Annotated in this window: 112 protein-coding genes, 1 tRNA gene and 2 pseudogenes (1 of these 115 running past the window's edge); 21 read left to right on the top strand and 94 right to left on the bottom strand. The window is 58.6% G+C overall.

The genetic code is table 11. The annotated features are described in order from the left end of the window. Positions 1 to 582, top strand: partial view of an O-methyltransferase gene (locus IDL90_RS08030; protein WP_187995037.1) — the 3' portion only. 63 nt of this gene lie to the left of the window's left edge; only the last 582 of its 645 coding nucleotides appear in the window; the start codon falls outside the window, past its left edge; its stop codon occupies positions 580 to 582. Between the two features lie 68 nt (positions 583 to 650). On the opposite strand, the gene IDL90_RS08025 is transcribed toward IDL90_RS08030, so the two are convergent. Next, positions 651 to 815, bottom strand: coding sequence for a DUF3117 domain-containing protein (locus IDL90_RS08025; RefSeq protein ID WP_182142092.1), 165 nt, complete (start codon positions 813 to 815; stop codon positions 651 to 653). Positions 816 to 901: 86 nt separating this feature from the next. Next, complete coding sequence (locus IDL90_RS08020) at positions 902 to 1,618, bottom strand: TIGR00730 family Rossman fold protein (protein WP_259349600.1); 717 nt, start codon at positions 1,616 to 1,618, stop codon at positions 902 to 904. 174 nt (positions 1,619 to 1,792) lie between these two features. Here IDL90_RS08020 and IDL90_RS08015 point away from each other — a divergent pair, with 174 nt between their 5' ends. Continuing rightward, a complete protein-coding gene (locus IDL90_RS08015; RefSeq protein WP_182142091.1) occupies positions 1,793 to 2,611 on the top strand; it encodes a purine-nucleoside phosphorylase in 819 nt (272 codons plus the stop codon). A gap of 23 nt (positions 2,612 to 2,634) precedes the next feature. Next, positions 2,635 to 4,347: a phospho-sugar mutase gene (locus tag IDL90_RS08010; protein ID WP_187995036.1), complete on the top strand. Its 1,713-nt coding sequence runs from the start codon at positions 2,635 to 2,637 to the stop codon at positions 4,345 to 4,347. A 351-nt stretch (positions 4,348 to 4,698) separates the two neighbouring features. Here IDL90_RS08010 and deoC read toward each other — a convergent pair whose 3' ends face one another. The 11 genes from deoC to IDL90_RS07955 form a co-directional block, all read right to left on the bottom strand. Next, positions 4,699 to 5,352 (bottom strand): deoxyribose-phosphate aldolase, encoded by a 654-nt coding sequence (gene deoC / locus IDL90_RS08005; protein ID WP_187995035.1) that lies wholly within the window; start codon positions 5,350 to 5,352, stop codon positions 4,699 to 4,701. A 95-nt stretch (positions 5,353 to 5,447) separates the two neighbouring features. Then, positions 5,448 to 6,746: a thymidine phosphorylase gene (locus IDL90_RS08000; protein ID WP_187995218.1), complete on the bottom strand. Its 1,299-nt coding sequence runs from the start codon at positions 6,744 to 6,746 to the stop codon at positions 5,448 to 5,450. A 2-nt stretch (positions 6,747 to 6,748) separates the two neighbouring features. Further along, on the bottom strand, positions 6,749 to 7,207 hold the full coding sequence (locus tag IDL90_RS07995) for a cytidine deaminase (RefSeq protein WP_182142088.1): 459 nt from the start codon (positions 7,205 to 7,207) through the stop codon (positions 6,749 to 6,751). A gap of 76 nt (positions 7,208 to 7,283) precedes the next feature. Next, positions 7,284 to 8,573 carry an ABC transporter permease gene (locus IDL90_RS07990; RefSeq protein ID WP_316930314.1) on the bottom strand — a complete coding sequence of 430 codons (1,290 nt, stop codon included), beginning with the start codon at positions 8,571 to 8,573 and terminating at the stop codon, positions 7,284 to 7,286. Beyond that, positions 8,570 to 9,865, bottom strand: coding sequence for an ABC transporter permease (locus IDL90_RS07985; RefSeq protein WP_316930313.1), 1,296 nt, complete (start codon positions 9,863 to 9,865; stop codon positions 8,570 to 8,572). Before IDL90_RS07985 ends, IDL90_RS07990 begins: the two co-directional genes overlap by 4 nt. After that, positions 9,858 to 11,420 carry an ABC transporter ATP-binding protein gene (locus IDL90_RS07980; protein WP_187995034.1) on the bottom strand — a complete coding sequence of 521 codons (1,563 nt, stop codon included), beginning with the start codon at positions 11,418 to 11,420 and terminating at the stop codon, positions 9,858 to 9,860. Before IDL90_RS07980 ends, IDL90_RS07985 begins: the two co-directional genes overlap by 8 nt. 255 nt (positions 11,421 to 11,675) lie before the next feature. Next, positions 11,676 to 12,770, bottom strand: coding sequence for a BMP family protein (locus tag IDL90_RS07975; protein WP_182142086.1), 1,095 nt, complete (start codon positions 12,768 to 12,770; stop codon positions 11,676 to 11,678). Positions 12,771 to 12,961: 191 nt separating this feature from the next. Continuing rightward, a complete protein-coding gene (locus tag IDL90_RS07970) occupies positions 12,962 to 14,107 on the bottom strand; it encodes a mannose-1-phosphate guanylyltransferase (RefSeq protein ID WP_187995033.1) in 1,146 nt (381 codons plus the stop codon). A 34-nt stretch (positions 14,108 to 14,141) separates the two neighbouring features. Further along, positions 14,142 to 14,765 carry a 50S ribosomal protein L25/general stress protein Ctc gene (locus IDL90_RS07965; RefSeq protein ID WP_187995032.1) on the bottom strand — a complete coding sequence of 208 codons (624 nt, stop codon included), beginning with the start codon at positions 14,763 to 14,765 and terminating at the stop codon, positions 14,142 to 14,144. A 202-nt stretch (positions 14,766 to 14,967) separates the two neighbouring features. Continuing rightward, positions 14,968 to 15,948 (bottom strand): ribose-phosphate diphosphokinase, encoded by a 981-nt coding sequence (locus IDL90_RS07960; RefSeq protein ID WP_187995031.1) that lies wholly within the window; start codon positions 15,946 to 15,948, stop codon positions 14,968 to 14,970. Positions 15,949 to 15,985: 37 nt separating this feature from the next. Further along, a tRNA-Gln gene (locus IDL90_RS07955) sits at positions 15,986 to 16,056 on the bottom strand. Between the two features lie 68 nt (positions 16,057 to 16,124). Between IDL90_RS07955 and IDL90_RS07950 the strand changes: the two genes are divergently transcribed. Continuing rightward, positions 16,125 to 17,891, top strand: coding sequence for an ABC-F family ATP-binding cassette domain-containing protein (locus IDL90_RS07950; RefSeq protein ID WP_187995030.1), 1,767 nt, complete (start codon positions 16,125 to 16,127; stop codon positions 17,889 to 17,891). Positions 17,892 to 17,910: 19 nt separating this feature from the next. Here the strand turns inward: IDL90_RS07950 and IDL90_RS07945 are convergent, their stop codons facing one another. After that, on the bottom strand, positions 17,911 to 19,509 hold the full coding sequence (locus tag IDL90_RS07945; protein ID WP_187995029.1) for a GTPase: 1,599 nt from the start codon (positions 19,507 to 19,509) through the stop codon (positions 17,911 to 17,913). Continuing rightward, on the bottom strand, positions 19,506 to 21,251 hold the full coding sequence (locus IDL90_RS07940) for a dynamin family protein (protein ID WP_187995028.1): 1,746 nt from the start codon (positions 21,249 to 21,251) through the stop codon (positions 19,506 to 19,508). The genes IDL90_RS07945 and IDL90_RS07940 overlap by 4 nt, the downstream gene beginning before the upstream one ends. Before the next feature lie 123 nt (positions 21,252 to 21,374). On the opposite strand from IDL90_RS07940, the gene IDL90_RS07935 reads away from it, so the two are divergent. Next, positions 21,375 to 21,806, top strand: coding sequence for a DUF1622 domain-containing protein (locus IDL90_RS07935; RefSeq protein WP_182142079.1), 432 nt, complete (start codon positions 21,375 to 21,377; stop codon positions 21,804 to 21,806). A 220-nt stretch (positions 21,807 to 22,026) separates the two neighbouring features. Here the strand turns inward: IDL90_RS07935 and IDL90_RS07930 are convergent, their stop codons facing one another. Genes IDL90_RS07930 through IDL90_RS07905 form a run of 6 tightly spaced genes read right to left on the bottom strand, consistent with a single transcriptional unit; the run spans position 22,027 to position 29,975 of the window. Beyond that, positions 22,027 to 23,067, bottom strand: coding sequence for a 4-(cytidine 5'-diphospho)-2-C-methyl-D-erythritol kinase (locus IDL90_RS07930; protein WP_187995027.1), 1,041 nt, complete (start codon positions 23,065 to 23,067; stop codon positions 22,027 to 22,029). After that, the gene (rsmA, locus tag IDL90_RS07925) at positions 23,064 to 23,936 is read right to left on the bottom strand and encodes a 16S rRNA (adenine(1518)-N(6)/adenine(1519)-N(6))-dimethyltransferase RsmA (RefSeq protein WP_187995026.1); all 873 of its coding nucleotides are present in this window, start codon (positions 23,934 to 23,936) and stop codon (positions 23,064 to 23,066) included. The genes IDL90_RS07930 and rsmA overlap by 4 nt, the downstream gene beginning before the upstream one ends. Before the next feature lie 4 nt (positions 23,937 to 23,940). Continuing rightward, on the bottom strand, positions 23,941 to 24,792 hold the full coding sequence (locus IDL90_RS07920; RefSeq protein WP_187995212.1) for a TatD family hydrolase: 852 nt from the start codon (positions 24,790 to 24,792) through the stop codon (positions 23,941 to 23,943). A gap of 59 nt (positions 24,793 to 24,851) precedes the next feature. After that, positions 24,852 to 26,210, bottom strand: coding sequence for a glutamine-hydrolyzing GMP synthase (gene guaA, locus IDL90_RS07915; protein WP_187995025.1), 1,359 nt, complete (start codon positions 26,208 to 26,210; stop codon positions 24,852 to 24,854). A gap of 35 nt (positions 26,211 to 26,245) precedes the next feature. After that, entirely contained in the window at positions 26,246 to 27,979 is a 1,734-nt protein-coding gene (locus IDL90_RS07910; protein WP_187995024.1) for an ABC transporter ATP-binding protein, read from the bottom strand. After that, positions 27,960 to 29,975 carry an ABC transporter ATP-binding protein gene (locus IDL90_RS07905; RefSeq protein ID WP_187995023.1) on the bottom strand — a complete coding sequence of 672 codons (2,016 nt, stop codon included), beginning with the start codon at positions 29,973 to 29,975 and terminating at the stop codon, positions 27,960 to 27,962. Before IDL90_RS07905 ends, IDL90_RS07910 begins: the two co-directional genes overlap by 20 nt. A gap of 304 nt (positions 29,976 to 30,279) precedes the next feature. On the opposite strand from IDL90_RS07905, the gene pta reads away from it, so the two are divergent. Genes pta through IDL90_RS07885 form a run of 4 tightly spaced genes read left to right on the top strand, consistent with a single transcriptional unit; the run spans position 30,280 to position 35,376 of the window. Beyond that, positions 30,280 to 31,806 carry a phosphate acetyltransferase gene (gene pta / locus IDL90_RS07900; protein ID WP_187995022.1) on the top strand — a complete coding sequence of 509 codons (1,527 nt, stop codon included), beginning with the start codon at positions 30,280 to 30,282 and terminating at the stop codon, positions 31,804 to 31,806. Then, the gene (locus IDL90_RS07895) at positions 31,806 to 32,999 is read left to right on the top strand and encodes an acetate/propionate family kinase (RefSeq protein ID WP_182142072.1); all 1,194 of its coding nucleotides are present in this window, start codon (positions 31,806 to 31,808) and stop codon (positions 32,997 to 32,999) included. Before pta ends, IDL90_RS07895 begins: the two co-directional genes overlap by 1 nt. 5 nt (positions 33,000 to 33,004) lie before the next feature. Then, the gene (locus IDL90_RS07890; protein WP_187995021.1) at positions 33,005 to 35,119 is read left to right on the top strand and encodes an NAD(+) synthase; all 2,115 of its coding nucleotides are present in this window, start codon (positions 33,005 to 33,007) and stop codon (positions 35,117 to 35,119) included. Further along, a complete protein-coding gene (locus tag IDL90_RS07885; RefSeq protein ID WP_182142070.1) occupies positions 35,116 to 35,376 on the top strand; it encodes a hypothetical protein in 261 nt (86 codons plus the stop codon). Before IDL90_RS07890 ends, IDL90_RS07885 begins: the two co-directional genes overlap by 4 nt. Before the next feature lie 343 nt (positions 35,377 to 35,719). Here IDL90_RS07885 and IDL90_RS07880 read toward each other — a convergent pair whose 3' ends face one another. Together IDL90_RS07880 and IDL90_RS07875 are read right to left on the bottom strand one after the other, a co-directional pair. Then, positions 35,720 to 37,114, bottom strand: coding sequence for an aspartate ammonia-lyase (locus IDL90_RS07880; protein WP_187995020.1), 1,395 nt, complete (start codon positions 37,112 to 37,114; stop codon positions 35,720 to 35,722). A gap of 98 nt (positions 37,115 to 37,212) precedes the next feature. After that, positions 37,213 to 38,337: a GuaB3 family IMP dehydrogenase-related protein gene (locus IDL90_RS07875; RefSeq protein WP_182142068.1), complete on the bottom strand. Its 1,125-nt coding sequence runs from the start codon at positions 38,335 to 38,337 to the stop codon at positions 37,213 to 37,215. Positions 38,338 to 38,423: 86 nt separating this feature from the next. Here IDL90_RS07875 and IDL90_RS07870 point away from each other — a divergent pair, with 86 nt between their 5' ends. Further along, positions 38,424 to 39,188, top strand: a complete 765-nt coding sequence (locus tag IDL90_RS07870) for an exonuclease domain-containing protein (protein ID WP_262509129.1) — start codon at positions 38,424 to 38,426, stop codon at positions 39,186 to 39,188. 769 nt (positions 39,189 to 39,957) lie between these two features. Here IDL90_RS07870 and guaB read toward each other — a convergent pair. Then, the gene (gene guaB / locus IDL90_RS07865; RefSeq protein WP_187995019.1) at positions 39,958 to 41,475 is read right to left on the bottom strand and encodes an IMP dehydrogenase; all 1,518 of its coding nucleotides are present in this window, start codon (positions 41,473 to 41,475) and stop codon (positions 39,958 to 39,960) included. Positions 41,476 to 41,838: 363 nt separating this feature from the next. Between guaB and IDL90_RS07860 the strand changes: the two genes are divergently transcribed. Beyond that, positions 41,839 to 42,135 carry a WhiB family transcriptional regulator gene (locus tag IDL90_RS07860; protein ID WP_259349562.1) on the top strand — a complete coding sequence of 99 codons (297 nt, stop codon included), beginning with the start codon at positions 41,839 to 41,841 and terminating at the stop codon, positions 42,133 to 42,135. 111 nt (positions 42,136 to 42,246) lie between these two features. On the opposite strand, the gene groES is transcribed toward IDL90_RS07860, so the two are convergent. Next, complete coding sequence (gene groES, locus IDL90_RS07855) at positions 42,247 to 42,540, bottom strand: co-chaperone GroES (protein WP_182142065.1); 294 nt, start codon at positions 42,538 to 42,540, stop codon at positions 42,247 to 42,249. Between the two features lie 306 nt (positions 42,541 to 42,846). Here groES and IDL90_RS07850 point away from each other — a divergent pair, with 306 nt between their 5' ends. Then, positions 42,847 to 44,049 carry a glutamate--cysteine ligase gene (locus IDL90_RS07850; RefSeq protein ID WP_187995018.1) on the top strand — a complete coding sequence of 401 codons (1,203 nt, stop codon included), beginning with the start codon at positions 42,847 to 42,849 and terminating at the stop codon, positions 44,047 to 44,049. A gap of 9 nt (positions 44,050 to 44,058) precedes the next feature. Here IDL90_RS07850 and tsaD read toward each other — a convergent pair whose 3' ends face one another. From tsaD to IDL90_RS07800, 10 genes are all read right to left on the bottom strand, one after another. Next, a complete protein-coding gene (gene tsaD, locus IDL90_RS07845) occupies positions 44,059 to 45,099 on the bottom strand; it encodes a tRNA (adenosine(37)-N6)-threonylcarbamoyltransferase complex transferase subunit TsaD (protein ID WP_187995017.1) in 1,041 nt (346 codons plus the stop codon). Between the two features lie 247 nt (positions 45,100 to 45,346). Continuing rightward, on the bottom strand, positions 45,347 to 46,090 hold the full coding sequence (locus IDL90_RS07840) for a succinate dehydrogenase/fumarate reductase iron-sulfur subunit (RefSeq protein ID WP_182142062.1): 744 nt from the start codon (positions 46,088 to 46,090) through the stop codon (positions 45,347 to 45,349). Then, a complete protein-coding gene (locus IDL90_RS07835) occupies positions 46,087 to 48,069 on the bottom strand; it encodes a fumarate reductase/succinate dehydrogenase flavoprotein subunit (protein ID WP_187995016.1) in 1,983 nt (660 codons plus the stop codon). Before IDL90_RS07835 ends, IDL90_RS07840 begins: the two co-directional genes overlap by 4 nt. 22 nt (positions 48,070 to 48,091) lie before the next feature. Further along, positions 48,092 to 48,793: a succinate dehydrogenase cytochrome b subunit gene (locus IDL90_RS07830; protein WP_187995015.1), complete on the bottom strand. Its 702-nt coding sequence runs from the start codon at positions 48,791 to 48,793 to the stop codon at positions 48,092 to 48,094. Between the two features lie 220 nt (positions 48,794 to 49,013). Next, positions 49,014 to 49,454: a ribosomal protein S18-alanine N-acetyltransferase gene (gene rimI, locus IDL90_RS07825; protein ID WP_182142059.1), complete on the bottom strand. Its 441-nt coding sequence runs from the start codon at positions 49,452 to 49,454 to the stop codon at positions 49,014 to 49,016. Continuing rightward, on the bottom strand, positions 49,455 to 50,126 hold the full coding sequence (gene tsaB / locus IDL90_RS07820) for a tRNA (adenosine(37)-N6)-threonylcarbamoyltransferase complex dimerization subunit type 1 TsaB (RefSeq protein ID WP_187995014.1): 672 nt from the start codon (positions 50,124 to 50,126) through the stop codon (positions 49,455 to 49,457). Between the two features lie 12 nt (positions 50,127 to 50,138). Beyond that, positions 50,139 to 50,624: a tRNA (adenosine(37)-N6)-threonylcarbamoyltransferase complex ATPase subunit type 1 TsaE gene (tsaE, locus tag IDL90_RS07815; protein WP_187995013.1), complete on the bottom strand. Its 486-nt coding sequence runs from the start codon at positions 50,622 to 50,624 to the stop codon at positions 50,139 to 50,141. After that, positions 50,624 to 51,892 carry an alanine racemase gene (gene alr, locus IDL90_RS07810; protein ID WP_187995012.1) on the bottom strand — a complete coding sequence of 423 codons (1,269 nt, stop codon included), beginning with the start codon at positions 51,890 to 51,892 and terminating at the stop codon, positions 50,624 to 50,626. Before alr ends, tsaE begins: the two co-directional genes overlap by 1 nt. 72 nt (positions 51,893 to 51,964) lie before the next feature. Then, the gene (locus IDL90_RS07805) at positions 51,965 to 52,945 is read right to left on the bottom strand and encodes a GRP family sugar transporter (protein ID WP_187995011.1); all 981 of its coding nucleotides are present in this window, start codon (positions 52,943 to 52,945) and stop codon (positions 51,965 to 51,967) included. Positions 52,946 to 52,956: 11 nt separating this feature from the next. Beyond that, complete coding sequence (locus tag IDL90_RS07800) at positions 52,957 to 53,835, bottom strand: ADP/ATP-dependent (S)-NAD(P)H-hydrate dehydratase (RefSeq protein ID WP_187995010.1); 879 nt, start codon at positions 53,833 to 53,835, stop codon at positions 52,957 to 52,959. Positions 53,836 to 53,862: 27 nt separating this feature from the next. On the opposite strand from IDL90_RS07800, the gene coaA reads away from it, so the two are divergent. Beyond that, the gene (gene coaA, locus IDL90_RS07795; RefSeq protein WP_182142053.1) at positions 53,863 to 54,840 is read left to right on the top strand and encodes a type I pantothenate kinase; all 978 of its coding nucleotides are present in this window, start codon (positions 53,863 to 53,865) and stop codon (positions 54,838 to 54,840) included. Between the two features lie 4 nt (positions 54,841 to 54,844). Here coaA and glmM read toward each other — a convergent pair whose 3' ends face one another. From glmM to IDL90_RS07600, 39 genes and pseudogenes are all read right to left on the bottom strand, one after another. Further along, on the bottom strand, positions 54,845 to 56,209 hold the full coding sequence (gene glmM, locus IDL90_RS07790; protein WP_182142052.1) for a phosphoglucosamine mutase: 1,365 nt from the start codon (positions 56,207 to 56,209) through the stop codon (positions 54,845 to 54,847). A gap of 132 nt (positions 56,210 to 56,341) precedes the next feature. Then, complete coding sequence (rpsI, locus tag IDL90_RS07785) at positions 56,342 to 56,833, bottom strand: 30S ribosomal protein S9 (protein WP_182142051.1); 492 nt, start codon at positions 56,831 to 56,833, stop codon at positions 56,342 to 56,344. Between the two features lie 35 nt (positions 56,834 to 56,868). Beyond that, entirely contained in the window at positions 56,869 to 57,312 is a 444-nt protein-coding gene (rplM, locus tag IDL90_RS07780; RefSeq protein ID WP_182142050.1) for a 50S ribosomal protein L13, read from the bottom strand. Between the two features lie 309 nt (positions 57,313 to 57,621). Then, positions 57,622 to 58,614: a tRNA pseudouridine synthase A gene (locus IDL90_RS07775; RefSeq protein ID WP_316930312.1), complete on the bottom strand. Its 993-nt coding sequence runs from the start codon at positions 58,612 to 58,614 to the stop codon at positions 57,622 to 57,624. Next, positions 58,611 to 59,381, bottom strand: a complete 771-nt coding sequence (locus IDL90_RS07770; protein ID WP_187995009.1) for an ROK family protein — start codon at positions 59,379 to 59,381, stop codon at positions 58,611 to 58,613. The genes IDL90_RS07775 and IDL90_RS07770 overlap by 4 nt, the downstream gene beginning before the upstream one ends. A gap of 1,104 nt (positions 59,382 to 60,485) precedes the next feature. Further along, positions 60,486 to 61,007, bottom strand: a complete 522-nt coding sequence (rplQ, locus tag IDL90_RS07765; protein ID WP_182142048.1) for a 50S ribosomal protein L17 — start codon at positions 61,005 to 61,007, stop codon at positions 60,486 to 60,488. A gap of 45 nt (positions 61,008 to 61,052) precedes the next feature. Beyond that, the gene (locus IDL90_RS07760; RefSeq protein ID WP_182142047.1) at positions 61,053 to 62,048 is read right to left on the bottom strand and encodes a DNA-directed RNA polymerase subunit alpha; all 996 of its coding nucleotides are present in this window, start codon (positions 62,046 to 62,048) and stop codon (positions 61,053 to 61,055) included. A gap of 122 nt (positions 62,049 to 62,170) precedes the next feature. Beyond that, positions 62,171 to 62,575, bottom strand: coding sequence for a 30S ribosomal protein S11 (gene rpsK, locus IDL90_RS07755; RefSeq protein WP_182142046.1), 405 nt, complete (start codon positions 62,573 to 62,575; stop codon positions 62,171 to 62,173). A 17-nt stretch (positions 62,576 to 62,592) separates the two neighbouring features. Then, the gene (gene rpsM, locus IDL90_RS07750) at positions 62,593 to 62,961 is read right to left on the bottom strand and encodes a 30S ribosomal protein S13 (RefSeq protein ID WP_187995008.1); all 369 of its coding nucleotides are present in this window, start codon (positions 62,959 to 62,961) and stop codon (positions 62,593 to 62,595) included. 168 nt (positions 62,962 to 63,129) lie between these two features. After that, positions 63,130 to 63,243, bottom strand: coding sequence for a 50S ribosomal protein L36 (rpmJ, locus tag IDL90_RS07745; protein WP_182142044.1), 114 nt, complete (start codon positions 63,241 to 63,243; stop codon positions 63,130 to 63,132). 85 nt (positions 63,244 to 63,328) lie between these two features. Next, positions 63,329 to 63,550 carry a translation initiation factor IF-1 gene (gene infA, locus IDL90_RS07740; protein WP_182142043.1) on the bottom strand — a complete coding sequence of 74 codons (222 nt, stop codon included), beginning with the start codon at positions 63,548 to 63,550 and terminating at the stop codon, positions 63,329 to 63,331. 130 nt (positions 63,551 to 63,680) lie between these two features. Then, positions 63,681 to 64,604: a M24 family metallopeptidase gene (locus IDL90_RS07735; RefSeq protein WP_316930311.1), complete on the bottom strand. Its 924-nt coding sequence runs from the start codon at positions 64,602 to 64,604 to the stop codon at positions 63,681 to 63,683. After that, positions 64,604 to 65,185 (bottom strand): adenylate kinase, encoded by a 582-nt coding sequence (locus IDL90_RS07730; protein ID WP_187995007.1) that lies wholly within the window; start codon positions 65,183 to 65,185, stop codon positions 64,604 to 64,606. The genes IDL90_RS07735 and IDL90_RS07730 overlap by 1 nt, the downstream gene beginning before the upstream one ends. Continuing rightward, positions 65,182 to 66,474, bottom strand: a complete 1,293-nt coding sequence (gene secY, locus IDL90_RS07725) for a preprotein translocase subunit SecY (RefSeq protein WP_187995006.1) — start codon at positions 66,472 to 66,474, stop codon at positions 65,182 to 65,184. The genes IDL90_RS07730 and secY overlap by 4 nt, the downstream gene beginning before the upstream one ends. 160 nt (positions 66,475 to 66,634) lie before the next feature. Further along, positions 66,635 to 67,117: a 50S ribosomal protein L15 gene (rplO, locus tag IDL90_RS07720; RefSeq protein WP_187995005.1), complete on the bottom strand. Its 483-nt coding sequence runs from the start codon at positions 67,115 to 67,117 to the stop codon at positions 66,635 to 66,637. Positions 67,118 to 67,119: 2 nt separating this feature from the next. Beyond that, entirely contained in the window at positions 67,120 to 67,302 is a 183-nt protein-coding gene (gene rpmD / locus IDL90_RS07715) for a 50S ribosomal protein L30 (RefSeq protein ID WP_182142039.1), read from the bottom strand. After that, positions 67,302 to 68,018, bottom strand: a complete 717-nt coding sequence (gene rpsE, locus IDL90_RS07710) for a 30S ribosomal protein S5 (protein WP_182142038.1) — start codon at positions 68,016 to 68,018, stop codon at positions 67,302 to 67,304. Before rpsE ends, rpmD begins: the two co-directional genes overlap by 1 nt. 28 nt (positions 68,019 to 68,046) lie before the next feature. Next, positions 68,047 to 68,418, bottom strand: coding sequence for a 50S ribosomal protein L18 (gene rplR / locus IDL90_RS07705; RefSeq protein ID WP_182142037.1), 372 nt, complete (start codon positions 68,416 to 68,418; stop codon positions 68,047 to 68,049). Beyond that, positions 68,418 to 68,954, bottom strand: coding sequence for a 50S ribosomal protein L6 (rplF, locus tag IDL90_RS07700; RefSeq protein ID WP_182142036.1), 537 nt, complete (start codon positions 68,952 to 68,954; stop codon positions 68,418 to 68,420). Before rplF ends, rplR begins: the two co-directional genes overlap by 1 nt. 11 nt (positions 68,955 to 68,965) lie before the next feature. Further along, a complete protein-coding gene (gene rpsH, locus IDL90_RS07695) occupies positions 68,966 to 69,364 on the bottom strand; it encodes a 30S ribosomal protein S8 (protein WP_182142035.1) in 399 nt (132 codons plus the stop codon). Positions 69,365 to 69,436: 72 nt separating this feature from the next. Further along, complete coding sequence (locus IDL90_RS07690) at positions 69,437 to 69,622, bottom strand: type Z 30S ribosomal protein S14 (RefSeq protein WP_182142034.1); 186 nt, start codon at positions 69,620 to 69,622, stop codon at positions 69,437 to 69,439. Between the two features lie 3 nt (positions 69,623 to 69,625). Continuing rightward, positions 69,626 to 70,171: a 50S ribosomal protein L5 gene (rplE, locus tag IDL90_RS07685; RefSeq protein WP_182142033.1), complete on the bottom strand. Its 546-nt coding sequence runs from the start codon at positions 70,169 to 70,171 to the stop codon at positions 69,626 to 69,628. Continuing rightward, complete coding sequence (gene rplX, locus IDL90_RS07680) at positions 70,168 to 70,605, bottom strand: 50S ribosomal protein L24 (protein ID WP_187995004.1); 438 nt, start codon at positions 70,603 to 70,605, stop codon at positions 70,168 to 70,170. Before rplX ends, rplE begins: the two co-directional genes overlap by 4 nt. Beyond that, positions 70,605 to 70,976, bottom strand: coding sequence for a 50S ribosomal protein L14 (gene rplN, locus IDL90_RS07675; RefSeq protein ID WP_182142031.1), 372 nt, complete (start codon positions 70,974 to 70,976; stop codon positions 70,605 to 70,607). Before rplN ends, rplX begins: the two co-directional genes overlap by 1 nt. Positions 70,977 to 71,102: 126 nt before the next feature. Then, entirely contained in the window at positions 71,103 to 71,375 is a 273-nt protein-coding gene (rpsQ, locus tag IDL90_RS07670) for a 30S ribosomal protein S17 (RefSeq protein WP_182142030.1), read from the bottom strand. A 5-nt stretch (positions 71,376 to 71,380) separates the two neighbouring features. Beyond that, positions 71,381 to 71,614, bottom strand: a complete 234-nt coding sequence (gene rpmC / locus IDL90_RS07665) for a 50S ribosomal protein L29 (protein WP_099331611.1) — start codon at positions 71,612 to 71,614, stop codon at positions 71,381 to 71,383. Continuing rightward, positions 71,614 to 72,033: a 50S ribosomal protein L16 gene (gene rplP / locus IDL90_RS07660; protein ID WP_182142029.1), complete on the bottom strand. Its 420-nt coding sequence runs from the start codon at positions 72,031 to 72,033 to the stop codon at positions 71,614 to 71,616. Before rplP ends, rpmC begins: the two co-directional genes overlap by 1 nt. A gap of 5 nt (positions 72,034 to 72,038) precedes the next feature. Continuing rightward, positions 72,039 to 72,893, bottom strand: a complete 855-nt coding sequence (gene rpsC / locus IDL90_RS07655) for a 30S ribosomal protein S3 (protein WP_182142028.1) — start codon at positions 72,891 to 72,893, stop codon at positions 72,039 to 72,041. After that, a complete protein-coding gene (rplV, locus tag IDL90_RS07650; protein WP_182142027.1) occupies positions 72,894 to 73,262 on the bottom strand; it encodes a 50S ribosomal protein L22 in 369 nt (122 codons plus the stop codon). It abuts the gene before it with no gap. Between the two features lie 26 nt (positions 73,263 to 73,288). Continuing rightward, on the bottom strand, positions 73,289 to 73,570 hold the full coding sequence (gene rpsS, locus IDL90_RS07645) for a 30S ribosomal protein S19 (protein ID WP_182142026.1): 282 nt from the start codon (positions 73,568 to 73,570) through the stop codon (positions 73,289 to 73,291). 15 nt (positions 73,571 to 73,585) lie between these two features. Further along, a complete protein-coding gene (gene rplB / locus IDL90_RS07640) occupies positions 73,586 to 74,422 on the bottom strand; it encodes a 50S ribosomal protein L2 (protein ID WP_182142025.1) in 837 nt (278 codons plus the stop codon). A 20-nt stretch (positions 74,423 to 74,442) separates the two neighbouring features. Then, complete coding sequence (gene rplW, locus IDL90_RS07635) at positions 74,443 to 74,748, bottom strand: 50S ribosomal protein L23 (RefSeq protein WP_182142024.1); 306 nt, start codon at positions 74,746 to 74,748, stop codon at positions 74,443 to 74,445. A 197-nt stretch (positions 74,749 to 74,945) separates the two neighbouring features. Continuing rightward, a pseudogene (gene rplD, locus IDL90_RS07630) lies at positions 74,946 to 75,596 on the bottom strand (50S ribosomal protein L4); the annotation flags it as partial. Positions 75,597 to 75,598: 2 nt separating this feature from the next. Beyond that, positions 75,599 to 76,249, bottom strand: coding sequence for a 50S ribosomal protein L3 (gene rplC / locus IDL90_RS07625; protein WP_187995002.1), 651 nt, complete (start codon positions 76,247 to 76,249; stop codon positions 75,599 to 75,601). A gap of 10 nt (positions 76,250 to 76,259) precedes the next feature. Continuing rightward, complete coding sequence (gene rpsJ, locus IDL90_RS07620) at positions 76,260 to 76,568, bottom strand: 30S ribosomal protein S10 (protein WP_187995001.1); 309 nt, start codon at positions 76,566 to 76,568, stop codon at positions 76,260 to 76,262. Between the two features lie 508 nt (positions 76,569 to 77,076). Next, positions 77,077 to 78,288 (bottom strand): tRNA 2-thiouridine(34) synthase MnmA, encoded by a 1,212-nt coding sequence (mnmA, locus tag IDL90_RS07615; protein ID WP_187995000.1) that lies wholly within the window; start codon positions 78,286 to 78,288, stop codon positions 77,077 to 77,079. After that, positions 78,285 to 79,556, bottom strand: a complete 1,272-nt coding sequence (locus tag IDL90_RS07610; protein ID WP_262509127.1) for a cysteine desulfurase family protein — start codon at positions 79,554 to 79,556, stop codon at positions 78,285 to 78,287. The genes mnmA and IDL90_RS07610 overlap by 4 nt, the downstream gene beginning before the upstream one ends. Before the next feature lie 13 nt (positions 79,557 to 79,569). Further along, complete coding sequence (locus IDL90_RS07605; RefSeq protein ID WP_187994998.1) at positions 79,570 to 80,550, bottom strand: electron transfer flavoprotein subunit alpha/FixB family protein; 981 nt, start codon at positions 80,548 to 80,550, stop codon at positions 79,570 to 79,572. 14 nt (positions 80,551 to 80,564) lie between these two features. Then, on the bottom strand, positions 80,565 to 81,356 hold the full coding sequence (locus IDL90_RS07600) for an electron transfer flavoprotein subunit beta/FixA family protein (RefSeq protein ID WP_182142018.1): 792 nt from the start codon (positions 81,354 to 81,356) through the stop codon (positions 80,565 to 80,567). Positions 81,357 to 81,561: 205 nt separating this feature from the next. Here IDL90_RS07600 and glgX point away from each other — a divergent pair, with 205 nt between their 5' ends. Beyond that, positions 81,562 to 83,781 (top strand): glycogen debranching protein GlgX, encoded by a 2,220-nt coding sequence (glgX, locus tag IDL90_RS07595; RefSeq protein ID WP_316930310.1) that lies wholly within the window; start codon positions 81,562 to 81,564, stop codon positions 83,779 to 83,781. 248 nt (positions 83,782 to 84,029) lie between these two features. Here glgX and IDL90_RS07590 read toward each other — a convergent pair whose 3' ends face one another. Both IDL90_RS07590 and IDL90_RS07585 read right to left on the bottom strand, forming a co-directional pair. Next, positions 84,030 to 84,638, bottom strand: a complete 609-nt coding sequence (locus tag IDL90_RS07590) for a carbohydrate ABC transporter permease (protein WP_187994996.1) — start codon at positions 84,636 to 84,638, stop codon at positions 84,030 to 84,032. 104 nt (positions 84,639 to 84,742) lie between these two features. Continuing rightward, complete coding sequence (locus tag IDL90_RS07585) at positions 84,743 to 85,891, bottom strand: ABC transporter substrate-binding protein (protein WP_187994995.1); 1,149 nt, start codon at positions 85,889 to 85,891, stop codon at positions 84,743 to 84,745. Positions 85,892 to 85,948: 57 nt separating this feature from the next. Between IDL90_RS07585 and gnpA the strand changes: the two genes are divergently transcribed. Then, the gene (gene gnpA / locus IDL90_RS07580) at positions 85,949 to 88,219 is read left to right on the top strand and encodes a 1,3-beta-galactosyl-N-acetylhexosamine phosphorylase (RefSeq protein WP_187994994.1); all 2,271 of its coding nucleotides are present in this window, start codon (positions 85,949 to 85,951) and stop codon (positions 88,217 to 88,219) included. Between the two features lie 132 nt (positions 88,220 to 88,351). Here the strand turns inward: gnpA and IDL90_RS11725 are convergent, their stop codons facing one another. Then, complete coding sequence (locus IDL90_RS11725; protein ID WP_187994993.1) at positions 88,352 to 89,551, bottom strand: galactokinase family protein; 1,200 nt, start codon at positions 89,549 to 89,551, stop codon at positions 88,352 to 88,354. Beyond that, positions 89,548 to 90,369, bottom strand: coding sequence for a nucleotidyltransferase family protein (locus tag IDL90_RS07570; protein WP_187994992.1), 822 nt, complete (start codon positions 90,367 to 90,369; stop codon positions 89,548 to 89,550). The genes IDL90_RS11725 and IDL90_RS07570 overlap by 4 nt, the downstream gene beginning before the upstream one ends. A 129-nt stretch (positions 90,370 to 90,498) precedes the next feature. Here IDL90_RS07570 and trpS point away from each other — a divergent pair, with 129 nt between their 5' ends. Next, on the top strand, positions 90,499 to 91,617 hold the full coding sequence (gene trpS / locus IDL90_RS07565) for a tryptophan--tRNA ligase (protein WP_187994991.1): 1,119 nt from the start codon (positions 90,499 to 90,501) through the stop codon (positions 91,615 to 91,617). Here the strand turns inward: trpS and glgP are convergent. Then, positions 91,611 to 94,235: an alpha-glucan family phosphorylase gene (gene glgP / locus IDL90_RS07560; RefSeq protein WP_187994990.1), complete on the bottom strand. Its 2,625-nt coding sequence runs from the start codon at positions 94,233 to 94,235 to the stop codon at positions 91,611 to 91,613. The two genes, trpS and glgP, sit on opposite strands and share 7 nt — an antisense overlap. Before the next feature lie 134 nt (positions 94,236 to 94,369). Between glgP and IDL90_RS07555 the strand changes: the two genes are divergently transcribed. Genes IDL90_RS07555 through glgB form a run of 3 tightly spaced genes read left to right on the top strand, consistent with a single transcriptional unit; the run spans position 94,370 to position 100,028 of the window. After that, on the top strand, positions 94,370 to 96,478 hold the full coding sequence (locus IDL90_RS07555; protein WP_187994989.1) for a maltotransferase domain-containing protein: 2,109 nt from the start codon (positions 94,370 to 94,372) through the stop codon (positions 96,476 to 96,478). Between the two features lie 8 nt (positions 96,479 to 96,486). Then, positions 96,487 to 97,848, top strand: a complete 1,362-nt coding sequence (locus IDL90_RS07550) for a phosphotransferase (RefSeq protein ID WP_182142010.1) — start codon at positions 96,487 to 96,489, stop codon at positions 97,846 to 97,848. Further along, the gene (glgB, locus tag IDL90_RS07545) at positions 97,845 to 100,028 is read left to right on the top strand and encodes a 1,4-alpha-glucan branching protein GlgB (protein WP_182142009.1); all 2,184 of its coding nucleotides are present in this window, start codon (positions 97,845 to 97,847) and stop codon (positions 100,026 to 100,028) included. The genes IDL90_RS07550 and glgB overlap by 4 nt, the downstream gene beginning before the upstream one ends. 376 nt (positions 100,029 to 100,404) lie before the next feature. Here glgB and IDL90_RS07540 read toward each other — a convergent pair whose 3' ends face one another. From IDL90_RS07540 to atpB, 15 genes are all read right to left on the bottom strand, one after another. After that, positions 100,405 to 101,298, bottom strand: coding sequence for a co-chaperone YbbN (locus IDL90_RS07540; RefSeq protein WP_182142008.1), 894 nt, complete (start codon positions 101,296 to 101,298; stop codon positions 100,405 to 100,407). 30 nt (positions 101,299 to 101,328) lie between these two features. Then, positions 101,329 to 102,372 carry a hypothetical protein gene (locus IDL90_RS07535; RefSeq protein ID WP_182142007.1) on the bottom strand — a complete coding sequence of 348 codons (1,044 nt, stop codon included), beginning with the start codon at positions 102,370 to 102,372 and terminating at the stop codon, positions 101,329 to 101,331. 47 nt (positions 102,373 to 102,419) lie between these two features. Next, positions 102,420 to 103,721: a hypothetical protein gene (locus IDL90_RS07530; protein ID WP_182142006.1), complete on the bottom strand. Its 1,302-nt coding sequence runs from the start codon at positions 103,719 to 103,721 to the stop codon at positions 102,420 to 102,422. 151 nt (positions 103,722 to 103,872) lie between these two features. Next, complete coding sequence (locus tag IDL90_RS11540; protein WP_259349598.1) at positions 103,873 to 104,115, bottom strand: hypothetical protein; 243 nt, start codon at positions 104,113 to 104,115, stop codon at positions 103,873 to 103,875. Between the two features lie 64 nt (positions 104,116 to 104,179). Further along, entirely contained in the window at positions 104,180 to 105,388 is a 1,209-nt protein-coding gene (locus tag IDL90_RS07525; RefSeq protein WP_182142005.1) for an N-acetylglucosamine-6-phosphate deacetylase, read from the bottom strand. Positions 105,389 to 105,419: 31 nt separating this feature from the next. Then, positions 105,420 to 106,118, bottom strand: coding sequence for an endonuclease NucS (gene nucS, locus IDL90_RS07520; RefSeq protein ID WP_187994988.1), 699 nt, complete (start codon positions 106,116 to 106,118; stop codon positions 105,420 to 105,422). Positions 106,119 to 106,154: 36 nt separating this feature from the next. Further along, a complete protein-coding gene (locus IDL90_RS07515; RefSeq protein WP_182142003.1) occupies positions 106,155 to 106,562 on the bottom strand; it encodes a DUF2550 family protein in 408 nt (135 codons plus the stop codon). 30 nt (positions 106,563 to 106,592) lie between these two features. Continuing rightward, positions 106,593 to 106,865, bottom strand: a complete 273-nt coding sequence (locus tag IDL90_RS07510; protein WP_182142002.1) for a F0F1 ATP synthase subunit epsilon — start codon at positions 106,863 to 106,865, stop codon at positions 106,593 to 106,595. After that, entirely contained in the window at positions 106,858 to 108,309 is a 1,452-nt protein-coding gene (atpD, locus tag IDL90_RS07505) for a F0F1 ATP synthase subunit beta (protein ID WP_182142001.1), read from the bottom strand. The genes IDL90_RS07510 and atpD overlap by 8 nt, the downstream gene beginning before the upstream one ends. A gap of 42 nt (positions 108,310 to 108,351) precedes the next feature. Then, entirely contained in the window at positions 108,352 to 109,281 is a 930-nt protein-coding gene (locus IDL90_RS07500) for a F0F1 ATP synthase subunit gamma (protein ID WP_182142000.1), read from the bottom strand. Between the two features lie 2 nt (positions 109,282 to 109,283). Next, the gene (gene atpA, locus IDL90_RS07495; protein ID WP_182141999.1) at positions 109,284 to 110,915 is read right to left on the bottom strand and encodes a F0F1 ATP synthase subunit alpha; all 1,632 of its coding nucleotides are present in this window, start codon (positions 110,913 to 110,915) and stop codon (positions 109,284 to 109,286) included. A gap of 51 nt (positions 110,916 to 110,966) precedes the next feature. After that, entirely contained in the window at positions 110,967 to 111,779 is an 813-nt protein-coding gene (locus tag IDL90_RS11720) for a F0F1 ATP synthase subunit delta (protein WP_182141998.1), read from the bottom strand. Beyond that, positions 111,779 to 112,336, bottom strand: a complete 558-nt coding sequence (gene atpF / locus IDL90_RS07485) for a F0F1 ATP synthase subunit B (protein WP_182141997.1) — start codon at positions 112,334 to 112,336, stop codon at positions 111,779 to 111,781. Before atpF ends, IDL90_RS11720 begins: the two co-directional genes overlap by 1 nt. A gap of 11 nt (positions 112,337 to 112,347) precedes the next feature. Next, positions 112,348 to 112,551: an ATP synthase F0 subunit C gene (gene atpE, locus IDL90_RS07480; protein ID WP_182141996.1), complete on the bottom strand. Its 204-nt coding sequence runs from the start codon at positions 112,549 to 112,551 to the stop codon at positions 112,348 to 112,350. A 51-nt stretch (positions 112,552 to 112,602) separates the two neighbouring features. Continuing rightward, positions 112,603 to 113,604 carry a F0F1 ATP synthase subunit A gene (gene atpB, locus IDL90_RS07475; RefSeq protein WP_316930309.1) on the bottom strand — a complete coding sequence of 334 codons (1,002 nt, stop codon included), beginning with the start codon at positions 113,602 to 113,604 and terminating at the stop codon, positions 112,603 to 112,605. 136 nt (positions 113,605 to 113,740) lie between these two features. Here atpB and IDL90_RS07470 point away from each other — a divergent pair, with 136 nt between their 5' ends. Beyond that, on the top strand, positions 113,741 to 114,490 hold the full coding sequence (locus IDL90_RS07470; protein WP_187994986.1) for a hypothetical protein: 750 nt from the start codon (positions 113,741 to 113,743) through the stop codon (positions 114,488 to 114,490). Between the two features lie 197 nt (positions 114,491 to 114,687). Further along, positions 114,688 to 115,343: pseudogene (locus IDL90_RS07465) on the top strand (IS1634 family transposase); the annotation flags it as partial.

Raw genomic sequence — 115,343 nt, 5'->3', positions numbered from 1 at the left:
ATTGCTGCCGCCAGAGAGGTTGCTATCGAACTGGGAGCTGACCCTGTATCTGCAGCAACAGGCGCGTTCCTCCGCTCGGTCGCGGCGATGCGCAATGCCAAGGCAGTGGTCGAAATCGGCACTGGTGCGGGAGTATCAGGACTGTGGACCCTGTCTGGGATGAACCCCAAGGGGGTCCTGACAACCATTGACCCCGAAGTTGAGTTCCAGCAATCTGCTGCCATGGCATTCCGGGCTGCCCAGGTCCCTTCGTCTCGGACTCGCTTCATTAACGGGCGTGCTCTGGACGTGTTGCAGCGCTTGGCCGACTCCTCCTACGACATGGTCACAATTGACGCACTCCCCGAAGAGACCGGCCAGTACGTGAGTCATGCACTTCGCCTGCTCCGCCCCGGTGGAGCACTGGTGATACCCAACGCTCTGTGGTTCGGTAATGTCGCAAACCCAGCGCGCAGGGACCCGCACACGGTTGCGCTACGTGAGGTGACGAAGACCCTCCTTGAGTCGGAAGACTTCCTGACGTGCCTGATTCCAACCGGCGATGGTGCCCTCTTGGCTGTCCGGCCCGCCCCAGCAATTTAGCTTCACACCCAATACAAAGAGGCGATACGCAAACCTGCGCATCGCCTCTTACTTATAGCCTTTGGTGTCTAGACTGCGTCCTGCAATGCTTGCGCCAGCTCCGCGGCTTCGTCCGGGGTCAGCTCAATAACCAGACGCCCACCACCTTCGCTCGGGATGCGCATGATGATTCCGCGCCCCTCCTTGGTGGCTTCTAGTGGTCCGTCACCGGTTCTTGGCTTCATCGCTGCCATCGAAAACCCCTCCGCTTCCTTGATGCGTTAGCTACGCCATTTGCTCCGCATCCATTCTACGCGGATTGCGAATAGATTGCCCTGAGTTAGGATTTATCTGCGCCGTTGTGCATGCCGTCGATGCTGTCCCAAATGTGCGCAGTCGCCTCTTCCGCCGTGTCCACAACCTTGAAGTAGTCTGTGTCCCCCACGTTGATCATTCCTTGCTCTGCTAACGTATCGTTCAGCCAGCCCACCAAAGGTGCCCAGTAGTCCCGTCCGACGAGGGCGATTGGGAACCAGTCAATCTTTCCGGTTTGGACCAAGGTGACGGCCTCGAACAGCTCATCCAGCGTTCCGAATCCACCGGGAAGAACGATGAACCCCCTCGCGTAGCGAACAAACATCACCTTGCGCACGAAGAAGTACTTGAAGTTGATTCCAAGGTTGACCCACTGGTTCATTCCCTGTTCAAATGGCAGTTCAATGCCCAGCCCAACGGAAACACCATCTGCCTGGTACGCACCTTTGTTTGCCGCCTCCATTACGCCGGGACCGCCACCCGTTATGGTTGCGAAGCCGTTCTCAGCAATAAGGCGTCCAATTTCTTCCGCCATTTGGTAGTAGGGCGAATCCTGCGGTGTTCGCGCGGAGCCGAACACAGAGACCGCATTCGTGATGCTCCGCAAGGCAGAGAAACCTTCGACAAACTCCGCCTGCATTCGCATGACTCGCCACGGGTCTTCCGTTCGTGACTGCAGAAGCTTCTGGTCAGCCATGTCGCTGGGCAACTCCCTGCCGCGCATGATTACGGGACCACGCATGTGTACTTTTGCGTTCTTAGCCAAAGCTCCCCCTCGAGTAAGAATGTCGGTCTTTAGATCCAAGCGCATGGACTTGTTCGCGCGTGTAGCGACACGCAAAGTAGCCAGATTCCACATTCCGCCGCGCCAAGCAAAACTACCCATCGCGCACCCAAACACGGTAGATTCGCCGCTATGACCAAAGAAGATCTAACTACAGGCCCATTCGACCTCGCAGCGCAAGCAGCTGAGGCGATCAAGGCCCACTCAGGTATACAAACGTACGATATTGCTCTTGTGCTTGGCTCCGGCTGGGGAGGCGCGGCAGACCTCATCGGTGAAACGATTGATGAGATTGATGCCGCCCAGGTCCCAGGGTTCTCAGCCCCCGCCGTTGCCGGACACACCGCGACCATGCGCACTATCCGCATATATGGAAGTGACAAGGTCGCCCTCGTCCTTGGATCAAGGACCCACTACTACGAGGGTAAAGGGGTTCGCGCCGTCGCACATGGGATGCGCACCGCGGCCGCCCTCGGCTGCGACCAGGTCGTCCTCACCAACGGATGCGGCGGTCTCAACGTCGAATGGAAGCCTGGACAGGTCGTCCTCATCAGTGACCACATCAACCTGACGGCAGAGTCTCCCCTAGAGGGCGCCAACTTTGTTGACTTGACGGACCTGTATTCACCGCGTCTGCGCACCCTGGCACGGACAGTGGATGCCTCTCTTCCCGAGGGCGTCTACGTTCAGTTCCGCGGTCCCCACTATGAAACGCCGGCTGAGGTCAATATGGCTCGGGTTATCGGCGGGAACCTGGTGGGCATGTCCACCACGTTGGAGGCCATCGCAGCACGTGAGGTTGGGCTTGAGATTCTCGGGCTGTCACTGATGACTAACCTCGCCGCTGGGATTTCGCCTGAGCCCCTGTCTCACGAAGAAGTTATTGAAGCAGGCGCCGAGGCCGGGCCGCGTATCGCCCGACTTCTCGCCGACGTCGTCCAGAAGATGTAACGCACATGTCTAGAGAGGAATCAATGTCTACAACACCGTTCGATCGCGCGGCTGTCGAAACTTGGATCGATGATGATCCGAACATGGCTGACGCAGGTGAGCTTCGGGGTCTTCTGGCCCTCTCCGATGACGGGGACGAGGGCGCCACAGCAGAACTCGCCGACCGCTTCTCCGGGATGCTCACTTTCGGCACAGCTGGTCTTCGCGGACATCTAGGTGCTGGACCCAACCGAATGAACCGTGCGGTGGTTATCCGGGCGGCTGCTGGGCTCACCAATTTTCTCCATTCACAACTGCCGGATGGTTTCACAGTCGTCGTGGGATACGACGCGCGCTATGGATCGCACCAGTTTGCGTTGGATACCGCGGCAGTCGTTGAGGCCGGTGGTGGCCACGCCCTCGTCTTTGGGACTGCACTACCGACACCTGTTACTGCATTCGCACTGCGCCATCTCAATGCGGACGCGGCAGTGATGGTGACTGCTTCTCACAACCCACCCGAAGACAACGGCTACAAGGTCTATCTTGGTGGCAAGGTTGTCACGGGAGCCGGTCAGGGCACGCAGATTGTTCCCCCATTTGATGCCCAGATCCTTGAGCAGATCGAGGCTGTGCCATCCGTGGCATCGGTGCCTCGCGCTGAATCAGGCTGGGAAATCATCGGGGATGAGATTGTTGACAAGTACATTGAGCGAATAACCCAGATCGTCCCGGACGGACCCCGTGACCTGAAGATTGTTCTCACGTCAATGCACGGTGTTGGCGGGGAAACCGCTATGAAGGCACTGGACCGGTGCGGGTTCAAGAATGTCACTGTTGTTGCGGAGCAGCACGAGCCGGACCCCGATTTTCCAACGGTTGCGTTCCCGAATCCGGAAGAGCCCGGAGCTCTTGACCTTGCCTTCAAGACAGCGCGCGAAATCGGTGCTGACATCATCTTGGCGAATGACCCTGATGCAGATCGCTCGTCGGCGGCAATTCCTGATGAGTCGTCACCCTCTGGATGGCGTCAGCTCACGGGCGATGAGGTTGGCTCCCTTCTTGGTCGCCAAAAGGCTCTGGAAGTCGCGGCCTCCACAGATCCCGGTGAGCTCACTTCAAAGATGCTTGCGAACTCGATTGTTTCTTCTCGCCTACTTGGGAAAGTGGCAGCCGACCTCGGTTTAGGCCATGCCAATACCCTGACGGGATTCAAGTGGATTTCCCGGGTCCCCGGCATTGTTTTCGGCTACGAAGAGGCGTTGGGGTACTGTGTGGACCCCGACTACGTCCGCGACAAGGATGGTATTTCAGCAGGGTCAAAGCTGGCGGCGTTGGCGGCATCCTTGAAAGCCGGGGACAGCAATCTTGGTGAGCTGCTTGATGAGTTGGCCCAGAAGTTCGGTCTTCACGCAACATCCCCCCTGACAATCCGCGTTGATGATCTCAGCCTGATTGCGAAGGGGATGGCAAATCTGCGCGCAGGCGGGCTGACAGAGATCGCCGGATCTCCGGTGGTTACAGCGGTGGACTTGGCTAAGGGTTCCGAGGACCTTCCTCCGACCGATGGGCTTTTGTACATCACTGAGAATGACGATCGCGTCGTTGTGCGCCCATCGGGGACCGAGCCGAAGCTGAAGTGCTATATCGAGGTCATCGAGCCGGTTGCGGATGGCGCGGTTGCCGCGGCGCGCGTTCGGGCCGCTCAGCGTCTCGATGCAATCAAGTTGGCGATGCAGCCGGCGATCGGTATCTGACTGTATGTCTAGTGGGGGTGGGCTGATCCCAGTGCGGATCGACCCACCCCCACTGCATGCCCGCCGCGGGCTCACTCCCACACCCACAAACCCAAGTGGCACATACCCACACACCCACACACCCACACGCTCCATCGGCCCGCTTCCAGGCACGCACACCAAGGTAAGGTTGCCGGGATCCCCTAAGGTTGCCCGTTTCTTGCAAATTTTCGGGCAACCTTACGTGATTGCGGCAACCTTGGAGGCTTGGGCCAAGAGAGCTGGGGCCAAGCGAGCCGGCCCAAGCGAGCCGGCCCAAGCGGGCTGACCCCGCTCGGCGCCAGCGCTAGCACCGCCGCCCTAACGGGGCCGCTAGCTCTCCAAACCGTCCAGCACCGCCGCCGTGCCCGACAGGCCCAGCCGACTTGCCCCAGCCGCAATCATCGCTTCAGCAGCGGCAGCATCACGCACCCCACCCGAAGCCTTGACGCCGATGTTTGGCCCAACCGTGGCACGCATCAGTTCAATCGCGTGAGTTGACGCACCACCCGCTGGGTGGAAGCCCGTTGACGTCTTCACAAAATCTGCACCCGCGTTCACGGCGGCCTTCGACGTCGCCGTGATCTCATCATCAGTCAGTGCTGCCGACTCAATGATGACTTTGAGAACCACATCGGGAGCTGCATCGCGCACACCCTGGATCTCCTCTTCAACGGCCTCGTAGTCACCTTCCTTCACGAACGCCAGGTTCACGACCATATCGATCTCATCTGCCCCATCTGCGGCAGCCTGGGCGGCCTCGAATGCCTTCACACCAGCCTTCACAGCCCCCGAAGGGAAGCCGACGACCACAGCCACCTTCAGTGTCTCTGGAACCTCAATGGGGAGCATCGAGGGTGACACGCACACCGAGCAGGCCCCAAGTTCCACCGCCTCATCGATGAGGGCTTGAACATCCTTCGCCGTCGCCTCTGGCTTCAGTAGTGTGTGGTCTACCATCCCCGCAACGTCTTCACGACTGGTCATAATTATCTCCTTAACTACATCTGGTGGGGAGGCATCCGGAACCGGCGCCTCCCCGTTTGAACAGAGCCATTTAACATCGACTCACTTGAATAGAACTATTTGGCATCAATTCGATCGAGAACCAGCGGCGTGACGCTCGTAGGCTTCTCACCACCTATCTCAATCGCACCATCGAGCGCCTCAATGCTACGTGCAAACTTTTCAGGTGTGTCGGTAAAGAGCGTTAGTAGCGGAGAGCCCTTCTTGATGTAGTCGCCCGGCTTGGCGTGAATCTGTACGCCAGCACCAAGGTCCAGTTTCTCCCCTTGCCTGGTCCGCCCCGCACCCAGGCGCCACGCACAAATGCCAACTCCCCAGGCATCCATGGTCTCTACGTAGCCGTCTGACTCCGCATAGACCACTTCGCTGTGCTTTGCCTTAGGCATTGGGGCATCAAGGTCGCCATGCTGGGCCTCAACCATGGCCCGCCAGTGATCCATGGCACGCCCATCATTGAGAGCTGCCCGAACGTCCTCGTCTGGCTTTCCTGCCAGCCGCAGCATCTCTTCAGCCAGCAATACCGTCAGGTCAACAACATCACTGGGACCGCCGCCAGCCAGAACTTCAATGGATTCCTGCACTTCGAGGGCGTTACCGATCATCAGCCCCAAAGGCGTTGACATATTGGTCAGCAACGCCGACGTCCGCACGCCCGCGTCCGTGCCGAGGGCAACCATCGTCTCAGCAAGCGCACGTGCCTGTGCCTGATCCTTCATGAAGGCGCCGGAGCCAACTTTGACATCAAGAACCAGTGAATCCGTCCCCTCCGCAATCTTCTTCGACATGATCGAAGACGCAATCAGAGGAATGCAATCTACCGTCGCCGTGACGTCTCTCAACGCGTAGAGTTTCTTGTCTGCTGGCGCGAGATCGGCTGAGGCTGCGCAAATCACCGCGCCGGGACCATTCTGGCCCAGCATTTCCATCATCTGCTTGTCAGAGACTTCTGCCTGCCACCCCTTGATCGACTCCATCTTGTCGAGTGTGCCGCCGGTGTGTCCCAGGCCGCGGCCCGATAGTTGGGGGACAGCCACGCCAAAAACAGCGACTAGTGGTGCAAGCGGCAGTGTGATTTTGTCGCCCACACCTCCGGTTGAATGCTTATCCGCGGTCGGACGCCCCAGAGAATCAAAGTTCATGCGGATGCCGGAGTTCATCATCGCGGTTGTCCACGTAACAATCTCTTCCCGGCTCATTCCATTGAGGAAGATTGCCATCGCCAAGGCTGCCATCTGGTCGCTGGTGACAACCCCACGGGTGTAAGCGTCGATCACCCAGTCAATCATCGGGTCTGAAAGCCGGTTGTTGTCTCTCTTCGCGCGAATAACATCAACTGCGTCAAATGCTTCAGGCATACTCATTCTGCTTCTTCTTCCACTTCCAAGGTTCCGTTACGCTCTGCATCCCAGACGCGGTCGAGGTCGTCGGGACCAAAACCGCCCGGCAGTACCTCTGCCATACTCATGATCCCCTCCGGCATCGCCACCATTAGGGTCTTACCCCCAAATTCAAACAGCAACTGCCGACATCTTCCACAGGGGGACGCTGGTTCTTCCAACCCATCCACGCACGCAAATGCAATCAGTCGGCCTCCGCCGGTTCGTGCGAGGTCGGAGACTAACCCGCACTCCGCGCACAACCCAACCCCGTAGGAGGCATTTTCAACGTTGCAGCCAGTGACGATGCGTCCGTCATCTACGAGTGCTGCTGCCCCCACTGGGAATTTTGAATATGGCACGTAGGCCGTTTTCATGGCCGCTACAGCGTGCTCATGTAGTTGGCGCCAGACGTCCTCGTCAATCCTTCTTGTAGTCATGGGACTCCTTTGTCACTAAGTGTTGGTTGGATGAAGAGGCCCGCGCCGGTTGGACGCGGGCCTCAGATCTGAAACTCTATGGGTACGGGACCCCTTCTGCCGCGGGTGGCCTCACCGCCCCGACGAACCCTGCCACCGCAAGGATGGTCACGAGGTAAGGAATCATCAGCAGGTACTCGGCCGGGACCGGAGCCCCAACTGCCTGCATGACAGCACCAAGGTTGGTTGCAAACCCGAACAACAACGCGGCTGTGAGTGCCCCAATGGGGTTCCACCGTCCCAGAATCATGGCGGCGAGGGCGATAAAGCCGTTGCCCGCTGCCATGTCTTTAGAGAAGGCCAAGCCTTGCCCGACGGTGAAGAATGCCCCACCCAAGCCGGCGACAGCGCCTCCGAGAAGGACGTTATGCCAACGGATTGAGTTCACCCGAATGCCGACTGTGTCTGCTGCGCGTGGCTTCTCACCAACCGCACGGAGGCGCAGGCCCCAACGGCTGTTGAACAGCATGAACTGCAGGATGATGACAGCCGCATACATCAGGTAAACCAAAATTGTCTGGCGGAACATAACCGGGCCAATGATTGGAATGTCCTGCAGGACTGGGATCGCAATAATTGGCAGTCTCTGCGGCTTGTTCAAGTGACTCGAGTTGGACAAGAGAGTTGAGAACAGGAACGAGGTGACACCGAGGGCCAGCATGTTGAGGACGACGCCAACAACAATGTTGTCCGCTCTGTACTTGATGGTAAACAGTGCCAGCAATGCACCAAGAAGAGCACCCGCAATTGGGGCACCAATCAATCCGGCCCACGACGAGCCAAAGATGGAAGCAGTGACGGCACCTGCGAATGCACCAAACAGAAGCTGGCCTTCAATCGCAATGTTGACAATGCCGGCGCGCTCATTGATGACGCCAGAGAGTGCACCGAACACCAGCGGTGTCGCAAACATCAAGCCACCAGCAAGAAGTGACACCACAGGCAGCACGGCCGAGGGACGACCAGCAACTGCTAGAACCAGGAAGCCAATCACGAAGGCCGTGCCGACGACAACTAGGAACCAGCCTGGGACAGGTTTGCGATCAATGGCCAGTTTGAAAGTGATTGCCGCAAACACGAGGCCAATGATCGCCATGATCCAGATTGTCAATGGAGCATTGACGGTGACGGTCCCCATGGCGAACCAGCTTGTTGCTCCGCCAAACGAAATATTTGACTCTCCGTTTGCAGCAACTGCCATGATGACGGTTGTCAGAGCCATCAGGGCGTTAACAACAGGATCTCGCCAAGAGATTGGAAGGACTATGTCTGTGGAGACGCCGGTGCGATCCTCAGACTTCGATGGGGTGGTAGCTACTGTGCTCACGCCACAACTCCTTCCATCTGTGCTGACTTATCCGAGTCTGGCTCGTGTTTTTCTTCAACCTTCGCCACGGTTTGTGCTTTGACTTTCTTTCGTTCACGGGACGCGCGTATCGCTTCGGATGCTGCGATCGTGAGGACGATTATTGCCTGGGTGATGAGAACGATGTCCACGGGTATGCCCGCCGAGGATTGCATCAGTGCTCCACCTGCGTTTAGCGCGCCAAACAGCAGTCCGGCAAAGAACACCCCGATGGGCCGAGATCGGCCAAGGAGTGCGACCGTGATGGCATCAAAGCCAATGCTGCCGGCCACACCACCAGTGATGGCTTTCTCGGTACCAAGCACCGGCGCTGTTGCTGCCAGACCTGCGAGGGCGCCCGAAAGCGTCATCGTCATGATGACCACAAGTGGAACGTTGATGCCAGCAGTCTTAGCGGCATCTGGGTTGGCACCTGCGGCGCGTATCTCAAAGCCAAAGGTGGATCGGTCCAAGAGCCACCAGACAAAGATGCAGGCAAGGATCGCGGCAATGATGCTGAAGTTCAGTCGGAATCCGCTGCCAAGTAGCGATGGGTAGACACCAGTTGAGAGGACTCTTGTCGACTTCCCCGGATACCCGTCACCATAGAAGCGCTGTGTCTGCAGCATTGCTGCTAGGAACAGCGCGGCTACTGAGTTGAGCATGATGGTAACAATGACTTCGTTAGCACCCAGTCGAGCCTTCAATATGCCGGGGATGAAACCCCATATTGCTCCGCCGATAATCGCGCCGATAATCGCAACAATGATATGGACGCCAAGGGGTAGGTTCCATGCGAAGCCGATGTAGCCACCGACCAGAGCACCGATGATCAGCTGGCCTTGGACACCAATGTTGAACAGACCCGCGGTAAAGCCAACAGCCACTGCAAGGCCCGCAATGATCAGCGGGGTGGCACGAACGATGGACTCCGTCAGAGGACGGAAAGCAGCTTGGAACGAGCTTTGGCGCCAGTCAAAGATTGAACCACGAATCAGGGCCGTGAAGAACCCGGAGAATGCGCGCCACACTTCAGAGAAGAAATCTCCGGGAGCGGCAAACAGGTATCCAGCCGCTGCTTGAACTCCTGGGTCAAATATGACAACGATCAGCGCACCTATCACCAATGCCAGGAGGATCGCCAAGGCGATTGTTCCTGCCGATGGGCTGAGCACACCCTTGATGAAGGACTTCCACCACTGCTTTGCCTCGTTGGGACCTGTGTCCGGCTCTAGAGTTGGGGGCTGCGGGTCAAGAACTGCAGGACTACTCACCGTTATTCTTCCCTTCCTGGCTGGCCGGAACGCCCGCCTGTGCGATGGCATCCTCATAAGGAATGCCAGCCATCATCAAACCTAGGACGTCCCTGGGTGTGTCCGGCGAAACGATCCCGACTACCCCACCGCGGTACATAACTGCGATTCGATCAGCCAGGCTGTAAACCTCATCCAGCTCCGTTGACACAACGAGGACCGCGGTCCCCCCGTCGCGCTCCTCAATGATGCGCTTGTGAACGAACTCGATAGCGCCAACGTCAACACCTCTGGTGGGCTGAGACGCCACCAGCACCTTGATCGGCCGAGAAAGCTCGCGAGCCAGAATTGCTTTCTGCGCGTTTCCGCCAGACAGGGTTGAAATAGGGTCTTCAACGTTGGTAAGGCGAACGTCGAACTCCCGCGTCACCTTCTCGGCGCTTTCCTTGATGATTCCCGGGTGCATATTGACACCGGTTGCGAAAGGCTTTTGGTCGTAACGGTTAAGAATCAAATTCTCCGCGATAGAGAAGGTGGCAATCAATCCGTCCGTCGACCGGTCCTCCGGGACGTAGCCGAGACCGTCACTGAAACGCTTCTTAATGGAGACGTTGTTTACGTCCGTTCCGGCCAGGTTGATGGTTCCACCATCGATGCTCTGAGTACCAACAATCGCCTCGCAAATCTCAGTCTGTCCGTTGCCTTGCACGCCGGCAATACAGAGGACCTCCCCGTTGCGAACCTCAAAGGAAACATGATCGAGGGCGGTGAATCCGTCCTCGTCCACCAGTGACACCTCATTGAATGCGAGGCCGACCTCACCGAGTTTAGGTGGCGTCTTCTCAACTTCCAGGCTGACTGGGCGTCCCACCATCATTGAAGCCAGATCCTTCTCAGAATCCGTCGGCTTCGCCTGCCCAACCACTTTGCCGCGACGGATAACGGTAATCGTGTCCGCAACGGCGCGAATCTCGCGCAACTTGTGGGTGATGAAGACGATTGAAGTGCCGGACTCCTTGAGCTGCTTCATAATCGATATGAGCTCGTCAGTTTCCTGAGGTGTCAGCACCGCGGTCGGCTCGTCGAGGATCAGCACTTTGGCGTCCCTGGAGAGGGCCTTGATAATCTCAACCCTCTGCTGGACACCAACAGGGAGATTCTCGATTATAGAGTCAGGCTTGAGTCCGAATCCGAACCGATCAGACAGCTCAGTGACTCGCGCACGCGCTTCCTTCAGGTTGAGAATTCCGCCGACGCCCTTTGTGGGCTCATAGCCAAGCGAAACGGACTCTGCAACCGTGAACACGGGCACAAGCATGAAGTGCTGGTGAACCATGCCAATTCCAGCGGCGACAGCATCACCGGGCCCGGAAAAGTGGACGGGTTCACCGTCTATAAGGATCTGACCTTCATCAGGTTGGTAGAGGCCGTAAAGCACGTTCATCAACGTTGACTTACCAGCACCGTTCTCACCTAGAAGAGCATGAATCTCTCCAGGTTTGACCGTGAGACTGATTGAGTCATTCGCTACCAATGGTCCGAAGACCTTCGTGATCCCTTTTAGCTCAAGTTCCACATCGATCCCTTCATCGTTGTAGGGGTAACCAGAGTTTCTGGGGGTAGGGAAAGAGACTACACAGTCTCACGGCACAATTCCATTTGCACCGCCCCTACCAACTAGTTTTTCAAAAGACTCCCTCAAGCATAGATTGACTTTGAGTGTCTTCTCTGCATCTTTGCGCTTGAGGCAACCGTGGGGACAGAAAGCGGGGGTCCGGTTTCCCAGACCCCCGCCAACCTAATCAGTTAGGGCACTGTCGTGCATCCTGACTTATGAAGGTGTGTTGACAGACTCAACAACAATGGTGCCGGAGATGATGTCGGCCTTGAGTCCCTCAAGCTCCTCGTTCAGCTCTGGTGAAACCTTGTCCTCGAAATCGTGCCATGGGGCAATACCCACGCCACCGTTTTCAAGGGTTCCAACGTATGCAGCTGAGGTAAAGGAATCATCAACAACTGACTGAATGGCATCGAAGACAGCAGCGGAGATCTGCTTCATCACTGAGGTGAGGATCACGGAAGCATCATCCGGGTTGGTGAGAGCGCCATCGGCGTCAACCCACACAACCATGGTGCCTGCGTTTTCCTTGGCAGCTGCCAGTGAGCCTGCACCAACGGGACCTGCAACAGGCATGATTACGTCTGCGCCCTGCTGGATAAGCTGCTCAGAGAACTGCTTGCCCTTAGAAACATCTTCGAAGTTGCCAGTGGCCATGCCGTCCTGTGCGGCCTTGTCCCAACCGATGACCTCAACGGCCTCAGAGTGAACTTCGTTGTACTTTTCAACACCATCGACGTAACCATCAGCGAAGATAGCGGTCGAGGGAAGGTTCATACCAAGGAATGTGCCAACCTTGCCCGTGGTGGACATTGCAGCTGAGGCGTAGCCAGCCAGGTACGAAGCTTCAGCCGTGTTGAACAACAGCGGCTTGGCGTTGTCGTGCTCAGCGTTGAAGCCGGAGTCAACCAGAGCGAACTTGGTCTCTGGGTAAGCAGCAGCAGCCTCATCCATTGCATCGGCCATCAGGAAGCCAACACCAATGATGATGTCGCATCCGCCCTGAACCATGTTCTCAATGTTGGGGATGAAGTCGGCGTCGGACGAGGACTCAGCCTGGTCAACCTGGACACCGAGTTCTTCCTTCGCGCGCATCAGGCCGTCGTGGCCCGACTGGTTGAAGGACTTGTCATCAAAACCACCGGAGTCAGAGACCATGCAGGCCTTGACGTCGGTGGTGGTTTCAGCAGCCGTGCCTCCGGATTCGCCGGACTGGTCGGCTGGTGCACTTTCGGGGGCCGAGCCACAGGCTGCAAGACCCAGTGCTGCAACGGCGGCCAGAGCGCCGAATCGCATTGTCTTCTTCACGTATTCCTCCTGGTAGAGATTCTTCTATGCCCGTCGTGATCAGGGGTGCGTAAAACACCGCGATCGCTTGGGGTCATGATCGTAGCCTAACCACGGAGTCGTTGCTCACCTAACGAATGACAGTCATCGACGTGAACCGCAACAATTTTGTGATCCTTGCAATCTGGATCACTATTTGAGACAAAGGTCTCCTATGTGAATCTTTCATCCCCCCGCAAGTGCAAAGTATCGACAACTTCCTTCACCCTCTGTGCCTGTTCTCTGGTGGTAACCAGTAACGCATCCTCGCAGTCCACGACGACTGCACCCTCGATGCCCACCACCGCGATTACCCTGTCCGAATGTCCACTAACGAATGCCCCGTCCGAATCGATGAGAACTGGAATCGCACCCGTTCCCCTTCGTAACGCGCCGTCACGACGCATATCCGCAAGTGCTGCGAAGTCGCCGACGTCGCTCCATGCAACCGCAGGTGGCGCGGCCACAACGGCCACTCCCCCGTCCTCGGCCACAGGTTCTGCCAGGGCGTGGTCGATGGCGATTCTGGGCAGGTCATTCCACGCCATGTCGATCTGCGACGCGACCTCAGCGTCGACACCACCCCACAGCGACGCCAGTGTCCCAAGAGTTGTGGCCATCCGCGGGTGGAGCCTCCCAAGGTGGTTGAGGACGGTATCGGCACCCATGACGAACATGCCCGCATTCCACAGGTAGCCGGATGCAACATACTTCTCTGCGACACTGCGTGGGGGCTTCTCAACAAACTTGGAGACCAGCTGCGCCCCGGGCGCCACTACCTGATCGGTTGCCTCAATGTACCCAAATGCCGTCGAGGGCGAGGTTGGCTCTATACCGATCGTTGTGATGTAGCCGCGACGTGCCGCAAGGACCGCGTCAAGGACAACGCTGCGAAAGGCGTCCTCGTCCCCAATTGAGTGATCCGCGGCAAACGAGCCAACTATGGCATCGGTTCCATACTTTTGTGCGACAAGGGCGGTCGCCAAGCCAATCGCGGGCATTGAGTCACGGCCCGATGGCTCCGTCACCACCGAGACGTCGAGGTCGGAAGACAGCAGGCCTGCATCCTTCAACCGCCGGATCTGCCCGTCCACCGCTTCGGTGTGCGCAGGTCCGGTGACGATGGTCACAGAAGCAGATATTGGAGCTAGACGGAGGATCGTTGCCTCGAGAAGCGAAACACCCTGCCCCAGCAGGTCCAGAAGAAACTTCGGCGCCCCTTGACGCGAAAGCGGCCAGAGCCGGGTTCCAGCACCCCCGGCGGGAATGATGGAGTGCAGCGCCGCATCGGCACTTGCTTGGCTCTGGCCACTTTGCATGGAAGTTCCTTCCTAAAGCTCTGGCGCGCAGGCTTTAGCCCTTTTCGACTGCTGCCTCAACCTCAGCTTCTGCATCGGCCAGTGCGGAGGCCTCTTCCTCAGCGGTGTCTGTAATTGCCACGACCGACACGATGTCGCGGGTCAGGAGCTCTTCGCCGGCTTCAACACCCTTTGGCAACGCGATATCCTCAACGCGAACGACTGAACCCTCTTCGAGGCCCTCAACCGAAACTTCGATGACATCCGGGATGGAAATAGCCGGGGCGGACACAAGAAGTGTGAACTCTTCCTGCTGCAGCTGGTTTCCAGCGGCTGGCTCGCCAACCAGTGAGATCGGCACCTCGACCTCAACGCGCTCGGTCGCGGAAACCGCGAGCAGATCGACGTGAAGAATATCGCGGCGCACAGGGTGACGCTGAATGGCCTTGACCAGGGCCAACTGGCTCTTCGTACCATAGTTGACCGACACGACTGCGTTTGCGGAGTCCTTCGTCAGAAGGAATACCTCGTGGCCGGGCAGGTCCAGGTGAACCGATTCGTGTCCATGTCCGTACAGAACCGCCGGGATCAAACCTTCGCGGCGTGCGCGGCGAGCCGAACCCTTGCCGACCTCTGTGCGGACTGTGCCCTTGATGCTGTTCTCAGTTACAGGAGCCATTTTCTCTTCACTTCCCATTCTCGTGTGGCGGCGGGAGCGCTGACGTCCCCGGGCCGCTTCCTTGCAATGCCCGACGACCACCTGCGAAGAGATGCTCAATCCTGTCGATCACGGAGCACAATGTCTCCCTCGCCAGGCAACCAAACCAGCCTAGCGAGGAACCACGCGCGCAATCAACCCTCAGAGTGCGGGGTGAATCACCCTACGCTTCTCCATCAAACATCGATGTTACCGAACCGTCCTCGAACACTTCGTGAATGCCGCGCGCCAGAAGGGGCGCCACCGAAAGAATGGTGAGCTGATCAAACTGCTGCTCTGGACTAACCGGCAGGGTGTCAGTAATGATCACTTCTGAGGCGCCGCAGGACGCAAGCCGCTGCGATGCAGGTGCCGAAAGAACGCCGTGCGTGGCGGCCACAATCACCTCATCGGCGCCCTCCTGGAAGAGAACACGCACCGCTTCGGTGATTGTGCCAGCGGTATCGATGAGGTCATCAACAATGACGCACTGTCGCCCTCGGACATCACCGACAACGCGGTTGGCGACCGCAACGTTGGGCCTAGAGGTATCCCTGGTCTTGTGAATGAAAGCCAGCGGACAGTTCCCAAGTTTCGCGGCCCACTTCTCTGCCACACGGATCCGTCCAGCGTCCGGGGAGACAACTGCAACCTTTTCAAGATCGATACGTTGACGCACGTAGTCGACGAGGACGGGCATAGCCCAAAGGTGGTCGACGGGGCCGTCGAAGAAGCCCTGAGCCTGGGCGGCGTGCAGATCAACACTCATAACACGGTCAGCACCGGCAGCCTGGTACATGTCCGAAACCAGCTTGGCTGAGACAGGTTCACGACCCTTGTGCTTCTTGTCTTGGCGAGCGTAGGGGTAGAACGGCGCCACGACTGTAATACGCTTCGCGGAGGCCCGCTTAGCCGCATCAATCATGATCAACTGTTCCATCAGCCACTTGTTTATGGGAGCTGTCATGGACTGGACAATAAAGACATCCGCGCCGCGCACCGACTCATTGAAACGGAAGTAGATTTCCCCGTTAGCAAAGTCATAGGCGGTGGTGGGAATGACGTCACACCCTAGGGCGTTGCCAATCTGCTCGGTCAACTCCGGATACGCACGGCCACTGGCAAGGACCAGACGCTTCTCTCCGGTTGTAATAATCCCGCTCACTTGGTTGCCCCTTAGGTTGCGCGAGTCTCACATGTCGCTCCGCCCCCAGGATTCGAACCCGGACTAAGGACACCAAAAACCCCTGTGCTGCCTTTACACCAGGGCGGAAAGCAACAGCCATTCTGTCACAGGCTTGCCCGACAAGAAAATTGTGCCCACTGGACTAACCTTGACCAGTGGCTCATCTACTTGGCGTCGAAGACGCGACCGTCTCATTCCCTACCCATACCGTGCTTGATAGCGTCACCCTGGGCATCGGAGACGGGCAGAGAATCGGTATCGTCGGCCGCAACGGTGACGGCAAGACTACCCTATTACGCCTGATCGCAGGTGATTTGACCCCCGACAGTGGAGCCGTGGTGCCACGTCGCGGGCTGCGCGTGGGTTACCTGTCACAACGTGATGATTTTCCCGCGTCACTCGAGGTCGGGCAAGCCATTGTCGGCGACACCCCCGAACACGTGTGGGCGAGCAATCCCACAGTTCGTCAGGTCATAGACGGGCTGGTCGCGGACCTTGACTGGCACTCTCCCATCGGGAGCCTCAGCGGCGGACAAGCACGCAGGGTTGCGCTGGCGGCCCTCCTTGTTGACGAGTGGGACATCCTTATCCTTGACGAGCCCACCAACCACCTCGATCTGCAGGGTATTGCGTGGCTAGCAAACCACCTGAAGACCCGCTGGTCCAAATCTGCTGGTGGCCTTGTCGTTGTCACTCACGACCGCTGGTTCCTAGATGAGGTTTCGACCGATACCTGGGAAGTTCACGACGGGATTGTGGAACCGTTCGAGGGCGGGTATGCCTCATACGTCCTCCAACGTGTGGAACGTGACCGGATGGCAAGTGCGACGGAAGCCAAGCGGCAAAACCTCATGCGAAAGGAACTGGCCTGGCTACGCAGGGGCGCGCCCGCCCGCACATCGAAGCCGAAGTTCCGTATCGACGCGGCCAACGCCCTCATCGAAAACGAACCGGCCCCCAGAGACAGTCTGGAGCTCAGCCGACTTGCGACGGCCCGCCTGGGGAAAACCGTTGTCGACCTCGAGGATGTCTCCTTCTCTTACGACCCTGCTAAACCAATCCTCAAGGACGTAACCTGGCGTATCGCGCCCGGTGAGCGTGCCGCCATCCTCGGGGCGAACGGCGCGGGCAAGTCCACGCTGCTCGGTTTAGTGTCCGGCGCTCTGGAACCGACTCTTGGAAGGGTCAAGCAGGGCAAGACCGTAGAAATGGCGGTGTTGGATCAGCAGTTCTCTGCCCTTGCAGATATTGGCGATGATCGAGTCCGTGAGGTGCTTTCCCGCACCAAGACCACGTTCGAGGTCGATGGCAAAGAGCAGACTCCCGCGCAACTACTGGAACGACTCGGCTTCAAGACCGCTCACCTCCAGTCCCGAGTCCGTGAGCTCTCTGGTGGACAGAAACGTCGGCTCCAGCTGTTGCTGATCCTGCTCAGTCAGCCCAACGTCCTCATCCTCGATGAGCCGACCAACGACGTCGACACCCAGATGCTCACTGCACTGGAGGATTTGCTGGACACGTGGCCCGGGACCCTCATAGTCGTGTCGCATGACCGCTACCTCCTCGAACGTGTCACCGACACGCAGTACGCCGTCCTTGACGGAGGTTTCCGTGACCTGCCGGGAGGTGTCGACCAGTACTTGACACTTGCCCAGAAGTCCGCGGACACTTCTGAGCCGTCAGCTACGCCGCCTTCCTCGAGCGGCGCGGAACTTCGTGCCAAAGAGAAAGAGTTGGCGTCAACGGAGCGAAAGTTGTCAAGACTGGAGACGCAGGTCGCCAAGCAGCATCAAAGGCTCGCTGATCACGACCAAACGGACTTTGAGGGACTCTCCAAACTAACTGGGGAACTGCACCAGCTCACGGAGGAGAAAGAGGCACTTGAGGAGCAATGGTTGGAGCTTTCAGACCTGCTCGGATAGCCGCCAATGTAGCCGAACCCTAGCGCACTCGAACCTTGGCTAATGTTTCGACGTCCGCCACAAAACGTCCGTACTCGTCCAGAGCCTCCTGCAACGGGCGCACTACGGCAGTCCCCATAGCCGCTGCCACCTGGGCATTCAGGTCCGCCTGAACCCGGCGTCTGGTTCGCCTCCCACCGCTACGTAGCAGCAGTCGGCCGAGGACGCCAAGCAGCCACCCGAACAGCAGACCCCCGGCCAGAAGTGTCGTGGGGACGGCGATCGGCCCCCAATAGGGAGGTTCGGGAAGCACGATCTTCACCAGTCCAGCCACCCAGTAGGCTGCAAGCCACACAAGACCAACAGCAGCGGCGGCGGCGAGCAAGACCTGCAGCCCAGCGGCCACCCGCCACCACAGAGGGCGACGCACGTAGTCATCCTGGGACTTCACGAGAAACCCATCCATGGCGTGCACCGCCTTCACCGCGCCACTCTCGGCCCCGGCAACCACCTGATTACGCCAAGTTGTGGGGAGATCGGTAGTCCCCGCCCGCGCATATCTCCGCACCGCGACGCGAGTTGTGGCTTGCTGAGTATCCGACAGGACTAGGGACGAAGCGGCCGCATACTGGGTCTCCCCCGAACCCTGAAGATGAAGCCGCTTAAGCGGGTCGGGTCGCCTTGAGCGGATCCACCGCGTCCACACCCATCCCACGCTCTTCACTCCCCTGTGGACATACGCCTGACCGGCAGCGCGAGCCACCGTGTCAGCTCCAAGCGCGTGTGAAAGGGAACCGCTGACTCCATCAAACTGGGGAAGACTCGCGGGCGCCACCAGGGCGCCCCCTTCGTCCTCGACCGCCTTCGTAAACAGAGTGGCTTGTGAACGCAGATCGGCGGCCAGACGCTGCGCGGCAGCCCGCTTCGTGGCAGCCACCGCCACGATCTCATCCCTCAACTCCGCAACTCCGCGCCCCTCCATGGCCGAGGTGACACGCACCTCCCCGCGGAATCCCCGCCCATCAAGAAGCTGGTGGAGGTGCTGTTCGACACGGAGCGCATCATCGACTCTGAGAAGGTCCACTTGGTTCAACACAACCGTCATCCCGCCAGATTGCTCGCGCAGACCAGAAAGGAACTCCAAGTGAAGTACCCCATCCGCGTACTTCTGAGGGTCAACCACCCAGACAACCACATCCGCTTGGGAAATGAGCCGTTCGGCCACAACCCGGTTCTGCACTTCCGTAGAATCGATGTCAGGGAGGTCGACAAGAACGAGGTCGGAACTAGCAAGCCACGGCACATCAGAAGCCTGGTGTCGCGTCCTTACGCCGAGCCAGTCAAGCAGTGCCAAACAGTCGTTTCCATACACCGCAAGCGGCTCCGAAGTAGTTGGCCTCGTCACCGCGACACGTGCAAGATTTCGCCCTATCACCGCGTTGAACAGCGACGATTTGCCCGATCCCGTAGCACCTGCGAAAACAACAACCGTCGTTTCCATGTCAACGCCGCGTCGTCCCGCGATCTTCTGGCTCAGCGCTCGCGCATGTTCAGTCACTGAGGATGCCAGTTTGCCTTGGCTGAGAGCTGTCGCGTTCTCAAGTGCGACACCGCCCTCCACGAGCGTCACCGCCCTCACTGCCACTGCTCCGTCCGTAAGGCATCACGAACCGCCGCGAACGAAGCCGTAACGTTTGCGGGACCATCAATGTTGATACCGTACTGGTCCACTGCCGCGAGCAGAGAATCAGCATCCTTTTCAAAGAAGTGCGCGGTTTTCTCCGAGAGATCCTCTCTCGCCCTCGCCGTCATCTTTCGCACTGCATCATCCCCAAAGACGGCCTCGAGCACACGTTGAGCAGCAACTGCAGTTCCCCCAGCAACCGCCAACTCTGCACCGGTGAGCCCGGCCGTTGAAGCAAAAATCACCACCATGAGTGCCGCACCCACCACGTTTACCCCGACAGCAAGCAACCTCGCGGTCGTCTTTTTATCCTTACCCGTTGACGACACCATTTCGACGAGGTCGCGCTGCCATTGTCGGACTGCCTCCGCCGCGTCGACTTCGCGCTCTTCAGAGCTCCGCAGGCGCAATGCCGCGAACTCCGCCACCTCGGCGGATTCGGTGCGCGACGCCCACTGCAGCTCCACGTTCGCTATCGCTTCCTCCGCTGTGGAAACTAGAGAGTTCAGAAGCGAATCCTCGACTGCCAAATCCACTGCCGAGGCCGATGATGCCTGGCGTTGAATACGCAACCACCCTGCTATGCGGTCACGGACTGACGACACACCACTTTCAAGCTTGCGCATCCATTCGCCAGTCCCCACAACCTCTTGCCAGCGAGCAAGGACCTCCCCGCGCAGCAGTGTCCCGTCCTCAAAGGAAACCTCAACAGTCCCGCGTGACCGCGCGAAAGCGGCGGCCACCTCCTCTTTCATCCGTAAGGCCGCAGCAGCTTGCTGCTCCAGTGCATTAACGACGTCCGACTCGCGAAGTAGGAGGGCGTTAGTTGCCCCTTCCAGGGTCTGACGTGCCACAGCTGCCCGAGAGGCGGCGCTTGCGGCAAGGCTCAGCAACCACTCCCGCAGAGGTGCGAGCTCCGCTTGCGGTATCAGTCCGTCCTCATCCTTGTACTCTGTGACCGTGAAAATCGGTACGCTGCCCAGCCCCTCTTTATCAAGGTGTTTGGCGAGGTCGGGGAGGATTTCCCTCTGTGTCCCCGCCGGCATTCGATTAACAACAACGCCGAGGACGATGTTGCGGGATGCGGCCTCGGCCAGAAGCTTCCAGGGGATTGCATCCGAGTAGCGGGCAGCAGTGGTGACGAAGATCCACATGTCGGCGGCGGCAAGGAGTTGCCCGGCAAGGCGACGGTTGGCCTCGACGACCGAGTCGATATCCGGGGAATCCAAAATGGCAAGCCCGTGGGGAACAGCGGGACTCTGGACCAGTTCCAGGCTGCTTGCGCCGGGCTCACCTGCCTGTGAGAGGGGATCGGGAACAACCTGGCTAGTGCCTCTTGAACGGGACAGGCGGGCCAGCCCGGGGAGGATCCTCTCAGAGGAAAACCAGGCTCCGTCCTCGACCGCATGTACCAGTAGGGGGTCGCGTGTGGTGGGCCGGATTGCGCTTGAACGTGCAACGTGTTCGCGGACCAGGGAGTTGACTAGCAGCGACTTGCCCGCTCCGGTGGAACCCCCGACAACAGCCAGGAGCGGTGCATCCAAAGAGGTGTACCTGGGGAGCAGGTAGTCATCAATTTGCTGGGCTAACTCAATGGAGGTTTCCGTGCCTTCTTGAGCGCCGGGGCATCGCAGCGGGAAGCGCGCTGCTGAAAGCGTTCGGCGCAGTTCGTCAAGGGCGGGTGCAACATTGCTCACGGAGTCAGACTACTTGGGGTTGAGACAGAATCAGTACAGTGGAGCAGCGAACTTGACGCAATCAGACAGGACCGCACCGGTAATGTAGCGTTGTGTCCGGCAGTTCGGTGAGCGGAAGAGAATATGGAAACTATCTACACGGCGATTGCGGAAACCTTTGAGTTGTTGGGCACCCTGACAATGGTGCTGGGATTCATCATCGCCCTGGCCCTCGCAGTCCGTTCCCTGAGCCGCAAAGAGGGTGGTGCCAAGGCGTTCAGCACACTACGGATCACCATCGGAAGTGCGATCTTGCTGGGCCTAGAGATCCTGGTTGCGGCAGACCTGGTGCGCACAATCACTTCGAAGCCATCGATAGAAGAGGCAGTGATCCTGGGCCTCATCGTCCTCATCAGAACCATCTTGTCCTGGTCGATCCAGATTGAGATCGAGGGCGTTTTGCCGTGGAAGCGTGCGCTCCTAGAGAGCGGCGGCTCCCTGATGGTCAAGCAGATCAAAGCAGACCATGAGCTGCAGGTTGCCTACAACGACAGGCCGGAGGGCTCGGCAGGCTAGACCTCGCAAGCACCCCAGCCCACACCAGTCGGCCCCAGCTGTGGCTCACCCTAGAGGCGCGCCATCCCAAATGTATATGTGGGGGCGAAATGTGCGTGTGGGGGGCATACCCCCGGCATACATTTCGTCCCCACATATACATTTCACGGAAGACGGAGTCAGGGCAGCCGGCGGCACCAGGCGGGGCCGGAAGTACCGGAGTCAGGGCCAGGGCGGATGGCTAAGACGCACACCACTTCGGGAGGGCCTCCTCAAGGCGAGCCCCCTCTGTCGGCCCCCACATCACCGCGGTCCCACTCACTCGTGGCAACGCCTCAAGACGTGCGGCCACGTCTTGCGCCGATTCTTCACTGTCGACTAGGGCGACCAGGGTCGGCCCCGACCCTGACATCATCCACGGAATGCCCAGATCGGCAAGTACACGGGCCGTGGCCGCCAGGTCAGGGCGCAGACTAAAGGCCGCCGACTGTAAGTCGTTCACCAGTGCAGAAGCGACCTCGGTCCCCGGGGCAAGGAGCGAGCGGCGCAGTCGCGGATCGATCGATCTCCCAGCATCGAATTCCGCTGGTCCCCCCAAGTCGTGCCCCGCCCGGGCGGCTGCATCAAAATGGTTGAACACCGCCGGTGTTGACAGACCCTCATCGGAGAAAATCGCAACCCACCACCGGGATTGCGCACTTGGCGATGACGTCCCCGGGTCGAGTTGCTCCATGTGGTCACCGCGACCCAGGCCGAGGGCGATCCCCCCGACAAGGCAAGCCGGAACATCGGCTCCCAGCGTTCGTCCCAAACGTTCGAGGTCGCACTGCGCTACCGGGTCCGACGCCAGCGCATTCATCGCCACCAACGCAGCCGCTGCATCCGCTGATCCACCTGCCATACCGCCGGCCACAGGAAGTGTCTTGTGAATCGTGATTCGCAACAAAACACCCGGTCTCGCAAGGAGTTGCGCCGCGCGGAAAGCCAAATGTCCAGGTCCATCGAACTGTGCGAAAGCCTGTGTTGCCACCGGGTCGAACCGCGGTTCACGCGAACCCGGGCCAACCGAGTACACCCTGGTGTGCACCTCGATCCGCGTTGTGGTCACCGCACCGATTGGCGAGCCTGCCGTGGCTGCGTCGAGCTCTTCGACCTCGACATACTCCCTGAGACTGATCCCCTCAAAGACACTGCTCAGGGGATGGTAGCCGCTCTCATCAACCTCTCCCACCAGCAGAGCCAGATTGATTTTCCCCGGAGCGGAAGCAACAACCCTGGTCACCGCTGCACCCACGCCCTCGCCAAGGCCACAAAATCGTCAATCTCCAGGGCTTCCGGTCGAGCTTCCGGGCTAATGCTGGCGTCTGCGAATATGCGTCCCAGTTCGACGCTATCCGGGATGAGGCTTCTCAGGGAGGCCCGCACCATCTTGCGTCTCTGTTCGAATGCGGCATCGACGAGGGCGAAAGTAGCGTCTCGAAGCTCCGTGCCGCCGCGGGAAGTTGAACTAACAGTGGTTCGAACCAACGCGGAATCAACGTTGGGGCGCGGCCAAAACACGTTGGGACCAACTATGCCCACCCGTGAAGATTGGCCATACCAGGCCAGTTTCACCGTGGGGGCCCCGTATGTCTTGGACCCCTTCGGGGCGACGAGGCGGTCAGCAACTTCTCGCTGCACCATCACCAGGGCTGACTCGAGCGACGGGAGATTAGCGAGGGCGGTCAGGAGAATGGGAACCGCGACGTTGTAAGGAAGGTTGGCAACCAGCGCACCGGGGGCCTGAGGCAGATCACTGGCCCGCAAGTCGAGGGCGTCCATGTTCACAACGAAGACGCGAGAGGCCCAGTCCCCACCCCGGGCCGCCACCGTCGACGGAAGTGCCCGTGCCAGGCCCCCGTCCAACTCCACGGCCTCAACAATGGCTCCTGCCTCAAGCAGACCCAAAGTTAGCGATCCCAGCCCTGGGCCGACCTCGAGCACCACCTGACCCGGTGTCACACCAGCCTTAGCCACTATCTTGCGGACAGTACCTGCGTCATGGACGAAGTTCTGCCCCAGTTTCTTGGTGGGCATGATTCCGTGTGCTTCGGCCAGTTCGCGGATCTCTGCAGGGCCGAGCAGACGGGATGACGACTGCTGATCTACCAACTCGTCACCAGGTCCCGTACAGCCTGCGGGAGTTTGCCATCAGAATCGCGCATGCCACATCATCCGTTACCTCCCAGAGTTCAGCAATTGCTCGAACCGTGTAAATCATTGAGTAGGAAGCATTCGGGTCTCCGCGGTGCGGCACAGGAGTGAGGTATGGAGCGTCCGTCTCAACCAGAACTAGTTCCCTGGGCATCTCCAGTAATGCTTCGCGGAGGTGCGCATTTGCGGGATACGTCAACATGCCGGAAAACGACGCATACCAGCCTCGCGAGGCCACCTCCCGCGCCATTTCGGCGTCTCCCGAAAAACTGTGAAACACAATCGGTTGGTCGCGACTAGCATCCGCATCCAAGAGCCGCACGCAGTCGCCGTGTGCGTCACGATCGTGGACCTGAACCGGCAGGTTATGGATGCGAGCCAGTTCTAGGTGCGCTGAAAACGACTCGCGCTGTGCTTCCCGCCCGGGGTCAGCGGTGCGAAAATAGTCCAACCCCGTCTCCCCAACCGCGACCACCTTTGGGTCGTCGAGGAGACCGGAAAGGTGACTCAGCGCTTCAATCAGAGGCACGTGGTGAGGAAGGATCTCGTGATCGTAGCCGTCCGGCGACTTCTCCAAGTGCCCCGCGTGAAGGGCTGCCTCATTGGGATGAATCGCGAGTGCAACCCTGACCTGCGGATACTCGTGAGCCAACTGGAGGGTCGGCTCCCAATCAGGAACTTCACACCCCACCGTGATGAGAGAAGTGACGTTGACATCCCGAGCCCGAGCAAGCTGCTCATCAAGGGGCATTCGGAACCCATCAGCCCTGGGGATTTCGCCCTCGTGAACGGGCAGGTGAGTGTGGTTGTCCATCACCGGGTACGGTAGCGGCTCGCCCTCGGGCGGCCAGTTGCGGGACTTACGCGCCACGCCTACTCCCACTCAATCGTTGCGGGCGGCTTGGGTGTGATGTCGAGGACGACCCTGTTGATCTGGGGAACTTCCGTGGTGATGCGGTCGGAAATGTCCGAAAGGACATCAAACGGCACTCGCACCCAGTCTGCCGTCATCGCATCCGTGGTCATGATCGGCCTCAGCACGATCGGATATCCGTATGTGCGTTCCCCATCTGTGACACCGACGGAGCGCACGTCTGCCAGCAGGACAACAGGGCACTGCCAAATCTGTGCATCCATGCCAGATTCCGACAACTCTTCCCTGACAATAGAGTCAGCCTCGCGCAAGATGTCGAGACGCTCTTTGGTCAGGGCACCAACAACGCGAACGCCAAGGCCGGGTCCTGGGAAGGGCTGGCGTGACACCAGCTTGTCTGGCATTCCGAGGGCGCTACCCAGTTCGCGTATTTCGTCCTTGAAGAGTCGCCGCAGCGGCTCCACCAACTCAAAGTCAAGATCATCCGGGAGACCACCAACGTTGTGGTGACTCTTAATGTTGTTGACGCCCTCACCTACTCCGGACTCGATGATGTCGGGGTAAATGGTTCCCTGAGCGAGGTACTTGACCTCTTGCCCCTTCGCGGCAGCGGCTGCAGCCAGGTCCCTCTGAGCGTCCTCGAACACCCGGATGAACTCTTCGCCAATGATCTTGCGTTTCGCCTCCGGGTCCTCCACACCTTCCAGACGCTTCAGGAAACGGTCTTCGGCGTCGATCGTCACGAGGTCGATTCCACGCGCCGCGGCAAAATCTTCTTCAACCTGTTCGCGCTCACCTTTGCGGAGTAAACCATGATCAACAAAAACGCAGGTTAGCTGGTCGCCAACCGCCTCATTGATGAGGGCTGCAACCACCGAGGAATCGACACCTCCCGAGAGCGCCAGGATCACCCGGTCATCCCCCACCTGTTCGCGCACCTCTTTAATCAACTGCTGCGCAATGGCCTCCGTCGTCCAGGTTGCCTCAACGTCTGCATCTTCAAAAAGAACACGTTCGAGGGCGCCCCTGTCGAACTCTTCCCCCGTCATCTCACGACGGTCCCTTCCAACTAGGACGGAAATCTTTCCACTGTCGTTGTCGGCGAGGACGACGGGAAATTCTTCCGCAAGCGCGGCGAAGTCAAGCGGGCCGGGTTCCTCCAAAGTGGGTTCAAGAGAAGCGAGGTCCCCGGCAATAATCACACATGCTGGTTGCTCACCAAGGAGTCGTTCAGTCGTCCAAGAACGGGGGACAACTTCGGAGTAGACGCCGCAGTCACGCACTTGACGCGCTAGTGCCTGGGCTGAGGCGGAACCAAAATCGACGACAAGGACTGTGGGGAGTTCTGTGGTAGTCACGGGCACATTCTAGCCCCGCATGCGCCCGTGACTACCTAACTCTTCTGCCACGATGCCCACAGGGAGGCATACTCTCCGTGTTGTCTCACTAGTTCCTCATGGCTGCCAAGTTCTGCGATGTTGCCGTCGATCATCACCGCAACTCGGTCGGCGTCTTGAGCCGTGTAGAGACGGTGAGCAATCGCGACGACTGTCCTTCCCTCAAGTACCCGCCCCAACGAACGCTCCAGAGAGCGTGCCGCACTGGGATCCATTAGAGATGTTGCCTCATCTAGCACCAGTGTGTGGGGGTCCATGAGGACGATTCGCGCTAGCGCCAGCTGTTGGGCTCGCCCCGGAGACAGCGGGTATCCGGCCACTCCAACCGCGGTGTCGATGCCGCCCTGAAGAGAATCAACCCAGGTGAGAGCACCAACAGCTCCCAGGGCATCCCTGATCTCTTCATCGGTTGCTGTGGCACGCGCCAGCCTGAGGTTATCGGCGATTGTGCCGACAAACACGTGGTGTTCCTGGCTGACAAGTACCACCTGCTTGCGCAGCTTGTCCTCCGCCAGATCGACAAGGTCGACACCCCCCACTGTGACGTGGCCACTCTTGGGTGGATGAATCCCGGCGAGCATGCGGCCTAGCGTTGACTTACCGGCCCCTGACGGTCCGACCATTGCGAGGGTCTCGCCCTCGACCAGACTAAGGTCAACGCCGTGGAGGACGTCGCGACCTTCCGTGTAGGCGTAGCGCACGTCGGACACCTCAACGTCGTTGTCCACAGGTTCTTTGTCGCTGGCCTCGCGGTCCGGATGAACCAAAGAGACACCAAAGATCCTGCCCAACGAGGCTTGCGAAACCTGCATTTCATCGAACCAGAAGGTGAAGTTCCAGATCGGTCCACGCATCTGGTAGGCATACATGGCGACTGCGGCAATCTGCCCAGCGGTGACTAGACCCATGGGAAGCACCCACGCTCCGAGAGCGACCACGATGACTACCGGCAGGGTCGCGAAGAACACCAGACCCACCATAAGGTAGATGCGTTGCCACGCCGTGTAGCGCTCTAGGCGCCACGCTTCACGGATTGCCTCATCGATGCGGTTGTTGCGAATGTCCTGCAGACCAAGAGCGTCAACGGTTTCAGCATTGTCGATGGTCTCGGCAATCGCCCCCGACATCCGCGCCCAAGCACTCGACCCAGCACGGTACGCCGGAAGTGTGCGCGGCAAGTACCACCGCATGACGAAAATGATGGGGATGATTGCTACAAGTAGTGACGTCGCGAGGAGCGGAGACTTCCACACCGACGCCACAATCGTCACGATGATCGACGTAGCCAACACCATGATCGCCGAGATGCCTTGACGCACCATGAACTGCACCCGCTCAACATCGCGGGTAGTCCGACCGAGGAGGTCCCCTGTGCCGGCTTCCTCCACAGTTGAAAGGGGAAGGTTCGTGACAGTTTCGACCAGTTCTTCGCGCATCTGCGCAAAAACCGTCTCACCAAAGATGCGTGCCCGGTACTCAGAGAAGTAGGCCGCAACTGCGCCCACCAGCACCAAGGCAATGGAGATCCCCACCATGGTGCCCACGTACCGCGAGGTTGTCCCCTGACGGATGTTGTCAATGATGTCGCCAAGGATCCACGGGAGTCCAACGGTGGCGGTGGCCGCTACCAACTGCAGGGCCACGACCACCCAGAATGCGGCCGCATGGCGGCGAATGAGCCTGATGAGCCCGGCGATGATCTGTCTTCCATTAGCCACGGGGAGTTTCATTGCCCTCACCTGCCTCTCTGTCCACGATGGCGGCGTAGGCCAGAGCCCCCGGCTCCCCACTTTCCGCTCGCGCCTTCAAATCCTGATGTGTTCCACGGGCCTGCTCGGTCCCGTCCTCGTCCAGCACAATCACTTCGTCACACTTCTCCAACCACAGCGGGGAGGCCGTAACCACCACTGTGGTGCGACCCTCCCTCTCTTCACGAATGGCCCTGGAGATCCTCTCTTCCGTGTGGGAATCGACGGCCGAGGTCGGTTCAACAGCCACGAGGATGGGTGCGTCTGCGTAGATAGCGCGCGCCAGGGCAACTCTCTGGCGCTGCCCCCCGCTGAGGTTTCGCCCCCGCTCAGTTAACCAACCGGCCATCCCTCCTGGAAGGGAGTCGAGGACGTCGCCGGCGTCAGCCACCGCCATTGACTTTGCGAGTCGCTCATCGTCAGGGACTCGGTCGGGACGGAATAGGGTGCCCTCTTCACGGGCTGCTTCCTCGATGTGTTCGCGGTACACCAGTTCGGTAACGCCACGCGGCGGTGGAAATTCTGCGGTGTTCCCCCGTAGTCCCGAGTGAAGGGTCCCCCTGAACAACTGGGCATCGTCCTCGGACAGAAGGATCCCCTCACGAACAGTCGCCAACGGGAGGCGCCGCACGTCCCTATCCCCGATCCGAACTTCAAACTCATCATTGACGCGAGCAAGACGCTGCGCCACCTGCGACGAAACAGCGGGAAGTGGTGCGACGAGGGCGGTGAGCAGCCCGGGCTTGATGGATACCCCAGTTGCCATATCGGTGAGCGGCGCGGAAGCGAAATCGATTGCTCCCCCGGCTTCTAGTTCCTCTTCATTCTCCAAGAGTTCCTCTGTGGTAGGTGGTTCAACCGCCGAGAAATCAGCAAGCTTTCCGGAGCCAATCCAGGCGCGAGTTCCGAGGTATGCAGCCTGACCAGCCACACTGAAGGGCGTGGACAGGTAGGCAGTCATGCCGGCGAATGCCACCAGTTCCCCGACGCTGATCACGCCCTCGAACGTCAAGAACGCGCCCAAACCGGTGATAACCGCGATGAACAACTGCGGCACGGAGGTCCGCGTGATGTTCAGGGCTGCCTGGTTGCGGGCCGCGGCGATCCCTGCGTCCCGCACCCGGTGGGACTGCTCCTTGTAACGAGCGTTGTAGTAGTCCTCTCCACCGACACCTCGCAGCACACGCAGCCCCATCACCGCATCGGTGGAAATGGTGGTGAGCTTGCCTGATTCCTCACGGACCACAGAAAACTTCTTCTGCATGGGCTTGACGAGCAGCGCTATCGAGATCAGCGCGATAGGCAAACCAATGACGACAACTGTCGCCAACAGGGGTGACATCTGGTACATCACAAAGGTGACGACGGTGATCGCCAAGATTGAGGAAACCACTTCCGCAACAAAGAGGACCGCGGCCCCCACCTTGTCTGAGTCATCAATAATCCCAGTGACAACGTCACCCGCGGGCTTATCCTGCTTAGCGGCACGCCCCGCGCGTGAAATGCGGTGGGCAACGGTCCGCGCCGGACCGAAGCAGCCGTTGAGGAATGCGGCAATTTCGCCCATCTGGTTGAAGCCATCACCCAGTGACATCACCAGGATCAAACCTACGAAAAGTGCAAGCCACCCCCAGGTGGGTCCCGAAAGACCAAAGTCGATTGCGGAATCTATCGAACTGCCCATGATGGCGGGAAGCAATGCACCGATCACCGTGCCAACTGACAGGGCGATTGTTTGAACGATGATCGGACCACGACATGCCTTCATCACCGCCAGGAGGAAACCCTTCTGTGTGGTGCCGTAAAACAGGGGCGGCCCCTTGGGGGCCTGGAGCATCTTGGGCCACCGCTTTGGAGTTTTACCCAAAGGTGGCAGCTTGATGCCGGCTTCATCCGCGCGCTCTTCAAGAAACTGCGTGGCACCCGAGGCCTCTGTAGACCCTGAGTTCCAGGGGGAAGTGGGGGAGCTTTTTGCCATAATATGCCTCTAAAGACGTGGAGGTTCCTATAAGAAAAGTCTGATTTGGTACCGAGAGCGCAGATCACCCGTCTCCGCTGGGGAGCCCTTGGGGTGTGGCGCGTCTGTCCGACGGTTACGCTGTCGCTACTGCGACCAAGCGGATCGGACTACCGGAAGTTTTGAGACATAGCCACCACCTTAGCGGCAGGAAAGGGGAAGAAACAAATCAGTGTCGAGCGGTACGATGGAACGTGGAAATGCCCGCGCGCACCTCGTCTGCATGGCCCGCTGTAACTCTTCACTGGGCCAGTAAGGAATAACAGTGTCTTCACGTCTAATAGTTTTGGGTTCAGAGGCCGCAGAGGTCGTCAACCAGGTATTCGAAGATCTTCAAGCAACCCTCGAAGAGGGCGAACTGGGTTCTGATCTGGGCGTCTTCAATGCCTATTCGGGCGGAACCACCGCGGACCTAGTCAAGAATCCCAAGACCGCCCTCGGCGAAAGTGTGGTGTCCCTACGCTCGGCACAGCAGGGCACCGTAATCGTGCAGGGTGTCGGGGCCGTTCCGTCGCCCTCGTTCGACCTGCTGGGGTGGAACCTGGATCTGGCTGCAAGTGCTGATCTGTCCGTTGTTTATGCACTGGACGGGGCGGGAATGAGCGCGGATTTGCTGGACCAGGAAGTCACTACCTTCCTTGCTAGGGCAACCAGGCACCACGCGACCGTGGCTGGCGTTGTTGTCTCTGGCGCCCGAGGTGTTGCAATCTCTAAAGACGTAGTCCCCGTGTTCGACGCACCGCTTGCGGCAGATGACATCCACTCCCTTCTTGTAGCGGCGCCTGACGTTGTTACCCCACTGGCATTTCAGGGTGACCTCCTCAAGCGCGCCGCAGCGAACCGGCAGCGAATCGTCCTTCCCGAACCCGAGGATGAGCGAATCCTCACTGCAACTGATGAGCTTCTTGCCCAGGGTGTTGCAGACATCGTCCTGATTGGGAACGAGGGCGAGATCCGCGCCAAAGCCTCCGCCCTCGGACTGAACATCGACGGAGCCACAGTCCTGGCCACTTCGGACCCCGACCACTTCGAGAAGTACGCGGAAGAGTTGGCGCGTCTTCGCGCGGCAAAAGGCATGACGGTCGAGGACGCACGGAAGGTCGTTGCAGATCCGACCTACTTCGCCACCATGATGGTGAAAATGGGCGACGCTGACGGAATGGTGTCGGGTGCGACCCACACGACCGCGGACACAATCCGCCCCGCATTCCAAATCATCAAGACGGCCCCCGGCGTCAACCTGGTGTCCTCCTCTTTCCTGATGCTCATGTCTGACCGGGTCATGGTGTTTGGTGACTGCGCTGTCGTTGTCTCCCCCACCGCGGAGCAAATGGCGCAGATTGCGCTTTCTAGCGCGCAGACAGCAAGAGCTTTTGGTGTTGACCCCAAGGTTGCACTGCTTTCCTACTCGACCCTGGGGTCGGGATCCGGCCCTTCACCCGATCTGGTTACCGAGGCAACGCACTTGGCGCGGGAGGCTGCACCTGACTTGGCGATTGAGGGCCCACTCCAGTTTGATGCGGCCATCGATCCCACGACGGGCAAGCAGAAAGCCCCTGGCTCCCCTGTCGCGGGCGCGGCAAACGTCCTCGTCTTCCCAGACCTCAACTCGGGCAACATCGCCTACAAGGCCGTGCAGCGCACCGCGGGCGCCGTCGCGGTTGGCCCAATCCTTCAGGGGTTGGCTAAACCAATCAATGACCTCTCCCGTGGCGCAACAACTGAAGACATCGTCAACACCGTGGCAATCACCGCCGTCCAGGCCCAGGCACAAGCAGAAGGAAACAAGTAATGCCTCAGACCGTATTGGTTATCAACTCCGGATCCTCGTCTCTCAAGTACCAGCTAATCGATCCGGACACTGGGCATTCTGTAGCTCAGGGGCTTGCGGAACGCATTGGCGAGGACGTGGGACACCTGCACCACCGCTACTCGGTGCGCGAAGTTGACATTACTGAACCCATCCCCACTCATGCTGACGCCATGAAAATGATCCTCGACCTCTTCGAAGAGGTCGGCCCCCCACTCGAAGAAGCAAACATTGTCGCGGTCGGTCACCGCATTGTTCAGGGTGGCCGTTACTTCAACGGCCCAGCGCTTGTTGACGACCGGGTGATTCGCCTTATTGATGAACTCTCAACACTGGCACCGCTGCACAACCCGCCGGCTCTGGTTGGAATCAAGGTTGCGCAAGAACTCCTCCCGCAGATCCCCCAGGTCGCCGTATTCGACACCGCGTTCTTCCAGGATCTTCCTCCAGAGTCTGCCCTCTACGCCCTCGACCGCGACATTGCGGAACGCTACTCAATCCGTCGCTATGGCGCCCACGGAACCTCACACCGCTTCGTGTCGAAGCGCGTCTCTGAGATCCTTGGCGGCCGCGACCTCAAGCAGATTGTTCTCCACCTCGGAAATGGCGCATCAGCGTCCGCGATTGTTGGGGATCACGCCGTGGACACTTCAATGGGCATGACGCCACTTGAGGGACTGGTGATGGGAACCCGAACCGGTGATATTGACCCGGCCGTCACCTTCTACTTGCAACGCGTCGCAGGAATGTCAGTTGATGACGTCGATGAACTGATGAACCGCCGTTCCGGTCTGAAGGGGCTGACCGGCGACAACGATATGCGTCAGGTTCGCGATATTGCCCGCTCCGGTGACCACAGCGCCCGCAAGCGCGCCCGCGAAGCCCTCAACATCTACGTCAACCGCATCGTCAAGTACATCGGTGCCTACACGGCAGAGATGGGCGGCCTCGACGTCCTCACGTTCACGGCCGGTATCGGTGAAAATGATATTGATCTTCGCCGCGAGGTCTGCCAAAGGCTTGAGCCCCTCGGGCTGCTTCTAGACGAAGAGGCAAACGGTCAGCGCCCGCGCGATGCCATCACGATCTCTCGCAAGGGCTCCGTCGTGCGTGTCATGGTTGTCCCCACCAACGAGGAACTTGCCATCGCCACCCAAGCGATGACGGTGGTCTAACCCCGATGGATACGTACAGGTCAATCTATTGCCATGGGCTGGTCCGCGTTGGCGGTGTCACTGTGCCCGTTCACCTTGCCGACCCGTCCGCAAATGCAGCAGAGGTGATTCGCGCCGCGCGGGCATGTCATGAGGAGGCAGTTGCGGTTGCGGTGTTTCCTGAGCTAACACTCACAGGCTACTCCATAGATGACCTGGTTTTCAGCGCTCCCCTGTTGGCGGCAGTACGTCGGGGAATCGACGAGATTGTGGCTGCCTCGGCAGACCTCTTCCCCATCCTGGTTTTCGGCGCCCCCCTGGAACTGCGCGACCGCCTCTACAACTGCGCTGTGGTCGTCCATCGAGGGCGAATCCTGGGAATCACCCCCAAGATGCACCTGCCTGCATACAGCGAGTTCTATGAGAAACGGTATTTTTCAACTCTCGATGCAATCAGCGAAGTCAAGGCGACGCGTTGGGATGGACGACTGGTGGAGGATTCCGAGGGCGGGGAAGGCGCCTTCCCCTTCGGCTCCTTCCAGGTCGAAGCAAGCGATCTTCCGGGGTTCCGTCTGGCCGTAGAGATTTGCGAGGACGTGTGGGTGCCCATTGCGCCCTCGTCCGTAGCTGCCCTCCAGGGGGCAACCATCATCGCTAATCTGTCGGCTTCCCCAGCGACAGTGGGGCGAACCTCAACGCGGCACTCTCTGATTGCAGCCCAGTCCCTCACTTCTCTAGCGGCCTACGTCTATTCGGCGGCGGGCTTTGGTGAGTCCTCCACCGACTTGGCATGGGATGGAGAAACCTTGATTTGCGAGGTCGGGCAGACACTTGCACACACCACTACGTTCCGTCCCGCCCTCGACATCACCGTCGCGGACGTCGACGTGGACCTGCTGGTGAATCGGCGACGCAAACAGAACACTTTCGCAGACAACGCACACACCGCCGAGGTCGGTGAGCCGCCTGCGGTTGTAAGTGTGGAACTTGCGCCTCCGCGCCACGATGTCGGGGTTCACCGTGCGATTGCTCGCTTCCCGTTCATGGGCGGTGTCGAATCCCAGGTGAATGCCCCAGCGGAAGAGGCGATGGCTATCCAGGTGAACGCCCTCGTGCGGCGCATGGTCGCCATCAACACCTCAAAGCTGATCATCGGAGTCTCTGGCGGGCTTGACTCGACTCTCGCATTGCTTGTTGCGGCGCGTGCAATGGATGAGCTGGGGCATCCTCGCAGCGATATTCTCGCGTTCACCATGCCCGGTTTCGGCACTTCAGAGAAGACGCGAACGAATGCTGAAGTCCTTTCCAACGAGGTCGGGGCCACGTTCAGCGAGTTGGACATACGCCCGGCTGCAAGGGCAATGCTCACGGCGATGGGTCACCCTTTTGGCGCTGGGCAGCCCGTATATGACGTGACGTTTGAGAACGTTCAGGCCGGTCTGCGAACTGACTACCTGTTCCGCTTAGCGGGGCAGAACCACGGGATCGTTGTGGGTACTGGGGATCTTTCTGAGTTGGCGCTTGGATGGTGCACGTTTGGCGTTGGCGACCACATGAGCCACTACGGCGTCAATGCCGGCCTTCCCAAGACCATGATTCAAGAGGTCTTGCGTTGGGTGATCAGTTCCGAGGCTTTCGGGACGTCCGTCACGGGCGTACTGTCGAGCATTCTCAACACGGAGATTTCCCCCGAGTTGGTGCCGGGTAGTGATGGCGGCGGGCAGTCGACGGAGGCTGCTATCGGCCCGTACGAACTGCAGGATTTCACGCTCTACCATCTGCTGAATGCGGGGTTCGGGCCAGCGAAGATACTCTTCATGCAAGAGGTTGCATGGGGTGAGAAGTACTCGCGAGCTGAGATGGTGAAGTGGCTGGGGGTCTTCTTCAGGCGTTTCTTTGCCAGCCAATACAAACGTTCTACGCTACCGAATGGCCCGAAGGTGATGGCCGGGGGCTCGCTGTCACCGCGCGGTGACTGGCGGATGCCAGCGGATGCACTGGCCGCGCCTTGGCTTGCGGAGCTGGAGCAGCTCGAGGCCAACCTCAACGGGCTTGAGCCAACGCCCAACACACCGGAACCGGACCCCAGAGCGACTAAACCAGACCTGCGACTCCAAGACGAAGGGACGCCGGAAGCATGACTGTCTTAGTGTTTGTCTTGGCGGTAGCGTTCGGTGTTCTGGCGGGCGCCCTGGCGGTAATCGCGAGGGTTTCTCCCGCCAAGAAGCGCGCCTACTACACGGGCGGGGCTGCGGTTTCCCTGATTCAGGCCCTCACCTTCGGAGTGATGGCGACATACCCTGCGCTGCAGACGGCTGGCTACATCATTGTGATTGCGCTGGTCGGCATCGTCCTCACAGGCATTTTGGTCTACAGAGGTCGCACAACCCAGGTCTAGCGCGTCTGGGCTTCACGGGCGACACCGGCCCCAACCCGCAGTCGGCCGACCGATCCACCGCCCACCATGCCGGTCCACCACGCCGACCCACCACGCCGACCCACCACGCGACCGGCCCACCACGCGACCGGCCCACGCACGTTCGGGACCCCCGGCCCCCACGCGTAAGGTCGCCGCTGTCACCTAAGGTGGCTTGTAATTCTCCAAAACGGCGGCGACCTAAGGCGACAGCGGCGACCTTAGAGGCGCGGGTCCTCAAATGTATACGACGGGACGAAATGTGCGTCTGGGGTCGATACCCCAGACGCACATTGGGCCCCCACACATACATTTGGGCAGCGGGTTAGCTCTGCTTCGGACCCGTCATGGAGTAGACGTCAAGCGCGGCGTCGAGCTGCTCCGAAGTGACTTCCCCACGCTCAACGAATCCAAGGTCCTCAACGGCCTCGCGAACAGTCATATCGTTCTTGACCGAGTGCTTGGCAATCTTCGCGGCATTCTCGTAACCGATCAGACGGTTAAGAGGCGTGACGATCGAGGGTGACGACTCTGCATAGCGGCGGCATGCCTCAACATTTGCGGTGATTCCATCAACGCAGCGGTCGGCCAAGGTGCGCGAAACGTTACCCAGGATGTTGATGGACTGGAGCAAGTTTGCTGCCATAACCGGCAGCATGACCAGCAGGTCAAAGTTGCCCTGAGACCCGGCAAACGCGATAGCAGCGTCGTTGCCGATTACCTGACCCGCCACCATGACTGTTGCTTCAGGCAGCACGGGGTTGACCTTACCCGGCATAATGGAAGACCCGGGCTGCAGGTCGGGAAGGCTGATTTCACCCAGACCCGTGCGGGGACCGGATCCCATCCAACGCAGATCATTGGCGATCTTGACCAGGGAAACAGCAACTGTACGCAGCTGCCCGGAAAGCTCCACCAGGGAGTCCTGCGCAGCCTGAGCCTCAAAGTGGTTCGGGGCTTCAGTGAAAGGAAGTCCCGTGTTCTCAGCAATCAGCTCAATAACACGAGCGGAGAAACCCGCAGGCGTGTTGATTCCTGTACCAACCGCGGTCCCGCCTAGGGGAAGCTCCGCGAGCCTCGGCAGTGCGCCCTCGACCCGCTCAACACCGTACTTCATTGCCTGCGCGAAGCCTGAAAACTCTTGGCCCAGCATGATTGGGGTGGCATCCATGAGGTGGGTACGGCCGGACTTGACGACACCCTCGAACTCCACAGACTTGTTTTCCAGCGAGTTCTGCAGGGTCTTCAGCCCCGGAAGAAGCACCTCAACTACAGCCTGGTAGGCAGCAATGTGGATTGATGAAGGGAAGACGTCGTTCGAAGACTGGGAAGCATTGACATGGTCGTTGGGGTGCACTGACTTGCCCGCAATGGTTGATGCCAGGCTTGCCACGACCTCGTTCGTGTTCATGTTCGAGGACGTTCCGGAACCTGTCTGGAAAACGTCAATCGGGAACTCTTTGTCGTGCTTGCCCGCGATTACCTCATCTGAGGCCTCGACGATTGCCTGTGCGATCTCACCGTCGACGACACCAAGTTCCTGGTTTGCTAGAGCAGCCGCACGCTTGATCTGTCCGAGGGCGGCAATGTGGTGGGGCTTGAGGGTCTCCCCGGAAATCGGGAAGTTTTCTACTGCACGCTGGGTTTGTGCCGCGTAGAGGGCATCCTTGGGTACCTTCACTTCACCCATCGTGTCGTGCTCAATGCGGTATTCCGTCATGTTTTTCTCCTTGAGATCGCTTCTCTATTACGTTTGATGCCGATTTGGTTGCGGCCGGTTCAGGCCAAGCTTTGAAGCAACGGCTTGCCATGTCTTTGTTACGTTGGTCTGTAAGGGCTGACCACGACCTCGACCCTTTGCAGATCCTTCACTTCTGCGTATCCAGTCGTTGCCATCGCACGCTTCAGGGCGCCGATGAAGTTCAGGTATCCGTCGTCACGCACCGACGGACCGTAAAGAATCTGCTCAAAAGTGCCCACAGTTCCCACGTGAGCCCGGTGTCCGCGGGGTACCTCGGGGTGGGTGGCTTCCGAACCCCAATGCCAACCACGGCCCGGAGCTTCAGTGGCGCGTGCGAGGGCGGCCCCCAACATGACAGCATCAGCCCCACAGGCGATAGCTTTGATCATGTCACCACTTCGCCCCATACCTCCATCGGCAATGACGTGGACATAGCGACCACCCGATTCATCAAGGTAATCGCGCCTAGCTGCCGCAACATCGCCTATGGCCGTCGCGTTTGGCGCGTGGATCCCTAGCGATTGACGCGTGGAATGTGCGGCCCCGCCACCAAATCCCACCAGAACACCAGCCGCCCCCGTACGCATGAGGTGCAGCGCCGCCGTGTACGTCGCCACTCCCCCGACAACAACAGGGACGTCCAGCTCATAGATGAAGCGCTTGAGGTTCAGTGGCTCACTTCTGCTTGAGACGTGTTCCGCAGACACCGTGGAGCCACGAATGACGAACAGCTCGATCCCGGCCTCGACCGCAGTTCGCCAGTGCCGTTGGGTCCGCTGCGGGGAAAGTCGCCCGGCCACCGTCACGCCGGCAACACGCATCTCCTCAAGGCGCTGACCAATCAGCTCGTCCCTGATGGGTGCGGAGTAGATTTGTTGGAGCCGCGAAGTGATATCGCTATCCGGGGCCCGGACAATCTCTTCCAGAAGTGGAAGTGGATCCTCATATCGTGTCCACAGCCCGTCGAGGTCGAGGACGCCAACGCCACCAAGTCGACCAATCTCAACTGCTGTGCTGGGGCTCATCACGGAGTCCATGGGTGCTGCAAGCACTGGAATATCCAAGTGGTATGCGTCCAGCTGCCATGAGACATTGACATCTTCGGGGTCCCTGGTACGACGCGCTGGTATCAGAGCAATATCGTCCAAGCTGTAAGCTCTACGCCCACGCTTTCCCCTACCAATTTCTACCTCATAGCTCACCCGTACAGTCTATTGGGTGTCTCAATGGAGCGAGGGGACTAAGGGCGGTAGTTCTGATTGTCGGAACCCTGGTGGAGAATGGAAGCATGATAGAGACGACGCAGACAGACGCCCAGAACATGCAGGAGCCGCCGTGGGCCGCTCGCCCCTGGGCTGGCTTTGACACGGAGACGACGGGGGTCAATCCGCACGCAGACAGGCTTGTCAGCGCTGCGATAGTCCATCGCATGGGTCACCTTTCGGGCGAGGGCGAAGGTCGGCACCTCACATCGTTTTCGCACCACACTTGGCTTGCGGATCCCGGGGTGGCGATTCCGCCCGCGGCAGCGGCAATCCACGGTATTACAACCGAATACGCACGCACCCACGGCCAACCCATAGAAGTGGTTACGGATGAAATTGCCGAGGCTCTGGCCGAACACTTCCGTAGTGGCGGAATCGTTGTGGTGTTCAACGCTGGCTTCGACATCCCCCTCCTCGAAGCAGAAGCTGTGCGTCATGACGTGCCAACCCTCAGGTCCCGATTGGGGACGGAAGTGGGGCCAATCATCGATCCTCTCGTCCTCGACCGCGCACTTGACAGGTTTCGCAAGGGGAAGAGGACGCTCTCCGACCTCGCAAACGTGTATGGGATCGAATTACCTTCAGACACACACCAGGCGCATGTTGACGCAGAACTAACCCTGAAAGTGGCAGAGGCACTTATCGCAAAGTTCCCAGTGCTCGCGGAGATGACAGCCTCGGAGGTTCACGATTTCCAGAGGACAAGCCATGCGCGCTGGGCAGAGGATTTTGAGGGCTATTTGAGGAAGCAGGGCCGCACCGCAACGATCTCGCGGAACTGGTTCTAGACGGCAGTCCTACCCAACCCGCGGTTGGCGCTCCACCCGACTCGCGGTTGGCGTCCCGCCTGCTGTGTGGTTGATGACCCACCGGACTCGTGGTTGGCGCTCCACCTGGTTCATAGTTGATGACCCACCCGACTCGTGAAATGTATGTGTTGGGTGCTGATGGCGGCCTGGGGTGCATACCCCAGGGTCACTTCGGGTCCCCACGTATACATTTCGCACGATGCGCGGGCTGCAAGGCTGTTTTCACGTGCTGTCAAACTGTTTGGAGACAGTGGGTTGTCATTTGCTTGTTGTTGCGGTTGGTACCGGCACTACCCCGCGTCATAGCGGAGCGGGTTACGCCTTACGGAGCGGGTTTGGCTTACATAACGGCGTGATTCAAGGAGAAGCCGGGCAGAACTCGCTCCGTACGGTAGAACCCGCTCCGTAATGCTTGGGAGGCTCTGAGAGGTCGGGCCCAAGCGCCCGTCGCCAGTTCTCAAGTTTCCACCACTGGCACTGCAGACCCTGTGGCGCAACAGTCAAAGGTCCCAATCTCCCACCCCAGGCTCACAGGCAGCTTGACACACACGGATGACGGCCGGAGCGCTCACCCCTGCGGAGTGATCCAGCACTGAGGGACGCTCACCGCTGCGGGGTCATCCAGCATCCCGGAGCTACTTGGGCCTTAGCGAGCCGGTCTGGCGCAACACGACCTCACATCACACCGTTATACCAGCCCCACCGGCTCACTAAGGCCTAGCCCGCTCCTTAAAGCCCGACAGGCTCGCTAGAAAGTGTTCGATGACTTGTAGTTCGGGGCCTGAGCCGTGATCGTCACGTCATGTGGGTGCGACTCTCGCAAGCCGGCGGCGGTTATTCGGATCAAGCGTCCCTTGGCTTGCAGGGCATCCAAGGTCGAAGATCCCGTGTAGAACATCGACTGATGCAGTCCACCAACCAGCTGATTCACGTTTGCTGCAAGTGAGCCTGCGAAGGGGACCTGCCCCTCAATACCTTCTGGGACCAGCTCATCATCACTCTGCGCTTCCGCCTGAAAGTAGCGGTCTTTAGAGAAGGACTTACGACCTCGTGAGCTCATAGCCGACATGGAGCCCATCCCACGATAGACCTTGTACTGCTTGCCGCCACTGAAGACAAGATCCCCGGGGGCTTCTTCACAACCAGCCAACAGGGAACCCAGCATGGCCGTGGACGCTCCGGCGACTATCGCCTTAGCGATGTCCCCTGAATACTGCAATCCTCCGTCAGCAATGATTGGTACATCAGCGGGAGCGCAGACGCGAGACGCCATGTCAATAGCAGTCACCTGCGGAACACCAACACCAGCAACAACGCGTGTCGTGCAAATGGACCCCGGCCCAACGCCCACCTTGACCGCATCGACGCCCGCATCAACGAGTGCGCCAGCGCCCTCTTCCGTCGCTACATTTCCGCCAATCACATCAACGCCGCTGAATCCAGAGTCAGCCTTGATCCGCTTGATCATCGCAAGGGCAAGCTCAGCACCCCCGTTTGCGGTGTCCACAACAAGAATGTCAACTCCCGCATTGGCCAGCGCTTCAGCACGCTCCATGGCATCACCCCAGTACCCAACGGCGGCTGCAACCAGAAGCCTGCCTGCCGAATCTTTCGATGCCGCGGGATACTGCTCGGTCTTAACAAAGTCTTTGACGGTAATCAGTCCGGCTAGGCGTCCATCCTCATCAACGAGCGGCAGCTTCTCTACCCTGTGTTCGCGAAGCAGTGCTTTCGCATCCTCGCGACTAATGTCCGCTGGTCCCGTTATCAACGGCATTTTTGTCATGCACTCTGCGACGGTCGTGGTAGACCACAATGAGGAAGGGACAAAACGCAGATCTCGGTTGGTGATGATGCCGAGGAGGTAACCGCCCTCGTCCACTACCGGCAGCCCGGACACCTTGTACTTCCCACAAAGCTCATCAAGTTGTTCAATGGTCGCGTGAGCTGGGACCGTGACGGGGTCTGCCACCATTCCGGACTCACTGCGCTTTACCAAACGCACCTGGTCCGCCTGTGCCTCGATTGGAAGATTGCGGTGAATGACACCGAGCCCCCCAAGCCGCGCCATTGCAATCGCCATACGGGCTTCTGTAACAGTATCCATGGCAGCGGAAAGCAGTGGGATTCGCAGACGAAGATTACGTGTAACAAGGGTTGAGGTATCAACATCTGAAGGGATGACGGACGTTACTTCCGGCAAGAGTAAGACGTCGTCGTAGGTGAGTCCAGTTCCAACAATTTTATCTGTGCGGTAGTGCCCCATACAGGTAGTTTAGCGATCCGTTTGTACGCTATGTCCACACGTCTGGGGCGCAGCAGATACGGGGAGTGGGCCCAACCACAGAACTACGTTGAGGACCTCCGGTTCCAAGTATTGCTACGGGCTTCATGAGACTGTTCTGTGCGCTTACATGACATATTTATGCGCAAATCTGAGATGCCTGTAAGCACTGGTGGCAAGCATTTTCGACACGCCTACGCTGTCGGCGCAATGTTGTACCAGTTGCTGTCACTTCCTTGCAGAACCACGGTGATCTTTCCTACGCTAGTACTCGTTGAGATTATCCGAGGGCGAATAAGCAACACCCCCGGATCTTTGGTGCCAAATCTTGGGGGTTGTTTCAAAGTGGCGGAAATCGCACATCTACCTGGACCGCTCATCGACAACTGGGAATGGCAGTACCAGGGATCGTGCCAGAACATGGACACTGAACTCTTTTTTCACCCCGAGGGAGAGCGTGGCCCATCAAGAAAACGCCGCGCATCCCAAGCCAAGCGAGTCTGTGCCCGCTGCCCAGTGCAGGCAGAGTGTAGAGCGCATTCGATAGCAGCCAGGGAACCCTTCGGCATTTGGGGCGGCCTGACAGAAGAAGAACGCCGCCGGGAAATCCGCGCGTTGAATGAGCAAACCCTCGCAAGCTAGGCGACAGTCAATATCCTCCTTCTCGCCTAGCCAGGCAGGCGAGCAAAAGAAAGCGGAGGTCAGACCGAAGAACTCGGTCCGACCTCCGCTTTGCTTTACTTAGCCGCCCTGTTAGCCAATCTTGGCAAGAATGTCGCGGGCAGAAAGAATCAAGAAATCCTCTCCCGAAACGGTTACCTCGTTGCCTCCGTAACGGCTGTAGATGACTGTGTCACCCACGGCAACATCCATGGGTACGCGGTTACCAGCGTCGTCAACGCGGCCGGGGCCAACTGCAAGGACTTCACCCTGCTGTGGCTTTTCGGTTGCCGTGTCCGGGATTACCAAGCCGGACGAAGTTGTCTTTTCCGCGTCTACGGTGCGAAGGACCACGCGGTCCTCAAGCGGCTGAATGGAGATCGACATTGTCGCACTCCCTTTCTAACTGTCGTAACAACATATTCTCAGTTGGGCTTACGCCCGGGTGCCTTGCCGTCGCGGGGGTCAAGACTCCAAAACTAATCGAGGAGCCGGTAAGGACGACCTCGATCTGGAACCAGTCTAAGCCCCAGTTGGCACTCAAACAACCGGAGTGCCAACTGGACTCTGTAGCGTTACCCACTCTGGTGTCAACTGCGTTCATTACACTGTTTCAAGGTAGTGACGAAGCTCAAAATCGGGCACACTGGTCACCAGCGCACTGATCACTTAGATCCCACGGAGGTTACCGACATGCCCCTCGACTTTGCACAATCGGAACGTTCAACTGTTGGCGTGGAATGGGAACTCCAACTAGTCGACAAAGACTCTAATGATCTGCGCCAAGCTGCGGATGCCGTCATTCGAAAGGCTCGCGAAGACAAGGAGCTTTCGCCTCATATTCACCGGGAGATGCTCCTCAACACAACCGAGGTCACATCTGGAAAGCGCACGAAGATTAGCGAGTGTCTTGAAGATCTCCGGTACGGTGTGACAGCACTACGCCCGATTACCGATGCGTTGAGGATTGACCTCAGTTCCGCCGGTACGCACCCCTTTGCACGCCCTGCCTACCAGCGCGTCACTGACTCTCGGCGCTACGCGGAACTGGTGGACCGCACGCAATACTGGGGTCGGCAGATGTTGCTCTATGGGGTTCACGTTCACGTGGGGGTTGAAGACCGGGATAAGGTCCTCCCAATTGTTAATGCTCTGATTACCCGGGCGGGCCAGCTGCAGTCTCTCGCGGCCTCGTCCCCGTTTTGGGCGGGTGAGGACACGGGATATGCCTCCAACCGAGCGATGATTTTCCAGCAGCTGCCAACTGCGGGCATGACCCCACAGTTCCACGAATGGAGTGAACTTGAGCGCTACCATGACGGAATGCTCAAGACGGGAGTCATCGATTCCTTTGACGAACTGCGCTGGGACATTCGCCCATCAATTGGGCTGGGAACGGTCGAGGTGCGAATCTTCGATGCCTGCACGAACATCCTTGAGGTCGAGGCGGTCGCGTCGCTCGCACACTGCCTAGTTGAGTACTATTCTTCAATGATTGACGGCGGTGAGAAGACACCGGAAATCCCCCAGTGGTTCGCAGAGGAAAACAAGTGGCGCTCAGCTCGCTATGGGATGGACGCAATCCTGATTTTGGACGAGGACGGGAACGAAGAGCACATCCGAGATACCGTCGAGCAGATGCTGGTGGATCTCGCACCGACAGCGGAGAGGCTCGGCTGCGCGGACGGCCTCGCCAAAGTCCGGCAGATTCTCACCTTCGGTGCGTCCTACCAGCGCCAACGGGCTGTTGCGGAGGCGAACCCTAAGCATGCTTTTGATGACGTCGTTGAACTGATGAGGGCCGAAATGGGTGCTGACTCACCACTCTCCCCGCAGGCGTTTGCAGAGATTCGGCAGTCTAACGGCAGGCACTCGGGGGCTGGGCGCAGGATCTAACGGCCTCAACTAGGACATGTAAATCTGTTCCAGTTCCATTCCAGAATCGGGCCCGAAATCTGCGGGCGAGGGCGGGAGACCGGCTTCTACCAGCAGAGCCCCAAGGGCTGCGATTTGGGCGCCGTTGTCGGTGCAGTACCGCATTGGTGGGATTCGCACTTCAATTCCTTGTTTGCCCGCACGCTCCGCAAGTAGTGAGCGGAGGCGAGAATTTGCGGCAAACCCTCCACCGACGACGATCACTTTGCATCCGCTATCCACTGCTGCTCGAACAGCTTTCGCAGTGAGCGAGTCATTGATTGACTCTGAGAAAGCCGCTGCGACCTCGGCGTGGTCGGCCTCCGGATGCTCAATCAGGTAACGGGACACGGCAGTCTTGAGCCCGGAGAATGAGAAATCGTACTTGTAGCGTTCTTTGTCTTTTCCGGCAGCAAGACCCCGGGGAAAGCGGATTGCGTCTGGATCCTGCGCCGAGGCAGCCAGTCGATCCATGTGTGGTCCCGCCGGATACGGCAGCCCCATGAGTCTGCCAACCTTGTCAAAAGCCTCGCCAGCTGCGTCATCCAGTGTTCCACCCAGCTCAACTACCGAGCATGGGAGGTCCTCAATGAGCAGCAGGTTGGAGTGTCCACCTGATGCAACCAGCCCGATGAAACGATCCGGAAGCGGACCGTGTTCAAACATGTCGATCGCGAGATGGCCAATCACGTGGTTGACACCGTAGAGAGGAACACCGAGTGCCGCCGCCAGACCCTTTGCGGACGTGATTCCAACAGTCAGGGAGCCGACCAAGCCAGGCCCGGCTGCGCAAGCAATCGCATCAACGTCACTCAACTTCACACCCGCTTGCTCGAGGGCGGAATCAAGTGCGGGGAGAAAGCTCTCAAGGTGGGCCCGCGAAGCAATCTCTGGGATGATGCCGCCGAACCTCACGTGTTGATCCATGGAGGTGGCTGTCACGTCGGTCAGCAGAGTCCTGTTGCGGACCAGCGCGACGCCAGTTTCGTCGCATGTCGATTCAATTCCGAGGATAAGGGGTACAGAGTTCACGAAAAGAGCATACCCGCCTGCCGCACCTAGGCGGTATGCGCCCGGCCTCACGCCAAATCTCAAGCCCCTGCCGTGAAATGTATATGTGGGGAAGCAAAGTGGGTCTGGGGCATGCACCCCAGACCCACTTCTTGTCCCGCCGTATACATTTCGCGGACGACCGGGAAAAGCTATCTTCCGTGGAAGACCACGAGAGGTTACATTCCGCGCAGGAACCCGCGATGTCCCGGACGAGACCTAGATTTGCTTACAAACCCTTGAAGGTTGCCTTGCTGAGCTGGCGATTCAGGGTTGAGATAACGTCCAAAGGAATCTCCTTGGGGCAAACCGCTGAGCATTCACCAATGTTCGTGCACCCGCCGAAGCCTTCTTCGTCCATCTGGTTCAGCATGTTTACCACGCGGCTCAGGTTCTCCGGATGTCCCTGCGGAAGCAGACCCAGGTGAGTAACCTTTGCTGCTGTAAACAGCATGGCCGACGCATTGGGGCACGCAGCCACACAGGAGCCGCAACCAATGCAGGCAGCCGCTTCAAACGCGCGATCCGCCTCAGGCTTCGGAATCAGAGTCACATTCGCATCCGGTGCGGCACCTGTATTCACAGAAACATAGCCACCGGCTTGAATGATTCGGTCAAATGCACGGCGATTGACAACCAGGTCCTGAATGATTGGGAAAGCCGTTGCACGCCACGGTTCAATGGTGATCGTGTCACCATCGTTGAACGAGCGCATATGCAACTGACAGGTTGTGGTCTGTTCAGGGCCGTTGGCAATGCCGTTGATGACGATCCCACACTGACCACAGATGCCTTCACGGCAGTCTGAGTCAAACGCGACTGGATCCTCGCCGCGAGCAAAAAGCTCTTCGTTCAGAATGTCGAGCATTTCGAGGAAAGAGGAATCTTCAGAAACCCCCCGCACTTCATACTCAACCATCGCACCATCGACATCGGGAGTCTCCTGGCGCCAAATTCGTAGTTTCAGGTTCACTTGTAGCTCCGCTGCTTCAACTCGATGTTCTCGTACGTGAGGTTCTCTTTATGCAAGATTGGGGGCGTGTCCTCACCCGTCCACTCCCATGCTGAAACGAAGAGGAAGTTCTCGTCGTCACGCTTCGCTTCGCCCTCTTCCGTCTGCGATTCCTCGCGGAAGTGTCCACCTGCGGACTCCTCACGGTTCAGAGCATCAATGCACATCAGCTCACCGAGGCCGAGGAAGTCAGCAACACGCCCAGCCTTCTCAAGCGACTGGTTCATCTCGCCGACCGTCTTGCCCGGAACCCGAAGGTTTGTCCAGAACTCCTTGCGAAGCTCCCGGATCATGTCGATGGCCTCAAGCAACCCCTCACGGGTGCGGGACATGCCGCAACGTTCCCACATGATGTGGCCAAGTTCCTTGTGGAACGAGTCCGCGGAACGATTGCCCTGAATGCTCATCATCCGGTCGATCTGTGCCTGGGCCGCAGCCTTGGCTTCAACCACTGCTGGAGTGGAGTCATCAACCACGGGGAACGACGCAGCGCCGGACAGGTAGTCACACATGACTGCTGGAAGGGCAAAGTAGCCATCCACCAGACCCTGAAGCAGTGCGGACGCGCCGAGTCGGTTCGCACCGTGATCAGAGAAGTTCGCCTCACCGGCAACGTAGAGGCCCGGAACATTCGATTCGAGGTCGTAGTCAACCCACAGGCCACCCATTGTGAAGTGAACTGCGGGGTAGATACGCATGGGAACCGAGTATGGATCCTCTGCGGTAATCCTCTCGTACATGTCGAAGAGGTTGCCGTACTTTGCAGAAACGGCGTCCTTACCCAAGCGGTCAATCGCGTCCTGGAAATCAAGGTAAACACCACGGCGTTCACCGTTCACCTTAGGCCCAACACCCAGACCCGCATCGCACATGTTCTTGGCTTGCCTTGAAGCGATATCACGTGGCACAAGGTTGCCGAACGCAGGGTAGATACGCTCTAGGTAGTAGTCACGATCCTCTTCAGGGATGTCTCTTGGGTCCTTATCGCAGTCGGCTGCATTCTTAGGAACCCAGATCCGCCCATCATTACGCAGCGACTCTGACATGAGAGTTAGCTTCGACTGCTGATCACCGTGCTGCGGGATGCAGGTCGGGTGAATCTGTGTGAAGCAGGGGTTACCGAAGTAAGCACCCTTCCTGTATGCACGCCAAATTGCAGTGGCGTTACAGCCCATCGCATTTGTAGAAAGGAAGAAGACGTTACCGTAGCCGCCGGTAGCCAGGACCACAGCATCTGCCGTGTACGTCTCAAGTTCACCATTGACCATGTTGCGGCAGACGATGCCACGAGCACGACCCTCAGAGATGATCAGTTCAACCATCTCATGGCGTGAGTGCTCACGTACGGTGCCCGCTGCGACTTGCCTCTCCAGTGCCTGGTAAGCACCGATCAGAAGCTGCTGGCCTGTTTGACCACGTGCGTAGAACGTACGGGAAACCTGAACGCCACCGAATGAACGGGTATCAAGGTATCCGCCATACTCGCGGGCAAACGGGACGCCCTGCGCAACTGCCTGGTCGATGACGTTGACCGAGCATTCGGCGAGACGGTAGACGTTAGATTCGCGCGACCGGTAGTCGCCACCTTTCACCGTGTCATAGAACAGGCGGTAGACGCTGTCGTCATCATTGCGGTAGTCCTTAGCGGCATTGATGCCACCCTGAGCTGCAATGGAGTGCGCGCGTCGCGCGGAATCCTGATAGAAGAAGGCGTCAACCTGGTAGCCCTGCTCGCCAAGCGAGGCGGCCGCGGAAGCGCCGGCAAGCCCGGTTCCAACCACGATGATGCTGCGCTTGCGCCGGTTGGCAGGGTTGACCAGTTTGACTTCAGCCTTGCGTGTCTGCCAGACCTTATCAAGCGGCACATTCTTCGGTGCCTTAGTGTCCTCAATATCGTCGCCAAGACGGTAGAGGCCATCAACTAGTTTGTCGTTAGTCATTTTCTCTATATCCTCTGTGCGCCTAGTGGATGACGCCGGTGGCGATGAACAACGGGGGCAGCATGAACATCACGAAGATGACGCCAGCAACTATGCCGGACAGCCACAACATGAAGGTTCGCGTGTTCTTTCGGACCCACCCCATGGTCTGGAAAGCAGACCAGAAACCGTGCCCAACGTGAGCCGTGACCAGCGAGACGAAGATCAGGTAAACCACAAAGATCCACGGCTGCTGGAATGAAGCAATCACCATCTCGTATGGTGATGCATCCGCAGCAAAGCCCGTGCGAATTGTCAGCGTCGTGAACTGCAGGAGGTGGAACACGATCAGGAAGATCAGTAGCACACCGGTGATACGCATGGTGCGTGCCGCATAAGCGTCAACAGCACTCTTCTTCACCGCGTACTGGTGCTTGCGGGCTTTCTTTGACTTGTACCAGGTGTAGAACGCACTGAAGATGTGGATGCCGATCGCAGCGACCATGAGCGCGCGGAAGACCCAGATGAACGTGCCCTTGGGGAAAATCGGGTAGAACGCCTCTCCCTTTAACCAGTGTGCGTAGTGATCGTAAGCCTCAGCTCCAATAAACAGCTTGAGGTTTCCATAGGCATGGAACAGAAGGAACAGAACGAGGAACAGTCCGGAGAGCGCCATCAACTGTTTGATAAATACAGTGGTGGTCCAAGCTCGCCGCCTCTTGATTGCGACAGTATTTGTGGCCATGGGAATTACCCTAATAAGCGAATCTCACTCGCACCCGGGACCTTCAACCATATGCGGCAGGCGGGAGGCGTTAAGCATGACACATCCTTGGAGTTCCGCGGGAAAACGCCATCATCAAGATGACAACGACACTCGAAATCTCGCCACGATAGCACCTCAGAATTCCACTTTGAGAAGGTGATTACGTAACACCGGCTTACGGAAATACCTGAAAGATGACCTAGAGCTCAATCCTCATCGCAACCGCATCTTCTACGGGGTCGCGGTAGTAGTTCGCGATCACGCCAACCGGGGCAAAACCCAGCTCTTGATATAACGCCCGCGCGGGGTCATTCGAAACGCGAACTTCAAGAAACAGCTCACCAATCCCCGCCGCCCGCGCCTGCTCTAAGAGGAGCTCAACAATCTGCCTCCCCAAGCCAAGACGGCGGTAGTCAGCACTGACCGCAAGCGTCATCAGATCACCCTCATGGGCTCCCTTTATTCCACCGTACCCGATGAGGCTCTCCCCCATGAATGCCCCGATATAGTGTCCCCATCGGCTGGTCAGTTCTTCCCTAATGAGGCGCTCCGACCAGGCCTCGGCGGGAAACACTGCCTTCTCAATCTCATGCACCTTTGCCACGTCGGTCGCGGTTAGTCTGCGGAACTCGACCTCCACTTAGGCTGTTCCACCCTGAATATCGGGACGGCGCAGATAGAGAGGCTCTAAGGGAAAGGACGCCTGGGGATTCTGTGTCGTCCGTTCCTGAACGACCGTGGCTAGCACCGCGGGATCAAGCGTCAGGTCAACGGCACTCGAGGACTCAAGGTCATCCAAGAGGTGGGGCGGGCGCACACCTGAGAAGAACACTCGGGCACCACTTGCATCAGCCAGCTTCAATGCATCCGCCAATTTGCCAACCTGCGGGCCTACCCCAGGGGTTCCGCCCTCCTTCGTATACAGCGCAAAGTAGACCTCACGCCTCTTAGCATCGGTCAGGACGAGGACGTCCCCGCCGGGGTGCTCCCTCGCAGCCTGCGATCCGAGGACGTCCAGGCTGGGCACTCCCAAGACACGCACCCCCAGGCCTCGACCCAGGGCGGAGGCGAACGCAATCCCTGCGCGCAACGCCGTAAATGGCCCCGGCCCCACGCCAACGACAATCTGCTCAATGTTGGCCGAGCCCGCACCTGCGGTAACGCCTGCGCTGAGGAGGACGTTTTCGAGTAACATCCCCAAACCCTCCGCCTGGTGGCGGGAGTCCGGGTCGGTTGCTTGGCCAAGAGTGACCCCGTCTTCTACGAGGGCGATCGTGGCGACAACTGAAGTGTCAATACAAAGTGAACGCACTGCATTCCTTTCTTACCCAAGGGGGCGTGTTTGCATCCATTCTGCAAGGCGTCTCTCAGGTTCTTCTCCGAGGGCGACCAGGCTGATTTTTCGCGCGTCCTCGTCCTCGCCATCGAACTGAAGGGTCAACTCAAAGCGGTCTGCGCTGAGGCGGTCGGCTTTCCCCTGTCCCCATTCCACAACCGTGACGGAATCTTCCAAAGAAGCCTCCAGGTCGACGGTTTCCATGTCAAGGTCGTCTTCGACACGGTAGGCATCAACATGGATCAGGTCGGGGCCGGCCTCTTGCGAGCGATGGACACGCGAGACTATATACGTTGGTGATGTCACCCGCCCTCGGACTCCCAATGCGGCGCCAAGTCCTTGAACCAGCGTTGTTTTGCCCGCCCCTAAATCGCCCACCAGGATCACCATGTCACCTGCTTTGAGAAGATGGGCAAGGCTGGCCCCTACAGCGCGGGTCTCATCCGCTGTCTCAGTGCGCACATCAAACCGCATCAGGCACCTCCCCCATCGTTTTTGGCTAGGAACTCGTAGTCGATCTTTTCGGGAGGGTCCAGATAGACGCGGACAATGTGCTCGGGAAGTCTGGAGAGTACCTCGTAGTGGATCGTCTCGCTGGCCCGCGCCCAGTCGTCCACGGACGTCTCCCCTTTTGCGGGATCTCCGAAGAGGACAACCGCGTCACCTACCTGCGCGGGAGTCTCCGGGTCCGTTCCAAGGTCAATCATGATTTGGTCCATACATACTCGTCCGATGATGGGCGCGTTGACTACCCCCGCCGCGGTGTGGACCTGGACCGAGACCCTGTTTGAAATGCTGCGCGGAATCCCGTCGGCATACCCCACTGGAAGCAATCCGATCCACGTCGGCTCGTCGGCTTCCCAAGTTCCTCCGTACGACACGCGGGTGCCCGGCTCAATAAGCTTGATCTGGGTGACAGTGGTTGTGAAACGGCCTGCCGGGACAAGGCCCAGTTGGGACGAGGTCGAGGCCGCCGGGTTCGGCGAGAACCCGTAAATGCCAATCCCGGGGCGGACCATGTCGAAGTGAGCATCCTGGTGCCACAGGGTCCCCGCTGTTGCCCCAAGGTGGCAGACATCCGGGGTCAGACCGGCCGCCAGAACCGACTCCCTGTAGTCGCGGAAGCGGGCAATTTGGGAATCTGTTACCGCCTTGCCCGGTCCGTACGGATCGTCGGCTTCGGGAAGGTGCGCAAGGAGGCCCACAACTTGCACTTCACCTGCGTCTTGGGCCTGCTTGGCGCGGGCAGCCAGTTCGGGTAGCTCCACCTCTGTTGCCCCACCTCTGGACATGCCCACGTCCACATTCAGGTGAATGCGTGCCGGGCGAAGTGGCTCGTTGTTTTCATCGGCTACTTCGCGTGCAGCAAGAATGGCTTGCTCAAGTTGGCCAACAGTGGACACAGAAACATCCAGGTGGGCTTTGTGGGCACTAACCCAGTCGTGGTTGGGAGCGCCAATCCAGGTCAGTATGTGTGTCTCTTGCGGGTCGAGGTGCGCTCCATCAAAGTCACGTCGCAGAGCCAGCGCCTCAGGGATTCTGGAGACGGCAAACCACCGCACGCCCTCGTCGTATGCGGCAAATGCCACCTCTGTTCGGCCAAACCCATAGCCGTTGGACTTCACCACGGCCAGTAGCGCGGACCCGTTGGCGTAGCCTTTCAGCTTTGCCACGTTGTGGCGGATGGCGCCAAGGTCCACGGTTATGCATGCCGGGTAATTGTCGGGTTCTAGGTTTTCCACTCTGCCCATTATTCCACCGCTTGCGCGGACTTCATCGTTGCCTGTACCACGCATCCACTCGGGAAGCCGTAGCTAGGCAACGTCAAGAGACTTCGCCACCCCGAGCAGCAGAGCACCGACGACGAGGACGACGACGCCCAGCGAAATGGCAACCATTTCCTTCCTTGTACGTTTCTCTCCCAGTATCCAGATTCCCCCGAAGGTAGCGATGATTACGCTCAGTTGCGACAGGGAGAATCCGACCGCCACACCCACTTTGACCTGGGAAAACTGCATGATGACAACGCCAAGGCCCCACATACCGCCAGGGATCATCGCCGCCAGCGTGTACTTGGACCATCTGGTATCAACCCGGCCCAACTGCTTGGTGAAGAATGGAAAGGAGACGATGAATCCGACCAGCAGGATCCCGAATGCCTGGTAGAAGAAGGATCGCAGCGGATCAACTTCCCAGTAGCGAATGATAATTGGAAACGCAATGTAGAACAGGGTGGACAGACCCGTATCGATGAGGCCGGACACCAGCTGTTTCGGCCTGGTATCCACGGGGGTTGGGGAGCCTTTGCCGGGTGCGGCAACCGCGACGGGGTCGTAGGGAACCGCCACGACGTCTCCGCCCTCGTCGAAGCCTCCCGTTGGCTTCTGCTGCCAGGATGTGAGCATCACCCCGAGGATGATCAGAGCTAGGCCAACCAGGCCAACCGGTAAGGCCGCTGACCCGAGCCACTCTCCGAAGAGGAGTATGCCGAGCAGTGAGATCCCCAGCAACTGCCCACCTGTAGTCAGTGGCATGACGCGCGAGACGCCAATCTTGTGGAATGCGGAAATCTGCAGGTACGAGGCCAGCCCGACCACGATACCCGCGCAGAAGGCGACAAGAATCGAGGTCGAGTCAGTATCCAATCCCAGGACCAGCGCCAACACAGTCGCACTGACGAAAGAGCCCAAAGCGACGCCAAGTGTGTGCTGCCGGGCATCTCCCCCAACTTTCAAGAGGATAATGCCCATTGATCCATAGAGGAAGGCGGGGACGAGGGCGAGGGCAAAATACACTTGGCTCCCTTTCAGAGGATCTGCTCAAAAGCGTTGGGGACCGCCCTGATGATATCCGTGGCAACAATCGGGTGGCCCTGGGATCCGGTGGGTTCCAGGTTGGTATCAAGAATGCCCGCCGCAGATGCGGCTGCAAACCCATGCAGGCCCACGGCACATGCGACAGGGCCCGCCAGGTCATCGATGCTGAGGGAAGAGCCTTCTTGCAGTGCAAGTGCCTGCACCTGGGCAACCGCCGCGCAGATCATCCCTGCCAGAACATCACCGGCGCCAGCCGTCGCACCCCACGCAGTCGGCGCCTGGAAGCAGAGAGATGTGCCAGCGGGGGTGGCCACACAGGTCGTTGCCCCCTTGACAACGACCACACATCGGGCGAGGTGTGCGAGCCGCACAGCCGCACCTTCGATGTCTTTCTCAACCTCAGCCCGTGACCATTCCTCTCCAAACAGGGTGAGGATTTCGGCTGCTTCCCCAACATGCGGGGTCGCCACAACCAAAGGGTTGTCGTTCGCCCATTCCCGCGCGCCGCGCAAGGCGCCAGCATCCACAATAAGCGGTCGCCCCTCGAGCGCGCACTCTCGCGCTAGGACCTCGACATAGGACGCCATTGAAGAATCCCAGCCACTACCGATGAGTGCTGCGTCAAAACGCCCGCCACCGAGCACCACCTCAGGAAATGCTGAAATAACCAGGTCTTCGCACCGAGCGGCCCCCGTGTAGCGGACCATGCCGGGCCCGACCGAGAGAGCGCCGCCAACTCCCAGTACCGCTGCTCCCGGATAAGTTTGAGAACCTGTGGCAAGCATCGGGACCCCGCGACTGTACTTGTGGTCACGCGGACCCGGAACTCTCAGGTGGGCCGCGATCAGTGTCTGATCAATCTCGTTCATTTGCTCTCCTCCCACCACAGTAGCCGCATGCGGAATAATCATGACGTGATCAATGTTGACATAACGACCACCAGCCCGAGCCCGTTCGAGCATTTCAGCCGCGAACAGTGGTCTGCGCTCGCTTCGCAGAGCCCACTCCCGCTGACCGCCAAGGATGTTGCAGCAATTGCAACCCTCGGCGACCCCATTGACCTTGAAGAGATCGACGCCATCTACCGACCTCTCTCAGCTCTGCTCCAGCTCCACGTTGATGGAACTTGGCGGACGAGGGCGGCGCGACGTTCATTCCTCCATCAGGGCTCGCAGTACCCCACACCCTTCGTGATCGGCGTGGCCGGTTCTGTAGCCGTCGGAAAATCAACTGTTGCAAGACTCTTGCGGCTCCTACTGTCGAGGTGGCCCCGGACACCGCGAGTAGACCTGATCACCACCGACGGGTTCCTCTACCCCAACGCGGAACTCGCGCGGCGGGGCCTGATGGACCGGAAAGGGTTCCCCGAGTCATATGACCGAGCTGCACTCCTTGACTTTGTGGCCCGAATCAAAGCCGGGCAACGATCGGTGTCCGCGCCGATCTACTCCCACGTCACGTACGACATTGTTGAGGGCGAGCAGGTCACAGTGCGGCGCCCCGACATCCTCATCGTCGAGGGGTTGAACGTGTTGCAGCCCGCGAGGACCGGCCCGGATATTCCCGGCGTGACAATTTCGGACTACTTCGACTTTCAGCTTTATGTTGACGCCGCCACAGAGGACATTGAGGAGTGGTACGTAGATAGGTTCCTCACCTTACGTACAGCAGCGTTCGCTGATCCTGCGTCATATTTCCGAAACTATGCTGACCTCCCGGACGATGAGGCAATCGCAACCGCGCGCCGTCTGTGGTCCGCAATCAACCTCCCCAACCTGCTGGACAACATTGAGCCGACCCGCCCTCGCGCAACAATGGTGCTGCGGAAGGCGGCCGACCATACCATCCAGGACATCTACCTCAGGAAGATGTAGATCCCTACTTCTGATCGAGTGCCAGGTGCTTCTTGACTGCGTGTCCCAGCAGTTCGGCAATCCCGTCAGCCTGGAGCTGGGTCGGAGCCTCAACCATGACGCGTACCAGGGGTTCCGTACCGGAAGGCCGCATGAGGACGCGTCCCGTATCACCAAGTAGACGTTCAACGTAACTGACCGTCTCAACAACTTCTGGGTGATCAAGGCCGTTGCGATCCACACCCGAGACGTTGACCAGAGTCTGCGGAAGACGCGGAATGTCGGCTACGAGCGTTGCCAGAGACTTCCCGGACAGCTTCACCATCCTTGCGATCAGCATCGAAGTAAGGACGCCGTCCCCGGTTGTTGCGTACTCAGAGGCAATGACGTGGCCCGACTGTTCACCACCAAGTGAGAATCCGCCGGCGCGCATTGCCTCGAGGACGTAGCGGTCTCCAACCGGGCTCTGCACAATACTGATCCCCTCGGCCTCCATTGCCTTCACCAGGCCCAAGTTCGACATGACAGTAACGACCAGGGTGTCCTCGTGCAGCTTCCCCTCACTGCGCATTGACCGGGCAAGCGCGCCCATGATCTTGTCACCATCGATGAGGCTTCCAGACCCATCAACTGCCAGGCACCTGTCTGCATCCCCGTCAAAGGCAACGCCAAAGTCCGCTCGGGAAGCAACGGTGGCAGCCTGCAGCTGCTCTGGATGCGTGGAACCACAGTTGTCGTTAATGTTGCGACCATCCGGTGAAGCGTTGATGACAACGACGTCCGCACCGCTACGGCGCAAGGCTTCCGGCCCAAACACCGAGGCCGCGCCATTCGCACAATCCACCGCAATACGTAGGCCGGAGAGGTCTGTACCGCAAGACTCAACGAGGTGGTCAACGTAGCTCTTCTCAGCCAGGTCGTCGTCATACCACACCTCACCCACGGCAGCACCCGTCGGACGTTGCCACGGTTTCTCCAAAAGAGCCTCGATCTCATCTTCAATCGAGTCTTCCAGTTTGAAACCGCCGCGGGCAAAGAACTTGATGCCGTTGTCCGGCATGGGGTTGTGTGAAGCAGAAATCATCACGCCGAGGTCGATTCCCTCTTCAGTTGCAGTCACGTGCGCCACCGCGGGTGTCGGAACAACGCCAACGCGAACCACATCCATACCGGCTGCGGCTAGGCCTGCAGCCAGAGCGTGATCAAGGAACTCCCCCGAGATTCGGGTGTCACGACCGATGATTGCACGTGGCCTGCGGGAACCGCGGGACTTCTTATCGGTACCACCAATTCGACGGGCTGCCGCCTCACCCAGTGCTAACGCAAGTTCTGCGGTGATATCTCGGTTAGCGAGGCCACGAACCCCGTCGGTACCGAATAGTCTGCCCATCATCTACCTCTAATCTCTGTTCCTTGCGCAACCCGCTCTTGCGAACACACATCCCTAAGTATAAGAACCTCCGCCACATCTGTGACGGAGGTTCTTATTGTATTTGCGTTGGTCGGCGTTTGATTTGCCGATTTAGCGCTTCGAGTACTGCGGTGCCTTACGGGCCTTCTTCAGGCCGGCCTTCTTGCGCTCAACTGCACGAGCGTCACGTGTAAGGAACCCTGCCTTCTTCAGAGCGGCGCGGTTCGCATCACGATCAATCTCATTCAGCGCGCGGGAAACACCCAGACGAAGAGCACCGGCCTGACCCGAGGGGCCACCACCATGGATACGTGCTACAACGTCAAAGCGACCTTCAAGATCAAGCAGCGCGAACGGGGAGTTCACCAACTGCTGGTGCAACTTGTTCGGGAAGTAGTTGTCCAGGGTGCGACCGTTGATGGTCCACTCTCCGGTGCCTGGAATCAGGCGAACGCGAGCAACTGCTTCCTTACGACGACCGAGGCCAGCGCCCGGTGCCGTGATCGAAGCGCCTGCCCCAGGGGCAGATTCTTCGGATTCTGATGTATACGAACTGGGAGCAACTTCCTCATCCAGTTCCAAAACTTCGGTGGTCTCAGCCACGGTTCTCCTAAAAGTGTGTGCCGTCAGCGCCCGAACTACTGGGCGACCTGCTTCAGCTCGTACGGGATGGGCATCTGGGCTGCGTGGGGGTGCTCTCCACCCGCATATACATGCAGCTTCTTGATCTGCTGGCGGCCCAGCGAGTTGTGGGGAATCATGCCCCACACGGCCTTCTCAATCACGCGCTCAGGGTTCTTGTCCATGAGTGTGCGGTAGGAAACCGTCTTGAGCCCACCCGGGAAACCGGAGTGGCTGTAGGCCTTCTTCTGATCCAGCTTCTTGCCGGTCAGAACAACCTTGTCAGCATTGATCACGATGACGTAATCGCCCATATCAGCGTTAGGGGCGAACGTCGGCTTGTGCTTGCCACGCAGCAGCGTGGCAACCTGGGCAGAGAGACGTCCGAGGACGGCATCGTTTGCATCGATGACGTACCACTTCTTGTCCGCATCTCCAGGTTTCGGTGAGTAGGTGCGCACCTGTCTAGCCTTCAATTCTCTTCGTTCGGAACAGGGGCTCTCACAGTCAGCGGGCAGCCGGAGTCCCTATTCACTTCAAAAGTCACTGTTGCGCAGCGCCGACATAAGGCCGAGTTTCACGGCGCGTCGGGCATATCAAACGAGTGGGAGGTGTTCAATACGCAGACCACACAACAGAGCTGAGTCTATCGACCCGGATTCCCTCCGGTCAAAGGACCCGCGGAATTGTGCTGGACTCCTCAGTCATCTGGGCTGAGCCCGTCAGACTCTCAGTGATCTGGGCTTGGTCCGTCCGCCCATCCCGAATGGTCAGCACTCTGTACAGTCTTCCAGCGTGCGCAGTGTCCTTGCCCGCCGCGACTGCTCTGACCACTCGCGTTCCGGGGGGTAGGCAACCCCCATCAGGGTCAATCCACGTGCCGGTGCGACTGGAACCCCGTGGCCTCGAGTGGGGTTGTCGACTAGGGCCCTCATCCAGTCTTCGTCGCGCGCACCCCTTCCAACCTCGACCAGCGCACCCACCAAGGATCGCACCATTGAGTGACAGAAGGCATCGGCAGAAACGTCAATGGTTAGTTCTCCGTCCTCGCCCTCGGCCACTTCGAGGTGACGCAGGGTGCGGATTGTGGTCGCACCTTCGCGGGGCCTACAGAATGAAAGAAAGTCGTGCTCACCTAAGAGGACGCTGGCTGCGTTGTTCATGGCTGTGACGTCAAGATCGTTGTAGGGAACCCACCAGCGAGCGTTCCTTGTCAGAGGGTCGCGGCTCTGCGGGGAAGCGCTGAGAAGATAACGATACTGACGACCCGTCGCCGAGAATCGTGCGTCAAAGGTGTCGGGCACAACGGCAACCGTGGTGACCACGATGTCGGCCTCCCCCTTTATCAAGGTCCCGCGCGCCACGGAACCACCTGAAATGAGAGGGCGCCAGAGAGCCGAGTAAGAGGAAGCAAGAATCCCGTTGATGCGGTCTCGAAGTTTCTGCGGATCGCCCTCGAACTGATCCACATCGCAGTGAGCCACCTGGTGTTTGGCATGAACACCAGAATCGGTACGGCCCGCTACGGTCAGTGAAATGGGCCGGCGCAAAATCGTCGTCAGTGCGCGTTCCAGTTCGCCCTGAACGGTTCTCAAGCCGTCCTGCTTAGCCCAACCATGCAGGTTTGAGCCGTCGTAGCAAAGATCGAACCGCAACCTTTGCTGCGGAACGGATCCTACTTCGCCGAGCTCTTGCCGCGGAATGAACCCTGCCTCGTCAGGCTCTTGCCGCGGAACGGATCCCGCTTCGCTGGGTCCTCTCACTGGTGTGCTCCAGTCAGATCCCAGGCCCGCACTCCCCCGAAGATTCCAGCCTCGTTGCGCACAAACACGATGTTCCCGGGCAGGGGATTTCGGGGTGACATGATGATTCTTGAGGCGTTGCCACCACCAATGTAGAGCCGGTCCCACATGTAGACGGGAACGAACCCTTCAATGACACGGCGCACCCTGCGTGACCAGTGCGCATCCCCAAGACGGAGGCGTTCATGCTCGCCAAGGTAGTCGTCGAATGTCAGCCCCCAACGTACAAGGCCTTGGGACAATTCCGCGTGGGGAGAAAGTGCTCCGGAATCAAAGATTGCGTTGCCCAAACCCGTCCCCAGGGTGATGATCATTTCGAGGCCGGTCCCAGTGATCACGCCGGTGCCCGCAACCTCCGCATCGTTGAGAACGATGGTGGGGAGGTCAAATGCCCCCTCGATGGCCGCCTTCATATCGAAGTTGCGCCAGGCATCCTTCAGTTCTGGCACCACCTTGGAACGGGGCCCATCCTTGGTTATGTAGTGGGGCGTTGCGATGACACGCCCGTGGCGGATCATGCCCGGCATTCCAACGGTAACGCGGTCGGCACGGGGTAGTTCAGCGGCGATCGAAGATATCGTCTCGACAAGTACCTTCGGGGGCATGGGGTAGGGGGCGCGTTTCCGCACGGGATTCGCAATGACAGTGGCGAACTCGTCGGCAACCGAACCTTTGATGCCACCACCACCGCAATCGATGCACAGGGTGAGGGGACCAGAACTAGACATGATACAAACTTACCCGCAAGTCACCGTGGCCACATTGCAGCCGGCGACACGGTGCCCCCATACCGCGGCTCCACCGCCGCTGCGCTGGCCCTCGCTCCGGCGCTGCTGGGCTGGCCCTCGCTCCGTCGCTGCTGCGCTGGCCCTCGTCCTCCTGCGCCACCCGCGTCCTCGTCCCCCTGCGCGACTCCGCGGTCCCCTCCTGGCCCCTCGGCCCCCCGCACCACCCCCTCCGCCGCCGCACCCCGCCGCCGCACCCCGCCGCCGCACCTCCGACCCCTCGGCCCCCCGCACCACCCCCTCCGCCGTCGCACCCCGCCGCCGCACCCCGCCGCCGCACCTCCGACCCCTCGGCCGGGCGCATCCGCCACTAACTACACTCTTGTGGCTCAAAAAACCCCGAAATCCCCGCAGATTCCTGCCACTTCAGTGCAGTTAGCGGAAATGCCTGCCGCCCCAGCCCACTCCCCCCTCGTCCCCCCGTGCTCCCGGTCCCCCGCAGGTCGGAAAAGCGACTCAGACTGCAACCAGATGCGACCTCCGCGGGACCGAGGCGCCTAGATGGGGCCGAACTCAAGTGATCGCGGGTTGCCAGGCTGTTTCGAGTCGGTGGGTTGTTGTTTGCTCGTTGTTGAGGTTGGTTCCGACGCTGCCCGGTGTCATAAGGGAGCGGGTTGCGCCTTACGGAGCGGGTTTGGTCCGCATAACCGTGTGATTTTAGGGAAAATGCGGCTAAACTCGCTCCGTAAGGCGCAACCGGCCCCGTATGGCGTAACAGTCATAGCTCCGCATCTCCCACCCCAAAACCACAGGCAGTCTCACGCACACGGGGCTTTGACGAGTTGAGAGGTGGACGCCGCCAAATGTATACGTGGGGATGAGACGTGCCTCTCGGGTACGTACCCCAGACGATCATTTCGCCCCCACGTATACATTTCACGGAAGGCTGGGCGTCGAGGAAGGCTGGGCGTCGAGGAAGGCTGGGCGTCGCGGGCGTCGGGGAGGTTGGGGTTGGGCTGAGGCCGACGCGCTGCGCGGCGGCGCAGACACAAAGAAGCCACCCCGGCGATCCATAGCGGATACGGGGTGGCTTCCTAGTGAAACGACCTACTTGGTGTCGTCCTCGTCGGAGGTCTCGTCAGCAACCTCTTCGGCCTCAACGGCCTCTTCGGCTTCTTCGAGAACTTCCTCAACCTCTTCGACCACAGGTTCGGCAACGGCAGCAGCCGCAACCTTTTCTGCAGTCTTGACGGTTGCCTTCTTGACGACAGGTTCAAGGACAATCTCAATCACGCACATCGGGGCGTTGTCACCCTTGCGGTTACCGATACGGGTAATCCGGGTGTAGCCGCCATTGCGCTCTGGATCGAGTTCCGGTGCGATGACATCGAACAGCTCGTAAACGGCATCGCGATCAGTGATCTTGCGCGATACGACGCGGCGATCGTGGATGGTGCCGCTCTTCGCCTTCGTGACAAGCTTTTCGAAGTATGGCTGGAGGGTTTTGGCCTTGGCTTCAGTTGTCTTCAACGAGCGGTTGAAGATTAGCTGAGACGAAAGGTTCGCAAGAATCTTCCGCTGATGTGACGCGCTAGCGCCGAGCCGGGGGCCCTTCTTCGGAGTGGGCATGAATGCTCCTGGATAACTTAGGTTGGATCAGAAAAGTTGGTTGGGCTATAAGCCCAGGTCATCGCTGAAGATTGACTCTCCGGATTCGCCACCCTCACCGGGCAGAGGTGAATCCTTCAAAGCCATTCCCAGAGTCGCAAGGGACTCCTTGATCTCTTCAATCGACTTGGTGCCGAAGTTGCGGATGTCAAGCAGGTCGGCCTCGCTGTGTGCCACCAACTCACCAACGGTGAGGATGCCACGACGACGCAGCGCGTTGTACGAGCGTGACTGCAGGTTCAAGCTTTCGATCGGCAGTGCTAGGTCCGCAGCAAGAGTCTCGTCAGTGGCAGCAACGCCGATTTCGATTCCCTCTGCTTCTACGTTCAAGTCACGTGCCAAACCGAAGAGCTCAACCAGTGTCTTCCCTGCAGATGCAACAGCATCGCGAGGAGCAATGGACGGCTTTGTCTCCACGTCGAGGACGAGGCGGTCAAAGTCGGTACGTTGCTCAACACGTGTTGCTTCCACGCGGTAGGTCACCTTCAGCACCGGAGAGTAGATCGAGTCCACCGGGATCTCGTCGTACGTAGCGTCGAAGTGCTTGTTCTGAGCAGCCGGAACGTAGCCACGGCCACGCTCCACAGTCAGCTCAGCCTCCAACTTCCCATTCTCGTTGAGCGTCGCAATAACGAGATCCGGGTTGTGGATCTCCACGCCAGCGGGAGGTGTGATGTCAGACGCTAGGACGACACCGGGGCCTGACTTACGCAGGTACATCACGACAGGCTCGTCGTTGTCCGAAGCCAACACCAGAGCCTTGATGCTCAGAATGATCTCAGCAACATCTTCCTTTACGCCCTCGATCGTCTCGAATTCGTGCGGAACACCTTCGATACGAAGCGATGTGACTGCAGCGCCCGGAATAGAGGACAGCAGAGTACGGCGCAAAGAGTTACCAAGCGTGTAGCCAAAACCAGGCTCCAGAGGCTCAAGGGTGAAGCGTGAACGGTTATCAGAAATGACTTCTTCAGTCAGGATTGGTCGCTGTGCAATGAGCACGTTGATTCCTTTCTTCCCGGTGCCCGCTATATGACACCGAGGGCGGATCCGCCCCACCGGGCGGGAAATAACCTGTGAAATATGCGCTTGGGCGAGCTCTTACCCGCCCAAGCAGAAGTCAATTAGCCGCGTCGACGCTTAGGAGGACGGCAACCATTGAAAGCCTGTGGTGTGACATCCTGAATGGTGCCAACCTCAAGACCAGCGGCCTGCAGCGAACGGATAGCTGTCTCGCGTCCAGAGCCGGGGCCCTTTACGAAGACATCAACCTTCTTCATGCCCTGTTCCTGCGCACGTCGAGCGGCAGCCTCTGCAGCCAGCTGCGCCGCAAATGGTGTCGACTTACGCGACCCCTTGAAGCCGACCTGACCCGAAGAGCACTGAGCAATGACAGCGCCTGTGGTATCGGTGATCGAAATGATCGTGTTGTTAAAAGTCGAACGGATATGAGCTTGGCCGTTCGTTACATTGCGCCGTTCTTTCCGTCGCGGCTTACGCGAGGTTGTGGCGCGGGTCTTCTGTGCCATATTCCCTACCTACCCGTCTACTTCTTCTTACCGGCGACCGTACGCTTCGGACCCTTACGGGTGCGGGCGTTAGTCTTTGTGCGCTGGCCGCGAACCGGAAGGCCACGACGGTGACGCATGCCCTGGTAGCTGCCGATTTCGATCTTGCGACGGATATCCGCCTGGACCTCACGTCGTAGATCGCCCTCCACCTCAAAGTGGGTTTCGATGTACTGACGTAGGGCAACCATGTCTTCTTCTGTGGCGTCCTTTACGCGCAGGTCGGGGCTAATGCCCGTGGCCTGCAGCGTCTCTATAGAACGGGTGCGTCCAATGCCATAAATGTAGGTAAGCGCAACCTCAAGCCGCTTGTCGCGGGGGAGGTCGACGCCGGCGATACGTGCCATGTTCCTCTATGCTCCATTGTTTTCGAAGGTCTTGCCTTCCCTACTGACGCTGTCCTTTCAGACTGCCGCCAGCCTCGGCCTCCGAACCGAGGGTCCAGGACATCCGTCCTGTTCGGGAGAGCTTTTCCGATACCACCCGAATCTCTTCGGGCTCCTATCTGACTGGTGTCAGCCCTGGCGCTGCTTGTGGCGGGGGTTCTCGCAAATCACCATGACGGTGCCGTGGCGACGAATCACCTTGCACTTGTCACAGATCCGCTTGACGCTTGGTTTTACTTTCATTGCTGTTCCTTTGTTGCAAGTCGCAACTGTCGAGGCCGTCTACGAGGATCCCTTGCGTTCCCCACGAAGATTAACCAACCGAACCTTACTTGTAGCGGTAGACAATCCGTCCACGTGACAAGTCATACGGGCTTAGTTCAACAACCACGCGGTCGTCAGGCAGAATTCGGATGTAGTGCTGCCGCATCTTGCCTGAGATGTGTGCGAGCACGATGTGTCCGTTTTCAAGTTCGACACGAAACATCGCATTTGGGAGCGCCTCAACGACACTGCCCTCGACTTCGATTACGCCGTCCTTTTTTGCCATATATTCCGCTGGTCCTTACGCTTAGCCAGTGGCACCCGAAATGAGTATGCCCGACTGTTTAGCCTAGTGCAGACTTAGTTGTTGACAAAGGGCCAGCAGCAGGTAGTTATGGAACTCACGAAAACTTCTGCTAGATGAAGCTGCGAATCGGCGTAATCCCAAATGGGGCTAGGCCTGCGGCTCCAGCATCGGAAGCAGTCAGCACGGAAATTCCATGTTTACCGATCGCCACGGTGTGTTCCCAGTGAGCGGCATCAGTACCCTCGACTGTGACAACAGTCCACTCGTCATCGAGGACGGCCGAGGTCGAGTCCCCTGCAATGACCATCGGCTCAATACAAATCGCCATCCCGGCGACCAGCTTGCCGCTCCTACCCCGGGTCCGATAGTTGTAGACCGTCGGGTCTTCATGCAGGTGGGTGCCGATTCCATGACCCGTGTAGCCTTCGATAATCTCGGGGGACCACCCTTGATCGGCCTGGATTGCTGCGCCCTCGGCTTCCACGAAGTCCTCGATAGCCGCGGCAACGTCATTGGTCCGCTTTGCTTTGGCTGCTGCTGCAATACCAGCCCACATAGATCCGCGGGTTACGGAAGAGAGTGTGCGGCGCCGCGACAAAGTCACCGGGCTCACTCCGCCAACTTCCCCCTCGGGACGAATCCCCTGCACGAACTGAGCATCCGGAATGTGAGTGTCTCCAACGACCACCGTCACTGCAGCGTCACCATGCCACTTCTTGCCAGCGCGAACCACGTAAGCACCGCAGTCGTACGACACAATATCGCCAAGCTGGATCGCGCGTTTGCCCGGAATGCCGTGCACGACCTCGTCATTAACTGAGATGCACACCGTCGCAGGAAACCCCTGATAATGAAGAAAGTTAGGCTTTGCGCCCGCATCGGCAACAACATTGGCGACAACCTGGTCGAGTTGAGCGGTCGTAACCCCGGGTTTCGTCGCATCAATGAGTGCCTGATGGATTGCCGCTACGACCAGACCTGCTTCACGCATGTACTCAAGTTCAGTTGGCGACTTGATGGTTGGACGTTCCACTACTTGCAGAGACCTTTGTCTTTCAGCACGGCCATGATGGCGTCATGAACGCCTTCACGATCTTGGTTCGCATCGATGACTTCGAGGAGATCCTGATCCGCGTAGTAGGTAGCGATCGGCTCTGTTAGCTCGTGGTAGTCCTTAAGCCTCTGAATAAAGACGTCTACCTTGTCGTCACTGCGGTGTTCCTGTCCAGCCCGGTTCTGCAGGCGTTCCACTACAACGCCCTCGGGGGCCTCGAGCTCGAGGACGATGTCGAGTTTAACCCCCCGACTTGCCAGCAAGTCACGCAGAGCGTGTGCCTGATCTAAGTTGCGGGGGAACCCATCGAGAATAAATCCGCCCTCGACATCCGGAGCTGAAAGCCGGGCGTCCACCATGGGTACCGTTATCGAATCAGGGACAAACTTGCCTTTGGAGATGTAGGAGTCGGCGAGTCGACCTAACTCAGTGCCGTCCTCGATGTTGCTTCTGAAGATCTGCCCCGTCGAAATTGTCGGAACGCCCAGGCACTCCGCAAGCCAGACAGCCTGTGTGCCCTTCCCAACGGCGGGCGGACCGAGCAGGATCATCGCGGTCATTTCAAGAATCCCTCATAGTGGTGCTGTTGTAGTTGAGAGTTTACTTCCTTGACGGTCTGCAGGCCGACACCAACCATGATCAATAGGGTGGTTCCGCCAAATGGCATCTGGTTCGGACCGAGGTTCAGCGGGATCATGATTATCGAAGGCAGAATCGCAACAATCACCAGGTAGATCGATCCGACAGTGGTGATGCGGTTGATGACGTAACGCAGGTAGTCCGCGGTAGGTTTGCCTGCCCTGTACCCAGGAATGAACCCACCGTAGCGCTTCATGTTGTCAGAGACTTCATCAGGGTTGAAGGTGATGGAAGTGTAGAAGAAGGCAAACGCCAGGATCAGCGCAGCGTTGGTCAACATGTACCAACCGCTCTGATGGGAGAAGTTTCGTCCAATCCACTGCACCCAGCCAGATGCGGGATCTCCAAACTGTGCAATCAACGGCGGTAGACCCAGGATGGAAGTGGAGAAGATAACGGGGATAACACCCGCCATGTTGATCTTCAGTGGGATGTAGGTAGTGGTCCCACCGTAGGTGCGCCGACCGACCATTCGCTTGGCGTACTGAACGGGGATTCGCCTCTGCGCTTGTTCAACGTAAACGACCGCAACCGTTACTGCCAAGATGATCACCAGAATGGCCAAGACCGTCAGCCAGCCTTTGGTCATTCCGATGTCCCACAGCTGCATGGGCATAGTTGCGACGATCGAAGTGAAGATCAGCAGGGACATTCCGTTGCCGACTCCGCGCTCCGTAATGAGTTCGCCGAACCACATGATGACGGACGTCCCCGCGGTCATAACCACAACCATGAATAGGTAGGTCGCGAATGTTGCATTCGGGATGACCTCATTGGGGCAGTTGGGGAACATCTGCCCGGACGCTGCCATTGTGATCATCGTTGTCGACTGCAAGATCGCCAGGAAGATTGTCAGATAGCGGGTGTACTGAGTCAGCTTTGACTGTCCCGACTGTCCCTCAAGATGTAGATCCTGCAACCTTGGCACTGCGACCCTGAGAACCTGGATGATGATCGACGCCGTAATGTACGGCATGATGCCGAGGGCGAAGATGGACAGCTGCATCAAAGCGCCGCCCGAGAACAGGTTGAACATGTCGAGCACAGAAGTTGATTCCTGCTGGGCGAGACACGCATTTACGTTCGAAGCCGACACTCCCGGTGTGGGAATAAAGGTTCCAAGGCGGTACAGAGCCATGATTAGCAACGAAAAGAGAATCTTTCGTCGCAGATCAGGCGTACGGAATGCCTGTGCGAAAGCCTTGAACACACTTCCTCCAAACCCCGGGGGGCATTAGCCATCTGGACAAGCTTTGAGACTAGCCCAGACTACTTCCTAAGTCGGGTTGCGGTGCCCACATTCGATGAGCAAGCACAAATTTGATGTAAGAAAAAGGGAGGGCACCGAGTTTCGGTACCCTCCACTCTTACTAGCGAGCGGAGATTGAGCCGCCCGCCTCCTTGATTTTCGCCTCTGCCGAAGCCGACCACTTGTCGACCTCAACTTCCAGTGCCACTGCGATTTCGCCGCCACCGAGAACCTTGACCGGCTCTCCCTTACGTACAAGACGCTTGGCGACAAGATCCTCAACCGTGACTGAACCACCCTCAGGGTAAGCACCAGCCAGAGTGTCCAGATTTACAACCTGGTACTCGACACGGAAGGGGTTTGTGAACCCACGCAGTTTCGGAAGACGCATGTGGATGGGCATCTGGCCACCCTCGAATCCGAGGGGAACCTGATAGCGTGCCTTGGTTCCCTTGGTGCCGCGACCCGCGGTCTTACCCTTGGAACCTTCACCACGACCCACACGGGTGCGATCCTTCTTGGCACCGGGTGCGGGAGCCAAGTGATGTAGCCTCAACACCTCGCCCTCGGCGGGCAGATTGGCGTTCTTCTTGTTAGTAGCCATACCTACTTCGCCTCCTCTACTTCTACCAGGTGCTTGATTGTTTGAATTTGGCCTCGAACAACCGCGGTGTCCTCACGGACAGTCTTTTGACCAATCTTCTTCAGACCCAGGGACTTCGCGGACTCGCGAATGTTCTCTTTCTGGCCGGAAAGTGACTTCTTCAGAGTGATTTCGACCTTCGCCATCAGTTGCTCACCCCCGCTGCTGCCTTGTCTGCTTCAGCGGCTTCCGCCGCTGCCTTCTTGTCAGCAACACCTTCTGCACGTGCACGAAGCATTGCTGCCGGTGCTACACGCTCCAGTGGGAGGCCACGACGAGCAGCCACTGCCTCAGGCTCATCAAGCTGCTTGAGCGCTGCAACTGTTGCACGCACGATGTTGATTGCGTTTGAAGATCCAAGTGACTTCGTCAGCACATCGTGAATGCCAGCGCATTCCAGTACGGCGCGCACAGGACCACCGGCGATTACACCGGTACCCGGAGAGGCAGGACGCAACATTACTACGCCCGCTGCATCTTCACCTTGAACCTTGTGGGGAATCGACCTGCGAATCATGGGAACGCGGAAGAAGCTCTTCTTTGCTTCCTCAACACCCTTGGCAATAGCCGCTGGAACTTCCTTGGCCTTGCCGTAACCGATCCCGACCATACCTTCGCCATCGCCGACAACGACGAGGGCGGTGAAGGAAAAGCGTCGGCCACCCTTCACAACCTTCGACACACGGTTGATAGCGACAACACGCTCCAGATACTGATTGCGATCTTGTTCGCGACGGTTGTCGCGACGGTCACCACCGCGGCCACCACGACCACGGCCCTGGCCTTGACCCTGACCTGCCCCATCGCGGCTCTGGCGCGCGGAACTGTCCTGATCGTTACTACCTCGCTGCTGTGCAGCCATCAGATACTCTCTCTTCCTTTTCTCGCGCCTACAGCTTCAGGCCGCCCTCACGGGCGCCTTCCGCTACTGCCGCAACTCGGCCGTGGTAGACGTTGCCACCGCGGTCAAATACGACCTCTTCAATGCCGGCCTCTTTGGCACGCTGAGCGATGAGCTCACCGACCTTACGAGCCTTGTCCGTCTTCTTCGCATCGTCGCTGCGTAGTTCGGGCTCCATGGTGGACGCCCACACTACGGTGTTGCCCTCAGTGTCGTTGACAACCTGGGCGAACATGTGACGGTTCGAGCGGGTGACGACCAGCCGAGGACGACTGGCGGTGCCATTGACCTTCTGACGCACACGCTGGTGGCGGCGCTTACGAGCAATAACCTTGCCCTTACCTTTGACCGCGTAAGCCATCACTTACCCGCCTTTCCGACCTTGCGACGTACGACTTCGCCCTCGTAGCGAATACCCTTGCCCTTGTAAGGCTCTGGTTTGCGCAGCTTGCGTATGTTCGCCGCGACTTCGCCTACCTGCTGCTTGTCGATTCCGCTCACCACGACCTTGGTCTGTGAAGGGACCGCAAGTTCAATACCGGCTTCTGGTTCCACCGTGATCGAGTGCGAGTACCCAAGCGCAAACTCGACATTCGCGCCCTTCTGAGTTGCACGGTAACCGGTACCGACAATCTCAAGTGTCTTCGAGTACCCGTTGGTGACACCCTCCACCATGTTCGCGACGAGGGTCCGGTACAGGCCGTGCAATGCGCGCGCCTCACGGGTATCCACGGGGCGCTCAAGAACAACCTCGCCACCCTCAACCTTCGCGGTGATGGGGGCACGCAGTTCCTGAGTGAGAGTCCCCTTCGGGCCCACAACGGTGACGACGTTTCCGTCAATCTTTACTTCTACACCGGCGGGAATAACCACCGGCTGCTTACCGATACGTGACATTCGCTCTTCCCTTACCAGACGTAGGCGACAACTTCGCCGCCCACGGCTTTGTCGGCCGCCTGGCGATCTGTCAGCAATCCGGACGAGGTCGAAAGAATCGCCACGCCTAGACCACCGCGGACCTGCGGGAGGTTTGTGGACTTCGCGTATACACGCAGCCCCGGCTTGGAAATGCGCCGCAGGCCGGTGATGGCCCTTTCGCGCTTGTTTCCGTACTTCAGGCTGAGTACCAGAGTCTTGCCCACACGGGCATCCTCGACAGAAATCGCCTTGATGTAGCCCTCACTGAGGAGAATCTGCGCAATGGCATTCTTCAGTTTGGAGTACGGCATCGACACAGACTCATGGTGAGCCTGGTTCGCGTTGCGCAGACGCGTTAGCATATCTGCGATTGGATCAGTCATTGTCATTTTGGGGCGGACCCCTTCCTCGACGCGGTTTCCGCTATCGGGCGTAATGCCCGTAGACCTACGTCGTAAGTGTTACCAGCTGCTCTTCGTTACGCCCGGGAGGTCACCCTTAAGGGCGAGTTCACGCAGGCAGATGCGGCACAGGCCGAACTTACGGTAGACCGACTTGGGTCGACCGCAACGGTTGCACCGGGTGTAGGCACGCACAGCAAACTTGGGCTTGCGGCTAGCCTTGATTTTCAGCGATGTTTTTGCCATCGGTTACGCCTCCTTGAAAGGGAAACCGAGTTTACGCAAGAGCTCACGCCCCTGCTCATCGGTATCTGCAGACGTAACAATGGTGACGTCCATACCGCGAACACGGTCAATGTTGTCAACGTTGATTTCGTGGAACATGGACTGTTCTGTCAAACCAAAGGTGTAGTTGCCATGTCCGTCAAACTGCTTGGGAGACAAGCCGCGGAAGTCGCGAATACGGGGCAGCGAAACCGACAGCAGTCGATCCAGGAACTCCCACATGCGATCGCCACGTAGCGTTACGGACGCACCGATTGCCTGGCCCTCGCGAAGCTTGAACTGGGCAATGGACTTCTTGGCGCGGTTGATGCGCGGCTTCTGACCTGTGATCGCCTGGAGGTCGGCAATAGCACCATCGAGAGCCTTCGCATCCCGAGCGGCTTCACCCACACCCATGTTGACGACAACCTTTACCGGCTTGCCAACCTGCATGACGTTCTCAAGATTGAACTGTTCAATCAGTTCCGCCTTGACCTTGTCCTCGTACTTTTCCTTCAAACGCGGGCTCATGCGTCAAGCTCCTTACCCGGTGTGATGCCACGGCGGCTGCCACCACGGGCAACGCGAACACGGATGGTCTTCTTTTTGCCATCGCGCTCCACGACGTCCTCACGGAACCCGACGCGAACTGGCTTGCCAGTCGAAGGGTCGACGAGGGCGAGCTTTGCCAGGGAAATTGGTGCTTCGCTTGTCACGATGCCCCCCTGATCGCCGGACTGTCCGGGACGGACGTGGCGCGTCTTCAGGTTTACACCTTCGACCAGTGCTGTGCCATCCTCAGGGAAAACCTTGATGACACGACCCTGTTTGCCTTTGTCCCCCGCTGCCAATGGCTCAAGACCCTCGGCGTCGCGGCGAGCATTGCGCGCATTCATCTTCTTCGAGTCCGATGTACGTCCTCGAACGACCTCTACGAGGTCACCCTTTTTGATCTTCGCGGCCATCAGATTACCTCCGGTGCTAGCGAGACGATGCGCATGAACTTCTTGTCACGCAGTTCACGGCCGACAGGGCCGAAAATGCGCGTGCCACGCGGTTCGCTACCGTCAGCTTTCAAGATAACGGCCGAGTTTTCGTCGAAACGGATGTATGAGCCATCCAACCGACGGGATGGTTTCTTCGTGCGGACTATGACAGCCTTGACGACTTCACCCTTCTTGACGTTGCCGCCTGGGATCGCGTCCTTGACCGAGGCGACAATCGTGTCGCCAATGCCCGCGTAGCGCCGACCCGAGCCGCCCAAAACACGGATGCAAAGAAGTTCCTTTGCGCCCGTGTTATCAGCGACCTTGAGTCGTGACTCCTGCTGGATCATTCCTTATGACTCCTGTCGTCGTGCTGGTTCTCTCTGGCGAGCCAGAGAGCCTGGCCGAACGGATTTGGTTGCTTGGAAATGCTAGTGGAATGTTGGGCCAAAGGAGTGATCCTTTGGCCCAACTCACTACTTCGCCTTTTCCAGGATCTCGACTACGCGCCAGTGCTTTGTCGCTGACAGCGGACGAGTCTCCATGATGCGCACGAGGTCACCCACGCCGCATTCGTTATTTTCATCGTGTGCCTTGACCTTGACGGCCTTGCGAAGCACCTTGCCGTACAGCGGGTGCTTGATGCGGTCCTCAAGGACCACCACGACGGTCTTATCCATCTTGTCGCTCGAGACATAGCCTCGGCGCGTCTTGCGCTGATTACGCTCGGGAGCAGTTGAATCTGCCATCTCTTCTAATCCTCGCTACCGGGCGCAGTACGGAAACCAAGTTCACGTTCACGCGCAATCGTGTAAATGCGGGCAATGTTCTTGCGAACTGCCTTCATGCGACCCGAATCCTCAAGACCTCCGACAGCCTGCGAAAAACGCAAGTTGAACAGTTCGGCCTTAGCGCGCTCCAGCTCCTTGCGGAGTGCAGCGTCATCCATTGCATCTAGATCCGCTGTGGTCAATACGTTGTCTGCCATCAGTTCTCCACACCCTCACGGACCACAAATCGGGTCTTAATCGGAAGCTTGTGACGGGCGCGGCGCATAGCCTCACGTGCCAAAGGCTCCGGGACACCACCAAGCTCAAACAGAATGCGTCCGGGCTTAATCGGGGCAACCCACCATTCAGGAGCACCCTTACCCGAACCCATGCGGGTCTCGGCAGGCTTCTTTGTTAGCGGGCGGTCCGGGAACACAGTGATCCAAACCTTACCGCCACGCTTGATGTGACGCGTCATAGCGATACGAGCTGCCTCGATCTGACGGTTGGTCAGGTAGGCGTGCTCCAGCGCTTGAATGCCGTAGTCGCCGAAGGCCAACTCCGTGCCACCCTTGGCCATGCCCTTACGGTTTGGCCGGTGCTGCTTGCGGTACTTTACTCGACGGGGAATCAGCATGTGCTTCAGGCCTCCGTAGCGGTCTCAGCGACAGGTGCCTGCAGATCCGCGTCAGCGGTTGCGGGAGCCTGATCGGCAGCTTCGGTTCCCTGACCACCGGTGCGAGGAGTGCGTCCAGCGCCTCCATCACGCCCGCCACGACGTCCCGGACCACCGCGACGATCTCCGCGGCGTCCTCCGCCACGGTTCGCCTGCTCGGCCTGGGCACGTGCGAACTCGCGTTCGGTCATGTCACCCTTGTAGATCCACACCTTGACGCCAATGCGGCCGAATGTGGTACGTGCTTCAAAGAAGCCGTAATCAATGTTTGCGCGCAGCGTCTGCAAGGGCACGCGGCCCTCACGGTAGAACTCGCTACGTGACATTTCTGCGCCACCAAGTCGCCCGGAGCACTGGACACGAATGCCCTTTGCTCCCGCGCGCTGCGCAGACTGCATTGCCTTACGCATTGCCCGGCGGAAGGAGACGCGTGCAGCAAGCTGCTCTGCTACTCCCTGGGCAACCAACTGAGCATCAATCTCGGGGTTCTTGACCTCAAGGATGTTCAGCTGTACCTGCTTGCCCGTGAGCTTCTCCAGGTCCTGACGCAAACGGTCTGCCTCAGCACCACGACGTCCAATGACAATGCCTGGACGTGCAGTGTGCAGGTCAACTCGTACGCGATCCCGCGTGCGCTCGATCTCTACCTTAGAGATGCCAGCACGTTCGAGGCCGTCCGAAAGAACCTCGCGGATCTTGACGTCCTCGGCTACATAGTCGCTGTAGCGCTGTCCCTTGGTAGTCGAGTCCGAGAACCACCGCGAACGGTGTTCGGTGGTGATCCCCAGGCGGAAACCAGTGGGGTTTACCTTCTGGCCCATCTAGCGATCCCCTTCCTTCTCGTCTTTAGTTCCAACAACCACAGTGATGTGGCTGGTACGCTTCAGAATCGTTCCTGCACGGCCCTGGGCGCGTGGCTGGAAACGCTTCATAGTCGGACCCTCATCGACATATGTCTCAAGAATCCACAAATCGGCATCCTGTACGTTCTCACCGTTCTTGTCGGCAAGGACCTTCACATTGGCAACTGCCGAGTGAAGAATCTTGTTGACATCACGGGCCACCCGCTGGGGGGCGAACGTAAGCATGTCGGCTGCCTCAAGGAAGGACTTCCCACGGACCTCGTTAACGACCCGTCGTGCCTTCTGGGGCGTGACGCGAACGTAGCGCGCCTTCGCCTTGGCTTCCATCTTCTAGCTCCTTGCTTCCCCAGCGTCTAGCGACGCCGGCCCTTACGGTCGTCCTTCACGTGGCTACGGAAAGTGCGCGTAGGCGCAAACTCGCCGAGCTTGTGACCAACCATAGATTCGGTGACGTACACCGGCACATGGCGGCGACCGTCGTGAACTGCGAAGGTGAGGCCCAGGAAGTCCGGAGTAATCATCGAGCGGCGCGACCAAGTCTTGATGACCTGCTTCGTACCCTTCTCAATCTGCTCGTCGACCTTCTTCTGCAAGCTTGGGTCTACGTAGGGACCCTTCTTCAAACTACGTGGCATGTGTCCAGCTCCCTATCAGCGCTTGTTGCCAGTACGACGACGGCGAACAATCTGCTTGTCGCTCGCCTTATTCGGACGCCGAGTACGGCCTTCAGGCTTACCCCATGGGCTGACCGGGTGCCGGCCACCAGAGGTACGCCCCTCGCCGCCACCGTGTGGGTGATCGACCGGGTTCATAGCAACACCACGAACCTTGGGACGCTGGCCCTTCCAACGTGCGCGACCAGCCTTGCCGAGGGAAATATTGCCTTGTTCGGCGTTCCCTACGGTGCCGATCGTTGCACGGCAGTCAACATCCACATTGCGGATCTCACCCGAGGGTAGACGCAACTGAGCGAAGCGACCTTCCTTGGCAACCAGCTGGATCGAAGATCCCGCAGACCGAGCCAGACGTGCTCCCTGTCCAGCGTTGAGTTCAACAGCGTGGATCACAGTACCCAGTGGAATGTTGCGCATGGGCAGGTTGTTACCCGGCTTGATATCGGCCTTAGGACCGTTCTCAATAACCGTTCCAACCGTCACACCCTGAGGAGCGATGATGTAACGCTTCTCTCCGTCTGCGTAGTGCAGCAGAGCGATGTTAGCAGTGCGGTTGGGATCGTATTCGATCTGCGCAACACGTGCTGGTACGCCATCTTTGTCATTCCGCTTGAAGTCAATCAAACGGTACGCGCGCTTGTGGCCGCCACCGCGGTGGCGAGAAGTGACTCGTCCGTAGGAGTTACGTCCACCAGTCTTCGTGATCGGACGCACCAGAGACTTTTCAGGGTAAGAGCGCGTGATCTCAGAGAAGTCTGAGACGCTCCCGTGGCGACGACCAGGAGTCGTCGGATTATATTTGCGAATAGCCATATTTCTTCTACCCCTGCGCTCTAGATCCCGGACTCACCGAAAATGTCGATGGAACCTTCGCGGACAGTGACGATCGCACGCTTGACGTTCTTGCGACGTCCAAGACCATCACGGCGGCGGAAAGCCTTGCCCTGACGGTTCTGAGTCGCCACCTTCTCTACCTTCACGCCAAAGAGATCTTCGATCGCGTTCTTGATTTCCGTCTTGTTGGCCCTGGGGTCAACTTCAAACGTGTACTTTCCTTCGTCCTGGCTCAGCGATGACTTCTCAGTCACGACGGGCTTCAAGATGATGTCACGCGGATTCTTTGTTGCTTCGAGGCTCACTTGTCGTCCTCCTTAGCCTTTTTTGCAGCTTCGGCCTTAGCGGTCTTGGCTTCCTTCTTGGCGTGATCGGCTTCGTAAGACTCCGTGGTCTTGTCTGCCTTCGCTTCCTTCTTCGCCTTGACCTTGGACTCAACGACCTCGTCCTGCGCCTCAGCGATTTCGCGTGCCGCGTGGGCGCGTGCCTTGTTGATGCGCTCGATGTAGGCGGCGAGGGCTGCTTCGGTGAACACAACGCGATCTGAATCAACCACGTCATATGTGTTCAACTGATCCGACCAGACGATGCCTACGCCCTCAATGTTCTTGAAAGAACGTACAGCGACCTCTGCTCCAGCCTGCTCACGATCGATAACGATCAGAACCTTCTTGGCATCTGTAACTGCGCGCAGTGTCGCGATTGCTGCCTTCGTGGAAGGAGTATCAGACGACACAAGGCTTGAGAAGACGATAATCGCGTCGTTACGAGCGCGATCCGACAGTGCAGAGCGCAGAGCGCCCGCAATCATCTTCTTGGGTGTGCGCTGCGAGTAGTCACGCGGCTGTGGTCCGTGGACAACAGCTCCACCCTTCCACTGGGGAGCGCGGATCGAACCCTGACGAGCGCGACCTGTACCCTTCTGACGCCACGGCTTCTTCCCGCCGCCGGAAACCTCCGAGCGAGTCTTCGTCGCGTGGGTTCCCTGTCGGGCTGCAGCACGCTGCGCCTCGACGACCTGGTGGATAAGTGGAATGTTCAGAGCAACGTCGAAAATCGACGCCGGGAGAACAACGGTTGCCTTCGTCTTTGCGCCTTCGGCGTCGTAGACAGGAACCTTACGATCTTCACCTGCGGTGATGTTCTTCGCCATGCTCAGGCCCCCTTCACAGCGGTACGAACCATGACAACAGCCTTACGAGGGCCAGGAATAGCGCCCTTGATCAGCAGGAGGCCACGTTCTGTGTCGACGCCCTGAACAATCAGGTTCTGGACCGTGCGCTTTTCTCCACCCATGCGGCCAGCCATGCGCTGTCCGCGGAAGATGCGACCAGGAGTCGCACAAGCACCGATTGAACCGGGCTTGCGGTGGATTTTGTGAGCGCCGTGTGATGCTGGGCCACCTGCAAAGCCGTGACGCTTCATCACACCTGCGAAGCCCTTGCCCTTGGTGTTGCCAGAAACATCAACCTTCTGGCCCACTTCAAAGGTGTCGGCTGCAAGTTCCGAGCCAACCGCAAAATCTGCGGCTTCGGCTGTGCGGAACTCCGCGAGGTGGCGCTTGGGTGTAACCCCGGCCTTTTCAAAGTGGCCAAGCAGAGGCTTGGTCACGCGACGAGGATCAATATCCTCAAAGCCAATTTGGACGGCAGAGTAGCCGTCGTTCTCTTCGGTACGCACCTGAGTAACGACGTTCTTGCCAACCTGCACAACCGTCAGGGGGACAACTTTTCCGTCCTCGTCCCAGACCTGGGTCATGCCGAGCTTGCGGCCGAGTAGGGCCGCAGTCTTGGTGTCAGTAGTCATTCCGATGTCCTCAGAGTTTAATCTCGATGTTCACGTCCGCCGGCAGGTCGAGACGCATAAGCGAATCAACGGCCTTGGGCGTGGGATCAATGATGTCGATGAGCCGCTTATGCGTGCGCATCTCGAACTGCTCGCGGCTGTCCTTGTACTTGTGCGGCGACCGAATAACGACAAACACGTTCTTCTCGGTCGGAAGCGGCACCGGGCCCACGACAGTGGCACCAGCACGCTGCACAGTATCTACAATCTTGCGCGCAGAGCTATCGATGACCTCGTGGTCATACGACTTCAGCCGGATGCGGATTTTTTGTGCCGCCATGCCGTCTACCTCTTCTCGTACAGATTCGTCACCGGCCCCCGCATTCGGGCGTGTCTGCGATGAGACGCACACCGTTGCGGCTTCCAGATCGGCTCTGGTTGGGCCTATGTCTTGTCAAAAGAACTACGGCTCCGGGGTCCGCTAGTGCCGACTTGTTCTCCCACGTCTTGAACCCTGTCGGAATCGGAACTCAGCGAACTGAGCCCCGACCTGCTTCCACTTTGGAAACTAGGGCTGTGGGGTATTCCCGTCGGCCAGGCTCTGGTGCCCGGGCCTTACCTTTCTGCAAGTACGCACTGAAGAAGGAGGAACCGAAAAGTGCCTCAACCTTCAGCGTCTACCGCGTCCAGGACTACCCCGCTTGCGCAGGGCAGCTTGCATAGTTTGGCATGCCTTGGCCCCCAACGCCAACTCCCTGGGACGAGATACACACCACCCCGTCGGCATCTTCGACTCCAATGCTCACGTTTCGGGCGTGTCGCGGCCCCAAAACACGGCTGATTACAAACTATGCCACATTCGTACGCTGCGATGATGAGACCGACATCGCAGTCCTCACCGCAGTCGCAATGGTCCCCTCTGCAACAACTCGGCGCCCCTTGTAGACCACCAGGGACTGGCCGGGTGCGACCCCACGGATCGGCTCCGCCAGCTTAACGACCAAGTGTTCGAGGGCGTCCCCGTCGTGCGCGGACACAACCTGCAGAGCAGCAACCACCGTTGGTGTGCCGTGAGCTCGAATCTGCACCGTGAAGACGTTCTCAGGGACGTCTCTCAGGGCCCTTGTCCCCATTGCTGTACCAAACGCTTCCTGCGCGTCCTCGTCCACAACGAGGTCTTCCGGAGCTGACTGCCAAACCAGGTTCCTGGTCGCGATCGTGTTCACGGAAAGTAGAGTCGACTCGCCTACCACTACGGTATTGGTTGCAGGTTCGGTCGCCAATACGTACCTTGGTTTTCCTGATGTCGAGGGCGTCCCAATGCGCAGGCCCTTTCTCTGCCCGATCGTGTACTTGTAATACCCGGAATGCTCACCGAGCACCGTGCCGTCTTCATCGACAATCTGCCCGGGCGCCGAGCCGAGGTGGCGCTCAAGGAATCCGCCCGTGTCACCGTCGGGAATGAAGCAAATATCGTACGAATCAGGTTTGTTGGAAACCCCAAGACCACGGATTTCCGCCTGCTCACGGACCCATGCCTTCGAGGGCGCATCGCCCAGTGGAAGTAGAACATGCGATAGCTCGTCGCGGCCCATCACCGCCAGAACGTAACTCTGGTCCTTCAACTCATCATCGCCGCGATGAAGTTCGCAGCCATCTGGTCCATGGACCAACTTCGCGTAGTGACCCGTGCAAACCGCATCGAAACCTAGGGCCCGACCGCGATCCAGCAACTCTTTGAACTTCACGAACTCATTACAACGAACGCAGGGGTTCGGTGTGTGCCCCGCTCGGTACTCCGCCAAGAAGTCGTCAATGACAGTCTCTTCGAACTGCTCCGAAAGGTCCCAAACATAGAAGGGAACCCCGAGGATCTCCGCAGCTCGCGCCGCATCTTGGGAGTCCTCTAACGAGCAGCAGCCCCGGGATCCGACCCGGCAGGCTTGCGGTTCACTAGACAACGCCATGTGCACGGCTGTGACATCATGACCGGCGTCGACCGCAAGCGCCGCTGCAACAGCTGAATCAACGCCGCCCGACAGTGCCGCAAGAACTCTCATTTTGGTACCCCTTGACCTTCCATCTCCCCACCCTTTCGGCGAAATGACCGGGAGCTACCTCGCAGGTCATACTGGTCCATCCGTTGCGCTTGCTCAAGAGCGTGGGGCAAAGCTGCGAGGAATCTGTCAATCTCTTCTTCTGAAGTTGTGGCACTCATTGACACTCTGAGAACCCCGAGGGCGGAGTGTTCATCACGCCCCATGTGGAGGAGGACGGAAGAGGGTCTGGTAACGCCTGCGTGGCACGCGGAACCGGCTGAAACGTGGATGCCCTGGCGGTCCATCTCTAGCAGGATGACCTCGGGGTGGGCAGTCGGGAGGCTGAGGTGAACTATCGACTCAACGGCTCCGGCAGTCGTTGTCAGCGCAACTTGCTCGGGAAGTCCCCCCAGAAGTTTGGCGCGCATTTTGGCTGTCACACGTCGACGCTCACCGAGTTCACCCACTGCTTCCTGTGCTGCGACGCTAAGAGCAACCGCGCCGGCAACATCCGGGGTTCCTGAGCGAATCCCTCTTTCGTGGCCACCTCCGGGCCGATCGGACTTGAGTGCTACACCTCTCTTTACAAGCAGTGCGCCGGTTCCCACTGGCGCCCCAAATTTGTGACCGCCAATCGTCATGAGGTCAAGGCCGAGAGCAGAGAACGACACAGGAAGGTTACCGATCGCTTGCGTCGCATCGGAATGCACGTACGCACCAGGTGCAAGTCTGCGGCAGATCTGCGTGAACTCCTCAAGTGGCTGAATCACTCCGGTCTCGGAGCAAACCATTGCCAGCGAACCAAGGGCAATCTCACGCCCGGCCGTACGAGACGCCAGGGCGTCCTCGTCCAGGTCGATGACTCCGTCATCTTGCAACGGGATCATCAGGTCAGTAATGCCGGTCGCACGTAGGGGCACGCGTTGTTCAAGAACTGCCGGGTGTTCCACACCTGAAAGTAGCCACGCCCACTCTGATTCGGGGAGCATCGCTCTGCGGCCCAATGCAGCACCTGAAACTCCCAGAGCGGCTGACTCCGTTGCGCCGGAAGTGAAGACCACTTCGGCACGTTCGCCACCAAGCGCCTCGGCCAGCCGTTCGCGCGCCTGCTCCAACAGCAACCGGGCACCTCGTCCACCAGCGTGGAGCGACGAGGGGTTTCCCGGTCGAGCCGAGAGTTCATCAACGGTCTCAAGCCAGGCCCGCTTCGCGGACGCTCGCATGGGGGTGGTTGCTGCGTGGTCTAGATAGACGGGACCGAGTGGGGGTTTGTCGAGAGTTTTCCTCAACTTGGTGGCGTCCCTAGCTTTGTGCCGAAAGGATTTCCAGAGCCTGCGGCACGACCTCGCTTACGTCCCCCACAACCGTGAAATCTGCGAGTTCAATTATGGGAGCATCCGGGTCATCAACGACCGCGACGATAATCTGTGATCCCAGCATCCCACACGTGTGATGGACCGCTCCGGAGACGCCGAGACCCACAAACAGTTTGGGAGCAACTGTCACCCCAGTCTGGCCAATCTGAGCCGCTCGCGGGACCCATCCTTCGTCACAGGCTACGCGAGTGGCTCCAACTGCCCCTCCGAGGGCATCTGCGAGATTCTCAACCAAGGTGAAATCGCCATTCGTGCCGCGCCCTCCCGCAACAACCACATCCGCATCGGTCAACGAGACACGCGATCCTTTCGGTTCGACCACGTGAGAAATAACCTCGACCTGCAGTGCGCCCGAGGAGAGTCGGGGTGCGAGCGAGACGATCTCTCCTTCGCCCGCTGGTCCCTCTTTGTCCCCAAACCCCGGCCTAACTGCCAGAACAGGGGCACCCTGCGTGGTGTGGAAGGATGTCTCCCACGCGCCACCAAGGGCCGCTTTCTGTGCAAAGAGTTCAGATCCGCTCACCCAAACACGGGTGACGTCGACGGCTCCGCCCGCTTGAAATGCGGTTGCCAGCATAGCTGTCACAGCGCGACCAAGGTAGGTGGTAACCGTCAGCACAGCACCAACATCACCCAGGTTTTCTACGGCTGAGCGCGCGGTGTCAGCGATTGCAGCTGGAACCAGGGGTGAGTAGCCGCCAGATTCGGGCACATAGATGACGTCAGCCCCGCCAAGGCGAAGCCCGTCCTCGTCAATGTCCTGCGCCACGCTGAGAGCGGCAACGGTGCCGGTTGTTAGAGTTCGGGCGAAATGGAGGACTTTCACCGACGCTAAGGACAGGGTTGGTTCGTCAATGGTCTTCTCATTCTCAACAACGACCAGTATGGGCTTGTCAATCCGTTCCATGTCGACTGTCCTCCCTACTTCTCAATCTTGTCTGCGAGGAACGCAGCCAACGCGCTGCCGCCCTCGCCGGAATCTGTGATGACCACGCCCTCTTCGCGCTGAACGGGGGTCGCCGCGACCACCTCAATCGCGCTGATGGGCAGGGACTCAAGTTCGCTAGCAGGACCCGCCCAATCCCAACCTTCCCAGATGTCAAGGGGCTTGGCCCGAGCTGCACGAAGGTCCTTGAATGACGGATAGCGGGGCTCGTTGACCTGGTCGGTCACGGAAACCACGACGGGGGTACGTGCCTTCAGCGTGTCCAGTGAGCCATCAACCCTGCGCTCGACGGTGACGGTGCTGGGAGCATCGGCAGCAATCTCAACGGAATGGGCAATGTCGAGCAGCGGCCAGTTCAAGTATGTTGCTAAAGCGGGTGCAAGCATTGAGGTCATTCCATCGAGGCTCGCCATTCCCGTAAGCACCAGGTCAACCGGCCCTTCGTCCCCGATCACTTCGATCGCCCGAGCAAGGATTCTGGCGGTTCCAACGGCATCTGCCCCCGCAAGTGAATCATCGCTAATGAGGACACCACGGTCCGCTCCCATCTGCAGGGCTCTCACCAGTGCGTCCTCGGAGTCTGCCGGTCCCATTGTTAGCGCAACTACTTCACCGCCCAGATCTTCGACAATCGAAACGGCTGCCTCAATGGCGTGTTCGTCCAGTTCATTGAGGACATCATCCTCACCGCGTACCAAACGCCCCTGCTCTATTCGCCTGTCCGAGTCAGCATCTGGGACATGTTTTACACATACAACGATTCTCATGAGAATAGTCTGCCATGCACATTTGGACGCTTGTTGGTGAGATCGGGCTCTGAAGGTCAGAAGATGGTGCAAGCTTGGGGTATGAAGAGCCATGCCTTGGAGTGGTGGCGGAGCGCAATGGACCGGGGGGAACAACGTGACAAGCCCTAATGCAACGCGGCCCAATGAAACCGTACTTCTCCCCTCGCCCACGCCCGTTCCTCGAGTGAGCCCCAACCCTGACCGGATTGGGGTTTGGGTGTGCCCTGACGGGGGTGTGGATATCTCAGTAGTTGCAGCACATGCGACCGCAGTTGACTTCTGTGTGGTGTCGGGAGAGGGAAGCGGAAGAAGAGAACAACGCTGGGCCCTTCACGGACCTGACAGAGGCCTGTGGCACGGACACCTCGATGGCATTAGCGAGGGCGCAACCTATGGGTTCCGAGCCTTCGGCCCGTGGGACCCCGATGCGGGGCTCTACTACAACCCTTCAAAATTCCTTATGGATCCGTATGCGCGCGCCATCTCAGGCACCCCTGAACTGAGCGCGGCTCTGCACGCCCACCATGTCGACCACGAAATGTACCCGACGACATATCCTCTCGCGCAGTCGAACCTCAACTCCGCCCTGTTCGCCCCCGTGTCCGTGGTGATTGGCAATGGCTTCGCTATCGCACCACGCCCTCGTATCAGCCCCGATCACACGGTCCTCTACGAGTTGCACGTTAAGGGTTTCACCAAGAATCTCCCTGGCGTACCGGAGGAACTCAGGGGCACTTATGCGGGTCTCGCCCACCCAGCAACAATCGAGTACATCAAATCCCTCGGCGTGACGACACTCGAGCTTCTCCCTGTCCACGCGAAGATGGATGAACCCTTCCTCACGGAACGTGGGCTAACAAACTACTGGGGATACTCGACGATGTCGTTCTTTGCCCCGGAACCATCGTTTGCGACCCGGTCCTCACAGTCGCAAGGGCCGCGGGCCGTTGTTGACGAGTTCCGCGGCATGGTTTCTATCCTGCATGGCGCCGGGATAGAGGTCATCCTGGATGTTGTCTACAACCACACGTGCGAGGGCGGAGACACTGGACCGACTGTATGTTGGCGCGGGCTCGACTCTCTCCTGTACTACCGCCGCGTCCTCGACCGTCCTCGCTACATGATTGATGACACCGGGTGTGGCAACACGTTGAACTTTTCGGAAGAACGCGTCGTGCAGATGACCCTGGACTCCCTGCGCTACTGGGTTGAATCGATGGGTGTTGACGGGTTCCGTTTTGATCTCGCCACAACTCTTGGTCGCCTAGACACGGGGTACACCGACTTCCATCCCTTCCTGGTTGCAGCGGCTCAAGACCCCGTCCTACGTGACGTCAAGCTGATTGCGGAGCCTTGGGATCTTGGCCTCGGCGGCTGGCAAACCGGGCATTTCCCGATACCGTTCGGGGAGTGGAACGATCGCTATCGGGACTCGATTCGCAAGTTCTGGCTGACGGACTTCCAACAGCAGTCCGCTGGACGGCAGGTGTCCGGTCCCAATGATCTGGCTACTCGCCTATCCGGATCTGCAGACATGTTCGGATGGCAACCGGGCGCGAAGCGTGGCCCGCTGGCTTCCGTCAACTTCCTGACGGCACACGACGGATTTGCCCTGGCCGACCTCACCTCCTACGACCATAAGCACAACATGGCGAACCTGGAGAATAACCAGGATGGCACTAACAACAATCACTCCTGGAACCACGGCGTTGAAGGAACGTCCGCAGCGTCTGCTATGAACCCGGATCTAACCGATCCGACCGGTGTTGTTGAGGAGCTTTCATACGCACGTGAAAGGTCACGTCGCAATTTGCTAACAACTCTGCTGGTGTCGGCAGGAACGCCGATGATCACGGCCGGGGATGAGTTCGGCCGTACGCAATATGGAAACAACAATGCATACTGTCAGGACTCCCCGATCTCCTGGGTGGACTGGGAAATGGATGAGAGCCAGGAGGACCTGCTCTCCTGGGTGCGGTACCTACTTGAGCTCCGCGCAGCACACCCCGTGCTACGACCCACGTCGTTTGCAAGCGGACAGATCCCCGAAGGCGACACGCTGCCTGACGTTTCCTGGTTCACCCGGAAAGGTTCGCCCATGAGCGCCGACGGATGGTCGGAGCCCAAGAACCGCGTCTTCCAAATGCGCCGATCAGGACGAATGCTCGACGATGTGGATGCCCTCGTCGTGATCAACGGGACTCTTAACCCGACAAAGATCACGCTGCCGGAGAGCCACGGGAACCCCTGGGTCCTGGTGGCTGACACGTCTTGGCCGACGCAACGTGAGGGCGGGATTGACTCGGCTGCCTTGGCTCTGGCCCAAGGCGAGCAGGCTGCGGTGGGTGGAAGCGACACCATGGAGCCGCAGTCGTTGGCGGTGTACTTCTCGGCAAGTCGCTAGCGCAGACCAGGGCTTTTCCCGGCCATTCAGAGTTGGTTAGGCCTCACGGAGCCAACTCGGCCCCGCCGGCCATATATCACACTGTTTTGCAAGCCGTGCTGGCTCCCTAATCCCTCCGGTGCGAACAAGCCAGCGGCGCCAGCTAGTCAACAAGTCAACAGTGCCTGCCGCATGCGGACCCTGTGGTGTGACAAGGGGCACGACCCGTTGGGTCGTGCCCCTCATTCGTGAGTCCTTGATGGATACTCCTACGCGTGCGCCACGCGCCCTCGTTCTATCCCTTGACTGAACCTGCGGCCAGGCCCGACTGCCAGACCCTTGACCAGCGGGGAGATCTCCGGAGTATATAGGTAGAGCCAGACCATCGCCGCGACAATGCCGGGGATTGCATAGGGGAGGAAGTTGCCCAGGCGGAATATTGCAACCCGCTTAATGATCAGTGCATCGATGAGCAGCGCTAGCACCAGCGCCATAATGATCATCACTGGGATCTGGAAGAGCGTATAGAGGACGACCCGTCCGATGCCATCCCAAAAGCGCTCGTTTGTGATGACGTACTTGTAGTTCTCTAGTCCGACGAAGGAATCAACGAGGTCGCCACCGCCGAAGGCCCCACCCCCAGCAGGGACCTTGCGTGTGAATGACTGCTTGATCGCGACCCCAATAGGGATCAGGAATACCAGGATAAAAGCAAGCGTAAAGGGGGCAACAAAAGCCCACTCTGCGCGTGCTTGACGACGAGAGACTGCCTTTGAACCAGCCTTCCCGCGCTTTCCACTACTTCGAGGTCCACCCAGAGGTTTATCCTTCGGGCTTAGCGCCGGGTCAGCCAGCGTAACTGTGTCTGGTGTTGACATCTCGCTCCATCGCGTCTTCTCTTACCGCTTCATACTCGTGAACGAGGGCGACCTTTCAGAGAAGGCCGCCCCCAATCACCATCATTCAGGCTACTTCGATACTTCTATTCGGCAACCGGGAGGTTTCCGTCAGTCAGCGCCTTGATTGACGCATCCTGTGCAGCAGTGTAGACATCTGCTACCGTTCCGGAACCGGATCCGGCTGCAGCCGCGGCCTCAACCATGGACGGGCCAACTGCCGAGAAGAACGGCATGTAGGCGAAGTCTGCGGAGAGGTTCGCATTTGCGGTTGCTAGCTCAGCGAAGACATCCTGGCCACCGTAGAACGCAGAAATGTTCTCCGGGGTGGTCATCTCACCCTTGGCGGCAATCACGAGGCCCTGGGAAACCAGGTCATCGATCTGGGTGTTGAACCAGTTATTGAACTCCATGGCCTGCTCAGGGTGTTCACAACCCTTCATCACTGCAACGCCTGAACCGCCATCGGGGCCGGTCAGCGCGCCAGCACCGAAGTCAGGAAGCTGTGCGACTGCCCACTTGCCGTCATTGTCGGTCCCAGCCATTGTGTCAACCAGCAGAGGAGTCTCCCAAGCAGCACCAATGGTGCCGATGAGTTCGCCATCGGTCAGCGACTTGCCAAATGCGTCACCCCAACGCTCAAGAACCGAGACGGTCTTGTCGTCGAGCATCTTCTGCCAGAAGTCAGCAACCACTGCGGAGGCGTCAGAGTTTGCGTCAACCTTCCACTCATCGTTCACGAAGTTGTACCAGGAGCCACCGGCAGCAGCGGACTGTGCAGACAGCCAGTACTGAGCCTCATCGGGCTGGAAGGTTGCGATGTACTTGCCAGCGGCGGCAGCAGTTGCAGCCGCGGTCTGGAACTCTTCGAGAGTGGTCGGAACTTCAATGCCGAGCTCTTCGAATGCAGCCTTGTTGTAGAAATAAACAAGGGGTCCGGTGTCCTGCGGGAGACCAACAATGGTCTCACCGACCTTCATCATGTTGAATGCGCCAGAGTAGTTCGACTCGTACTGGGTTGCGTACTCCGTGACGTCCTCGGTCAGACCCTTAACAAAGAGCTCCGGGACCTCTGAGTAGCCGAGCTGCGCGAGGCAAGGTCCGGCACCAGCGTTGATGTCGGTCTCAACCTTCTTGATCATTTCCTGAGCCGCACCATCGAACTTGGTGGCGGTGACATGAATGTTGGGGTTCTCGGTGTTCCAGCGGTCAACGATGTCGTTGACCTTGGTCATACCTTCACCATCGGGTAAGAACTCATCTAACAAAACCTACTCGTAGACAGGACTGTTGTGACCGACGCGAAGCAAGAGAACAGAGCCCCCGCGGGGCGCCTGACCCTACCGATTGAAACAGGCATCGACGACGAGATTCACGCTCTTATGGAGAGACTCCAGGTCGATGCTGTGCGCAACTCAGACGGCACGGAGCTCCCCGACTGGGTGAGCGATGGTTTTGCCAAGGTCTATTCGACATACTTCCCTGCTCGAGGCGACGAAGAATGGGCAGTATCTGTGCCGGAGCAGCGCGTACGCCAGTTCCTCATGTCCCGCCCGGTTACGGCGACCTCGAACGAAGCCCTGTCGATCAACGTCATGGAGGGCTACCTCAGTGCCCAGTTCACACCTGATTTGGTAGCGGATAGGGAGCACTACTGGCAGGTGATTGATCGGACGACGGGAGAAACACTACCGACAAGTGCCTGGACGGTCACTGCAGCACCACCTCTTCCCATGGAGGCGGGCGCAGACGTAGTGGGAGACTATCCCGATGATGCCGGATCGGCGATTGTCGTCATCGACTGCCCTGCGCCCTTCCACATCTACACGGTGGATTTTCTTGCAAAACAGATCTGGGACAGCACCCAGACATACAACTACATCACGAATCACTGGGCAGATGACCCCACGCGACGTAAGGACCGCACGTACGATGTCGCGTATCCCGAGACTTGGAACCACGTCAAAGGGGCCCTGGGCACCTGGCTGGATGCTCACCCCGAAGTGGATGTCGTGCGGTTCACGACCTTCTTCTATCACTTCACCTTGGCATTTGATGACCACGCCCGTGAGAAGTACGTCGACTGGTTCGGCTACTCCGCTGCCGTCTCGATCCCGGCGTTGGAAGAGTTCGCTGTAGAGCACGGCTGGCGAATGACGCCGGAAGACTTCATCGATGCCGGCCACTACAACACACCTCTTCGTGTTCCCAGTAACCAGTTCAAAGCATGGGTCGACTTCACTTCGCGCCGCGTATCTCAGAAAGCTGCCGAGCTGGTGGCAATCACGCATGATGAGGGACGCGAAGCCATCATGTTCCTTGGCGACAACTGGATCGGAACCGAACCCTATGGACCATATTTCCCCGCCATCAATCTGGACGCAGTTGTCGGGTCAGTTGGTTCGGCCGCAACTTGCAGAATGATCTCGGACATTCCCGGCGTGCGCTACACCGAGGGCCGATTCCTCCCCTACTTCTTCCCCGACGTGTTCAACCCAGAAGGTGATCCGATCGGCGAGGCCGTTGTGAGCTGGGCGCAAGCACGTCGTGCCATCGTCCGCAAACCCCTCGACCGAATTGGCTACGGAGGCTATCTCTCCCTAGCCTTACAGTTCCCAGACTTCATCGACAAGGTTGAAGAGATTGTGGCCGAGTTCCGCTCGCTTCACGATGAGAGCAATGGGGAGCTGCCAGCGAACGCAAAGCCGGTTGTGGCGGTCCTCAACTCTTGGGGCGCATTGCGAACCTGGCAAACCTACATGGTCGCGCACGCACTGTGGTACAAGCAGATCTACAGCTACGTCGGAGTTATCGAGTCTCTGGCTGGACTTCCTCTTGACGTCCGCTTTATTTCGTTCGAGGACGTCTGCTCAACGCAGGGAAGCATCCTCAATGATGTCGATGTCATCATCAACGCTGGCGCGCGAGACACTGCTTTTTCCGGTGGAAAGGAATGGAATAACCCCGAACTCCAGAGGCTGGTCCGCGAGTTTGTGTGGAACGGAGGCGGCTTCGTCGGGATTGGTGCGCCAACCGGTGTCACCCCGGAGTCTGGCCCCGCGATTATCCTGGACGATGTGCTCGGAGTTGACATGGAGATCCACTGGACTCTGTCGTCCACGCGCCACCCTGAAAGCCCAGTCCAGGGCCACTTCATCCTTGAAGACCTCCACGGCGACCTCGACACCGGGGAAGATCCCGGTGACATGATCGCGACCGGTCCAAATGTGCAGGTTTTGGCCGAGGACGAAGGCTCAGTGAAGTTGGCTGTCAACAGCTATGGGCAGGGGCGGGCCGTCTACATTGGTGGACTGCCCTACTCGGCTGCGAACTCCCGCCTACTCATGAGGGCATTGACGTGGGCGGCGAACGCTGAAGGTCAGTGGCGAGATGTTCTAGTTACCACGAATCCTGAGGTCGAGGTTGCGTGGTACCCGAACGTGAGCCGCGCATTTGTCTACAACAACTCTGCGGACGAACAATCCACCGAAGTGGTCGGAGCCAATGGATTCAAGCGCGATGTCACGCTGGATGGCTACGGGAGCGCTTGGTTGGACGCCTAGCCACTTGGAGCACCCCAAACGTATACGTGGGGGGGCGGAATGTTCGCCTGGGGTACTGCCCCAAGACGTGCATTTCTCCCCCACGTATACATTTCGCGAAAGACGAATCAGGAGCCAGTGCTGGCCCGCCCTCTACACCCTGTGTGCCGACTCCGCCGGTTCCGTCAGAAGGGTCGAAGCCCGTTCTGAGTGCTCGGGAAACTCCTCAAGGTATGCACGGAGCCAGTTCGCCGCGAAGGCCTCTGCTTCATCCGTGCGTACCAACGCCCAGACAGACCCGCCAAACCCCGCCCCAAACCCAGATGAACCAACCGCTCCTAGCTCACGGGCAAGCCTCTGCAGCGCATTGGTCTCAGCGACCTGGTTACCCAAATTGGCATCCGCGTTCTCATGCGACACCTGGGCGGCTTGGCCAAATCCCTCAACATCGCCATTTCGCAGTGCTTCAATCGCGCTGGGGATGGCCTGTTCCATCTCTACTAAGTAGGCGTTCAGTCTGGCCAACAGTAGCGGGTCTTGCTGTGCCCAGAGAAGCATCTTCTCCCGAGCGCCCTCCTCAGCGAGCACTTCAGCCAGGGTGTTTGCCGAGCCACCGCTCTTGGAGCTCCACAACTCCGCCAGCCTGCGAACCTGTAGTGAGGCATTGTTGTATGCCTGCAGTGCCGCGCCGGTCTTCTCAGCAAGCACCCCTGACACAGCAATGACAAAGGTCCATCCGTCCGGAAGTGACACCGCTCCCTCCGCAACTGTGGGGGCAAACCGGAAGATACCCAATTGTCCAGAATGACAGTTGAGCATTGCCGCGTGGTCCTGGGAACCACCAAATGTTCCAACCCCCCGCGCACCGGGAAGCGCTTTGAATCCGAGGCCGTTTTCAATGGTTGCAAGGTACGCCGCCATGTCGACCCTGTCCAGAATGTTCTCACTCCATGAAGGGTTGTTCCACAGGTCGTTGTGGTCAGCAAGAGCCAGAGCGACAGAAACCACCAGTGCGGAAGAAGAGCTCATTCCCGAGGCTAAGGGCAGGGTTGAATCAACCTCAATGACCACCGGCTTCAATGCCCCGAAGTTGAGGGTCAATCGATCGATCGTTGCCTGCACGTAGTTGCCCCAGTGCCCTGCAGGCAGCTCGGAGGGTTCCCCCGCCACCAACTGAACGTCACCCTCGGCAGCCGTTGATCTTGCGGTGACTGTGCCGGGGAGGGCTCCGTCAGGGCCATCCGTCGCCGATGCTGTTACACCCTGCTGTGAAGCAATCAGCAGTGACCGTCCACCCGCGTAGTCAGTGTGCTTGCCGAAGACTTCGACGCGTCCGGGCACGAACCAGCTCACAGAACTACTTCCAGTTCATTGAGCGCGTCTGCAACGGAAGCAATGTCGTCACGGTTCGACATGTCGAGGACGCCCTCTGCCAGTGGAACCACGGTGAAGGGATCCCCGTCAGCAATTGCCTGCCTGACGGCATCCTGCAACTCATACTCTCCCCTGGTGGAGAGTGGCACCTGCTTCGCAGCCGCAAAGATCGCGGGTGTAAAACGCCACAGGTTCATCGAAACCACGGCCTCGTCCCCCAGCCGAGCAATGGTCTGCGCGTCAGGCTTCTCAACGATTTCTTCCATATTGCCATCAGCGTCCGCAACCACGAAGGCGAAGGCACCCACCCGGTCCGCGGCAATGTTTGATTTCTCAATCAACGCCTCGGGATCAAACCCGATCAAACCGGAGCCATCAAGTTCGTGGAGCGCGCGGTATGCATCAACGGGGTAGTAGTTGTCGGAGTTGAGCACGACCACAGCGTCCTCGCCCGCAAACTCCTCAGCAGCCAGCACCGCATTGGCCGTACCAAGGGGCTCCTCTTGGATCGCATACGAGATCTTCACGCGAGACTTGGGAATGGAATCGTAGTAGTCACGAATGATGTCGTGTTCGGGGCCGATGACAAGACAAATGTCGTCATATCCCGCGTCTGCAAGGCCGCTGATCACGTAGTCGAGGAAAGGCCGTCCAAAGGAAATCATTGCCTTGACTCCCTGGTCTGCTGCGGCAGACTGCTCTTTCGTCAAGGATGCTTCATCCGACTCGCGGCGCATACGCGACCCTAGTCCACGGGCAAGGATAACGGCCTTGTTTGGCTTGGAACTATCGCTCATTCTGACTCCGTATGCAGTAGCAACTGTTGTTCATTCGCGCCATTGACGCCTGTTTAGTCTAGCGAGGGTTCGCCCTCCTTGAGGGCTTCGCAGCTTTGAGTATGCGCGAGCCAAGATAGAATCGTGGCCATGTCAAATACACAGGAGCAAGAAATCGCTATCCCGGAGGGCGACAGTCAGGTCAGCACCGCCTCTGTTCGCAAAGCAGTTGAGCGTTCTAAGGAGATTGAGCGGGAAATCGACCTCGACCCAAGGCGATTTCGCGTTCTTACAGGTGACCGACCCACGGGAAAACTGCACCTTGGCCACTACTTCGGGACACTGAAGGGGCGCGTTGAGCTGCAAAATCGCGGCGTCGAGACGTGGATCCTGATTGCCGACTACCAGGTGATTACGGACCGTGACGGCGTCGGACCAATCCGGGAACGCGTCCTCGGCTTGATGGCAGACTACCTGGCTGCTGGAATCGACCCCGAGAAATCGACGATCTTCGCACACTCTGCGGTTCCGGCCCTCAACCAACTGATGATTCCATTTCTCTCCCTGGTAACAGAGTCGGAACTGCACCGGAACCCCACCGTCAAAGCGGAGCTTCAGGCCACCGGAGGGCGAGCGATGTCAGGGTTGCTCCTCACCTATCCCGTCCACCAGGCGGCTGACATCCTCTTCTGCAAAGCGAACCTGGTCCCAGTTGGGCAGGATCAGTTGCCCCACATCGAACTAACCCGCCAGATCGCAAGCCGCTTTGATCGTCGCTATGGCCGCGACAGTGCCGGCAACCCGGTTTTCCGCCGCCCCGATGCACTTCTCTCGAAGGCTCCAGCCATTCTTGGAACCGACGGCACGAAGATGAGCAAGTCACGTGGGAACACCATTGAGCTGGGGATGAGCGCCGATGAGACCGCCAAGATCCTCAAGAAGGCAAAGACTGACTCAAATCGGGTAATCACGTACGACCCCATTGCACGACCCGAGGTTTCAAACCTCCTTTTGCTGGCATCCATGGCTTCTGATGAAGAACCCGAAGCAATCGCCCAGCGAATCGGTGACGGTGGAGGCGGCGTACTGAAGGCTACGGTCACGGAAGCAATCAATGACCACCTTGCCCCGCTACGCGCACGGCGTGCGGAGCTGGAAGCTGATCCGGGCTATCTCCTGTCCGTTCTCGAAGCAGGAATCACGCAGGCAAATGAAACAGCCAACGCGACCCTGCTTCAGGCACGTGAAGCCATGGGGATGGTCTACTGACCGAAGCTCGTGGTGGTGTGCGCCGCGACCACGGTGGATTCGGCGTTTGCAACCAATCCAAGCTCTGCATCCGAGGCCGTAAGTTTGCTGTGAGGAACAACCCTCACGGCAAACCCAACCGCACCTGAAACTGCCAGCTTCTCGGTGGCGGCAAACCTGTAGGCATCGTTCTCACCGCCATTGACTGGGGTGAGCTCAATAATCTGGCCACTCACTATAGAATCGTCACCCCCTACCCTGCCAAGAACCATTTGCACCTGAACGTCGCTTGGGGAGAGCCCGCCAAGAGCAACCCGCGTAGCGACCTCGACGTTGTCACCCAACTGCACCACGTCGGGGAGTTTGGCCTCCACATACTCCACGTGCACTTTGGGCCAAGCGGCCCGAACCCTCTTCTTCCATGCAGCCAGCTCACGTGCGTTCTTATACGGTGAAACATCCAGCATCCGCGAGGCGGCAGCAATAGGCGTGTAAAGCTGCTGCACGTAGTCCTGCACCATCCGCGTCGCCTGGACCTTCGGCCCCAAAGTCGCCAGTGTATGGCGAATCATTTCAACCCAGCGGCGCGGTGTTCCCTGGTCGTCTCTCTCATAGAATCTGGGGGCAATCGTGTTTTCTATGAGGTCGTAGAGGGCGGCTGCTTCGATCTGGTCACGACGCGCGGGGTCATCCACTCCATCCGCGGTTGGTATCGCCCACCCATTGGACCCGTCGTACATCTCATCCCACCAACCATCGAGAATCGACAGGTTCAGCGCTCCATTGAGAGCACACTTCATCCCTGATGTGCCGGACGCCTCGAGCGGTCGCAACGGGTTGTTGAGCCAGACATCGCAGCCTGGGACAAGTACGTGAGCCAAACCCATGTCGTAGTTGGGGAGGAACGCAATCCGGTCACGCACTCTTGGGTCGTCCGAAAACTGCACCAGACGTTGGATCAGAGAGACACCCTGTTCATCATCAGGGTGCGACTTTCCAGCAATAACCAGCTGTATGGGCCTGTCCGGATCTGTCAGCAGACGAACAAGCCTCTCAGGGTCCGACAGCATCAACGTCAGGCGCTTGTATGTTGGCACTCGGCGCGCAAACCCGATTGTCAGAACATCAGGATCTAGGATCGTGTCAGCCCACCCGATCTCAGCCGGTGATGCTCCACGCTCCAGCCAGGACTCCTTCATTCGTTCGCGCGCAGCTTCCACGAGGTTGACCCGCAACTCACGACGCTTCTCCCAGATGACTCCGGATGGCACGCCTCCCTGCTCACGTGTTCGTAGCCAGAACTCTCCGTCTGCGTCTTGCGACGGTGTCATGTACTCCAGAGCCATCGATTGGAACCGAGGATCGCGCCAGGTTGGGCCGTGCACCCCGTTTGTTATGGAAGTGATCGGCACGTCGGCCACATCGAAACCTGGCCACAGCTGCTGGAACATTCCACGGGAGACCTGGCCATGGAGTTGCGCCACGCCATTGGCCATGCGGGCCATGCGGAGACCGAGAACAGCCATGTTGAAAACGTGTGGGTTTCCGCCCTCGTACGACTCCTTACCCAACGTCAGAACATCTTCCACCTCTACTCCAGGCAGCGGCATCGCTGCTAGGTACGGGCGCACAACATTCTTATCAAATCGATCGATACCTGCTGGGACAGGGGTGTGCGTCGTGAACAGCGTGCCAGAGCGGACCGCTTCAACTGCGGACTCAAAGTCCATAGTTGAGTCCGTCTCCAGGATCTCCCGCAGCCGCTCCACCGAGAGGAACCCGGCGTGCCCTTCATTGCAGTGATACACCTGGGGGCGCGCAGAACCCGTTATCCGTTCGAATGCTCGCAGCGCCCTGATCCCACCCATACCGAGGAGCAGCTCTTGTTCAAGGCGATGCTCCGCTGACCCCCCGTAGAGACGATCGGTTACTTGACGTGAGATCTCATCATTCTTGGGAATGTTGGAATCCAGGAGGAGTAGTGGTACGCGGCCCACATCGGCGATCCACACCTGAGCATTGAGAACTCGTCCTCCAGGAAGAGGCAGTGACACCAGCGTCGGCGTCCCATCTGCTTCCCTAAGCAGTGTCAGTGGGAGATTGTTGGGGTCAAGTAGAGGGTAGGTTTCCCTCTGCCATCCGTCCCTTGTCAGAGACTGCCTGAAATATCCGGCACCGTAGAGCAATCCCACACCGATGATTGGTACACCCAGGTCCGAGGCCGATTTGAGGTGGTCACCTGCGAGGATACCCAGGCCGCCCGAGTACTGGGGCATAACCTCCGTGAGCCCGAACTCCGCGGAAAAGTACGCTATCGCCTCCGGCTTGTCCTCATTATCGAATGCCTCTTGGTACCACTTGGCTGCGGTCATGTACTCGCGCAGCTCCTCGTCGAGCTGCTGTGCTTCCAAGACCACGCCGGCATCTGCCGCCAACTGTTGGAAACGCTCCGGCGTGATCTCCCCGAGGAGTGCCACCGGATCGTGGTTCACTCTCTCCCATGCATCAGGCGCCAGAGAGGCGAAAAACTCAACGGTCGGATAGTGCCAGCACCATCGCAGGTTCCGTGCCAGGCCGTCAAGGATACTCAGTTCCGGCGGAAGAACCGTGCGGACTGTAAATCTACGTATAGCTTTCACAGGGCAAGCTTATGTCACACAACACACTTTCTTGCCCGCCTGTGAAAGATTCTTCGGGCGCAACGGATCTCAAGGCCATAACGTCATTCATGAACTTGGTCTGGTCATTGCCCCACACTCGGTAAGCTGTGTGTGTGAACACGAATGATCCGCGCCTTCTCAGCCGTATACCTGCCATCGAAGTCTTTCCGGTAGTTGCCGATGCGACCCTCCCCGCAAAAGCAACCGAAGGTGAAGCATTCCCTGTCCGCGCAACTGTCTTTAGGGAGGGCCACGACCAGTTCGGTGCCGAGGTCGTCCTCGTAACTCCGGACCGCAAAGAATACTCTCGTACCCGCATGTACCTGATTGCTCCGGGAGTTGATTGTCTTGAAGCGTGGGTTATGCCCGACGCTCCTGGAGACTGGTCGTTCAGGATTGACACGTGGTCTGATCCGTGGGCAACTTGGAAGCACGATGCATCGATAAAGATCCGGGCCGGTGTTGATGCGGATCTCATGTGCGAAGAGGGCGCGCGCGTGCTGGAGCGGGCGGTTCGCGGAGACTACCGGAGGGCCCAGCGTCCCCCAAGTGTTCCCGCCTACCGCAAGGTCAAGCCGGATAGCGACGCTGGAAAGCAGATGCTCTTGGCAATCGAAACACTTCGCGATACTTCGATCTCCCCGACGACACGGTTCGCCGCTGCAGTCTCATCCCGACTCGAGGCAGCAATGGCGGCTTACCCGCTGCGAGACTTCATCGAATGCACCGTGAAGTACCCACTGCGTGTTGATCGTAGGGCCGCACTGTACGGATCCTGGTACGAAGTGTTCCCTCGCTCCTTCGGCGCAGTTCAAGCCGAGGACGGAACCTGGAAGTCAGGAACGCTCAATGCGCTAACCGCAAGCGTCAAGAACATCGCCTCCATGGGCTTCACAGTCCTCTACCTCACCCCAGTCCACCCCATCGGCACCACGTTCCGCAAGGGTCGTAACAATGCCCTGGATGCTCACCCGGGAGACCCGGGATCGCCATATGGGATTGGTTCGCCAGATGGAGGCCATGATGCCCTTCACGCGGACTTGGGGACGTTCAAAGATTTCGACAGGCTGGTAAAAGAGGCCGCAAAGCAGGGCATGGAAGTCGCCCTCGACCTAGCGTTGCAGGCGTCGCCTGATCATCCCTGGGTCACGGAGCACCCCGAATGGTTCACCACCCGCGCCGACGGCACCATTGCCTACGCTGAGAACCCACCTAAGAAGTATCAGGACATCTACCCTCTCAACTTCGACAATGATCCTGAGGGCATCTATCAGGCCATTGTCGACGTAGTGGAAGTGTGGATCAGCCACGGTGTGCGGATATTCCGCGTCGATAATCCCCATACCAAGCCGATCCCGTTCTGGCAGCGCTTCCTCAACTACATGCACAGAACGCACCCCGACGTCCTCTTCCTAGCGGAGGCCTTCACGCGTCCCGCGATGATGAGAACCCTGGGAATGGTGGGGTTCCAGCAGTCCTACACGTACTTCACCTGGCGGGAGTCAAAGCAGGAGCTAATCGATTACTTCGAGGAGGTCGCGAAAGACACCGCGTATGTTATGCGACCCGCGTTCTGGCCTACCACTCACGATATCCTCACGAACCAGATGACCACCGGCGGCACCTCAATCTTTGCGATTCGGGCAATTCTGGCTGCTACCGGCTCACCGACCTGGGGAATCTACTCGGGCTATGAACTGGTTGAGAATGTGCAGCGGCCTGGCTTTGAAGAGCAGATCGACAATGAGAAGTATGAGTATCGTGTCCGCCCTTGGGACGCCATTGAGCAGGCCGGGATCACTGGCCTTCTGAAGCAGTTGAACTCTGCGCGTGCGAGCCACCCGGCCTTGCAGCAGCTGCACCAAATCACGTTCCACCACACCACTAATGAGAACGTCCTCTGCTATTCAAAGCACGTCCCCGCCCGTTTCTCCCCGACTGGCAAAGACGACACCGTGATCGTTGTGGTGAGTTTGGATCCCCACAACGAGGTCGAATCAACGATCTACATTGACAGAGATGCCCTGCTGGAGCCGGAAACAAGGACCCGCCTTGGCGCGATGGACGGCCATGAGGACAGAGGCGCACCTGTGGCACTGGAACTGGTTGATGAACTCGACGGGGCAACCTATCAGTGGGGCCGGGAGAACTACGTTCGACTGTCTCCGTGGACGCGTACTGGGCACGTCTTTTCTGTGCGTGCCATCAGCACTCTAGAATAGGTTCACGCATGGCAAACAACAATGAAGTTGAAGCGCTGGATCCTGACTTCACCGCGAAGGTCACCAGCGCTGTCTCCCCGTGGATACTGCAGCAGCGTTGGTGTCCGACCGGATACCAAGATCTGCACCCGGTTGTCCTGTGGCGATTGCCTTCTAAAGGCGAAGAGAATGCGCATGCGCTGCTCCTCGTGGCGCGTCTTGATGAGAACGGACCCCTCCTGCAAGTCCCCTTGGTGGCAGCAGCAGAAAGCGCGAACCCGTCCTCGGCTACCCTTGTCGCAACCACCGAGGACGGGTCCCTCTGGGACGGGACTGTAGAACCCTTGTTCTGGAAGGCATGGGTGCACGTCGCCTCGGTCCTAGCGGGCACGAGGGCGGAACTAGCCCAGTCGGCCGCGAACGTAAGACCATTGGGCATGGAGCAATCCAACAGCTCTGTGATCCTCACAGGCGGGGCAACTCGCCTGATAGCCAAGGTGTTCCGAGTCCTTCAACCCGGCGTTCATCCCGAGGTGGAGCTTCCTACCGCGCTCACGGAGACGGGATGGTCCGGCGTCCCAAAGCTCTATGCCACGTGGGACCTTCCGCCACTACCAGATGACCTCGGGGGATTCCCCTATTGCTCAGCGGTTGTGTCACAAATGATCACGGGTGCGACGGACGGGTTTGACCTGTTTGTGGACTTGGCGACCAAGGGTGAGGATCCGAGCCGTGAAGCCACCGCCCTCGGTATCCTAACCGCACAGATGCACGGCGGCTTGCGGAGCGCCCTCGGCTCCGGGACCCCCTTTCTTCCTGCAGACTTGGCGGAGAGGGTGGAAGGCGGCCTCAAGCGCGCGAGCCTAGATGACATGAGCTGGCCGCATGCGGATCTTAGGAAGCGACTCACACAAGTACTCGCCGACAATATGGGGGGATTGATCACCTCGATCGAGACCCAACAAATCCATGGCGACCTCCATTTGGGCCAGACCCTCAGATCACCGGATGGTTCCTGGTACGTCCTCGACTTTGAAGGGGAACCACTGGCCGATATCGCGCAGCGTTCCGCTCCGGACACACCGCTTCGGGACATTGCGGGGATGTTGAGATCCTTTGACTACGCGTGGCAACGGGCCAACGATGGACCCGATACGACGATGTGGACAAAGAATGCTCGCGATGCGTTTCTTAGGGGCTACAGCTCAGAGAGCGCACTTACTGACGCCGACTTGATGATTCTCGGCGTCTTAGAAATTGAGAAGGCGCTCTACGAGGTCGAGTATGAGGCCAAGTATCGTCCCGACTACCTAAGGGTCCCGCTAGCCGCCCTGGAAGTGCTTGCGAATCTGCACGGTGAACAATCCAAAGTGAGAGACTTGAAGCTATGACTAATCAGCCTGTTTCCATATCCCCCGAAGTCCTGGATTCGGTCGCTCGAGGTGAGTACCACTCGCCTCACTCTGTGCTAGGCGGTCACCCCGAAGATGGGATCGTGACTGTCCGCACCGTTCGTCACCTCGCTGATGAGGTGACCGTAGTGACCGCTGACGCCGAGTACCCGGCAAGCCACGAACACAACGGCGTGTGGGTTGCTGTTCTTCCTGGCGATACCGTTCCTGACTATCGTCTCCGTATTCGCTACGGCGATACCACCACCGTGGTGGACGACCCCTACCGCTTCCTTCCATTTGTTGGCGAACTGGATCAACACCTGTTCTCCGAAGGCCGATTGGAAGAGCTGTGGCGTACCCTCGGAGCCCACCGCAAGCACCTCTCTGGATCCATGGGTGACGTCGATGGAGTCGCATTTGCAGTTTGGGCACCAAATGCGCGCGCAGTGAGGGTCGTTGGCGACTTCAACTACTGGGATGGTTCGGGGTCCTCGATGCGCTCCCTGGGGTCCTCCGGCATCTGGGAGCTTTTCATCCCGGACGTACAGATCGGCGCTCGATACAAGTTTGAGATCCAGGGACCGGAAGGCAACTGGTTCCAAAAGGCAGACCCTCTCGCGAATGCTACGGAAGTCCCCCCTGCTACGGCCTCGGTGGTAACGCACTCTGAGTACGAATGGGAAGACGAAGAGTGGCTCACCAAACGCGCTGAGACCAATGTTCATGAAGGACCGATTTCGATCTACGAATGCCACATTGGGTCCTGGAAGCAGGGTCTTTCCTACCGCGACCTCGCTGATGAGATGGTCCCCTACCTGCTGGAGATGGGTTACACCCACGTAGAGTTCATGCCTGTCATGGAGCACCCATTCGGTGGCTCGTGGGGCTACCAAGTCACCTCCTACTATGCCCCAACTGCACGTTTTGGCTATCCTGATGACTTCCGCTACCTGGTCGATCAGCTCCACCAGGCCGGTATCGGGGTAATTCTGGACTGGGTTCCCGCACACTTTCCAAAGGACGCTTGGGCGCTTGCCCGTTTTGATGGCACCCCTCTGTACGAGGACGGGGACCCGATGCGCGGCGAACAGCCAGACTGGGGAACCTACGTCTTCAACTTCGGTCGCAATGAGGTCCGTAACTTCCTAGTCGCAAACGCGAACTACTGGTTTGAAGAGTTCCATGTTGATGGCCTACGTGTGGATGCCGTCGCATCGATGCTCTACTTGGACTACTCGCGTGAAGAGGGTCAGTGGCGCCCCAACCAGTTCGGTGGGCGAGAAAATCTTGAGGCCATCCAGTTCATCCAGGAAACCAACGCCACTGTCTACCGCCGCTACCCGGGTGTCATCATGATTGCCGAAGAATCGACTGCCTGGCCCGGTGTTACGGCGCCAACTTCTGGCGGGGGCCTCGGCTATGGCCTGAAGTGGAACATGGGGTGGATGAACGACACTCTGCGCTACATGGCAGAAGATCCGGTTAACCGTCGCTGGCACCATGGTGAGCTGACCTTCTCACTTGTCTATGCATTCTCGGAGAACTTCATTTTGCCTCTGTCTCATGATGAGGTCGTCCACGGCAAGGGCTCGATAATCGCAAAGATGCCCGGCGACAAGTGGCAGAAACTCGCAAACACCAGGGCGCTGTACGCATACCAGTGGTCACACCCCGGCAAACAGCTCTTGTTCATGGGCCAAGAGTTCGCGCAGGAGGGCGAGTGGAGCGAGTCGTATAGCCTCGACTGGTGGCTCCTCGATAACCCGGAACATCAGGGGGTCGCGCGCCTTGTCAGGGATTTGAACCATATCTACCGCTCGTCGCCTGCCATGTGGGATGACGACTACACCGGCTTTGAGTGGATCGATGCGGGGGATGCGGACCACAACGTGGTCTCTTATGTGCGCCAGGGACGCAACGAAGATGGAGAGATGGAGCATCTGCTCTGCATCATCAACTTTGCTGGTAACCCGCACGAGCACTACCGGGTCGGTCTACCATTCGGTGGTGATTGGGAAGAGGTTCTCAACTCTGATGACCTGGCCTACGGAGGATCAGGGGTGACGAACCCCAGCGTCCTACATTCGGAGGAGCTGCACTGGAACAATCGTGATCATTCGTTGTCGCTGTCTGTTCCGCCGTTGGCTGCAACGTTCCTTCGGCCCGTCAAGAAGTAGCCTTGTGAGGAGCTAGGGCAGAGAGCACTTACGGTGGGGGGATTCGCTACGGCGGGTCCCCCCACCCCCATCTCAAACCGCGAGATCGAATAGTATCGACAGCTTCGGGTCCAATAACAGTGTAATATGTCGATACTATTCGATCTCGCGGGGAGGGGGTGGGTAGTGACGGCAGCGGTGACCGGTCGTAGAGGCGAGAGGAATACCCACAGCATCTTCTGCAAAAGCCCCTTAAGCCACATCAATCGTCTTCATCTGCACGTAAGGTTGCCGTAATCCCCTAAGGTTGCCCCCGTTCTTGCGAATTACGAGCAACTCTAAGGGATCCCGGCAACCTTACGTGGCGGAGGGGTAGTCGGGGCGAGAGGTGCCCCGCCTACACCATGAGGTGCGTGGCAAGTCTGTTCCGCGCGGCCTTCACTGCTGCGGTGTCACTCGCTATTGGGAACAAGCCGACGAGGGCGCGACGGTACTTCTCTTTGTCGCTCTCATCTTCTGCTGAGATCAGTGCATCAAGTAGGACGTTAAATGCCCCTTGCTCATCACCAGCCGCGAAGTGAGCGTCAGCAGATGTTGTGGGAGACTCAGTCATCGCTGCCCCGCCCGCTAGTTCCTTTTCATAGCGACGCTCAAACCGCGCTCTAGCAAGGGCGACTTTGGCTTCCTTGTCTGCGGGGTTGTTTGCCAGTACCTTTTTCCACGCTTTTACCGCCCCGTCCCAGTCGCCTTCCTCTTCGGCAGCTCGGGCTGGTAAGTGCTCTTCAGGTGTTGGAATCTCCGTGTCTTCATCAGAAACTTCGAGACGTCCGGTCACACCCAGCTGCTGCGCCGCTTGGAGCACCTCTGTGAGGATGCGCTGCGCCTCTGCCGGTGTTGGTACGCCCTCGAACAAGGGAATGGGGCGCCTTGCAATGATCGCAAATGTTGCTGGGACACTCTGCGCCTGGAATGCGGCTGCAAGCTGCGGACTAGCTTCAACATCAACCCGTCCGAGCTGCAAGGACCCGTCTGCTGAACGTATCAGCGACTCCAAGATCTCAAGGGATTGTTTGGAAGCGAGGGATCGTGGAGAATACAGCGCGAGGACCACTGGCACCTCTTGCGAGAGCGCCATCTGCTCTTCAAAGGTCGCCTCTGTAACATCTACGACAAGTGGCGCGGGAACATTCTGCGCCAGCCCGGAGCCTTCAAGACCCCCATCAGCTACTGGAGCGACTTGGTCTGCAACCATATGTGACAGGTCTACGCCACCAAAATTGCTCGATTCCACAGCTTCCACCAAATTCCCCTCCAGCCGAGGCTAGCCTGCTGGCTCTGTGTCATCCCGGTCAACCGACGTGATGACACGCTCAGAACCCACGACGGAGACTTTCTCGTCAGATCCTTGTGGCGGGACAACGAAGAAGATTGACACTAGATAATTGACGCTGACAGAACCGATAACGTTCTTGTCCTCAAGATAAGCAGCAGGAGTTCCCGCCATCTCCAGCGTTGATCCCGGAACCGTGCGACTGTACGTCATCGAGTATGTGAAAGCCGCCGATACCAACGACTGTTCAGTATCCAATGAGACGCCCACGATGGGATAGTCCCCCACAGCAGCCGAGGCCGTAACACTGCCGGCCACCTGTACCGCCTCGTTGACCTTAGTAAGTTCCTCGGCATACCTGGGAGCAAAGACGTTGTCGTCAAAGAGGGCATACTCTTCGTTGTCAGGACTATTCAGATGGTTAACGTAGGTTGTGAGTGTTTCCTGCGGGGTCATAATTAGGCCCTCGGAATCGGCCTCCAACACCTTGGATCCGTCACGGATACCGACGCCACGCACGGAGGTGCCCCCAACTAGCCGCGTCCAGTTCTCCAGCTTGTACTGGTCTCTAGCGGACTGCTGGGTGATGAAGTAGACCTCTGCGGGCTGGTCTCCCGAAGCATTTGAGGCTACTAGCAGAACACGTGGCCATGAGTCACCAACAGTCGCGGAGAAGACCTCTTGGTTTATGGTCAGTGCAGGAATCTCCGTGTCTGTCTTCTCAGCTCGGACAAACTGGCCTTTTCTCAAGGTCAGCGCGGGGTCAACAACTCGTTCTTCGAGAATCGACGTATCGTTCTCTTCAACCGATGCGTCCAAATCCGCCTGAATATCAGCAACGATTCGCCTCACTTGGTCTTCCGTCAAGGTCAAAGAAAGATCCGAATTGGTTGTGCCTGACTGCGCACCTGACTGCGCACCTGATTGCGTTGCCGACTGTGGGTCGGCAACCTCCAGCACGGGCTGGGAACAGCCGGCAAGAACTAACGCGGAACTAGCGGCTAGAGATAGTAGTGCTGTTGTGGACCGCTTCATGGCTTTCTCCGTTTCCAGACTGCTCGGGCGGCGAGGATGGCGGCAAATCACTGCTCGACGTCACCCATAGCCTCACTCCACTTATTGGGTCGCACGCTGCGCTCGTGGAGCACCCGATCCGGGGTGGGGTCTTCCTCGGTGGGTGTGGCGGTCGTCGTAAACTCTCGCTCCCCGACAACCAGGCGGCTTACTCCGCGCCGGTGCGCGTCGCGTAATGCTCGACGGGTTGGGAACGAGCCCCCACCCTGCTGCAACGCAGAAAGGTTCATCATTCCCGAATCAGTCGTGACCGTTTCGCTACGAGACGCTTCAAGGCGTGACGGTTGATCATCCTTGGTGGACGGCTTGTCCTTGGCTTCCATATCATCCGTGGCCACGCTGAGTTCCTCATCACCGGCTGAGTCTGCATCACCGGCTAAGTCTGCATCACCAGCCGAGTCTGCGTCGGGGCGCGAGGGCGTCACGTCATCAACTTCTTGGTCGATTGACTCCACGGTTTCTGCCGCGTCTTCTGCGACCACCTCCGTGGGATCCGCCGTCTCAGTAGCCTCCACCGAAATAGCATTCGTGGACTCGACGTGGTCAGTCGTGGAGAGTTCCGGAAGAGTAGCAATCTCTGCGGTATCGGTGCTGGCTCTCTCATCCAGCGTCCGCAGCGCCTCAGACCTTGACGCCCGGCGACGAGCTGCCCCCGCAAGCGACACGGCGATAATCAGCGCCATGATCGTCGCAATCGCTGCACCAATGAATGATGCCACGGCCAGCAGGTTTGATTGCGGTGTCTGCCAAGTCAATGTCAACGTTGGCGCGGGGCCCACTCCGTCAGTTGCAGCGAGGATTGACAGTCCCATGTCGTCCCCACTTAGGGTGAGACTGACAGAGCCACGCCCATAGTTTTCCGCGACCCACATGTCAGAGCTAATGGGACTGGCAGCCTGAGCGCCTGACTGTGGCTCTTCCACACTCTCCGCGCCGCGACCTGATTGAGCTTCTCCAGATTGTGGATTCGCCTCAACCCCGTGGGGAATTGTCTTGAGGGTTTGAAGATCAAGCAGACCAACAATTTCCTCATAGGGTTCATCCTGCAACCAGGCGGTGATGTCTTCCGGGCTGCCAACTGCAAGCCAGACATCTTGGTCTGGCTCGGCAGTAACATTGATTCTGACACTGTCCGCATAGAGGGGGAAGACGCCCGCGCGGGTCATGGCAAATGGCTCTGTGGGGTTGTGCGTTGCGCTAACCTGCTGGGCTGGGCGCCACACCGTTAGTGCCAGAGCGCCAACAGCCAGCAATGCTACGGCAATGATGCCGAGCACGATGGGCACCGAATATCTTTTCGCCTTGCTCACGGCCAGTTCCCTCCCAAATACTGCGTTAGTACAGAATAAACCAGCTATTGGGCTCGATGGCGAGCACTAGGACACAATCTGTACTACGCCAAAGATACGCCACATTGGAATCAGCCGCCTCTTTAGTAACAGCTAGGCCCTTTTCATCGGCCTAGTCGGGACGCAACCTTCGCCTCCAGCACTCAGAGTGCCAGTGTCGGCGTGCCTGCACGCCCACAGGGCGCCCAAAGCGCGAATCTTCTGGCCATGCCACGACATGTTCTGTCCCCGCAGGGATCTGTTGCAGACAGCCGGGGCAAATGTACGTCTTATCGCCACCTCCTACATGCTGAACTTGGTAACTATCTCCGCCCGGCCCGCTCTCACTGCGGGGCACGCCCCTCAGCGCGTCCATATTGAGAGGGCGGTGTTCCCTCCCGTTGTGGGCGCGCTTCGAGCCGCGAGACTTTGGCACGACCCTACTGGGCTACGACGCTGGCGCCGTTGCGGAACACCCGAACCGGGTGCAAGTCATCAGATGCCACGAGGATATCAGCCCGCAGACCGACTTTGATCTCACCGCGATCCTCAAGACCCAGGACCTTAGCTCCCTGCTTGCTTGCCATGTACACGGCATCTTCCAGCGGTATACCCCCGTCGACAACGGCGATGCGAACCTGGTCCATGATGTGCGAAGTTCCTCCGGCGAGATTTCCACCTTCGGTCAGACGGGCAACTCCGTCGGCAACTGTGACTGCATTGGGTCCGAGGACGTAGTCGCCATCAGCCATTCCAGCTGCAGCCATAGAGTCCGTGACGAAGACGGCATTGTCGCGCCCGACGATCTGGGCCACCTCATTGACCAGCAGTGGATCGAGGTGCACCCCATCGCAGATCATCTCAGCAATGATTTCGCCGTCCTGAGCGCTCGACAACAATGCCGGAATTGGACCCGGAGAGCGATGGTGCATCGGAGGCATACCGTTAAACAGGTGCGTCACCGTGGCCTTGCCTCCGCGGATCTTGTTCTCTGCAAGCAGGTCAACACCCATTTCGACGGCTTCGTTTGCTTGCGAAACCGTGCAGTCCGAGTGACCCCATGATGGGAGGATCCCTCCCTCAACCAGCAGGCGAACCGCCTCGCGACCGTCCTCGTCCAAACATCTTTCGGGAGCCAGCGTGATGGATACGGCATACCCGCGGCCCGCCTCTACTAGCTTCGTTGCGTCGGTCGGCGTTGCCGGAACTAGGAACGCGGGGTTCTGAGCTCCGCAGCGCGCCTCAGAGAGGAATGGTCCCTCGTAATGAATGCCTGCAATGATGCCCGCCTCAACGGCGTCAGCCAACAGACCTGCCCTCTCTTCAAGCACCGGGATTGCTGCTGTGACAAGTGAGGCAACCAGAGTAGTTGTCCCATATTTCAGGTGTTCATTAGCCGCCTGTTCGACATCAGCCACAGTCAGGGAATCAGGGAACGAAGCCCCGCCACCGCCATGGCAGTGCACATCGATGAGGCCCGGGAGAATGTACCCGTCTGCGTCTAGCCGCGAGGCATCCGCGTAACGGTCCGGCAGATCCGCCTGGCTTCCGACCCAGGCTATTAGCTCACCTTCGATCACTACTGCACCGTTCGTGATGGTTTTATCAGGTAGCACGACTGAACCCGTTAGTAACTGAATATCACTCATTTTCCTTCGGCCTTTGTTTGGAACTCTCTGACTAGAACAGGCGGTCCTGACTGTTATCCATTCCCCGCATTGCCGCATAGTCCAAGCTTAGACACTCAATACCACGGTCCGCGGCAAGAACTTTGGCCTGATTAGTTAGTTCTTGACCCGCAAAGATTCCTCGAATCTCCTTGTAGCGCTCTTCCCGCCCCAGAAGATCCAAGTAGCGGGTCAATTGCTCGACTCCGTCGATGCCGCCGCGCCTCTTGACCTCTATAGCGACAGGATGCCCCTGCGGGTCATAGACCATTAGGTCGACAGGACCAATCGGCGTTGGGTGCTCACGACGTTGCAGGCGCCACCCCGGTCCGAGAATGGTGGAAACCTGTTCTGCCAGGAGCTCTTGGAGGTGGGCCTCTACCCCATCCTTGCGCAGGCCGGGGTCCTCCCCCAGCTCCTCGACAACTTCCGCGATCTTCTCGTAGATGCGGATAAGTAGGGCACCATCCATCTTCTTTGGCTGCACAGTCCACACGGCCACGACACCGAGCTCTGACTCGTCCTCATCCGGTTCGCGTTCCGTAAGGACACACGGAGCTGTCATCCAGTTCAGTGGCTTGTATGAACCCCCATCGGAATGAACCAACACGGAGCCGTCTGCTTTGAGCATGAGCAGACGTCTTGCACGCGGCAGATGGGCATCAAGCCGACCCGTGTAGTCCACCGAGCAATCGGCTATGACCAATCGCAACGCGTACCCCTTTCAGAAGAAACCTAGGAACCCTGGCTATCCACGGAGACCGGGAGGTGCGGAGTTCACCCAAGAGATCAGCCCGGCAGCGTCTCCCTGCGCCAACGCAAGGGTGAAGAGACCTTGAGGGGAGCGGAGTCGGACGATGATGTAGCTATTGTCCGCTGTTGGGACTGGTCCCCCCACCACTTCAAGATAGGCCCGTGGCAGTAGCAGGTCCGGTGTCGTCCTCGGACTGGCCAAACGGTACCAAGCCAGATTGATTTGTCCGTAGAGCGCTACACCACGAATCCATTGGTCGTCACCCGGCCGAATGATCCACGTACTAAATGAGGCTTTTCTACCCACGAGGATCGCTGCGCGCAGTCCCAAGAAGGTCAGCATCGCCAGGATAACCACGAGGATCAAGGCGGAGACAGCAAGAAAAATCATCCCTGCACTCATGCTCGCCTCCGGTTTCGTGACTCTGCAACACTACTTGGAAGAAATCTCTCCGCCCTGGGCGACGATCGTCACATAGTCTGAATCAACGGATGCAAAGCCACCGTCGATTGAGACAGTCACCTTCACTCCCCCTTGCGCTTGGATCTCAACCTCTCCGGCTTCTAATACCGTCAGAAGAGGTTGGCGACCCGTGAGGATACCCAAGCGCCCATCCACCGCTGGGACCGCCACATATGAGGCATTCCCTTGCCAGAGGGGTTCCAGCCGAGAGACAACTTCAACATGAAGCTTAGCGTCACTCACCGTCCTGGATTTCCTTCCATCTACGTTCGATATCCTCGATGCCGCCGATGTTGAAGAAAGCCTGCTCTGGAACATGGTCGTAGTAGCCGTCAGCAATACGCTTGAACGCTTCGATCGTCTCCGAGAGGGGAACCGTGGAGCCGGGTAGGCCCGTAAACTTCTCCGCCATGTATGTGTTTTGTGAGAGGAACTGCTGAATCCTCCGCGCCCTAGCAACAGTGACCTTGTCTTCTTCAGACAGTTCGTCAACACCAAGGATTGCGATGATGTCCTGCAACTCCTTGTTCTTCTGCAGGATCGACTTCACCCGGGTTGCAACATCGTAGTGTTCCTGGCCAACGTGCTTCGGATCAAGCAGTCGCGACGTTGACGTCAGTGGATCAACCGCGGGGTACAAGCCTCGTGAAGCAATCTCACGTGAGAGCTCGGTTGTCGCATCAAGGTGAGCAAACGTCGTTGCAGGCGCCGGGTCCGTGTAGTCATCAGCAGGAACATAGATTGCCTGCAGCGAGGTGATCGAATTTCCACCGGCAGAGGTGATGCGCTCCTGCAACATGCCCATCTCATCTGCAAGGTTCGGCTGGTAGCCGACCGCTGAAGGCATACGGCCCAAGAGTGTCGAAACTTCAGAACCCGCTTGAGTGAAGCGGAAGATGTTGTCGATGAAGAGGAGCACGTCCTGGTTCTGAACATCGCGGAAGTACTCTGCGATCGTCAGCCCTGTGAGGGCGATACGTAGACGCGTCCCAGGCGGTTCGTCCATCTGGCCGAAGACCAGCGCGGTTTTATCCATGACGCCGGCCTCTTCCATTTCGTGGATGAGGTCGTTGCCCTCACGTGTTCGTTCACCCACCCCGGCGAACACAGACACACCACCATGGTCCAGTGCAACTCGTTGGATCATCTCTTGGATGAGGACGGTCTTGCCGACGCCCGCACCGCCAAAGAGTCCGATCTTTCCACCCTGCACATACGGAGTAAGCAGATCGATGACCTTGATCCCCGTCTCAAACATCTTCTCTTGACCTTCAAGCTGGTCAAACGAGGGCGCGTCCCTGTGAATGGGCCAGCGCTCCTTGATGTCGAGAACCTCATCCTTCTCCAAGTTCAGGCATTCGCCTGTCACATTGAAGACGTGGCCCTTGGTCACTTCACCAACCGGGACTGTGATTGGACCACCCGTGTTAGTTACCTGCGCCCCGCGCACCAATCCATCAGTTGGCTTCAGTGCAATGGTTCGCACCATGTTGTCACCCAGATGCTGGGCAACTTCAAGGGTTAGAGTTGTCAGCCCTTCGCCCTCGCCCTGGCCGCGTAGATCGAGATCTACGAGCAACGCATTGTAGAGCGGGGGGATCGCATCCGGGGGGAACTCAACGTCAACTACGGGACCCACAACGCGCGCAACGCGACCCTCGGCGGGCTTAGTCTTTTCGTCTGCCATCTCTGTCTCTTTCCGCGGCCACGGGGGCCTAATCCGTGTTGTCTAGTTGGCCTGCGAAAGAGCGTCTGCACCCGAGACGATTTCGCTAATTTCCTGCGTTATTTCACCCTGGCGTGCCGCATTTGCAAGCCTGGTGTAATCGGTTATCAAGTCTCCGGCATTTTCTGTTGCCGTGTGCATTGCCTGCTGACGTGCTGCCAACTCCGACGCTGCGGACTGGACCATTGCGGTCGCAATGCGATTGGTTACGTAAAGAGGAAGTAGCGTGTTGAGAACGCTGTCCACATCTGGAATGAACTCATACTCTGGGAAGCCCGTACCATCTGGACCAAAGCCCAGCTCGCCTTCGCCCTCGCCTTCTCCCTGGGGAGCATCGACGACCCTAAGCGGCACGATCTGGCGGATTTCAGGTATCTGCTTCACCATGGAAATGAACCTGGTGAAGACAATTTCAACCGCAGCCACACCTGTTGCAGGGTTTGGATCGAGGAAGTACTTGAGTAGTGTGTCACCGACCTCGTACATACGTTCTTCGGACGGACGGTCCGAGTCGCCCTCCCAGGCTTTCTCAATTGGGATGCCACGGAATCTGAAGAACTGCGCCGCCCGCTTACCGGAGGTGAAGAGAACGGGCTCCTTCCCGTCCTCGCGGAGTTCTTCCATCAGCCGTGCCGTTTCACGCAATATTGTTGCCGAGTACGCCCCGGCCAATCCGCGGTCCGAGGAAATGGCAAGAACTGCAACCCTGTTCGTATCAGAACGTTCCTGTGTGAGCGGATGGTGGATGTCCGAGTGCACCGCAACGGCCGCAACGGCCGCCGTCAGGGCACGCGTGTAAGGATCTGCTTCGACTGCGCGCTTACGTGCGGCACCGATTCGAGAAGCAGCAATCATCTCCATCGCTCTGAAGACTTTTTCAAGCGTTTCAGTTGCGCGGATCTTCTGCTTGTAGACCCTCTGTTGACCACCCATTCCTAGTCCTTCTTCGCACCGCCGCGCGTGCGGACGATCTCTTCTTGGGTACGCTCGGCCTCAACTTCGCCCTCTGCTGCCCCATCCTTCGAGACTACAAACGACTGGTGGTAGTCCTCAACCGCACTCTTCAGATCACTCTCGAGATCTTCTTCGAGCGTTCCCGTAGCGACGATCCTCTCCAGAACATCTGTGTGTGCCCGCAAGTGGTCCAGAAGACCGTCTTGGAAGGGGCGAACCTCTTTGAGTTCGAGGTCGTCTAGGTATCCCTTCGTGCCTGCCCAGATCACAGCGACCTGATCCTCAACACTCATCGGGGAACTCTGCGACTGCTTCAGCAGCTCCATCATGTGCTCACCACGTGTCAACTGCGCCCGAGTGGTCGCGTCGAGGTCGGAAGCAAACATGGCGAACGAGGCCATCGAACGGTATTGGGCAAGCGTCAGCTTCAGGGTGCCCGCAACCTTCTTCATAGCCTTGATCTGCGCGTCACCACCAACACGGGAGACGGAGACACCAACGTCAACCGCCGGGCGCTGGTCGGCGTTGAAAAGGTCCGACTGCAGGAAGATCTGGCCGTCGGTGATTGAGATGACGTTCGTCGGAATGTAGGCGGAGACGTCGTTTGCCTTGGTCTCAATGATTGGCAGACCCGTCAGGGAGCCGCCTCCGAGTTCATCCGACAGCTTCGCGCATCGTTCTAGAAGACGCGAGTGGAGGTAGAAGACATCACCCGGGTACGCCTCACGGCCCGGTGGGCGACGAAGCAGAAGTGACACTGCGCGGTAGGCTTCTGCCTGTTTTGAAAGATCGTCAAAGACAATCAGGCAGTGCTTTCCACCGTACATCCAGTGCTGGCCGATAGCGGATCCCGTGTAGGGAGCCAAGTACTTGAATCCTGCGGGGTCCGAGGCCGGTGCAGCAACGATGGTCGTGTACTCCAGTGCACCAGCATCAGCAAGAGTCTTGCGGACGGCAGCGATGGTCGACGCCTTCTGTCCAACGGCAACGTAAATGCAGCGAACCTGCTTCTTGGGGTCACCCGTTGCCCAGTTGTCCTTCTGATTCAGAATCGTATCGATCGCGATAGCAGTCTTGCCAGTTTGCCGGTCGCCAATAATCAGCTGACGCTGTCCACGGCCAATCGGGATCATGGAGTCAATGGCCTTAAGGCCCGTCTGCAAAGGCTCATGCACCGACTTACGCTGCATGACGCCGGGAGCCTGCAGTTCGAGGGCGCGGCGTCCCTCCAGGTCCGTAATCTCTCCGAGGCCGTCGATGGGTTTACCCATGGGATCGACCACGCGCCCCAGGTAGCCGTCGCCAACCTGAACTGAGAGGACCTCACCTGTGCGGCGAACTTCTTGACCTTCTTCAATCCCTGAGAAGTCACCCAGAATGACCGTTCCAATCTTGGTCGGTTCCAGGTTCATCGCGAGTCCGAGCGTTCCGTCCTCGAACTTCAGGAGCTCATTGGCCATCGCTCCCGGAAGACCTTCAACCTGCGCGATGCCGTCGGCGGTTTCAGTAACGTGACCGACCTGCTCGGCCGTTGCGTCCACGGGCGTAAATGACTCAATGTAAGAGTCCAACGCTGCCCGAATGTCTTCCGGGCGAATCCCAAGATCAGTCATTGATCGTTCCTAATCGCTTCTGTGTCCAAGTCATGTGAGAGAGGTCTGTTGCTACTTAGCCATGGCCAGACGTGCCATGGCAATATCCGTACGGATCGAGGTGTCGATTGATTCCTCGCCTATATCGAGACGGAAGCCGCCGATCAACGATGGGTCAACCACTTGCGCCATGTCCACGGGACGTCCCCACTTCCGCTCAGCAAGTGATGCCATCCGGGCTGCCTGGGCCTCAGTCAATGGACGAGCAGTACTACATACCACCAGTGCCCTGCCATTCATGTCAGAAGCCCGTGCCGCCATTCGCCGAAGCAGTTGCACTAGGTGCCCGTAGCGCACGTCGTGGGCTGCCCGCATAATTAGCTTCTGCGCGATTGGGCTGACGTGGCCCTCAAAAATTTTCCCCGCGAGGGCGGCTCTCTGGTCGGCGTCACCCTCCCCCAAGTCAGACAGTTGAATCCGCAAGTCGCGGTTGCTGGCAATCAGCGCGTAGGCATCCACAAGCTGCTGGCTGAGGTCGGGGTTCTTCTCGTAATCCTCTGCGAGAACATACGCGTCCATGCCGAGTTCACGAATTGTGGTCCCCAGTTGGTCCTGATGACCCCAGTGCTGGCCTACCAGCAGGGAGATCACTGCCATGGTGACTGAGCCAACCCGCGCGGAGAAAACACTCTCAGCGAGGTTCACTCGGTCAACTGGCGTTCGGCCAGGGTCCGTCAGTGCCCGCAGGAGGCGCCGGTTCTGGCTCAGCGTGTCGTAAACACCAAACAGTTCAGCACCGACTGCTTCACCCTGGGGACCAATCTTGATGTCCCGGTGAAGCAGGTCGCGTGCGGCCTGAAGGTTCGACTGCTGTTCCGCTCCCACTAGGCATCCGCTCCCGTGGGGGTCGAAGCCAAGTCGGCCTCAACATCGCTCATGAACCTGTCGATTACACGCTGTGACAGTTCTTCATTTGTGAGCTGTTCGCCAACGATGCGCTCTGCCAGCTGTGTCGCTAGAGTACCCACATCTTGACGCAATGATATTGCGGCAGCAGCGCGCTCCGTGGCGATGTGACGGCTTGCAGCTTCGGTAATTCGAGCTGCTTCAGCCTGGGCTTCATGGCGACCTTGGGCCACAATTCGGCCTGCGTCCTTCTGTGCGTCACCGCGGATCTCCCGGGCCTCTTCCTGCGCCTTGCGAAGAACTTCTTCACGCTCACGCTTCGCGAGTGAAGCATCCTCTTTCGCCTTGTCGGCAGCATCGAGTCCCGCGTCGATCATCTCGCGGCGGTCATCTATCATTCCGTAGATTTTCGGAAGCGCTTTGCCCAGCACCAACCACAGCCCAAGCATGATTAGCGCCGACCAGAAGATCTCATAAACCGGCGGAATCAAAACATCAAGGCCACCTACGGCTGCGGCCTCAGCTGGAAACGGCATGGTTGCAACCATCAGACAATAAATGCCAGAACGAAGCCGATCAGGGCAAGGGCCTCGATTAGGGATGCACCGATAATCATGTTCGTAAAGAGGCGACCAGCGACCTCGGGTTGGCGTGCTGTGGCTTCCTGTGTACGCGCAACCAGGATGCCGATGCCGAGGCCCGGGCCGAGTGTTGCAAGGCCGTAGCCCAGAATAGTGATGGAACCGGTCATCGTTTCTTCCTTCTGTTGTTACTTGGTTTTGGTTGGGATCAGTTGTTTGGATTAGTGGGCTTCGACTGACATCTTGATGTAGACGGCAGTCAAGATGGTAAACACATAGGCCTGCAGTACTGCCACGAACATCTCAAACAGAGTCATTACCACGGCTGCGGCCAGGGTCAGTGCGGAGACGGGAACCAGGGCTCCGACGCCAATCAGCAGCACCTGGGTTCCGAAGTATGTCAGGGCTAGGAGCATGTGGCCGGCAATCATGTTAGCCAGAAGACGAATAGCCAACGTAGCGGGTCGCACGATGAAAGTTGAGATTAGTTCGATTGGAGTGAGCAGGAAGTACACGGGCCACGGGATGCCGGGAGGGAACAACTGTTCCTTGAAGAAGCGCAATCCCCCACGTGCCTTTATACCCGCACTGATGAAAGTCACATACGAGATAATCGCGAACACCAGTGGAACTGACATTACAGAAGATGCTGCGATGTTGATTCCCGGAACGATACCGGTGAGGTTCATTCCCAAGACGCCGAAGAAGGTGAAGGCTAGGAGCGTACCGTAGCGCTTGCCGCGGCGAGTCCCGAGGAGCTCGATACCAATGTTCTGGCGAACAAACGACACGCCAAGTTCAATCAGCATTTGGCCGCGAGATGGGCGGAGTGTCACGCCAGCAGCCGTCACGGCAAAGATGAGTGCAACAATAGCGGCAGCGATGATCCGTGCCAGAGTGAGTCGGTTTAGTTCGAAAGCAGTCCCACCCCAGATGATTGTTTCTGGGAAGAAGTCGGCCATGCCGGGACTGTGAACGTCCTCGATCGGATGGCTAAATGCGTCGACTATGCCGGGATAGAACGTCACAACCACGACGCCCAGGAGCAGCACCAGGCCGAGCCACCACCACAGCGGCCGTGCAGGATTGCTCCGTGCAGTCTCTGTCTTGTGGGTAGCGTCAGGCAGGCGATTCTCCGCCGGCTTGGCCACAGTTGCCGTGGTCAGAGCGTACCTCCAGATATTCGTGCCTTCTGCTGTGAAGACAATTGCCCAAACTACCACCGCGTATAGAGGTGGACGACGATCATGCTATCAGGCCAACCGGGAACCGGTTGCATGTGTAGGCTTTCAAAGTGAGTAAGAACGCCCACTAGAAATGAGCTAGTTGGGGCGTCCGGTAGTACTAGGAGGAGGAACTGTGAGCCAATTGGCATCTACCCCGCCCCAAAATGCCAAGTCGGCCGAGCAGAGTGATGACTCACCTGATAGCGAAAAGGTCCCCGGGCAGGACTCTTGGCTCGCGAAGACGGGTGGGGAAGCAGGTATAACGGTTGGCTTAGTTGCGCTGCTCTTATTTCTAAGGATGTTCGCAGTTGCGGACTGGAACTGGACCGTCGTGGCTTCCCTTACTGAGTCATTCAATTTTGACGATGCCTTCTCTATTCTTCTTGGCACCCTGTTTGAGCGACCCACCATTTCTGGAATCCTCATTGCCATTGCCCTACCTCTGGCCATCTACCGGGACTATTGGCTTTCCAAGAGGGATCTGGGTAAGACCCGCGCTAACAACTGGTTCATCATTGTCGTGCTCCTCGCAACCGCCTACGTGTTGACCCGGACCCTGCACATGTGGTGGGTGATCGTCTGGTCGGTAGCCCTCACAGGGCTGTTGATTCTGGTATCGAAGCTGGCGAAGCGTAAGGGCTGGAGGCGCCAGGTTGCGAGACTCGGCACTCACGTGGGTATCGTGATTGGTGTCGCTCTGCTTGCAGTTGCCTCAACAGTAGACACCCCCTGGGTTGAGAGAGAACAGATCGTCCTTCAAGAGGAAACGATCTACGGGTACGTCCTCGACAGCAACCCCGGATTCCTCAAGATCATGACGGATGATCGAGAAATCCTCATCACTCCGGACAGCGACGTGGTGAGCCGGACGATCATGGACTAGTCCGCAATCTCCGACGGAACTGTCTTCTTCTTTTCTGGCACGAACGCCAGCACTTGCACAGCGGACGTGAGGGCAATTCCTGAAACCTGACTTGGACCACCTGGGGCTCTTTTGGTGTGTTGGGTTTGTGTTTGTGCTGGTCATGGGTGGTTTGGGTTTGGGTTTTGGGTAACTAACGGGGTTGGTAGAATGCCCAGGTGAGTCCCTTTTTGCGTAAAGTTCCCACTGCTTCGGGGGCGACCGCGGTGCAGATCGTGGATAAGAGTGGGGGCCAGTACCGCATTGTTGAGCATCTTGGGTCAGCTCACAGCCCCGGTGAACTTGCCGCACTAATGCAGGTAGGTCGGGAGAAGCTGCATCCGGGTCAAGAGGAACTGGATTTAGGTTTAGACCCCACAGTGCGTGGCGGGGCGGTTGTGCAGTCTCAGTCATCACGGCTCTTGGTGGAAGTGATCCAGAATGCGTGGGATGCTCTGGGGTTTGATGTAATTGCAGATGAGGGGTTCTTTCAACTGGTGCTGGCCCGTTTGGTGGAGCCAACTTCAATGGTTGATAGTCGCCGCGTGTTGGAAGAACTGGGGGTCACCCCAGTGCATTACTCAACCTTCAAACGAGTCCTCACAAGGGCTGGGGAGCGTGATTACCGGGGCCAAATCGCTACAGCCTGCTTCGAGCACTCCGCAGTTACGAGTGGCCTGTCCTTGCTGCTTTACGACGTGACGACCCTATATTTTGAGGCTGAGAAAGAGGATGACTACCGCAAGGTCGGGTTCTCTAAAGAACGCCGGGTTGACCCCCAAATCGTGGTGGGCCTGCTGGTGGATCGGGCGGGTTTCCCTTTAGAGATTCACTG

Source organism: Schaalia sp. JY-X159, assembly GCF_014525425.1.
In the GTDB taxonomy this organism is placed as follows: Bacteria; Actinomycetota; Actinomycetes; order Actinomycetales; family Actinomycetaceae; genus Scrofimicrobium.
Note: the sequence above shows the minus strand (reverse complement) of the source record. Positions and strands in the feature narration are given on the sequence as shown.

Coding starts and splice junctions, on each gene's coding strand:
- IDL90_RS07590 (WP_187994996.1), bottom strand. CDS start 84,638: ATGTCAACACCAGACACAGTTACGCTGGCTGACCCGGCGCTAAGCCCG.
- infA (WP_182142043.1), bottom strand. CDS start 63,550: ATGGCAAAAAAGGACGGCGTAATCGAAGTCGAGGGCAGTGTCGTTGAG.
- atpE (WP_182141996.1), bottom strand. CDS start 112,551: ATGACCGGTTCCATCACTATTCTGGGCTACGGCCTTGCAACACTCGGC.
- rplB (WP_182142025.1), bottom strand. CDS start 74,422: ATGGCTATTCGCAAATATAATCCGACGACTCCTGGTCGTCGCCACGGG.
- groES (WP_182142065.1), bottom strand. CDS start 42,540: ATGTCGATCTCCATTCAGCCGCTTGAGGACCGCGTGGTCCTTCGCACC.
- IDL90_RS07880 (WP_187995020.1), bottom strand. CDS start 37,114: ATGACGGAATACCGCATTGAGCACGACACGATGGGTGAAGTGAAGGTA.
- mnmA (WP_187995000.1), bottom strand. CDS start 78,288: ATGAGAGTTCTTGCGGCACTGTCGGGCGGCGTTGATTCAGCTGTTGCA.
- rpmC (WP_099331611.1), bottom strand. CDS start 71,614: ATGGCAGACAACGTATTGACCACAGCGGATCTAGATGCAATGGATGAC.
- IDL90_RS07965 (WP_187995032.1), bottom strand. CDS start 14,765: ATGGCTCCTGTAACTGAGAACAGCATCAAGGGCACAGTCCGCACAGAG.
- rpmJ (WP_182142044.1), bottom strand. CDS start 63,243: ATGAAAGTAAAACCAAGCGTCAAGCGGATCTGTGACAAGTGCAAGGTG.
- rpsS (WP_182142026.1), bottom strand. CDS start 73,570: ATGCCACGTAGTTTGAAGAAGGGTCCCTACGTAGACCCAAGCTTGCAG.
- IDL90_RS07600 (WP_182142018.1), bottom strand. CDS start 81,356: ATGAGAATCGTTGTATGTGTAAAACATGTCCCAGATGCTGACTCGGAC.
- rplO (WP_187995005.1), bottom strand. CDS start 67,117: ATGGCTACTAACAAGAAGAACGCCAATCTGCCCGCCGAGGGCGAGGTG.
- atpA (WP_182141999.1), bottom strand. CDS start 110,915: ATGACTGATCTTGGGATTCGCCCGGAAGACATTCGGGCAGCGTTGGAC.
- rpmD (WP_182142039.1), bottom strand. CDS start 67,302: ATGGCGAAGGTCGAAATCACTCTGAAGAAGTCACTTTCCGGCCAGAAA.
- rplR (WP_182142037.1), bottom strand. CDS start 68,418: ATGGCTTACGCGGTCAAAGGTAAGGGCAAGGTTATTGCTCGTAAGCGC.
- rplE (WP_182142033.1), bottom strand. CDS start 70,171: ATGAGCCCGCGTTTGAAGGAAAAGTACGAGGACAAGGTCAAGGCGGAA.
- rpsC (WP_182142028.1), bottom strand. CDS start 72,893: ATGGGCCAGAAGGTAAACCCCACTGGTTTCCGCCTGGGGATCACCACC.
- IDL90_RS07895 (WP_182142072.1), top strand. CDS start 31,806: ATGCCTCAGACCGTATTGGTTATCAACTCCGGATCCTCGTCTCTCAAG.
- IDL90_RS07890 (WP_187995021.1), top strand. CDS start 33,005: ATGGATACGTACAGGTCAATCTATTGCCATGGGCTGGTCCGCGTTGGC.
- IDL90_RS07525 (WP_182142005.1), bottom strand. CDS start 105,388: ATGAGTGATATTCAGTTACTAACGGGTTCAGTCGTGCTACCTGATAAA.
- IDL90_RS07885 (WP_182142070.1), top strand. CDS start 35,116: ATGACTGTCTTAGTGTTTGTCTTGGCGGTAGCGTTCGGTGTTCTGGCG.
- coaA (WP_182142053.1), top strand. CDS start 53,863: ATGCGGAATAATCATGACGTGATCAATGTTGACATAACGACCACCAGC.
- rplQ (WP_182142048.1), bottom strand. CDS start 61,007: ATGCCCACTCCGAAGAAGGGCCCCCGGCTCGGCGCTAGCGCGTCACAT.
- rpsQ (WP_182142030.1), bottom strand. CDS start 71,375: ATGGCAGATTCAACTGCTCCCGAGCGTAATCAGCGCAAGACGCGCCGA.
- rpsE (WP_182142038.1), bottom strand. CDS start 68,018: ATGGCTGCACAGCAGCGAGGTAGTAACGATCAGGACAGTTCCGCGCGC.
- IDL90_RS07550 (WP_182142010.1), top strand. CDS start 96,487: ATGGCAAACAACAATGAAGTTGAAGCGCTGGATCCTGACTTCACCGCG.
- IDL90_RS07800 (WP_187995010.1), bottom strand. CDS start 53,835: ATGAACGAGATTGATCAGACACTGATCGCGGCCCACCTGAGAGTTCCG.
- IDL90_RS07605 (WP_187994998.1), bottom strand. CDS start 80,550: ATGGAACGGATTGACAAGCCCATACTGGTCGTTGTTGAGAATGAGAAG.
- IDL90_RS07920 (WP_187995212.1), bottom strand. CDS start 24,792: ATGGACAACCACACTCACCTGCCCGTTCACGAGGGCGAAATCCCCAGG.
- IDL90_RS08025 (WP_182142092.1), bottom strand. CDS start 815: ATGGCAGCGATGAAGCCAAGAACCGGTGACGGACCACTAGAAGCCACC.
- IDL90_RS07870 (WP_262509129.1), top strand. CDS start 38,424: ATGATAGAGACGACGCAGACAGACGCCCAGAACATGCAGGAGCCGCCG.
- IDL90_RS07910 (WP_187995024.1), bottom strand. CDS start 27,979: ATGAAACTCCCCGTGGCTAATGGAAGACAGATCATCGCCGGGCTCATC.
- rplF (WP_182142036.1), bottom strand. CDS start 68,954: ATGTCACGTATCGGTAAGCAGCCGGTGGTTATTCCCGCCGGTGTAGAA.
- rpsJ (WP_187995001.1), bottom strand. CDS start 76,568: ATGGCGGCACAAAAAATCCGCATCCGGCTGAAGTCGTATGACCACGAG.
- rplV (WP_182142027.1), bottom strand. CDS start 73,262: ATGGAAGCCAAGGCGAAGGCGCGCTACGTTCGCGTCACGCCCCAGAAG.
- glgB (WP_182142009.1), top strand. CDS start 97,845: ATGACTAATCAGCCTGTTTCCATATCCCCCGAAGTCCTGGATTCGGTC.
- IDL90_RS08010 (WP_187995036.1), top strand. CDS start 2,635: ATGTCTACAACACCGTTCGATCGCGCGGCTGTCGAAACTTGGATCGAT.
- IDL90_RS07535 (WP_182142007.1), bottom strand. CDS start 102,372: ATGAAGCGGTCCACAACAGCACTACTATCTCTAGCCGCTAGTTCCGCG.
- deoC (WP_187995035.1), bottom strand. CDS start 5,352: ATGACCAGTCGTGAAGACGTTGCGGGGATGGTAGACCACACACTACTG.
- tsaE (WP_187995013.1), bottom strand. CDS start 50,624: ATGCGGTTTGATGTGCGCACTGAGACAGCGGATGAGACCCGCGCTGTA.
- IDL90_RS11540 (WP_259349598.1), bottom strand. CDS start 104,115: ATGGACGCGCTGAGGGGCGTGCCCCGCAGTGAGAGCGGGCCGGGCGGA.
- IDL90_RS07970 (WP_187995033.1), bottom strand. CDS start 14,107: ATGCAAAGTGGCCAGAGCCAAGCAAGTGCCGATGCGGCGCTGCACTCC.
- IDL90_RS07850 (WP_187995018.1), top strand. CDS start 42,847: ATGCCCCTCGACTTTGCACAATCGGAACGTTCAACTGTTGGCGTGGAA.
- IDL90_RS07500 (WP_182142000.1), bottom strand. CDS start 109,281: ATGGGTGGTCAACAGAGGGTCTACAAGCAGAAGATCCGCGCAACTGAA.
- guaB (WP_187995019.1), bottom strand. CDS start 41,475: ATGGGGCACTACCGCACAGATAAAATTGTTGGAACTGGACTCACCTAC.
- IDL90_RS07835 (WP_187995016.1), bottom strand. CDS start 48,069: ATGACTAACGACAAACTAGTTGATGGCCTCTACCGTCTTGGCGACGAT.
- IDL90_RS07690 (WP_182142034.1), bottom strand. CDS start 69,622: ATGGCAAAAACATCGCTGAAAATCAAGGCTAGCCGCAAGCCCAAGTTT.
- atpD (WP_182142001.1), bottom strand. CDS start 108,309: ATGGCAGACGAAAAGACTAAGCCCGCCGAGGGTCGCGTTGCGCGCGTT.
- IDL90_RS07995 (WP_182142088.1), bottom strand. CDS start 7,207: ATGACTACAAGAAGGATTGACGAGGACGTCTGGCGCCAACTACATGAG.
- glmM (WP_182142052.1), bottom strand. CDS start 56,209: ATGGGCAGACTATTCGGTACCGACGGGGTTCGTGGCCTCGCTAACCGA.
- IDL90_RS07570 (WP_187994992.1), bottom strand. CDS start 90,369: ATGAGCGATAGTTCCAAGCCAAACAAGGCCGTTATCCTTGCCCGTGGA.
- rplN (WP_182142031.1), bottom strand. CDS start 70,976: ATGATCCAGCAGGAGTCACGACTCAAGGTCGCTGATAACACGGGCGCA.
- rpsK (WP_182142046.1), bottom strand. CDS start 62,575: ATGGCACAGAAGACCCGCGCCACAACCTCGCGTAAGCCGCGACGGAAA.
- rplC (WP_187995002.1), bottom strand. CDS start 76,249: ATGACTACTGACACCAAGACTGCGGCCCTACTCGGCCGCAAGCTCGGC.
- IDL90_RS08020 (WP_259349600.1), bottom strand. CDS start 1,618: ATGCGTGGTCCCGTAATCATGCGCGGCAGGGAGTTGCCCAGCGACATG.
- rpsH (WP_182142035.1), bottom strand. CDS start 69,364: ATGACAATGACTGATCCAATCGCAGATATGCTAACGCGTCTGCGCAAC.
- rplX (WP_187995004.1), bottom strand. CDS start 70,605: ATGGCCGCGAAGATCAAAAAGGGTGACCTCGTAGAGGTCGTTCGAGGA.
- atpF (WP_182141997.1), bottom strand. CDS start 112,336: ATGCCGTTTCCAGCTGAGGCCGCAGCCGTAGGTGGCCTTGATGTTTTG.
- rplP (WP_182142029.1), bottom strand. CDS start 72,033: ATGCTGATTCCCCGTCGAGTAAAGTACCGCAAGCAGCACCGGCCAAAC.
- IDL90_RS08000 (WP_187995218.1), bottom strand. CDS start 6,746: ATGCCTGAAGCATTTGACGCAGTTGATGTTATTCGCGCGAAGAGAGAC.
- IDL90_RS07935 (WP_182142079.1), top strand. CDS start 21,375: ATGGAAACTATCTACACGGCGATTGCGGAAACCTTTGAGTTGTTGGGC.
- rpsM (WP_187995008.1), bottom strand. CDS start 62,961: ATGGCACGTATCGCCGGCGTCGACCTCCCCCGCGACAAGCGGCTTGAG.
- IDL90_RS07585 (WP_187994995.1), bottom strand. CDS start 85,891: ATGACCAAGGTCAACGACATCGTTGACCGCTGGAACACCGAGAACCCC.
- IDL90_RS07830 (WP_187995015.1), bottom strand. CDS start 48,793: ATGGCCACAAATACTGTCGCAATCAAGAGGCGGCGAGCTTGGACCACC.
- IDL90_RS07515 (WP_182142003.1), bottom strand. CDS start 106,562: ATGAGTGCAGGGATGATTTTTCTTGCTGTCTCCGCCTTGATCCTCGTG.
- trpS (WP_187994991.1), top strand. CDS start 90,499: ATGTCAAATACACAGGAGCAAGAAATCGCTATCCCGGAGGGCGACAGT.
- IDL90_RS08015 (WP_182142091.1), top strand. CDS start 1,793: ATGACCAAAGAAGATCTAACTACAGGCCCATTCGACCTCGCAGCGCAA.
- IDL90_RS07730 (WP_187995007.1), bottom strand. CDS start 65,185: ATGACCGCGATGATCCTGCTCGGTCCGCCCGCCGTTGGGAAGGGCACA.
- IDL90_RS07770 (WP_187995009.1), bottom strand. CDS start 59,381: ATGTCTAGTTCTGGTCCCCTCACCCTGTGCATCGATTGCGGTGGTGGT.
- IDL90_RS07905 (WP_187995023.1), bottom strand. CDS start 29,975: ATGGCAAAAAGCTCCCCCACTTCCCCCTGGAACTCAGGGTCTACAGAG.